The sequence below is a fragment of the Humibacter ginsengiterrae genome (assembly GCF_054780115.1).
Window position 1 is genome coordinate 344,978 of record NZ_BAAGWY010000002.1, and the last position, 113,452, is coordinate 458,429.

105 protein-coding genes (1 of these 105 only partly in view) are annotated in these 113,452 nt (G+C 68.4%); 71 read left to right on the forward strand and 34 right to left on the reverse strand.

The window, feature by feature from the left end; translation table 11 throughout:
* The 6 genes from ACYVII_RS04120 to ACYVII_RS04145 all read left to right on the forward strand — a co-directional run.
* Positions 1-5,182, forward strand: partial view of an Ig-like domain-containing protein gene (locus ACYVII_RS04120; RefSeq protein WP_460531404.1) — the 3' portion only. It extends 632 nt beyond the left edge of the window; only the last 5,182 of its 5,814 coding nucleotides appear in the window; its start codon lies off the left edge, out of view; it ends in the stop codon at positions 5,180-5,182.
* 29 nt (positions 5,183-5,211) lie between these two features.
* Complete coding sequence (locus ACYVII_RS04125) at positions 5,212-6,219, forward strand: AAA family ATPase (RefSeq protein WP_460531862.1); 1,008 nt, start codon at positions 5,212-5,214, stop codon at positions 6,217-6,219.
* A complete protein-coding gene (locus tag ACYVII_RS04130; protein ID WP_460531406.1) occupies positions 6,216-7,559 on the forward strand; it encodes a DUF58 domain-containing protein in 1,344 nt (447 codons plus the stop codon). The genes ACYVII_RS04125 and ACYVII_RS04130 overlap by 4 nt, the downstream gene beginning before the upstream one ends.
* Positions 7,556-9,886: a transglutaminase TgpA family protein gene (locus ACYVII_RS04135; protein ID WP_460531409.1), complete on the forward strand. Its 2,331-nt coding sequence runs from the start codon at positions 7,556-7,558 to the stop codon at positions 9,884-9,886. Before ACYVII_RS04130 ends, ACYVII_RS04135 begins: the two co-directional genes overlap by 4 nt.
* 51 nt (positions 9,887-9,937) lie before the next feature.
* Positions 9,938-10,552 carry a zinc-ribbon domain-containing protein gene (locus ACYVII_RS04140; protein WP_460531412.1) on the forward strand — a complete coding sequence of 205 codons (615 nt, stop codon included), beginning with the start codon at positions 9,938-9,940 and terminating at the stop codon, positions 10,550-10,552.
* 128 nt (positions 10,553-10,680) lie between these two features.
* Positions 10,681-13,674 carry a type VII secretion protein EccC gene (locus ACYVII_RS04145; protein ID WP_460531415.1) on the forward strand — a complete coding sequence of 998 codons (2,994 nt, stop codon included), beginning with the start codon at positions 10,681-10,683 and terminating at the stop codon, positions 13,672-13,674.
* Positions 13,675-13,692: 18 nt separating this feature from the next.
* Here the strand turns inward: ACYVII_RS04145 and ald are convergent, their stop codons facing one another.
* Positions 13,693-14,808 carry an alanine dehydrogenase gene (gene ald, locus ACYVII_RS04150; protein ID WP_460531418.1) on the reverse strand — a complete coding sequence of 372 codons (1,116 nt, stop codon included), beginning with the start codon at positions 14,806-14,808 and terminating at the stop codon, positions 13,693-13,695.
* Between the two features lie 122 nt (positions 14,809-14,930).
* Positions 14,931-15,950, reverse strand: coding sequence for an asparaginase (locus tag ACYVII_RS04155; RefSeq protein ID WP_460531420.1), 1,020 nt, complete (start codon positions 15,948-15,950; stop codon positions 14,931-14,933).
* A gap of 203 nt (positions 15,951-16,153) precedes the next feature.
* Here ACYVII_RS04155 and ACYVII_RS04160 point away from each other — a divergent pair, with 203 nt between their 5' ends.
* A complete protein-coding gene (locus ACYVII_RS04160; RefSeq protein ID WP_460531423.1) occupies positions 16,154-16,663 on the forward strand; it encodes an OsmC family protein in 510 nt (169 codons plus the stop codon).
* Here ACYVII_RS04160 and ACYVII_RS04165 read toward each other — a convergent pair.
* The 3 genes from ACYVII_RS04165 to ACYVII_RS04175 form a co-directional block, all read right to left on the reverse strand.
* Positions 16,630-17,412, reverse strand: a complete 783-nt coding sequence (locus ACYVII_RS04165; protein ID WP_460531426.1) for a lysophospholipid acyltransferase family protein — start codon at positions 17,410-17,412, stop codon at positions 16,630-16,632. The genes ACYVII_RS04160 and ACYVII_RS04165 overlap by 34 nt on opposite strands.
* Before the next feature lie 64 nt (positions 17,413-17,476).
* Positions 17,477-18,394, reverse strand: coding sequence for a hypothetical protein (locus ACYVII_RS04170; RefSeq protein ID WP_460531429.1), 918 nt, complete (start codon positions 18,392-18,394; stop codon positions 17,477-17,479).
* A gap of 119 nt (positions 18,395-18,513) precedes the next feature.
* Complete coding sequence (locus ACYVII_RS04175; protein ID WP_460531432.1) at positions 18,514-19,104, reverse strand: ClpP family protease; 591 nt, start codon at positions 19,102-19,104, stop codon at positions 18,514-18,516.
* 166 nt (positions 19,105-19,270) lie between these two features.
* Between ACYVII_RS04175 and ACYVII_RS04180 the strand changes: the two genes are divergently transcribed.
* Positions 19,271-19,645 (forward strand): helix-turn-helix domain-containing protein, encoded by a 375-nt coding sequence (locus ACYVII_RS04180; RefSeq protein ID WP_460531434.1) that lies wholly within the window; start codon positions 19,271-19,273, stop codon positions 19,643-19,645.
* Positions 19,646-19,676: 31 nt separating this feature from the next.
* Here ACYVII_RS04180 and ACYVII_RS04185 read toward each other — a convergent pair whose 3' ends face one another.
* Positions 19,677-21,029, reverse strand: a complete 1,353-nt coding sequence (locus ACYVII_RS04185; protein ID WP_460531436.1) for a PLP-dependent aminotransferase family protein — start codon at positions 21,027-21,029, stop codon at positions 19,677-19,679.
* A 120-nt stretch (positions 21,030-21,149) separates the two neighbouring features.
* Between ACYVII_RS04185 and ACYVII_RS04190 the strand changes: the two genes are divergently transcribed.
* Positions 21,150-22,145, forward strand: a complete 996-nt coding sequence (locus ACYVII_RS04190) for an FKBP-type peptidyl-prolyl cis-trans isomerase (RefSeq protein WP_460531439.1) — start codon at positions 21,150-21,152, stop codon at positions 22,143-22,145.
* Between the two features lie 46 nt (positions 22,146-22,191).
* Positions 22,192-23,280, forward strand: coding sequence for a 1-deoxy-D-xylulose-5-phosphate reductoisomerase (dxr, locus tag ACYVII_RS04195; protein ID WP_460531442.1), 1,089 nt, complete (start codon positions 22,192-22,194; stop codon positions 23,278-23,280).
* A gap of 33 nt (positions 23,281-23,313) precedes the next feature.
* Here the strand turns inward: dxr and ACYVII_RS04200 are convergent, their stop codons facing one another.
* Positions 23,314-24,219 (reverse strand): DsbA family protein, encoded by a 906-nt coding sequence (locus tag ACYVII_RS04200; protein WP_460531445.1) that lies wholly within the window; start codon positions 24,217-24,219, stop codon positions 23,314-23,316.
* Between the two features lie 213 nt (positions 24,220-24,432).
* On the opposite strand from ACYVII_RS04200, the gene ACYVII_RS04205 reads away from it, so the two are divergent.
* The 5 genes from ACYVII_RS04205 to ispG all read left to right on the forward strand — a co-directional run bounded on the left by ACYVII_RS04205 (position 24,433) and on the right by ispG (position 29,867).
* Complete coding sequence (locus ACYVII_RS04205) at positions 24,433-25,818, forward strand: M50 family metallopeptidase (protein WP_460531448.1); 1,386 nt, start codon at positions 24,433-24,435, stop codon at positions 25,816-25,818.
* 88 nt (positions 25,819-25,906) lie between these two features.
* On the forward strand, positions 25,907-26,653 hold the full coding sequence (locus ACYVII_RS04210; protein WP_460531451.1) for a 3-hydroxybutyrate dehydrogenase: 747 nt from the start codon (positions 25,907-25,909) through the stop codon (positions 26,651-26,653).
* Positions 26,650-27,600 (forward strand): alpha/beta fold hydrolase, encoded by a 951-nt coding sequence (locus ACYVII_RS04215; RefSeq protein ID WP_460531454.1) that lies wholly within the window; start codon positions 26,650-26,652, stop codon positions 27,598-27,600. Before ACYVII_RS04210 ends, ACYVII_RS04215 begins: the two co-directional genes overlap by 4 nt.
* A complete protein-coding gene (locus ACYVII_RS04220; protein WP_460531457.1) occupies positions 27,597-28,661 on the forward strand; it encodes an alpha/beta hydrolase in 1,065 nt (354 codons plus the stop codon). The genes ACYVII_RS04215 and ACYVII_RS04220 overlap by 4 nt, the downstream gene beginning before the upstream one ends.
* 72 nt (positions 28,662-28,733) lie before the next feature.
* A complete protein-coding gene (gene ispG / locus ACYVII_RS04225; RefSeq protein WP_460531865.1) occupies positions 28,734-29,867 on the forward strand; it encodes a flavodoxin/ferredoxin-dependent (E)-4-hydroxy-3-methylbut-2-enyl-diphosphate synthase in 1,134 nt (377 codons plus the stop codon).
* An 8-nt stretch (positions 29,868-29,875) separates the two neighbouring features.
* Here the strand turns inward: ispG and ACYVII_RS04230 are convergent, their stop codons facing one another.
* The 4 genes from ACYVII_RS04230 to ACYVII_RS04245 form a co-directional block, all read right to left on the reverse strand.
* Positions 29,876-30,226 (reverse strand): type II toxin-antitoxin system death-on-curing family toxin, encoded by a 351-nt coding sequence (locus tag ACYVII_RS04230; RefSeq protein ID WP_460531460.1) that lies wholly within the window; start codon positions 30,224-30,226, stop codon positions 29,876-29,878.
* A 14-nt stretch (positions 30,227-30,240) separates the two neighbouring features.
* Complete coding sequence (locus ACYVII_RS04235) at positions 30,241-30,447, reverse strand: hypothetical protein (protein ID WP_460531463.1); 207 nt, start codon at positions 30,445-30,447, stop codon at positions 30,241-30,243.
* 168 nt (positions 30,448-30,615) lie between these two features.
* Positions 30,616-31,257, reverse strand: a complete 642-nt coding sequence (gene pcp / locus ACYVII_RS04240; RefSeq protein WP_460531466.1) for a pyroglutamyl-peptidase I — start codon at positions 31,255-31,257, stop codon at positions 30,616-30,618.
* Positions 31,254-32,741: a ribonuclease catalytic domain-containing protein gene (locus ACYVII_RS04245; protein WP_460531468.1), complete on the reverse strand. Its 1,488-nt coding sequence runs from the start codon at positions 32,739-32,741 to the stop codon at positions 31,254-31,256. The genes pcp and ACYVII_RS04245 overlap by 4 nt, the downstream gene beginning before the upstream one ends.
* Positions 32,742-32,764: 23 nt before the next feature.
* On the opposite strand from ACYVII_RS04245, the gene ACYVII_RS04250 reads away from it, so the two are divergent.
* Both ACYVII_RS04250 and ACYVII_RS04255 read left to right on the forward strand, forming a co-directional pair.
* The gene (locus ACYVII_RS04250; protein WP_460531471.1) at positions 32,765-34,540 is read left to right on the forward strand and encodes a proline--tRNA ligase; all 1,776 of its coding nucleotides are present in this window, start codon (positions 32,765-32,767) and stop codon (positions 34,538-34,540) included.
* Between the two features lie 4 nt (positions 34,541-34,544).
* A complete protein-coding gene (locus ACYVII_RS04255) occupies positions 34,545-35,579 on the forward strand; it encodes an LOG family protein (RefSeq protein WP_460531474.1) in 1,035 nt (344 codons plus the stop codon).
* Positions 35,580-35,592: 13 nt separating this feature from the next.
* Here ACYVII_RS04255 and ACYVII_RS04260 read toward each other — a convergent pair whose 3' ends face one another.
* A complete protein-coding gene (locus tag ACYVII_RS04260; protein WP_460531477.1) occupies positions 35,593-36,234 on the reverse strand; it encodes a response regulator transcription factor in 642 nt (213 codons plus the stop codon).
* Positions 36,222-38,147 carry a sensor histidine kinase gene (locus ACYVII_RS04265; RefSeq protein WP_460531480.1) on the reverse strand — a complete coding sequence of 642 codons (1,926 nt, stop codon included), beginning with the start codon at positions 38,145-38,147 and terminating at the stop codon, positions 36,222-36,224. The genes ACYVII_RS04260 and ACYVII_RS04265 overlap by 13 nt, the downstream gene beginning before the upstream one ends.
* Before the next feature lie 148 nt (positions 38,148-38,295).
* Here ACYVII_RS04265 and ACYVII_RS04270 point away from each other — a divergent pair, with 148 nt between their 5' ends.
* The 5 genes from ACYVII_RS04270 to rbfA all read left to right on the forward strand — a co-directional run bounded on the left by ACYVII_RS04270 (position 38,296) and on the right by rbfA (position 44,179).
* Positions 38,296-39,024 (forward strand): hypothetical protein, encoded by a 729-nt coding sequence (locus ACYVII_RS04270; protein WP_460531483.1) that lies wholly within the window; start codon positions 38,296-38,298, stop codon positions 39,022-39,024.
* A 211-nt stretch (positions 39,025-39,235) separates the two neighbouring features.
* Positions 39,236-40,240 carry a transcription termination/antitermination protein NusA gene (gene nusA / locus ACYVII_RS04275; RefSeq protein WP_460531486.1) on the forward strand — a complete coding sequence of 335 codons (1,005 nt, stop codon included), beginning with the start codon at positions 39,236-39,238 and terminating at the stop codon, positions 40,238-40,240.
* Between the two features lie 308 nt (positions 40,241-40,548).
* Complete coding sequence (locus ACYVII_RS04280; protein ID WP_460531489.1) at positions 40,549-40,785, forward strand: YlxR family protein; 237 nt, start codon at positions 40,549-40,551, stop codon at positions 40,783-40,785.
* Positions 40,786-40,869: 84 nt separating this feature from the next.
* Positions 40,870-43,578, forward strand: coding sequence for a translation initiation factor IF-2 (infB, locus tag ACYVII_RS04285; RefSeq protein WP_460531492.1), 2,709 nt, complete (start codon positions 40,870-40,872; stop codon positions 43,576-43,578).
* A 163-nt stretch (positions 43,579-43,741) separates the two neighbouring features.
* Positions 43,742-44,179: a ribosome-binding factor A gene (gene rbfA / locus ACYVII_RS04290; protein ID WP_460531495.1), complete on the forward strand. Its 438-nt coding sequence runs from the start codon at positions 43,742-43,744 to the stop codon at positions 44,177-44,179.
* Positions 44,180-44,184: 5 nt separating this feature from the next.
* Here rbfA and ACYVII_RS04295 read toward each other — a convergent pair whose 3' ends face one another.
* Together ACYVII_RS04295 and ACYVII_RS04300 are read right to left on the reverse strand one after the other, a co-directional pair.
* On the reverse strand, positions 44,185-45,129 hold the full coding sequence (locus ACYVII_RS04295; RefSeq protein ID WP_460531498.1) for a J domain-containing protein: 945 nt from the start codon (positions 45,127-45,129) through the stop codon (positions 44,185-44,187).
* A gap of 25 nt (positions 45,130-45,154) precedes the next feature.
* Positions 45,155-46,186 (reverse strand): helix-turn-helix domain-containing protein, encoded by a 1,032-nt coding sequence (locus ACYVII_RS04300; RefSeq protein WP_460531500.1) that lies wholly within the window; start codon positions 46,184-46,186, stop codon positions 45,155-45,157.
* Between the two features lie 86 nt (positions 46,187-46,272).
* Here ACYVII_RS04300 and ACYVII_RS04305 point away from each other — a divergent pair, with 86 nt between their 5' ends.
* On the forward strand, positions 46,273-46,503 hold the full coding sequence (locus ACYVII_RS04305; protein ID WP_460531503.1) for a hypothetical protein: 231 nt from the start codon (positions 46,273-46,275) through the stop codon (positions 46,501-46,503).
* Positions 46,500-47,450: a DMT family transporter gene (locus tag ACYVII_RS04310; protein WP_460531506.1), complete on the forward strand. Its 951-nt coding sequence runs from the start codon at positions 46,500-46,502 to the stop codon at positions 47,448-47,450. Before ACYVII_RS04305 ends, ACYVII_RS04310 begins: the two co-directional genes overlap by 4 nt.
* Here the strand turns inward: ACYVII_RS04310 and ACYVII_RS04315 are convergent.
* Together ACYVII_RS04315 and arr are read right to left on the reverse strand one after the other, a co-directional pair.
* The gene (locus ACYVII_RS04315; protein WP_460531868.1) at positions 47,432-48,280 is read right to left on the reverse strand and encodes an HhH-GPD family protein; all 849 of its coding nucleotides are present in this window, start codon (positions 48,278-48,280) and stop codon (positions 47,432-47,434) included. The two genes, ACYVII_RS04310 and ACYVII_RS04315, sit on opposite strands and share 19 nt — an antisense overlap.
* A 90-nt stretch (positions 48,281-48,370) precedes the next feature.
* Positions 48,371-48,793: an NAD(+)--rifampin ADP-ribosyltransferase gene (arr, locus tag ACYVII_RS04320; RefSeq protein WP_460531509.1), complete on the reverse strand. Its 423-nt coding sequence runs from the start codon at positions 48,791-48,793 to the stop codon at positions 48,371-48,373.
* A 95-nt stretch (positions 48,794-48,888) separates the two neighbouring features.
* Between arr and ACYVII_RS04325 the strand changes: the two genes are divergently transcribed.
* Positions 48,889-49,575 carry a nucleoside/nucleotide kinase family protein gene (locus ACYVII_RS04325; RefSeq protein WP_460531512.1) on the forward strand — a complete coding sequence of 229 codons (687 nt, stop codon included), beginning with the start codon at positions 48,889-48,891 and terminating at the stop codon, positions 49,573-49,575.
* 1 nt (position 49,576) lies between these two features.
* Here ACYVII_RS04325 and ACYVII_RS04330 read toward each other — a convergent pair whose 3' ends face one another.
* A complete protein-coding gene (locus ACYVII_RS04330) occupies positions 49,577-50,572 on the reverse strand; it encodes a ketopantoate reductase family protein (RefSeq protein ID WP_460531515.1) in 996 nt (331 codons plus the stop codon).
* Between the two features lie 24 nt (positions 50,573-50,596).
* Positions 50,597-52,090 (reverse strand): MFS transporter, encoded by a 1,494-nt coding sequence (locus tag ACYVII_RS04335; protein ID WP_460531518.1) that lies wholly within the window; start codon positions 52,088-52,090, stop codon positions 50,597-50,599.
* Positions 52,091-52,197: 107 nt separating this feature from the next.
* Between ACYVII_RS04335 and ACYVII_RS04340 the strand changes: the two genes are divergently transcribed.
* Genes ACYVII_RS04340 through ACYVII_RS04360 form a run of 5 tightly spaced genes read left to right on the forward strand, consistent with a single transcriptional unit; the run spans position 52,198 to position 55,708 of the window.
* Positions 52,198-52,911, forward strand: coding sequence for a TetR/AcrR family transcriptional regulator (locus ACYVII_RS04340; RefSeq protein WP_460531521.1), 714 nt, complete (start codon positions 52,198-52,200; stop codon positions 52,909-52,911).
* On the forward strand, positions 52,908-53,843 hold the full coding sequence (truB, locus tag ACYVII_RS04345) for a tRNA pseudouridine synthase B (RefSeq protein WP_460531524.1): 936 nt from the start codon (positions 52,908-52,910) through the stop codon (positions 53,841-53,843). Before ACYVII_RS04340 ends, truB begins: the two co-directional genes overlap by 4 nt.
* Entirely contained in the window at positions 53,840-54,211 is a 372-nt protein-coding gene (locus tag ACYVII_RS04350; RefSeq protein WP_460531527.1) for a hypothetical protein, read from the forward strand. The genes truB and ACYVII_RS04350 overlap by 4 nt, the downstream gene beginning before the upstream one ends.
* 22 nt (positions 54,212-54,233) lie before the next feature.
* Positions 54,234-54,743: a hypothetical protein gene (locus tag ACYVII_RS04355; protein WP_460531530.1), complete on the forward strand. Its 510-nt coding sequence runs from the start codon at positions 54,234-54,236 to the stop codon at positions 54,741-54,743.
* 29 nt (positions 54,744-54,772) lie between these two features.
* On the forward strand, positions 54,773-55,708 hold the full coding sequence (locus ACYVII_RS04360) for a bifunctional riboflavin kinase/FAD synthetase (protein WP_460531871.1): 936 nt from the start codon (positions 54,773-54,775) through the stop codon (positions 55,706-55,708).
* A 56-nt stretch (positions 55,709-55,764) separates the two neighbouring features.
* On the opposite strand, the gene ACYVII_RS04365 is transcribed toward ACYVII_RS04360, so the two are convergent.
* Positions 55,765-56,724 (reverse strand): GlxA family transcriptional regulator, encoded by a 960-nt coding sequence (locus tag ACYVII_RS04365; RefSeq protein WP_460531533.1) that lies wholly within the window; start codon positions 56,722-56,724, stop codon positions 55,765-55,767.
* 52 nt (positions 56,725-56,776) lie between these two features.
* Between ACYVII_RS04365 and ACYVII_RS04370 the strand changes: the two genes are divergently transcribed.
* Positions 56,777-58,102 (forward strand): APC family permease, encoded by a 1,326-nt coding sequence (locus ACYVII_RS04370; RefSeq protein ID WP_460531536.1) that lies wholly within the window; start codon positions 56,777-56,779, stop codon positions 58,100-58,102.
* A gap of 63 nt (positions 58,103-58,165) precedes the next feature.
* Here ACYVII_RS04370 and ACYVII_RS04375 read toward each other — a convergent pair whose 3' ends face one another.
* Positions 58,166-58,786 (reverse strand): maleylpyruvate isomerase family mycothiol-dependent enzyme, encoded by a 621-nt coding sequence (locus ACYVII_RS04375; protein ID WP_460531539.1) that lies wholly within the window; start codon positions 58,784-58,786, stop codon positions 58,166-58,168.
* Positions 58,787-58,893: 107 nt separating this feature from the next.
* On the opposite strand from ACYVII_RS04375, the gene ACYVII_RS04380 reads away from it, so the two are divergent.
* Together ACYVII_RS04380 and ACYVII_RS04385 are read left to right on the forward strand one after the other, a co-directional pair.
* Complete coding sequence (locus ACYVII_RS04380; RefSeq protein WP_460531542.1) at positions 58,894-59,964, forward strand: class I mannose-6-phosphate isomerase; 1,071 nt, start codon at positions 58,894-58,896, stop codon at positions 59,962-59,964.
* A gap of 28 nt (positions 59,965-59,992) precedes the next feature.
* Entirely contained in the window at positions 59,993-61,243 is a 1,251-nt protein-coding gene (locus ACYVII_RS04385) for a CynX/NimT family MFS transporter (protein WP_460531545.1), read from the forward strand.
* 94 nt (positions 61,244-61,337) lie between these two features.
* Here ACYVII_RS04385 and ACYVII_RS04390 read toward each other — a convergent pair whose 3' ends face one another.
* Together ACYVII_RS04390 and ACYVII_RS04395 are read right to left on the reverse strand one after the other, a co-directional pair.
* On the reverse strand, positions 61,338-62,282 hold the full coding sequence (locus tag ACYVII_RS04390) for an ROK family protein (RefSeq protein ID WP_460531548.1): 945 nt from the start codon (positions 62,280-62,282) through the stop codon (positions 61,338-61,340).
* 40 nt (positions 62,283-62,322) lie between these two features.
* On the reverse strand, positions 62,323-63,666 hold the full coding sequence (locus ACYVII_RS04395) for an MFS transporter (RefSeq protein WP_460531551.1): 1,344 nt from the start codon (positions 63,664-63,666) through the stop codon (positions 62,323-62,325).
* Between the two features lie 120 nt (positions 63,667-63,786).
* Here ACYVII_RS04395 and ACYVII_RS04400 point away from each other — a divergent pair, with 120 nt between their 5' ends.
* The 6 genes from ACYVII_RS04400 (at position 63,787) to ACYVII_RS04425 (ending at position 69,876) form a co-directional block, all read left to right on the forward strand.
* Positions 63,787-64,632 carry a LysR family transcriptional regulator gene (locus tag ACYVII_RS04400; RefSeq protein ID WP_460531554.1) on the forward strand — a complete coding sequence of 282 codons (846 nt, stop codon included), beginning with the start codon at positions 63,787-63,789 and terminating at the stop codon, positions 64,630-64,632.
* An 81-nt stretch (positions 64,633-64,713) separates the two neighbouring features.
* Positions 64,714-65,736: a sugar-binding transcriptional regulator gene (locus ACYVII_RS04405; RefSeq protein ID WP_460531557.1), complete on the forward strand. Its 1,023-nt coding sequence runs from the start codon at positions 64,714-64,716 to the stop codon at positions 65,734-65,736.
* A complete protein-coding gene (deoC, locus tag ACYVII_RS04410; RefSeq protein WP_460531560.1) occupies positions 65,733-66,716 on the forward strand; it encodes a 2-deoxyribose-5-phosphate aldolase in 984 nt (327 codons plus the stop codon). Before ACYVII_RS04405 ends, deoC begins: the two co-directional genes overlap by 4 nt.
* A gap of 30 nt (positions 66,717-66,746) precedes the next feature.
* Positions 66,747-68,330 (forward strand): aldehyde dehydrogenase family protein, encoded by a 1,584-nt coding sequence (locus ACYVII_RS04415; RefSeq protein ID WP_460531563.1) that lies wholly within the window; start codon positions 66,747-66,749, stop codon positions 68,328-68,330.
* A complete protein-coding gene (locus ACYVII_RS04420; RefSeq protein WP_460531566.1) occupies positions 68,327-69,187 on the forward strand; it encodes an aldehyde dehydrogenase family protein in 861 nt (286 codons plus the stop codon). Before ACYVII_RS04415 ends, ACYVII_RS04420 begins: the two co-directional genes overlap by 4 nt.
* A gap of 104 nt (positions 69,188-69,291) precedes the next feature.
* Positions 69,292-69,876: an SGNH/GDSL hydrolase family protein gene (locus ACYVII_RS04425; protein WP_460531569.1), complete on the forward strand. Its 585-nt coding sequence runs from the start codon at positions 69,292-69,294 to the stop codon at positions 69,874-69,876.
* 61 nt (positions 69,877-69,937) lie between these two features.
* Here ACYVII_RS04425 and ACYVII_RS04430 read toward each other — a convergent pair whose 3' ends face one another.
* Both ACYVII_RS04430 and ACYVII_RS04435 read right to left on the reverse strand, forming a co-directional pair.
* Positions 69,938-70,501: a macro domain-containing protein gene (locus tag ACYVII_RS04430; RefSeq protein ID WP_460531572.1), complete on the reverse strand. Its 564-nt coding sequence runs from the start codon at positions 70,499-70,501 to the stop codon at positions 69,938-69,940.
* Between the two features lie 2 nt (positions 70,502-70,503).
* A complete protein-coding gene (locus tag ACYVII_RS04435) occupies positions 70,504-70,782 on the reverse strand; it encodes a metal-sensitive transcriptional regulator (RefSeq protein WP_460531575.1) in 279 nt (92 codons plus the stop codon).
* A gap of 195 nt (positions 70,783-70,977) precedes the next feature.
* Here ACYVII_RS04435 and ACYVII_RS04440 point away from each other — a divergent pair, with 195 nt between their 5' ends.
* From ACYVII_RS04440 to ACYVII_RS04450, 3 genes are all read left to right on the forward strand, one after another.
* On the forward strand, positions 70,978-71,370 hold the full coding sequence (locus tag ACYVII_RS04440; protein WP_460531578.1) for a hypothetical protein: 393 nt from the start codon (positions 70,978-70,980) through the stop codon (positions 71,368-71,370).
* A 195-nt stretch (positions 71,371-71,565) separates the two neighbouring features.
* Positions 71,566-71,982, forward strand: a complete 417-nt coding sequence (locus ACYVII_RS04445) for a DUF6804 family protein (protein WP_460531581.1) — start codon at positions 71,566-71,568, stop codon at positions 71,980-71,982.
* Between the two features lie 264 nt (positions 71,983-72,246).
* Entirely contained in the window at positions 72,247-74,406 is a 2,160-nt protein-coding gene (locus ACYVII_RS04450) for a DEAD/DEAH box helicase (RefSeq protein WP_460531874.1), read from the forward strand.
* A 17-nt stretch (positions 74,407-74,423) separates the two neighbouring features.
* On the opposite strand, the gene ACYVII_RS04455 is transcribed toward ACYVII_RS04450, so the two are convergent.
* Positions 74,424-74,639, reverse strand: a complete 216-nt coding sequence (locus tag ACYVII_RS04455) for a hypothetical protein (RefSeq protein WP_460531584.1) — start codon at positions 74,637-74,639, stop codon at positions 74,424-74,426.
* A 116-nt stretch (positions 74,640-74,755) separates the two neighbouring features.
* Here ACYVII_RS04455 and ACYVII_RS04460 point away from each other — a divergent pair, with 116 nt between their 5' ends.
* The 3 genes from ACYVII_RS04460 (at position 74,756) to ACYVII_RS04470 (ending at position 78,495) form a co-directional block, all read left to right on the forward strand.
* Positions 74,756-75,424, forward strand: coding sequence for a CYTH domain-containing protein (locus ACYVII_RS04460; protein ID WP_460531587.1), 669 nt, complete (start codon positions 74,756-74,758; stop codon positions 75,422-75,424).
* A gap of 135 nt (positions 75,425-75,559) precedes the next feature.
* On the forward strand, positions 75,560-76,591 hold the full coding sequence (locus tag ACYVII_RS04465) for a 6-phosphofructokinase (RefSeq protein WP_460531590.1): 1,032 nt from the start codon (positions 75,560-75,562) through the stop codon (positions 76,589-76,591).
* Between the two features lie 242 nt (positions 76,592-76,833).
* The gene (locus ACYVII_RS04470; RefSeq protein WP_460531593.1) at positions 76,834-78,495 is read left to right on the forward strand and encodes a substrate-binding domain-containing protein; all 1,662 of its coding nucleotides are present in this window, start codon (positions 76,834-76,836) and stop codon (positions 78,493-78,495) included.
* On the opposite strand, the gene ACYVII_RS04475 is transcribed toward ACYVII_RS04470, so the two are convergent.
* Positions 78,483-80,630, reverse strand: a complete 2,148-nt coding sequence (locus ACYVII_RS04475) for a S9 family peptidase (RefSeq protein WP_460531596.1) — start codon at positions 80,628-80,630, stop codon at positions 78,483-78,485. The genes ACYVII_RS04470 and ACYVII_RS04475 overlap by 13 nt on opposite strands.
* A 99-nt stretch (positions 80,631-80,729) precedes the next feature.
* Here ACYVII_RS04475 and ACYVII_RS04480 point away from each other — a divergent pair, with 99 nt between their 5' ends.
* Complete coding sequence (locus tag ACYVII_RS04480) at positions 80,730-81,566, forward strand: aldo/keto reductase (protein ID WP_460531598.1); 837 nt, start codon at positions 80,730-80,732, stop codon at positions 81,564-81,566.
* Positions 81,567-81,665: 99 nt separating this feature from the next.
* On the opposite strand, the gene ACYVII_RS04485 is transcribed toward ACYVII_RS04480, so the two are convergent.
* Positions 81,666-82,133: an Hsp20/alpha crystallin family protein gene (locus ACYVII_RS04485; protein WP_460531601.1), complete on the reverse strand. Its 468-nt coding sequence runs from the start codon at positions 82,131-82,133 to the stop codon at positions 81,666-81,668.
* Positions 82,134-82,300: 167 nt separating this feature from the next.
* Here ACYVII_RS04485 and ACYVII_RS04490 point away from each other — a divergent pair, with 167 nt between their 5' ends.
* The 4 genes from ACYVII_RS04490 (at position 82,301) to ACYVII_RS04505 (ending at position 85,236) form a co-directional block, all read left to right on the forward strand.
* Positions 82,301-82,975: a class I SAM-dependent methyltransferase gene (locus ACYVII_RS04490; protein ID WP_460531604.1), complete on the forward strand. Its 675-nt coding sequence runs from the start codon at positions 82,301-82,303 to the stop codon at positions 82,973-82,975.
* Positions 82,976-82,982: 7 nt separating this feature from the next.
* Positions 82,983-83,405 (forward strand): hypothetical protein, encoded by a 423-nt coding sequence (locus tag ACYVII_RS04495; protein ID WP_460531607.1) that lies wholly within the window; start codon positions 82,983-82,985, stop codon positions 83,403-83,405.
* Positions 83,406-83,710: 305 nt separating this feature from the next.
* Positions 83,711-84,901: an inorganic phosphate transporter gene (locus tag ACYVII_RS04500; protein ID WP_460531610.1), complete on the forward strand. Its 1,191-nt coding sequence runs from the start codon at positions 83,711-83,713 to the stop codon at positions 84,899-84,901.
* Positions 84,898-85,236 (forward strand): peptidase, encoded by a 339-nt coding sequence (locus ACYVII_RS04505; protein WP_460531613.1) that lies wholly within the window; start codon positions 84,898-84,900, stop codon positions 85,234-85,236. The genes ACYVII_RS04500 and ACYVII_RS04505 overlap by 4 nt, the downstream gene beginning before the upstream one ends.
* Before the next feature lie 9 nt (positions 85,237-85,245).
* On the opposite strand, the gene ACYVII_RS04510 is transcribed toward ACYVII_RS04505, so the two are convergent.
* Positions 85,246-86,532, reverse strand: coding sequence for a uracil-xanthine permease family protein (locus tag ACYVII_RS04510; RefSeq protein ID WP_460531616.1), 1,287 nt, complete (start codon positions 86,530-86,532; stop codon positions 85,246-85,248).
* A 116-nt stretch (positions 86,533-86,648) separates the two neighbouring features.
* Between ACYVII_RS04510 and ACYVII_RS04515 the strand changes: the two genes are divergently transcribed.
* The 4 genes from ACYVII_RS04515 to ACYVII_RS04530 all read left to right on the forward strand — a co-directional run bounded on the left by ACYVII_RS04515 (position 86,649) and on the right by ACYVII_RS04530 (position 92,165).
* The gene (locus tag ACYVII_RS04515; protein WP_460531619.1) at positions 86,649-88,085 is read left to right on the forward strand and encodes an NCS2 family permease; all 1,437 of its coding nucleotides are present in this window, start codon (positions 86,649-86,651) and stop codon (positions 88,083-88,085) included.
* 38 nt (positions 88,086-88,123) lie between these two features.
* Entirely contained in the window at positions 88,124-89,515 is a 1,392-nt protein-coding gene (locus ACYVII_RS04520; RefSeq protein WP_460531622.1) for an aldehyde dehydrogenase family protein, read from the forward strand.
* A 205-nt stretch (positions 89,516-89,720) separates the two neighbouring features.
* A complete protein-coding gene (locus ACYVII_RS04525) occupies positions 89,721-91,205 on the forward strand; it encodes an aspartate ammonia-lyase (RefSeq protein WP_460531878.1) in 1,485 nt (494 codons plus the stop codon).
* A 45-nt stretch (positions 91,206-91,250) separates the two neighbouring features.
* On the forward strand, positions 91,251-92,165 hold the full coding sequence (locus ACYVII_RS04530; RefSeq protein ID WP_460531881.1) for an alpha/beta fold hydrolase: 915 nt from the start codon (positions 91,251-91,253) through the stop codon (positions 92,163-92,165).
* A gap of 10 nt (positions 92,166-92,175) precedes the next feature.
* On the opposite strand, the gene ACYVII_RS04535 is transcribed toward ACYVII_RS04530, so the two are convergent.
* On the reverse strand, positions 92,176-92,958 hold the full coding sequence (locus ACYVII_RS04535; RefSeq protein ID WP_460531625.1) for a glycosyltransferase family 2 protein: 783 nt from the start codon (positions 92,956-92,958) through the stop codon (positions 92,176-92,178).
* A gap of 181 nt (positions 92,959-93,139) precedes the next feature.
* Between ACYVII_RS04535 and ACYVII_RS04540 the strand changes: the two genes are divergently transcribed.
* The gene (locus ACYVII_RS04540) at positions 93,140-94,261 is read left to right on the forward strand and encodes a PrsW family intramembrane metalloprotease (protein ID WP_460531627.1); all 1,122 of its coding nucleotides are present in this window, start codon (positions 93,140-93,142) and stop codon (positions 94,259-94,261) included.
* 221 nt (positions 94,262-94,482) lie between these two features.
* Positions 94,483-94,860, forward strand: a complete 378-nt coding sequence (locus ACYVII_RS04545; protein WP_460531629.1) for an FKBP-type peptidyl-prolyl cis-trans isomerase — start codon at positions 94,483-94,485, stop codon at positions 94,858-94,860.
* A 25-nt stretch (positions 94,861-94,885) separates the two neighbouring features.
* On the opposite strand, the gene ACYVII_RS04550 is transcribed toward ACYVII_RS04545, so the two are convergent.
* On the reverse strand, positions 94,886-95,128 hold the full coding sequence (locus ACYVII_RS04550; protein WP_460531632.1) for a hypothetical protein: 243 nt from the start codon (positions 95,126-95,128) through the stop codon (positions 94,886-94,888).
* Here ACYVII_RS04550 and ACYVII_RS04555 point away from each other — a divergent pair.
* The 3 genes from ACYVII_RS04555 (at position 95,115) to ACYVII_RS04565 (ending at position 97,607) form a co-directional block, all read left to right on the forward strand.
* Positions 95,115-95,306, forward strand: coding sequence for a hypothetical protein (locus ACYVII_RS04555; RefSeq protein ID WP_460531635.1), 192 nt, complete (start codon positions 95,115-95,117; stop codon positions 95,304-95,306). The genes ACYVII_RS04550 and ACYVII_RS04555 overlap by 14 nt on opposite strands.
* A gap of 165 nt (positions 95,307-95,471) precedes the next feature.
* Positions 95,472-95,996: a purine phosphoribosyltransferase family protein gene (locus ACYVII_RS04560; RefSeq protein WP_460531638.1), complete on the forward strand. Its 525-nt coding sequence runs from the start codon at positions 95,472-95,474 to the stop codon at positions 95,994-95,996.
* Positions 95,997-96,071: 75 nt separating this feature from the next.
* Positions 96,072-97,607: a carboxylesterase/lipase family protein gene (locus ACYVII_RS04565; RefSeq protein WP_460531641.1), complete on the forward strand. Its 1,536-nt coding sequence runs from the start codon at positions 96,072-96,074 to the stop codon at positions 97,605-97,607.
* Between the two features lie 80 nt (positions 97,608-97,687).
* Here ACYVII_RS04565 and ACYVII_RS04570 read toward each other — a convergent pair whose 3' ends face one another.
* The gene (locus ACYVII_RS04570; protein ID WP_460531644.1) at positions 97,688-98,407 is read right to left on the reverse strand and encodes an esterase/lipase family protein; all 720 of its coding nucleotides are present in this window, start codon (positions 98,405-98,407) and stop codon (positions 97,688-97,690) included.
* 164 nt (positions 98,408-98,571) lie between these two features.
* Between ACYVII_RS04570 and ACYVII_RS04575 the strand changes: the two genes are divergently transcribed.
* The gene (locus ACYVII_RS04575; RefSeq protein WP_460531647.1) at positions 98,572-99,408 is read left to right on the forward strand and encodes a hypothetical protein; all 837 of its coding nucleotides are present in this window, start codon (positions 98,572-98,574) and stop codon (positions 99,406-99,408) included.
* 125 nt (positions 99,409-99,533) lie between these two features.
* The gene (gene rpsO, locus ACYVII_RS04580; RefSeq protein WP_146317451.1) at positions 99,534-99,803 is read left to right on the forward strand and encodes a 30S ribosomal protein S15; all 270 of its coding nucleotides are present in this window, start codon (positions 99,534-99,536) and stop codon (positions 99,801-99,803) included.
* A gap of 148 nt (positions 99,804-99,951) precedes the next feature.
* On the opposite strand, the gene ACYVII_RS04585 is transcribed toward rpsO, so the two are convergent.
* A complete protein-coding gene (locus tag ACYVII_RS04585) occupies positions 99,952-100,668 on the reverse strand; it encodes an MBL fold metallo-hydrolase (protein ID WP_460531651.1) in 717 nt (238 codons plus the stop codon).
* A 133-nt stretch (positions 100,669-100,801) separates the two neighbouring features.
* On the opposite strand from ACYVII_RS04585, the gene ACYVII_RS04590 reads away from it, so the two are divergent.
* The 4 genes from ACYVII_RS04590 (at position 100,802) to ACYVII_RS04605 (ending at position 105,011) form a co-directional block, all read left to right on the forward strand.
* Positions 100,802-101,392, forward strand: coding sequence for a TetR/AcrR family transcriptional regulator (locus ACYVII_RS04590; protein ID WP_460531654.1), 591 nt, complete (start codon positions 100,802-100,804; stop codon positions 101,390-101,392).
* A gap of 117 nt (positions 101,393-101,509) precedes the next feature.
* The gene (pdhA, locus tag ACYVII_RS04595) at positions 101,510-102,655 is read left to right on the forward strand and encodes a thiamine pyrophosphate-dependent dehydrogenase E1 component subunit alpha (protein WP_460531657.1); all 1,146 of its coding nucleotides are present in this window, start codon (positions 101,510-101,512) and stop codon (positions 102,653-102,655) included.
* Positions 102,652-103,635 carry an alpha-ketoacid dehydrogenase subunit beta gene (locus ACYVII_RS04600; protein ID WP_460531660.1) on the forward strand — a complete coding sequence of 328 codons (984 nt, stop codon included), beginning with the start codon at positions 102,652-102,654 and terminating at the stop codon, positions 103,633-103,635. The genes pdhA and ACYVII_RS04600 overlap by 4 nt, the downstream gene beginning before the upstream one ends.
* Entirely contained in the window at positions 103,632-105,011 is a 1,380-nt protein-coding gene (locus ACYVII_RS04605) for a dihydrolipoamide acetyltransferase family protein (protein ID WP_460531663.1), read from the forward strand. Before ACYVII_RS04600 ends, ACYVII_RS04605 begins: the two co-directional genes overlap by 4 nt.
* A gap of 165 nt (positions 105,012-105,176) precedes the next feature.
* Here the strand turns inward: ACYVII_RS04605 and ACYVII_RS04610 are convergent, their stop codons facing one another.
* Positions 105,177-106,298 (reverse strand): epoxide hydrolase family protein, encoded by a 1,122-nt coding sequence (locus ACYVII_RS04610; RefSeq protein ID WP_460531666.1) that lies wholly within the window; start codon positions 106,296-106,298, stop codon positions 105,177-105,179.
* Between the two features lie 108 nt (positions 106,299-106,406).
* On the opposite strand from ACYVII_RS04610, the gene ACYVII_RS04615 reads away from it, so the two are divergent.
* The 6 genes from ACYVII_RS04615 (at position 106,407) to ACYVII_RS04640 (ending at position 113,377) form a co-directional block, all read left to right on the forward strand.
* Positions 106,407-107,417, forward strand: coding sequence for a helix-turn-helix transcriptional regulator (locus ACYVII_RS04615; RefSeq protein WP_460531669.1), 1,011 nt, complete (start codon positions 106,407-106,409; stop codon positions 107,415-107,417).
* 49 nt (positions 107,418-107,466) lie between these two features.
* Positions 107,467-108,105 carry a hypothetical protein gene (locus ACYVII_RS04620; protein WP_460531672.1) on the forward strand — a complete coding sequence of 213 codons (639 nt, stop codon included), beginning with the start codon at positions 107,467-107,469 and terminating at the stop codon, positions 108,103-108,105.
* A 51-nt stretch (positions 108,106-108,156) separates the two neighbouring features.
* Positions 108,157-108,639: a VanZ family protein gene (locus ACYVII_RS04625; protein WP_460531675.1), complete on the forward strand. Its 483-nt coding sequence runs from the start codon at positions 108,157-108,159 to the stop codon at positions 108,637-108,639.
* A gap of 16 nt (positions 108,640-108,655) precedes the next feature.
* Positions 108,656-109,429: a fructosamine kinase family protein gene (locus ACYVII_RS04630; RefSeq protein ID WP_460531678.1), complete on the forward strand. Its 774-nt coding sequence runs from the start codon at positions 108,656-108,658 to the stop codon at positions 109,427-109,429.
* 290 nt (positions 109,430-109,719) lie between these two features.
* A complete protein-coding gene (locus ACYVII_RS04635; protein ID WP_460531681.1) occupies positions 109,720-112,035 on the forward strand; it encodes a polyribonucleotide nucleotidyltransferase in 2,316 nt (771 codons plus the stop codon).
* A 295-nt stretch (positions 112,036-112,330) separates the two neighbouring features.
* Positions 112,331-113,377, forward strand: coding sequence for an aldo-keto reductase family protein (locus tag ACYVII_RS04640; protein ID WP_460531684.1), 1,047 nt, complete (start codon positions 112,331-112,333; stop codon positions 113,375-113,377).
* Positions 113,378-113,452: the final 75 nt, after the last annotated feature.

Sequence of the window (113,452 nt, forward strand, 5' to 3'; positions counted from 1 at the left end):
CGCCCAGACCTGGCGTATCGGCCCGCTCACGAAGCATCAGTCGGCCGCCGACGTGCAGCTCACGTCCGTGGGAGGCAAGTGGGCGCTGTACGACGACTCGGCACGTGTAGTGCGCACGCCCGACGGTGCCAGAACGCTGCCAGCGGCGGTGGGCGACCAAGGGGTGCTGGCGCAGGCATCCGACGCGGATGTCGACCTCACGATCGCGTCGGACTCCGGCGTCTACCTGGTGCCCGGCAGCGGCGACGTGCGACGGGCCCTACAGGGCGACTTCGGCACTGCAGCCGCGCCGGTGTGGGTGAACGGATGCCTGTACGCGGCATGGGACACCGGCCAGACATGGCGCTCCTGCACCGGCGGCGAAGCGGGACGCACCGGCACCCTCGCCCAGGTGCGCCCCGGCGCGGAACTCGCTTTTCGCGTCAACGACGGCACCGTTGTGCTCAACGACACGGTGCACGGAACGTCGTGGTCGGTTCAGCACGGCAATGGCGTCATCGACAACTGGGCGGACTTCGCCAAGCAGAACGACCAGACACGGCAGACCGAGGAGAACACCGAAGACAAACCGCCGACCTATGAGAAGACGCAGGAGCCGCCCGTCGCCGTCGACGACCAGTTCGGTGCCCGGCCCGGTGTGACGACCCCGCTCCCGGTGCTCCTGAACGACTACGACCCGAACGGCGACGTGCTCGTCATCGACTCGTTCACACCGGTGCCGCAGGCGACCGCTCGCATCCAGCGCACCGCGGACGACCAGGAGTTGCAGATCACCCTGCCCGCCGATGCGCACGGTCAGATCGACTTCGACTACACGATCAGCGACGGCCGAGGCGGAGAGGCGAACGCGCACGTCATGGTGACCGTGCGGCAGCCGAACGAGAACTCACCGCCCGTGCAGGCGCGCAGCACGAAGGCGACCGTGGCTGCCGGGGGGCGGGTCTCCACTCAGGTGCTCGGTGACTGGTACGACCCGGACGGCGACCCGTTCTACCTCACGTCAGCCTCCACGGCGTCTCCGAACACGGTGACGTTCACGCCGCAGGGCACGGTCACGTTCACAGATGCAGGCAAGGGCGGGAGCCTGCAGTCCGTGGCCCTGACCATGTCGGACGGGCGGTCAGAAGCGCACGGGACTCTCACCGTCACCGTACGGCCGCCGACGGATGTTCCGATCATCGCGGAACCGTTCGTCGCGACGGTGGTGACGGGGGGCGAGATCGCCATCTCGCCGCTCGACCACGTGCGCGGCGGCGTGGGACCCGTGCGGCTGGCATCCGTGCCGGAGAAGCCGGACGTGACGCTGAGCCCGAACTTCGACGAGGGCACGTTCGGGTTCACGTCCGACTCGGCAGGCAGCCACTACGTCGAGTACACCGTGACCGACGGCTCCACCACCGCCACCGGGGAGGTGCGCGTCGTGGTGACGATGCCGCAGGATGCAGGCGACACTCCGGTCACGGTTCCGCATACCGCGTTCATCGAGCAGCAGACCTCTCAGGAGGTGGACGTGCTCGCCACGGACTTCGATCCGGCAGGCGGGGTTCTCCTGATCACCGCAGCACAGTCACCGGCTGCCGCGCAGGGCGTTCGCGTCGAGGTGCTGGAGCAGCGCATCCTGCGCATCACGCTGACCGGTCCGCTCGATGGCCCGGTCTCGTTCGGCTACACGGTGAGCAACGGAACGGCGCAGGCCCAGGGCACGGTGCGCGTCATCGAGATACCACGGCCGGCAGTGCGGCAGCCACCGGTCGCCAACCCAGACAGCGCAACCGTGCGCGTGGGCGACGCCATCGACATACCCGTGCTCGACAACGACTCGCAGGCCGACGGAGACGATCTCACGCTCGATCCCGTGCTGCCGACACCGCTCCCGAAGGGCGCCGGGCTCCTCTTCGCGTCGGGCAACGAGTTGCGCTACCTGGCACCGGACAAGCCCGGAAACTACACCGCCGTCTATCGGGTCGACGACGCCGACGGGCAATGGGCGACGGCGCAGGTCACGATAGCGGTGCGCGAGCTCGACCTGCAGTCGAACCGCCCCCCGATTCCGCAGACCGTCACCGCGCGTGTGCTCGCGGGCAACACGGTGCGCATCCCCATCCCGCTGAACGGTGTGGACCCGGACGGCGACTCCGTCAAGCTCGTCGGACAGTCCACGAACCCGCAGAAGGGCGCCGTGACGCAGGTCGGGCCCGACTGGATCGAGTACCAGGCCGGCGACTACGCGGCAGGGACTGACACGTTCGACTACACACTCGTGGATGCCCTCGGTGCGCATGCCGACGGCACGGTGCGGGTCGGCATCGCCCCGCAGGACGGCGCGGCGCGCAACCCGGTCGCGGTGGAGGACCAGGTGACCGTTCGCCCTGGACGCACGGTCTCGGTGCAGGTGCTCGCGAACGACTCCGATCCCGACGGCAGCCCCCTGCACATCGCCTCCGTGCAGCGCACGTCGAACAGCATCGCCAAGGCGAAGATCTCGGGCAAGATCGTCAAGATCGTCGCCCCGCAGAAGGAAGGCCGGTACGGCTTCATCTACACGGTGCAGAACGACACTGGCGGATCCAGTTCCAACTTCCTCACGGTCGTCGTCAGCAAGAACGCGCCGCTGGCGCATCCGGTCGTCCAAGACACCGTGGTCGGGCTCTCCGACATCCTCGGGCGCTCGCAGATCATCGTGAACCCGCTCGCGAACGTGTTCTTCGCCGACGGGCCGGTCTCCAGACTGAAGCTCTCCATCGTGCCCGGCTTCGGCGACTCAGCCCAGGTGACCTCCGGCGATCACGTGCGGGTGCGCATCCAGGCGAAGTCGCAGATCATCCCGTTCAAGGTCGCGCATCCGGACGACGCAAGGGTGGCCTCGTACGGCTTCATCTGGGTGCCCGGCTACGAGGATGCGCTGCCGCAGCTGAAACCGGGAGCACCCAAGCTGACGGTGCCGAGCGAGAAGACGCTCGTCATCGACCTGAACGACTATGTGGTTGCGACCGGTGGCAAACACGTCAGGCTCACGGATGCCTCGCACGTGCATGCCACGCACTCCAACGGAGACAACCTGGTGCGCGACAACCACACACTGGTGTTCACCAGTGCCGCCAGGTACTTCGGCCCGGCATCCATCTCGTTCGAGGTGACAGACGGTTCGTCGGCAAGCGACCCGAAGGGCCACATCGCCACGCTCGCGCTGCCCATCACGGTGACGGCACGCGACAACCAGCCGCCCACATTCACCGGGGCCCAGGTGGAGTTCGAGCCGGGGCAGCAGAAGACGCTCGACCTCACCAAGCTCACCAGATACCCGTACGCGAAGGACCAGGCGGAGCTGCAGTACCGCATCCTCGACCCCAAGCCCGACGGGGCATCCGCGTCGCTGCAGGGCCAGCAACTGACCATTCAGGTCTCCGACAAGACGCCGAAGGGCACGCAGCTGAGCATTATCGTCGGCGTGCGCGACGCCGTGAACGACGGCAAGGCCGGCCGCATCGACATCACGGTCGTGCCTTCGACGAGACCGCTGGCCGTTCCGCAGCCCGACGAGGTGACGGCCAAACGTGGCGCGACCACGAGCGTCGATGTGCTCGCCAACGATCAGGCGACCAATCCGTTCCCCTCAACGCCGCTGACCGTGGTCGCAGTGCGCGGGGCATCCAGCGGCTCACTGCCGCCGGGAGTGCAGGTCACACCGAGCGCCGACAAATCACGGCTGGCCGTGTCGGTCGCTCCGAACGCGCAACCGGTGGACACCACACTGCAGTACGAGGTCGCGGATGCGACGGGAGACCCTGCCAGGTACACCTGGGGCACGGTCACCATCTCGGTGGAGGACCAGCCGGATCCGGTGTCGAACGTGCGCATCGTGGGGGTCGGCGACCAGCAGATCACCGTCGCGTGGGATCCAGGCGCCGCCAACAACTCCCCGATCACCGGCTACACCGTCTCACTCGTGCAAGGCGCGAGCGTCGTCGGCTCGACGGCCTGCAACGCCACCACGTGTATCGTGCAGACTCCGGGCAACGGACCGCAGAACTCCGTGCAGGTGCAGGTGACGGCGACGAACGCAATGGGCACATCGGATGCCGTCGCCTACCCGGACCTCGTCTGGTCGAATGTCGTGCCCGCGGCCCCGACGGGGCTGACGGCGACGCCCGGCGACGGCAAGCTCACGTTGAGCTGGACCCCGCCGGCTCCCGGCAACGGAGCCAGCGCGGTCACCGGCTACCAGATCACCGTCGGGACCTCGACGTACACGGCAGGTGCGAGTGCCACGACGTACACCGTTTCCGGCCTGACCAACGGGCAGAGCTACCCGGTGACGGTTGCCGCCGTGAACTCGTTCTACGGGCAGCAACCTGTGTGGAACAGCGCATCCACGTCCGGCACCCCGGCAGGACCGCCGATCGTCAGCGCGCCGTCCGTGGCATTTGACGGCCAGGGCACAGCGACGGTCACCTGGGCCGTCGACCCCAACGGCGCCGGCCTGACCGGCCTCACTCTTACGCCGACCGAGGGCACGTGCCAGCCGGTCAACGTGCAGAGCACGTCCGCGAGTTGCAGCGGGTTCACGGGCGGAGACACGATCAAGTTCACGATCTCCGCGACCAACTCCGCCGGGTCGGGAAGCGCAGCAGTATCGGCCGTGTATCACAACGCTCCGAGCAATGTGTCTGCCTCGTTCAGCGCTGCCGCTCCGACCGATTACAACGGGCGGACGACCGGCGTGTATCTGCCGACGCTGGCCTCGGCATCCGCCACGGTCGATCCCGGCGGACAGGTCTCGTACTCGTACTCGTTCAGCGCCGACCACAGCAATCCCACCGCCGTGAATCCAGGCGACCACATCGGGATACCCGATACCAGCGTGTATGGGCAGGGCATGACGGTTTACGTCGGCGCGACCGTGACCTACTCGAACGGTGCGACGTACACGACCTGGACCGGAGCACTGACCACTCCAACAGTCGCGGTGACGCTGGCGAACGTGACCTTCCAGGCCGCCGCGTCTGGCCCAGGCGGTACGTTCACCTGGACCGCCGGACCGCTCCCATCCGCCGGTTCCACGGTCACCTGCACCGACGGCACCATCTCCGGGAACAGCTGCAAGACGACCAATCCATTCCCGGTACTGACCGCCTCGGTCACCGCGAACGGCACGACCTACACCAACACGTTCAGACCATGACGAGCACGCACGAGGAGAGCACCCGCATCATGACCGACGCGCCGACGACCGCGACGAAGCCGATCAGCCCGCTCACCGATGACCAGGCCGCCTGGTTCCAGAGCACCGTCGACGCCATCGTCTCCAACGTCGAACGAGTGCTGCTGGGCAAGACGCATGTCATCCGGCTGGCGGTCACGGCGCTGCTCAGCGAGGGCCACCTCCTGCTTGAGGACGTGCCGGGCACGGGCAAAACGTCGCTGGCGCGAGCACTCGCAGAGACGATCTCGGGAACGAGCAGTCGCATCCAGTTCACCCCCGACCTGCTGCCAGGCGACATCACCGGTGTCGGGGTGTACGACCAGCGGGCGGGCGATTTCGAGTTCCACCCAGGTCCGGTGTTCGCGAACGTCGTGCTCGCCGACGAGATCAACCGGGCAAGCCCGAAGACCCAGTCGGCGCTCTTGGAGGTGATGGAGGAGCGCCAGGTCAGCGTCGACGGCGTCACGCATCGCCTTGCACCTCCGTTCATGGTCATCGCCACGCAGAACCCCGTGGAGCAGGCCGGAACGTACCGCCTGCCCGAGGCGCAGCTCGATCGCTTCATCATGAAGACATCCATCGGCTATCCCGATCACGCGTCGATGGTGCGCATCCTCGAAGGGGCCGACCGCCCGGCGCACGACACCGTGCTTCCCACCGTGGTGATGGGCGAGATGGTGACCACCATGTCGAAGCTGGCCAGGGCCGTTCACGTCGACCCCGCCATCAACGACTACGTCTCGAAGCTCGTGGATGGCACACGCAATGCCGAGGAGGTGCGGCTCGGAGTGAGCGTGCGCGGTGGGCTCGCGCTCATCCGCACCGCGAAGACGTACGCGGCCGCGATGGGCCGCTCCTACGTGCTGCCCGACGATGTGAAGACACTGGCGGAGCCCGTGCTCTCGCACCGCATCGTGCTCGACACCGAGGCCGAGTTCGACGGCGTCACGCCGCAGAGCGTCGTGGCGGGCGTCGTTCTCGAGACGCCGCCGCCTCTGGATGGGACGGCCGTGTGACATTCGACCACTCCGGCGGCGACACCGGGCTCGACAACGCGCGAACCCGGCTCGTCGGCGCGCGCGAAGGCAGACTTGCGGATGCCATCGTCACGGCCGTTCGGCTCTGGCGCACGTTCGCGAGCGGCTGCGCGCGTGCGTGGCGCCGCGTCAGTGAGGTGACGACCGTCACGGGGGTGTGCGTGGGCGCCGTGACGATCGCTGCGCTCATCGCCGGCTACGTGGCCGGATGGTCGGAGGCCGTACTGTTCGCGTGGATCGGCGTCGCGCTGTTCCTCATCGCCGTGCTGTACCTGCTCGGCTCGGTCGCCTACCGTGCCGAGCTGCAGCTGCCGACGCCGCGAGTGGTTGTGGGCACGCCGGCCCCCGTCGACGTGGTGGTCTCGAACCCGACCAGGCGCGGTCTACTGGCCGCCCGCATCGAGGTTCCCGTGGGGGAGGGTGTCGCCGAGTTCGCCGTGCCAGGACTTCGACCGGACGCGGAGTTCCGTGACGTGTTCCTGGTGCCGACACCTCGACGCGGTGTGGTGACCATCGGACCCGTGCGCTCGGTACGCGCCGACCCGGTCGGCTTGCTGCGCCGTGAGACGGACTGGCAGCAGACCACCGAGCTGTTCGTGCATCCGCGCACCGTCGCGATCCCGAGCATGAGCACCGGATTGGTGCGCGACCTCGAGGGCAACTCCACGCGCGACCTCACGACGAGCGACATGTCGTTCCATGCCCTGCGTGAATACACCCGGGGCGACGAGCGCCGGCACATCCACTGGCGGAGCACGGCGAAGACCGGCGACTTCATGGTGCGCCAATACGAGCAGACCAGGCGCAGCAACCTGCTTCTGGCGCTGTCGTTGGCGGAGAGCGACTTCGCTACCGACGAGGAGTTCGAGCTGGCAGTGAGCGCTGCCGCTTCACTGGGCGTTCGCGCCGTGCGCGACGACCGCTCCGTATCGTTCGTGGTGAGCGAGCGCACGCCGGACTTCGCGAAGACACCGGTGTACGACGTGCGCAAGCTCGACAGCGTGACCCCGACGCGTCTTCTTGATGCTCTCTGCCGCATCGAACGTCTCACGTCCGCACTGCGCATCACCGATGTCGCACGCGTGGCCGCCGACACCGCACCGGATGCCTCCATCGCGTTCCTGGTCTGCGGATCCGCCGTCACGACGGCCCAGTTGAGGCACGCAGCAACCATGTTCCGTGCGGGCACCGAGGTCGTCGCCGTTCGGTGCCTACCCGAGGAGTCACCGGGCCTGCGCAGAGTGGGCGAGCTCAGCATCCTCACCATCGGCTACCTCGACGACCTGCGCTCGAGCTTGGCGAGATCGAGGGCGGCATGACGCGAAGGGATCTGATCCAACGCGCCATCGGCACCGCCTATCTGCTCGTGCTGATGGGCGCGTGCGTCGCCGCGTTCTGGCCGGTGTATCAGAACACGGACTTCGTGGTGATGGCCATCGGCGCGATCGTCGCGGGAACCGCGGTGGCCACCTGCGGTGCGCTCCTGCGTTGGACCACCATGGTGACAGCCCTCACGGCACTGGCCGCGTTCCTCGCGCTGGGTGTGCCGCTCGCCGTGCCCGGCGAAACACTCTGGCGTGTGATTCCCACCCCGCAAGGGCTCCTCGACCTCATCACGGCCGTGGCATTGAGCTGGAAGCAGCTCGTGACGATAACGGTTCCGGTCGGTTCCTACCTCACGCTGCTCGTGCCCGCCTACGTTCTCGCATTCGCCGGCGCAGTGGTGTCGGTCACTGTCGCGTTCCGCTCCCGGATGCCCGAGCTCGCGCTCGTCCCGCCGCTCGTCGTGTTCACCCTGGCCATCGTGCTCGGGTCCGATACGGCCGCCACCCCGCTTCCGCTCACCGTCGGCGTGGCCGCGCTGAGCGTCGGCTGGCTGATCTGGATGCGCCGCCGCCGCCGAGTCTCCCGCCTGGTCTCGCTGGCCAGCGAGCACGCCGATGGTGTGCGCCGCAGCGAGCGTTCGCTCGCCGCTGCCCGGTCCGTCGGCATCGCGGTGCTCGCCGTGGTCCTCGCCCTCATGGCGGCCGCCGGTGTCTCGTCCGGAATTCCGCCCGTTGCGGCACGCACCGTGGCCCGCTCCGCGACGACGCCGCCGTTCGACCCGCGCGACTATCCGAGTCCGCTGTCCGGTTTCCGCTCCTACCTGGAGCCCGGCGAGGCCGGTGACGCGCTGTTCACGGTCGATGGCATCGGCGACTTGCATCGGCTGCGCATCGCCACCATGGATACCTACGACGGCATCGTCTATGCGGTCGGCACGCAGCCTGGGGACTCGGGCGCGTTCGCGAGGGTTCCCGACACGCTGACCCTACCCGCGACATCCGCTCACGCGAAGCAGTCGAGCAGGACGGTCGAGGTCACCATCGACGGCCTCGCCGGACCCTGGCTGCCCACTTTCGGCGATCTGCGGAGCATCTCGTTCGGCGGGAACACGCCCGATGCCCTTCGCGACGGCTTCTACTACAACGCCACGACGGCGACCATGGCAGAGGTCTCGAAGCTGACCAGCGGCGATTCGTACCGCATCACGGCGGACGTCACGCCAACGAAGACGCTTTCGCAACTGGCCAAGGCACGTCCGGGCGATGCGGTGCTGCCCACGCTCGACGTCGTGCCCGGCCGGCTCGACGACACCCTGCACCGATACGAGGGCGACGCGGTCGGGCCGGGCGCGAAACTGGCGGAGGCCCTGAAGCAGCTTGCCGACAACGGATATATCAGTCACGGCATCGGCGACGAGGTGAAGAGTCTCTCTGGCCACGGTGCGGACCGTATCGACGCATTGCTCACCGCCCGGCCGATGGTGGGCGACCAGGAGCAGTATGCCGTCACGGCGGCGCTGATGGCGAGGCGAATCGGGTTCCCGGCCCGGGTCGTCCTCGGGTTCTCGGTGCCGCAGAAGGCCAACGGCGACAGCGTGACGATCACGGGTGCGGACGTGACCGCCTGGATTCAGGTGCAGACCGCGCAGGACGGCTGGGTGGATGTCGACCCGAACCCGCAGGTGCGGCCGATTCCGCAGAAGAAGCCCGACGAGCCTAAGCAGATCTCGCGTCCGCAGTCCATCGTGGAGCCGCCGAAGGACAACGTCGCCCGTGAGCAGAGCCCGCCGCCGCAGTCGCACGTCGCACAGGAGCACGACAATCGGATGCCCGGGTGGCTGAGCATCCTGCTCGCGGTTCTCAGCGTGCTCGGGTGGATCGCTCTGATCGCCGCTCTGATCGCGTCTCCCTTCCTCGCGGTGATCGCCGCGAAGTGGCGCCGCAACCGGATGCGGCGGTCATCACGCGTGCTCCCGCGCGGACGCATCTCCGGCGCGTGGCGGGAGTTCGCCGACACCGCGGCCGACCACGGCTACCAGGCGCCCGGCTCCGCGACGCGCACCGAGGTCGCGCAGGCCGTGGGCGGTCAGCGACCCGCACTGCTCGCGGCTGTCGCCGACCGCTCGGCGTTCGGTCGCGCCGAACCGACGGACGACGACGCGGATCAGGTATGGAGAGCGGTCGACGAACTGCGCCGCGACCTCGACGGACGAACCACGAGATGGGGCAGGCTGCGCGCCCGGATCTCACTTCGCTCACTGGGCGGCTACCGTGGAAATACTCGCGGAAAAGGCGTGGGTCGCGCGAGGATGCCGCGCTGAGGATGCCCCGGTTGGGCAGGTGGGCGAGAATGCGCCGGTGAGGAGGTCGCGGTGAACTGTGCATCATGCGGTGCTGTGTTGCCGGAGGGCGCGATGTTCTGCGGCAACTGCGGGAGAGCGGTGGGCGCGGTGGTCGTTCCGCGCGACCGCATGGCCGATCCTAGGCCGGGCGACACCACCATCCTTCCGCCGCAATACCGGGCGTCGATGCGCTCGGCGACATCCGCAGAGACCGCCGATCGTGCGACAGCTTCACCGTTCCCCGCGACCAGTGGACTGCCGCTGGGTCAGGAGACCCCGTCGGCTCCCGAGTCGGACATCCCGACCAGGCCGATCCCGCCCGTGCCCTACGTGCTCTCGTTCTCGACCGGAGAGCGCGTGGTGGTCGTGGGCGCCGGCCTGCTGGGGCGCCGCCCGTTCGCGCAGCCCGGGGAGCGGTTCGACCAGCTCGTGTCGATCGCCGACCACGAGCGTTCGGTGTCGAAGACGCATCTGGAGTTCGGCGTGGAGAACGGCGACCTCTGGATCTGCGACCGGTACTCCGCCAATGGCACCGTCATCATCCCGCCTGCGGGCGGTCCGCATCGCTGCGAGCCCGGCCGTCGCTACCGGGTTCCCCGGGGTGGACGCGTGGAGATCGGCGACCACTGGTTCGACGTGCGCTAAGCCCCGTTGCCGAACTCCCGCTGACTCGCTGGTCGCTCCGTCCGTCCCCAGGGAGTGCGGCGACGCATCCGTGCACCGATGCCCGTCTGCGGCGTTCCTGAGGCCGTCCGATCGACTGCACTGGTTGCATGCCAGTCCCCGATCCGACTATCGGCGAACCGCTCACGTTGCCCCGTCGTCCCGCGGCTCCTCCGAAAGCGCCGTTCCCGCTTCTTGCGGTGCTCGCCCCGCTCGTCGGCGCCGCCGTGCTCTTCGCGATCGTGCGGTCGCCGTACATGCTCGCGTTCGCTGCGCTCAGCCCCGTGATCGCGGTGGCGAGCACCATCGACGGCCGGCTCTCGGCGCGAAGACGACGCCGAGCGGATGACCGCGCCTATGCCGCCGAGGTCGACCGGTTCGTCACCGAGGTCGAGGCTGCGCACGACAGGGAGAGAGCTGCTCTGCAGGCCCGGCATCCCACTGCAGCCGCGCTGCTCACCGACCCCGCGCATCGGCCGCGGCGTTGGAGCGAGGCCGGCGAGCGATTCGCGCCGGTTCGACTCGGCAGCGGTGCGCTGCCGAGTACCGTTCCGGTCTCCGGCACGACGAGTTGCCGCGAGGATCGCGAGTTGCTCGCCGAAGCGCGGGTCATCGAAGGGGCGCCGGTCGTCGCTGACCCCGCAGACGGAATCGGCCTGATCGGCATACCAACCGTCGCGCGAGCGGTGTTGCGCGGACTCGTCGTCCAGCTCGCGCACGCGCATCCTCCCGGCGTGCTCGCGGTGACGGCACCGCCGGGAGAGGCCTACGACTGGCTGGACGACTATCCGCACGGCGTTGAACCGCGCGAGGAACCGTTGCGGCTGCGCGTCGTCGACGACGGAGCCGAAGACGACGCGCAGGCGATCGTGCGCGGAGGTACGGCACGGAGCCGAGCGGCTGGGCCGGTGTCGCCGGGAGGCTCGGCACGTCGTGTCACGCCGGCGGGGCCGAACGCCCCGTCGATCGCCGTGCTCGCGGTCGCCGAACGCGTGGACGAGCTACCCGCTGGATGCCGAGTGGTCGCCGCCGTCGAGGCGGATGGCACCATCACCATCCTGTCGCCACCGGATACGGCGGGGAGCCTGCGCGGCGAACTGGTCACGGCTCAGGAAGCGGCGGCGTTCGGGCGAGAGCTCGCGCTCACAGCTCGCACTCGCGGCGTCGATCTCGGCACGCCGCTGCCCGGTGAAGTTCATTTCGGCGACCTCGCCGGCGCCGACCGAGCCGGCGCGCAGTTCACGAATCTGCCCGCGGTGGTGGGGATCTCGCCGTCTGGCCCACTCGTGCTCGACCTGGTGGCATCCGGTCCGCACGCCATCGTCACCGGAACCACGGGAAGCGGCAAGAGCGAGCTGCTGATCACCTGGGTGCTGGCGATGGCGGCACTTGCGCCGCCCGAACGGGTGGGGTTCCTCCTGGTCGACTTCAAAGGCGGCACGGCGTTCCAGCGGCTGGCGGCGCTGCCGCACACCGTCGGCGTCGTCACCGACCTTGCGCACGGCGAGGCGGCGAGGGCGTTGAAGAGCCTGCGTGCCGAACTGCGCAGAAGGGAGGCCGAACTGTCGCGGCTCGGGGTGTCCGACATCGCCGACGCGTGCGCGGAACTGTCCCGCCTCGTCATCGTCGTCGACGAGGCCGCGGCGATGTTTGCGGCGTTCCCGGAACTCGGCCAGCTCTTCGCCGACCTCGCAGCGCGCGGCAGGGCTCTCGGGGTGCATCTCATCCTCGGCACCCAGAGGGCGACCGGTGTACTGAGCGACGCCCTGATCGCCAATTGCGCGCTGCGCGTCTCGTTACGGCTCGCCTCCGACGCCGACAGCACGGCCCTGCTCGGCACGGATGCGGCCGCCCGCCTCCCGCACGGACAGCCGGGCCGCCTCGTGGTCTCCCGCGACGGCGAACTCCTCACCGCGCAAGCGGCAACGACGGAACCCGCCGACGTGGATGCCGTGGCTCGGACGCACTCCGCATCGGTCAAGCCGCGCGCGCCCTGGTTGCCGGCGCTGCCACCGTGCATCCCGCTCAGGGCGTTCGGGACACCGCCACCAGGCTCCGTCGTGATCGGGGCGAGCGACGACCCCGACCGGCAACTCCAGGAAGGCATCGTCTACCGGCCCGAGAACGCGCACCTGCTCGTGCTCGGGGTCCGCGGATCCGGGAAGTCCGCGGTACTGCATGCCATTCGCGCGCAGTGGCCGGGTCAGGTCATCGCGGTCCCGCAGCACATCGAGGGAGCGTGGGATGAGCTCGAACGCGCCGAGTCGCTTCTGCACGCCGGAACCCGGGACACACCACGGCCAGCCGGCACGTGTCTGGTGCTGATCGATGACCTGGATGCCCTGCTCGAGCGGTTCGACGACGAGTACCGGGACGTCGCGACAGAGCGTATCCGCTCACTTCTGATCGACGGGCCGCGCGCCGGAATCGGCGTGGTGTGCACCGCTGCAGTACTCCCGAGCGGGCTGCGCAGCGTGCACGGCCGGTTCGGGGAGCGACTGCTGCTCCGGCAGGCCGACAGGCAGGAGCACGTGCTCGCCGGCGCGCCTGCCGAGCTCTTCGATCCCTCGGTCCCGCCAGGCCGAGGTGTCTGGCGTGACAAAGCGATCCAGGTCGCGCTGGTGGATGAGCACGGCTACGACGACGCAGTAGGCGAGACAGCACAGGCGGCTCCGCCGGTGCTCGAGTTTCCCGCCGGGTCGATCACGGTGGTGGTGGCGCGTGCACCCGGCGCGGTGGCACGCGGGTTGGGGCAGGCGGTCCCCGGACTCGACATCATCGACCTCACCGATCCGGTCGGGGCTTCTCGCGCGAGAGACGCCGCGCTCCCCGAACCCGACGTGCCGGGTAGCTTCCCTGGTGATCTCACCGTGACCGAGGGCACGCGCCCGACAGCCATCGTCGGCGACCCGGATGCCTGGCAGTCCGGGTGGGCACTGCTCGGCCGGCTGCGACCGAGAGCATCCATCGTTTTCGACGGCTGCACCCTCGCTCAGGTGCGGGCGGTCTTGCACACCCGCGTACTGCCGCCGGCCGCGCTGCCCGGCCACCTGCTGGTCTGCGGCCCGGAGATGGGCTTCACCAGGGCGAGGATGCCGTCATGAGGTGCGCTCGCGCTGCTCTCAGCCGAGCACCTCCGTCAGAGGAGTCGCGCCGACGCCGTTCGCCTCGGCGACGCCAGCGTTCGTGACCGCGCCGGCCGCCACGTTCAGTCCGAGCGCAAGGGCGTGGTCTGCCTTCAGGGCCGCCTGCCAGCCGTTGCCCGCGATGGCCCGCAGATAGGGCAGCGTCGCGTTGGTGAGTGCGTGAGTCGACGTGTGCGGCACTGCTCCCGGCATGTTGGCGACGCAGTAGAACACGGTGTCGTGCACCCGGAATGTCGGCGCGTCGTGAGTGGTCGGGTGCGAGTCCTCGAAGCAGCCGCCCTGGTCGACCGCTATGTCCACGAGCACACTGCCCGGGTGCATCCTGGCCACCATGTCATTGCGCACGAGCTTCGGCGCCTTCGCACCGGGTACCAGCACGGAGCCGACGACGAGGTCCGCGTCAAGCACCGCCCGCGCCACCTCGAACGCGGTGGAGGCGATCGTCTTGAGGCGCCCCGCGTAGTGCGCGTCAAGTTCGCGCAACCGGCCGACGTTCGTGTCCAGCACGGTCACATCCGCGCCGAGGCCCACCGCGACGGATGCCGCGTTCGAGCCCGCAACGCCGCCGCCGATGACGACGACCTTGGCGGGGTACGTGCCGGGCACTCCGGGAACGAGCAGGCCAGAGCCACCGTGCGGCTTCAGCAGCGCGTTCGCGCCCACGATGGGTGCCAGCCTTCCGGCGACCTCGCTCATCGGGGCCAGCAGAGGAAGCGAACGGTCGGGCCGCTGCACCGTCTCGTACGCGATCGCGATCACGCCCGAATCCATCAGCGCCTGCGTGAGCTCTGGCTCGGCCGCCAGGTGAAGGTATGCGAACAGCACGAGCCCCTCACGGAAGTACCCGAACTCGCTCTCGATCGGCTCCTTCACCTTCAGCAGCAGGTCGGCGCTCGCCCACGTGCTGGCGGCATCCGGCTCCATGATGGCGCCAGCATCGGAGTACGCCGAGTCGGGGATGGACGAGCCGTCGCCGGCGCCGGACTCCACGTGCACCTCGTGTCCGTTCGCGACGAGGTCGTGCACCCCGGCCGGAGTGATGGCCACCCGGTACTCGTTGTTCTTGATCTCGCGCGGAATGGAGATTCTCATCGTCTTCCTTGTCTTTCGCCTCACGGACCTTTTCGGTCCGCTCGCGGTCTCCCTTGACCACGAAGTCTTTACGCTCGCTCGTCGCGTGCCGAAGCCGTTCGCCAGCAGGCCGTCCGTACGATTCAGACCACCGGACGCAGCCGCCCGACCGGGGCGCCGCCCCCGAGAACCGTGGTGTCCGCATCGTCGAGAGCCGCGCTCGCCGCCGATGCGTCGATCGCCCCGGCCTTTACCAGAAGGCCGACGGCCGCCACGCGGGCAGCCGGAACGCTGCCGTCGAGCACCTTGACCGCCACGGTCGTGCCATCCGCCGCTGCCATCGTCATCACGCCGTCCGCCCCGGCCTTGGCGTAGCAGCCGAGCGTCTCCATCAGCACTGTGTCGGGCCTGCCGTGCCCGGAGATCGCCCACGGGTGTTCGCGAGCGCTTCTGTGCACCCACGCGGCGTTGCGGAACAACGCGAACGGCGACTGCTCCGACGCGGTCGCCAGGCGCTGAATCCCGCGGGCGAGCCCGATGAGCGTGACGGCGAAGACCGGCGCGCCGCATCCGTCGACGGCGGTGTGCGCGACCTTCTCACCGGTGAGTCGCTCGACGACGTCTCTCACGTGCTGCTGCAACGGATGCCGCGGGTCTGTGTAATCCGCTGTGGTCCAGCCGCTGGCCGCACACGCGGCGAGCATGCCGGCGTGCTTGCCCGAGCATTCCATGTAGATCGGAGAAGGACCTCCGCCACCGCGCAGCACGTCGTCGCGCGAGGCGCGGTCGGCCGGAAGCGCGGGCGGGCAGTGCAGTTCCGTCTCATCGAGGCCTGCCCCCGCGAGGATGCCGCGCACGACCCCGAGATGCTCCGCCGTTCCGGCGTGGCTCGCCGTGGCCAGCGCGGTCTGTACGCCGTCGAGGCGAGCGCCGGCGCCGATGGATGCCACAGCCTGGAACGGCTTCAGCGTGGAGCGCGGAAGGATGTGGGAGTCGGGGGAGCCGAGCGCGATCAGCCGCTCGCCGTCGGGGGAGAGCACGACGGCCGAGCCGACATGACGGTTCTCCACGAATCCGTTGCGGTCGGCGACGGCGAGTTCCACGGCCGCCGACGCTTCGAAGGTGCCTGGCTGCACACGCGAGGCACGCAACGAATCGCTCATGGTGATCAGAGTCTAACGAGGCGGCTGCGACGGATGTTTGCGGTGCGGCGGTCGATCCGTGCGATCCTCGCCGCCTGCACGGCGGAGTGTGCGAAGGGAGCGGATACGAGTACGACCATGCGCGATGCCGATGCGGCAGAGTAGTGCCGAAGGTTTCCGCCGACAGGGTCGCGCGGCAGTTCGAGCACGAGTAAGGACAGCAGATGAACGTCGACCACCACTACGCGCTCAGCCTGGAGTGGACCGGCAATCGCGGCAGCGGCACGAGTGGATACCGCGACTACGGACGTGACCACATAGTGCGAGCCGAGGGTAACCCGCCGATCGAGGGCTCCAGCGATCGCACGTTCTTCGGCGACGCGGAGCGGTGGAATCCGGAAGAGCTTCTGGTCGCCGCCCTCGCGCAATGCCACATGCTCAGCTATCTGCACGTCGCCCAGCGGAACGGTGTCGTGGTGACCGCGTACACCGACTCACCGACCGGAACCATGACGACCACTTCGGACGGCGCAGGACACTTCACCTCCGTGACCCTGCGACCGTCGGTGACCGTCGCCGACGCCGAGCAGGTCGATCTCGCGCAGGGCCTTCATGCCGAGGCGTCGAGGCTCTGCTTCATCGCGGCATCCGTGAACTTCCCGGTCGGCCACGAGCCGACCACCACATCCGCCGGCTCTGATCAGGCGGGTTCCTCCGCGGGTGCCTCGTTGTAGACACCGGCCTCGGTCTGACCGCTGAGGCGCCGGATCTCGGCCATGATGGCATCCGTCGCCTGCCGCCTGGCCTTTCCGCTGGATGCCGGGCCGAACGTCGACACGTCGATCGGCGCACCGAACGCGACGGTGACCTTCGCGAACGCCGGCACTTTCGAACCGACGGGCTGCAGGCGCTCGGTTCCGATCAGCCCAACCGGCACGACGGGAGCGCCCGTCGTCAGCGCCAGCCACGCGACGCCCGTGCGTCCGCGGTACAGGCGGCCGTCGCGAGAGCGGGTGCCTTCGGGGTACAGAGCGAAGGCGTTCCCTGACTCCAATATGCCCTTGCTGATCTCTAGGGCGTCCTGTGCGTCTCGTCCCGCTCCGCGACGCACTCCGACAGCGCCGATCGCGGTGAAGAACGTGCGGCTCACCCAGCCCCGCACGCCGCGACCTTCGAAGTAGTGCGACTTCGCGAGGAACTGGATGCGCCGGGGCGCGACGACGGGGATGACGACGCTGTCGATGAACGACAGGTGATTGCTGGCGAGGATGACTGCGCCGGTCTTCGGCACATTGCGCCTGCCGATCACGCGGGGGCGGTACAGCAACCGGGCGAGCGGACCGATCACGAACCGGCCGAAGACGTACACGGCGCCGGCTCGCGGGCGGCGTGAACCGGCCGTCGAATCCGCTGGGCGGGAGAAGACACGCACACCTGTTGCGGTTGCACTCGGAATGGACCCCGGCCGCGGCAGTGTGGTCATGGATCGACATTACGTCTCGGCGTATAACCGATGCGGAATGCCGCGATGGAGTTTTCGGCCGCTCTCACAGCCCGGTGCGCGGATCCGGGAAGCAGCGCGTGCCGCCCACGAGGTTCAGGCAGGCGGGATACCAGGACGGCACGAGCTGTGCGAGGGGCGTGCCGAACCACTGCTTGTAGAGCCGCCAGAAGTTGAGGTTGCCGAACGTGGAGCATTGGCTGACGACATCGGGATGCCTCACCGTCTGGGCCGAGGGCTGGTACGGCGTGTAGTTGTACAGGTTCGCGGTCGCCTGATCGCGGATGTCCACCACGCTCGCCCCGCACGCAGGGTTCGGGTGGTACTGGATCGGGACCTTGCCGACGTGGTACCGCCACGAGGCGCCGCCGACCGTGTACTCCCGGAACTGCCAGGCAGCGTTGTACACCTGGTTGAAGAATCCGAAGTACTGGGAGTCGCAGGCAGAGCTGTCGGGGCAGGCGTAACCGGTGGCCCGTTGATAGCCGGATGCGCTCGGGCGCGTGAGCAGGGACTGCTCCTTCTGCAGCAGCACGAGCAGCACCTTCGGGCTGATGCGGCACGCCTGCGCCACCTTCACGATGATGGCGCTGGCGCGCTCGGATGCCGCACCTCGGTATGGCGCGCAGTGCGCGTACTCCGTGGGCTCGTCGGGGGTGGCCTGCCGGTAGTCGGCCAGGCACGGCGAGCCGTCGACGGGGACGCATGCCCGGTCCTCGAGAAAACGCTGCACCTGCGACTGCGTCATGCTGTCGCCGTTGTAGAAGGCGGCGTCGCTGATGATGTATCCGGGACGGAACACGGCGTCCGATGCCGGTCTGTCCGCCGGTCTCGGCACAACGGCGACGAGCACGAGCAGCACTATGACGGCGACCGCGGAGGCCGCGACGATGGCGATATCGGCAGGGGCGGCGTCCAGCACCCATGCGCCCGCTCGCTCGGACTCGCGGCGGCGTACGGGCATCCACTCACCCTAGGCCGTGTTGCGAAGCTCGTGCTGGACTGCGGCGTGGACGGCGTAACGGTGCACACCGTCGAACGCGGCCTGCTCCGGGGCGAGCGACGGTACTGCCCGGCAGACGCCTAGCCCCGTCGGCTGATTCCCGCCAGCACCTCCTGAGACGAGATCAGGCCGTCGACGAACCCGTAGTCGACCGCCTCCTCGGCCGTGTACCAGGCGTCACGGTCGCCGTCGCGCAGGATCTCCTCCACGGTATGCCCGGTCTGTTCCGCCGTGAGTCTCGCCATCTCGTTCTTGAATTTGACGATCTGCTCGGCTTGCCTGCTGATGTCCGCGGCGGTCCCGCCGAATCCGCCGTGCGGCTGATGCATGACGACGCGCGTGTTCGGCAGAACGAAGCGCTTGCCCGGCGTGCCCGAGCTCAGCAGGAATTGCGCCATCGACGCGGCGAAGCCGATGCCGACGGTGACGATGTCGGGGGTGACGTAGCGCATCACGTCGTAGATCGCGAAGCCCGCCGTGACGGAGCCGCCGGGGGAGTTGATGTACAGCTGGATGTCCCGCCGCGGGTCGGTCGCCGCCAGCAGCAGCAGCTTGCCGCAGATCTCGTTCGCGATGGCGTCGTCCACCTCCACGCCGAGGAACACGATGCGGTCCTCCAGCAGACGGTCGAAGACCTGCGCAGGCGGAGCGGCGGTCGTGGTGTCGGGCATGGGTTCCTCCTGAAGAATCGTCTGACGCGATCCATCGTGGGCAGCTGCGCGGATTTCAGGAGCGGGATTCTGCCCGCGGCTACTTCGCCCAGAGCAGAACCGCGTAACGCTGTCGCGACGCTTTCCACGCGTAGCCTGAGAAAGCGCACGAGAGAGAGGAACACCGATGCTGCTCAGGCACGCCGTCGGGTCGGCGATCCGCCGACTGCGACTCGCCAGGGGGATGACGTTGCGTCAGATGTCTCAGGCTTCCGCCATCTCCCTGCCATACCTCTCCGAGATCGAGCGCGGCCGCAAGGAGCCCTCCAGCGAGATCATCCAGACCGTGTGCGTCGTGCTGGGCATCACGTTGCGTCAGCTGATGCGCGAGACCGACGTCGAACTCGTGCAGGCAGACGGACGCATCGCCCCGGTGCTCGACCTCACCGCCCGCCGACGCGAGGCCGGCTCGTCGCCTGCGGCACCGGCATCCGTTCGCATGCCGCAGGCCGACTCACCGCACACGATGCGGTCGAAGGGCGAGCGCCTGCAGGCCGCCTGACCTCAAGCGGACTGCGCCGCTGCGCCGACTGTCAAGCGGACTGCGCCGCGAGCGCCACCTCGATCACGCTCGCCGCATCGTCGATGAGTTCCTCGCTGATCACCAGCGACGGCATGATGCGCAGCACGCTGTCCCAGCTGCCGGAGTCCAGCACGATCACGCCGTTGCTCGTGGCGTGACGCAGGATGCCGGTGAGCGCCTCCGGATTCGGACGTCGCGTTCCCGGCACCACCAGTTCGACGCCCCACATGGCGCCCTTGCCGCGCACCTCGCCCACCACGCCGAACCGTTCGGCCCAGTCGCCGATGCGCGCCAGCAGGGCACGCTCCACGCGCTGAGCCTCGGCGATGAGGTTCTCGCTCTCGATCACGTCGAACGTGGCGAGCGCAGCGGCGGTCGAGACCGGGTTGCCGCCGAACGTGCCGCCGATGCCGCCCGGCTGCACGGCATCCATGATCTCGGCACGGCCGGTCACGGCGGCGAGCGGGAAGCCGCCCGCGATGCCCTTGGCACTCGTGACGAGGTCGGGGACCACGCCGAAGTGCTCGATCGAGTACCAGGCGCCTGTGCGTGCCATTCCGGCCTGGATCTCGTCTGCCACGAACACGATGCCGTTCTCGCGGCAGTACTCGGCGATGCGGTTCAGGTAGCCGTCGGCGGGGATCACGATGCCGCCGTCGCCCTGGATCGGCTCGGCGAAGAACGCGGCGATCTCGCTCGGCCCGATGTGGGTCTCGATGTAGTCGATCGTGCGGGCGGCGGCCTCCTCACCGCTCAGCCCGTCCTTGAACGGATAGCTCCCTGGCGCGCTGTAGAGCTCGCCCGGGAACGGGCCCATGCCGACGCGCTCCGGCCACGGCCGGTACGTCATGGCCATCGTGAGGTTCGTGCGACCGTGGAAGGCGTGCTCGAGCGAGACGATCGCCCGGCGACCGGTGTATTTCCGGGCGATCTTCACCGCGTTCTCCACGGCCTCCGCGCCGGAGTTCACCAGGATCGAGTGCTTCTCGAAGTCCCCTGGTGTCACCTGCGCGAGCTTCTCGGCGACACGTACGTAGTTCTCGTACGGGGTCACGGTGAAGAGCGTGTGGGTGAGCTTGTTCGCCTGCTCGAACGCTGCGGCGGCCACGGCAGGATGCGCGTGGCCGATCGTCGTCACGCCGATGCCGCAGCCGAGGTCGATGAGCCGGTTGCCGTCGACATCCACCAGGATCGCCCCGGAGGCGTGGTCCATGTAGATGTTCGCCAGCGTGCCCGCACCACGCGAGACGGATGCCTCGCGGCGGCTCTGCAGCTCCACGGAACGCGGTCCGGGGAGCGGGGTCACGACGGCACGGCGCTGCGGCACGGAATATTCGCGGGGCACGGGGAATTCGCGAGGCATCCCACCATCGTACGGTGGCGAATGCCGCGCCGAACGCCGCTGGAGTCCGACCTCCCAGCACAGGCAGAGGCGTTGTGGTGCACACTGAAGTGCCCCCGTTCTCTTTCAGAAAGCTTCGTCGTGCGCCTGAAGATTCCCGCCGTTCTCGCCGTCTCAGCGGCCGCCCTGCTCCTCGCCGGATGCGCGAGTTCCGGATCTACCGGAAAGACGGCGTCGCCGTCGGCATCCGCAGGCTCCGCCTCGAAGGCATGCAGCGCGCCGAAGTCCGGCAGTGTCTCGGACGCGGTCAAGGTGACCGGCGACAAGGGCTCGGCGCCGACGGTGACGTTCGCGGCGCCGCTGAAGGCCACAGACACGCAGCGCAGCTATGTCACCAAGGGTGACGGCGCCGAGGCGAAGAACGGCACAACGGTCGACGTCGCACTCGAGGCGTACAACGGCACGAGCGGAGCCAAGCTGACGAGCAACGGCTATGCGGGCAGCGCGACCATCCCGATCACGGTCGGCGACTCGACGATGATCCCCGGGCTCACGCAGGCCGTGGAGTGCGCACCGGTCGGTTCGCGCCTGGTCACCACGTCGACCGCGAAGTCCGCGTGGGGCGGCGCGGATCCCTCCGCCGTCGGCAGCTTGAAGAGCACCGATACCGTCGTCTTCGTCGTCGACATCCTCAACGCCGTGCCGACGAAGGCGAATGGAACGCCGCAGCCCGCCCAGGCCGGCTTTCCCACGGTGAAGCTCGCCTCCGACGGCAAGCCGACCGTCGCCATCCCGAAGAGCCTCACGCCGCCGACGGAGACGAAGATCGAGGTGCTCAAGAAGGGCGCAGGCGAGACGGTCGCGTCGGGTGACTCCGTTACGGTTCAGTATCAGGGCGTGAACTGGCGCACCGGCAAGATCTTCGACCAGAGCTGGGGCCGGGGGCTTTCGACGCTGCAGACGTCGCAGGTCGTCCCCGGTTTCGCAAAGGCCCTCGTCGGCCAGAAGGTGGGTTCCCAGGTGGTCGCCGTCATTCCGCCGGCGGACGGATACGGTTCGGCGGGACAGTCGCAGGCCGGCATCAAGGGAACCGACACGCTGGTCTTCGTCATCGACATCCTGCAGACCCAACGCTGACGTCGCGGTCCGGGGCGGTTGAGCCGGCCGCGGTTACGATGAGCGGATGCGCAGGGTACTGATTCTGGGGTCCACCGGCTCGATCGGAACCCAGGCGCTCGACGTCATCCGTCGCAACCCCGACCGGTTCGAAGTGGTCGGGCTCGCTGCGGGCAGCAACCGCGACGCGCTGGCGGCGCAGGCAGACGAGTTCGGCGTGGACAACACCGCGCTCGGCGCGGTCGATGCGGAGCGACTCGTGCGCGACGTCGAGGCCGACGTGGTGCTGAACGGCATCACCGGTTCGGTCGGGCTCGGCCCAACGCTCGCGGCTCTCGAGAGCGGTGCGACGCTCGCACTGGCGAACAAAGAGTCGCTGATCGTCGGTGGCGAACTCGTCACCTCCCGCGCACGGCCGGGACAGATCGTGCCGGTCGACTCGGAGCACTCCGCGATCGCGCAGGCGTTGCGGGCGGGGGACAGGGGCGAGGTGCGCAGGCTGGTGGTCACGGCATCCGGCGGTCCGTTCCGCGGTCGCAGCCGGGCCGAACTAGCGGATGTCACGCCGCAGCAGGCGCTCGCGCACCCCACCTGGGACATGGGCGTCGTCGTCACGACCAACTCGGCGACCCTCGTGAACAAGGGCCTGGAGGTGATCGAGGCACACCTGCTTTTCGGCGTGCCGTACGACCGCATCGATGTGGTGGTGCATCCGCAGTCCATCGTGCACTCGATGGTGGAGTTCGTCGACGGGTCGACCATCGCCCAGGCGTCGCCGCCGGACATGCGACTGCCCATCTCGCTCGGCCTCGACTGGCCGCATCGGGTCGCCGGCGTCGGCACGCCACTCGACTTCACGAAGGCCGGTCAGTGGACGTTCGAGCCGGTCGACGAGGATGCCTTCCCCGCGCTCGCGCTCGCGAAACGGGCCGGGCGCGCGGGGCGCACCTTCCCCGCGGTGTTCAACGCCGCCAACGAGCAGGCGGTCGCCGCTTTCCACGCCGGACGGCTCGGCTTTCTTGGCATCGTCGACACGATCGAACGCGTCGTGGACCAGCACGAGCCCCCGGAAACCCTCGACCTGCAGACGCTCGCCGAGGCGGAGCGGTGGGCGCGGGAGCGCGCCGACGCCGTCATCGCCGCGCAGTCCCCCTGACGGACGGGGTCAGAGCCCTCGGAACCCGTCGGCCTACTTCGTCGCGGTAGGCGTCGGCGTGGGCGTCGAGGTCGACGACGAGGTCACGGTCGACTGCACGAACGACGCGAACGTGTTCGCATCCGTGAGCGAGCCCTTGTACTGCTGGCCGTTGACGATCACCGTCGGAGTGCCGCCGAAGGTCGTCACATTCGAGTTCGGCAGCTTCTGGGTCGTCGCCCGCTTCGTGGCGGCGTTCAGCCAGCTTGTGAATCGCGTGTTGTTCACGCACTTGGTGATGTCGCTGGAGCTCACGCCCGCGCCCTTCAGGATCGACAAGATCTTGGCGTTCGTCAGCCCACCGGTGCCTTCCTTCGGCTGCTTGGCGTACAGCGCGGAGTTCACGGCGAGGAACTTGTCGGGCTCGTCGTTCGCCACGCACGAGACGGCGTTCGCAGCCCGCAGCGCATACCCTCCGTTAGCCGGCGAAGTGAGGTAGTTCAGCGGATGGATCTCCAGCTGCGCGAGCCCCGCGTCGAGCCACTGCTTGATCTGCGTCATGTTCGTCTGCTCGAACTCCTGGCAGTACGGGCACTGCAGGTCTTCGTAGATCGTGATGTACGCCTTGCTCGACGTGTCGGACTGCGTCGTCGGCGTGGGCTTCTCACCGGACTGCAGCGCCGGCGTGCGCACCGCCTTCGTCGACGAGGTGAGCACGATGCCGTCGCTGATCATGTTCTTCGGACCCGCGGATGTCTGCCCCTGCGGAATCGAGTTCACGATCACGAGCGCGACAACGGCCAGAACCGCCACGATGACGACGGCGACGGAACCCTGGATCCACCACCGGCGGCGCCGCGCCTTCTTCGCGGCCTCCTCGCGCATCAGTCGTGCGTGTTCCCGCGCAGCCTCCCGGCGGTCCTTCTTGCTCGGACCGTTCGCACCGCGGCCAGTAGCCATCTGCCGTCCTCTTCGTCAGGGGATCAAGAAACGCCTCGACAGCTCCGCAACACGCAGATAGAGCGCGGCAGGCGGTCGGCATCTCACCCTAGCGTGGCGCGGCTATGCGTTTCGTGAGGAGTGGCCGGGAGGTCGCGGCGAAGCCGGCATGGGAGCGCCCGGACGGTCTTCCTCGCGGTCGCCGCCCAGGACCGCGTGACTACCATTTCGTACATGTCCTCCGTGCTGCCCTTCCTCGTCGGCGTGCTGATCTTCGTGGTCGGTCTCGCCGTCTCGATCGCGCTGCACGAACTCGGGCACCTCACGGCGGCCAAGGCGTTCGGCGTCAAGGTGACGCAGTACATGATCGGCTTCGGCAAGACGCTGTTCTCGTTCCGCGGGGGCGAGACCGAGTACGGCGTCAAGGCGCTTCCGCTCGGCGGCTACATCGCGATGATCGGGATGTTCCCGCCCCGGCACCCGGGAGAAGCGGCACGGGATGCCTCAACCGGCTTCTACAACTCCCTCGTGCTCACCGACGGCGCCATCGGGGCGCCGGCCGAAGAGCGGGCTGGGCAACGCCGGAGCGTGCTCGGCACGATGGCCGAGGAAGCCAGGCAGGCGAGCGCGGAGACCATCCCGCAGGGGGAGGAGCACCGCGCCTTCTACCTGCTGCACCCGTTCAAGCGCATCATCGTGATGCTGGCCGGACCGTTCATGAACCTCGTGATCGCCTGCGTGCTCATCGTGATCATGCTGTGCGGCATCGGCGTGCCCGGTCCGAGCACAACGCTCCAGACGGTGTCGGAGTGCCTGAAACCGGCGTCCTCGACGTCCACGACGTGCTCGGCATCCGATCCCGCGTCGCCGGCGGCCGCCGCCGGACTCAAGCCCGGTGACCGGATCATCTCGGTCGGAGGCACGACGATCACCGACTGGAACCAGCTGTCATCGAAAATCCAGGGATCAGCGGGACGCACGCTGCCCGTCGTCGTGGAGCGTGACGGCAAGGACGTGACGTTGCAGGTCACACCGAAGAAGACGCAGGACGAGGTCACGGACCAGAAGACGGGCCGCACCGTCACGAAGGATGTCGGGATGGTCGGCATCGTGCCGACGAACGTCTTCCAGCCGCAGTCGCTCGGCACGGCGCTCTCCGCGACCGGCCAGCAGCTGGGCCAGGTGACCGGCGTGTTCGTGAATCTTCCGCAGCGCATGGTGGGCATCTGGAACGCGGCGTTCGGTTCCGGCGAGCGTTCGGCATCCAGCCCGGTGGGCATCATCGGCGTGGGGCGCATGGCCGGCGAGATCGCGGACAGCTCGTACGCGTTCGTGTCGAAGATCCAGTTCATGCTGAGCCTGCTCGCCTCGCTCAACCTCGCGCTGTTCGTGTTCAACATGATCCCGCTGCTGCCGCTGGACGGCGGCCACGTCGCCGGCGCTGTGTGGGAGTGGATCAAGCGCGGCTGGTTCAAGGCCACGAGGCGTTCGAGCTCGCCCAAGCCGGTCGACATGGCAAGGCTCATGCCGCTCACCTACGCGGTCATCGTCGTGCTCGGCGCCATGAGCTTGCTGCTCGCCTATGCCGACATCGTCAAGCCGGTCACGCTGCCCGGCTGACGCCTCGCACGGTGCTTCGTCGTTGACACGGTGCGACCCTGGGGTGACGATGCCCCTGAGGTGCCGACGGGCGCCGGAAGGGCGGACGATGACGGATCTCTCGGGGCGCACGGCCCTCATCACCGGTGCAGCGAGCGGCATCGGACGTGCGTGCGCTCTGGCGTTCGCCTCGGCGGGCGCGAAGGTGACGATCGCGGATCTCGATGGCGATGCGGCACAGCAGGTCGCCGACGAGATCGGCGGCACAGCGTGGCAGGTCGACCTCTCCGATCTGGATGCCCTCGCGCAGGTGCCGCTGGATGCAGACATCCTGATCAACAACGCGGGCATTCAGCACGTGCGGCCTATCGAGGAGTTCGAGCCGGCGCGGTTCCAGCTGATCATCCGGCTCATGCTCGAGGCGCCGTTCCTGCTGATCAGGGCCGTGCTGCCCGGCATGTACGAGCGCGGCTGGGGCCGCGTCATCAACCTTTCCAGCGTGCACGGTCTGCGCGCATCCGCCTACAAGTCCGCCTACGTCGCCGCCAAGCACGGCCTCGAGGGCCTCTCGAAGGTGACAGCGCTCGAGGGTGGGCCGCACGGCGTTACGAGCAACTGCATCAACCCCGCGTACGTGAACACGCCGCTCGTGCAGAAGCAGATCGCCGACCAGGCGAGGGTGCACGGCATCGACGAGTCCCAGGTCGTTTCGCAGATCATGCTCACCGAAAGCGCCATCAAGCGGCTCGTCGAGCCCGACGAGGTCGCCTCGCTCGCCCTCTGGCTGGCCGGCGATGACGCCGGCATGGTGACCGGCGCCAGCTACACGATGGACGGCGGGTGGAGCGCTCGATGAACGGTCCCTCGCGGCACGCGGTCACCGAGTACACCGCCTTCCGCGCTCAGCCGAGCAGCGGCCGGCTCGCCGGCGGAGTGTGGCGACCGGATGCCGGCGGTCTGCCCGTTCTCGCCATCCACGGCATCACCGCTTCGCACCTCGAGTGGCCGCTCATCGCCGATCGCCTCGAAGACACCCGTGTGATCGCCCCCGACCTGCGCGGACGGGCACGTAGCAACGCTCTTACGGGGCCGTGGGGGATGCGCGACCACGCCGACGACATGGCGCGCCTGCTCGATCGCTTCGACGTCGACCGGGCACTCGTGCTGGCGCACTCGATGGGTGGCTTCGTCGGTGTGCGCATGGCCGACCAGCATCCCTCCCGCGTCGCCGGCCTCGTGCTGGTCGATGGCGGGCTTCCCCTGCCGTTCCGGGCGCCGCAGGATGCATCGCCGGAAGACGTTCCTGCGCTCCTCCTCGGCCCGGCTGGGGAGCGCCTGAAGAAGATCTATCCGAGTCGCGAGTCGTACGCCGCGTTCTGGCGCTCACACCCGGCGTTCACCGGGCGTTGGAGCGACGTCGTCGCGGATTACCTCGACTACGACCTCGACGAGGTCGACGGGGGCTTCCGGCCGTCCAGCCGCTTCGAGGCCATCGCGACGAACGTGATGCAGATGAGCGGAGACGATGGCTACCGGGAGGCGCTGGCGTCCGTGCGCGTGCCGATCGACTTCCTCCGTGCGCCGCGCGGGCTGGTGAACGAATCGCCTGGCCTGTATCCGGATGCCGTACTGTCGGCGGCGCTGGAGATCGCACCGGGCATCCGCGTCCACGACGTCGAAGACGTGAACCATTACACGATCGTGATGACGGATGCCGGTGCCGATCGCGTGGCGCCGATCGTGCGCCGAGCCCTGGCATCCGTCCGCGCGCAGTACGCTCTCGACGAGGGGGACGCTCGATGAAGACGCTCTTGAAAGGGATCACTTCGCGCACCGTCGGCACGGACAGGCTGCTCGCGAACGTGCTCGAACGCGAAGACGCAGGGAGCCGCGACGCCGTCGTGTTCGTACACGGCAACTGCTCGTCGTCGTTGTTCTTCCAGCCGGTCATGCAGCTGCTGCCCGAATCGATCAGGCCGATCGCGGTCGATCTGCGCGGCTTCGGTGCCAGCGAGACGCTTCCCGTTGATGCGACGCGCGGCGTGCGCGACTACTCGGACGACGTGTGGTCCGTGATCGACGAACTCGACCTCGGCAGGGTTCACCTCGTGGGATGGAGCATGGGCGGCGGCGTCGTGCTGCAGCAGCTGCTCGACCGGCCGGATGAGGTGGCATCCGTCACCCTGATCTCGCCCGTCTCGCCATACGGATTCGGTGGCACGGCCGCCGACGGTTCGCGGCTCACGGACGATGACGCCGGAGTCGGCGCCGGTGCCGCGAACCCGGACTTCGTGGCACGGCTCAAGGATGGCGACACGTCGGCCGACGAGGCGACCTCGCCGCGCTCGGTCTTCCGCTCCTCGTATGTCGCTTCGGGCCACCGCACCGATCTCGAAGACCTCTGGGTGGCCTCGATGCTCACCACCGCCGTCGGCGAGGACAACTACCCGGGCGATTCGGTCGCGTCGCCGAACTGGCCGGGCATGGCGCCTGGCACCCGCGGCGTGCTGAACACGATGGCGCCGATGTACTTCGACGTGTCGGCCATCGTCGACCTGCCCGTGAAGCCGCCGGTGCTGTGGATCCACGGCCTCGACGACGCGATCGTGGGTGACGAGACGTTCTTCGACCTCAACACCCTGGGCAAGGCCGGTGTTCTGCCCGGGTGGCCCGGCGAGAAGGTCGCTCCGCCACAGCCGATGGTCTCCCAGACCCGCGCGGTGCTGGAGCGGTACGCGGATGCCGGTGGCAGCTACCAGGAGATCGCCCAGCCGAAGTGCGGTCACTCCGCCCACATCGAGTATCCGGAGCTCGTGACGGATGCCATCGTCGAGCTCGTGGCAGGTGCAGACCGGGTGGTGTGACGAAAGGGAACAACCAGGTTGCCGTGCGCCTCGCGACCTAGACTGAGGCCCGTGCCAGCAGTGAATCTCGGTATGCCGAAGGTCCCCGAAGTGCTCCACCCGCGCCGCAAATCGCGGCAGATCCGGGTGGGAAAGGTGCTCGTCGGCGGAGACGCACCGATCAGCGTGCAGTCGATGACGACCACGCCGACCACGAACATCAACGCGACCCTGCAGCAGATCGCGGAGCTGACGGCATCCGGATGCGACATCGTGCGCGTCGCCGTGCCAAGCCGTGACGATGCGGAGGCACTCCCGATCATCGCGAAGAAGTCGCAGATCCCGGTGATCGCCGACATCCACTTCCAGCCGAACTACGTGTACGCCGCGATCGACGCTGGATGCGCAGCCGTGCGGGTGAACCCCGGCAACATCCGCAAGTTCGACGACCAGGTCGGCGAGATCGCCCGCCGCGCCAAGGAGGCGGGCGTCTCCCTGCGCATCGGCGTGAACGCGGGATCGCTCGAGCCCAGCATCCTGCAGAAGTACGGCAAGCCCACCGCGGAGGCGCTCGTCGAGTCCGCGGTGTGGGAGGCGAGCCTGTTCGAGGAGCACGACTTCCACGACTTCAAGATCTCGGTCAAGCACAACGATCCGATCGTCATGGTGAAGGCGTACCGCCTGCTCGCTGAGCGCGGAGACTGGCCGCTGCACCTCGGCGTCACGGAGGCCGGGCCCGCGTTCCAGGGCACCATCAAGTCGGCGACGGCGTTCGGCATCCTGCTCGCCGAAGGCATCGGCGACACGATCCGGGTGTCGCTCTCCGCGCCGCCGGTCGAGGAGGTGAAGGTCGGCCTGCAGATCCTGCAGTCGCTGAACCTGCGCGAGCGCAAGCTCGAGATCGTCTCCTGCCCCTCATGCGGACGCGCGCAGGTGGATGTCTACACGCTCGCCGACAACGTCACCGAGGGCCTGCAGGGCATGAGCGTTCCGTTGCGCGTCGCCGTGATGGGATGCGTCGTGAACGGACCCGGAGAGGCGCGCGAGGCAGACCTCGGCGTCGCCTCAGGCAACGGAAAGGGCCAGATCTTCGTCAAGGGCGAGGTCATCAAGACCGTGCCTGAGGCCGAGATCGTCGAGACGCTCATCGCGGAAGCGAACCGCATCGCCGAGGAGATGGGCGCCGCGGCCCCGGTGGGCGAGCCGTCGGTCACGGTCGGGCACTGAGCCGCGGGTCAGCACGGTGCGAGATGTTCGCCGATGCTCCGCGCAACCTCGTCGATCGGGATCTTCCCTTGGGCAACATCGAGGACGAGATCGAACGCTTCATCCACGGTGAAGGTGTGGCGCATGCCGTTCAGCCGCAGGAAGAGCTGCGTGAGAATCCAGCTCAGCCGCTTGTTCCCGTCGAACAATGCCTGGTTCCGGGCGAGAGACTCAAGGATGACCGCCGCTTTCGCTGGGAGATCTGCGTAGACCTCCTCGCCGCCGAAGGCAGTGGCTGGTCTCGCCAAAGCTGAAGCGAGCAGTCCCGCGTCACGGACGTGGAAGCCCAACCGTTCGATCGTCTGCTCGGCGTCCCGCATCGTGACGTAGGTGATCATGCGTCTTCAAGCCGTCGGAGGAGCTCGGCATCGGCTTCAAGGATCTCGTCGAGCGCAGCATCGACCCGCACAGCGCGCTCGCTGCGCGCGACCACCAACTCGGCTCCCTGCACGAGCAGCGAGTTCTTCGAGACGTGAAGTCGTTCCGCGAGGTTGCCGAGTCTGTTGTCGAGTTCCTCGGGAAGGCGCACATTGATAGCCACGAGTGAATGGTACCAATGTGGTGCGACGGTGGTCCTTCCTGCCGGAGTGGAACGCATGGCAGGGACGCTAGCCGCAGGCTGACCTCGGTTATCGATCGCGGGCGCCCACCGTGAGCAACTGCCGCGGCATGTCGGATGTGGGCGCAAAGCCTCGGAGGGCGGGGTGGCTCAGCTCAGCGTCCCGCCGATCGCGGAGATGTCTTGATCGAATCGCAGTGTCGTGCGGATCGCGATCTCGAACGCCTGCGCGAGCTGGTCCAGCGCCAGCTCCGGCTCCCCATGCGGCGACTGCCCGGTCGCCCATGGTACGTGGATGAATCCCGCCCGGCGGCCCGAGCGTTCCGCCCACTCCGCGGCATGGACGAGCACGTGGTTGCACACGAATGAGCCGGCCGTGAGCGACAGCTCGACGGGGATGCCAGCAGCGGCGACATCCCGCACGATCGCCTTCACGGGCAGCGACGCGAACGCCGCTGCGGGGCCGCCGGGGAGCGAGCGCACATCGATCGGCTGCTCGCCGTCGTTGTCGGCGATGCGGGCATCGATCAGGTTCACGCCGACGCGTTCGACCGACATCCGAGAGCGGCCTCCCGCGAGGCCGGTCGCGATGACGACGCCGGGGTCGTGCTCGTCGATCAGCTCGTGCAGCCGCCGAACGGAGCCGGCGAACGTGACCGGCAGCACCTGGGTAACGAGTCGCACCTCGGCTGGTATGCACCGCCGCGAGGCGACCAGCCGCACCGCATCGCCGGACGGGTTCACGGCATCCGACCCGAAGGGCTCGAAACCGGTCAGGAGAACCGTCCTCACGATGCCGCCCGTTCGTGTGTCGCCGGCTTCGCGTCGGACCGCGGCGTTCGTGTCGCCTCCTCGACGGGAACCAGCTGCACGCTGCCCGTCGCGATGTCGGCGCCCTGCAGCAGCACCTCGATCGTGGTGCCTGCTCGCACCGCGTGGGAGACCCGGCACGAGGCCGTCACGATGGGGTCGTTCAACTGCAACCGCCCTCGTCCGTCGCGTACCTCGAGCACCCACGCGGTGAAGCGCTCGCCGATCCGGTCGCGCAGCGTTGCGGCCTCGACACGGTCGATCGAGCCCGACGACAGGCGGGACGCCCGCTCCGTCGACGATTGCATGAGCCCGGGCACCGATGGCAGGCTCTCCCGCACCCAGTCCGGAACGGGCCGGCCCGAGAATGCGGACTCGCAGACGACGAGACCCCAACGGTCTACGAGCCGGCGCAGCGGGGCCGTGACATGGGCGTAGGGGGAAGCGACAGCCGCTTGCACGGGATCGGCGGGCGCAGTCCCATCGAACGCAACGTAGCCCGCGCCGCGGAACAGGAATGCGGCTGCCTGCAGCACCGCGAGGGTCTGCGGGTCGTTGCGGTCCAACCCGCGCAGGTAGTCGCCGTACGGCGCGCTCGCGTTCCAGGGCATCCCGAGCGCGACGGTCCGGAGCCGGAACGCTGCGACGGCGGCATCGTCGGCTGCCGGCATCGTGCGCAGGATGCCTACGCCCGCCTCGAGCATGATGTGCGCCGCGGCCATGCCCGTCAGGAGCGAGAGCTGGGCATTCCAGTCCTCAAGAGGCAGCGGACGACGCCGCTCCACGCGATACGTGCCTGAAGCATCCCGCACGATCTCCTCGTCGGGAAGGTTCAGGCTCGCGCCGCCACGCAGACGTTCCTGCTCGAGGCGCGCCCTGCCCACCTCGGGAAGCAGCGCAGCAGGCGAATCCGCGTCGTGCGCATCCAGAGCCGCCTGCGTCGAGACGTAGTCGAGTTGCGCGCGCGAACGCACCAGGGCACGCTCCACTCGGTGCGAGACCTCCGCTCCTGCGTCGTCGAGGTCGAACGTCCAGACATAGGCCGGCCGGTTCTGTCCGGGAAGCAGCGATGCCTTCTGCTCGCCGATCACGGGCGGATGCAACGGCACGGCCCCGTCTGCGGCGTAGATCGTCTGCCCGCGCTTCCGCGCCTCAACGTCGACGGCACCGCCGGGCGCGACGAAGCCCGGCACGTCGGCGATGGCATACCGCACTCGCCATCCGGAACCCCGGCGCTCCAGATGGAACGCCTGGTCGAGATCCTTCGAGCCCGCCGGGTCCAGCGTGGCGAACGGGATGTCGCGCAGGTCGAGGTCGGGCGCCGCAGACGTCGCGGCCTCCGCCTCGGCCGTGACGTCCGCAGGAAAGCCCTGCGGCACATCCAGCTGCACGCGCAGCGCAGCCAGCGCCTCCGCGAGCTCGCTCTGCGCGGTAGAGGCGGTCAGGCGGGCGCGGCGGAGGGGCACGAGACCAACCCTAGACTTGAGGCGTGGTCACCCGTCTGTCGAACTTCTTCCTCCGCACGCTCCGCGAAGACCCCGCCGACGCCGAGGTCGCGAGCCACAAACTGCTCGTGCGCGCCGGCTACATCCGGCGTCAGGCCGCCGGCATCTTCGCCTGGCTGCCGCTGGGGCTGCGGGTGAAGGCCAAGATCGAGCAGATCATCCGCGAGGAGATGACGGCCGCGGGAGCACAGGAGGTGCACTTCCCCGCGCTCATGCCGCGTGAGGCATACGAGGCAACCGGGCGCTGGGAGGAGTACGGCGACCTGCTGTTCCGCCTGCAGGACCGCAAGGGCGGCGACTACCTGCTCGCGCCGACGCACGAGGAGGCGTTCACGCTGCTCGTGAAAGACCTCTACTCGTCGTACAAAGACCTGCCGTTCACGATCTATCAGATCCAGGACAAGTACCGCGACGAGGCGCGTCCACGCGCCGGCCTGCTGCGCGGTCGCGAGTTCACGATGAAGGATGCCTACTCCTTCGACTACACGGATGCCGGGCTCGAGGCGTCCTATGAGGCGCAGCGCGACGCATACGAGCGCATCTTCACCCGGCTCGGCCTCTCCTACGTGATCGTGCGAGCGGATGCCGGTGCCATGGGCGGGTCCCGAAGCGAGGAGTTCCTGCACCCCACGCCTGTGGGCGAGGACACCTTCGTGCAGTCACCCGGCGGATACGCGGCGAACGTCGAAGCGTTCACCACGGTCGCGCCGCCCACCCGCTCCTATGAGAAGCTCACGCCGCAGGAGGTCGTCGACACCCCGAACACACCCACGATCGAGTCGCTCGTCGCGATCGCGAACGAGAAGCACCCCCGGCCGGACGGCCGCGCGTGGACGGCGGCCGACACGCTGAAGAACGTCGTACTCGCGCTCGACCATCTCGACGGGACCCGTGAGGTCGTCGTCGTGGGCTTGCCGGGCAACCGCGAGGTCGACATGAAGCGCGCCGAAGTGGCGTTCGCTCCGGCCGAGGTGGAGCCGGCGACGGAGACCGACTTCGCCAAGCATCCGGGCCTCGTGAAGGGCTATATCGGCCCGTGGTCTCCCGAGGGGCAGGTGCTGGGTGAGAAGTCACGCACGGGCATCCGCTACTTCGTCGACCCGCGCGTCGTCGACGGCACGGGCTGGGTGACGGGCGCGAACATCGACGGCAAGCACGTGCTGGGCCTCGTCGCCGGCCGTGACTTCGGCTGGGACGGCAGCATCGAGGTGGCCGAGGTGCTGCCGGGCGACCCCGCGCCGGACGGCTCGGGTCTCGTCGAGCTGGCACGCGGCATGGAGATCGGGCACGTGTTCCAGCTCGGCCGCAAGTACGCCGAAGCGCTCGGTCTCAAGGTGCTCGACGAGAACGGCAAGCTCGTCACCGTGACCATGGGGTCGTACGGCATCGGCGTCACACGCATCCTCGCGATCATCGCGGAGGAGAACAACGACGACAAGGGACTGATCTGGCCCGAGTCCGTCGCGCCGTTCGACGTGCACGTCGTGGCGACCGGCAAGGACGAGGCCGTGTACGAGGTCGCCGACGGTGTCGTCGCCTCCCTCGAGGCATCCGGACTGGACGTGCTCTACGACGACCGCCCCAAGGTGTCGCCAGGAGTGAAGTTCGGCGACGCGGAACTGATCGGTGTGCCGCACATCGTCATCGTGGGCCGTGACGCCGCCGACGGCATCGTCGAGATGTGGAACCGCCGAACGGGGGACCGCACCAAGGTCGAGGTCGCCGACGTCGCGACCGCGCTCGCCGGGAACGCCTCCTGAGACCATGCCGGACAACGCCCTCGACGCTCTCCCGCCGGCCATCGCCGACGAGCTTCGGGCGGCGGCCGCAGCCGCAGGCATCCAGGAGGATGAAGACCTCATACTGCGCATCCTGGCGACCGGTGTGGGCCTTGGAATGGACGAACCGGGTCGTCTCGACCTCAAGATCGTCTCGGCCTCGCTGGAGGAGATGCGGGCCGCGTTCCGCCTGTTCGCGCCGTACGTCGACGTGCCCAAGGTGACGATCTTCGGATCGGCACGCACCCGCCAGCAGGACGCGCTCTACCGCCAGACCACCGAGGTCGCGGCTGCCCTCGCCGAGCGCGGATGGATGGCCGTGACGGGCGCTGGACCCGGCATCATGCAGGCCGCCGTCGAGGGCGCAGGACCGGGGCGCTCCATTGGCGTGTCGATCCGGCTGCCGTTCGAGGAGCATCCGGATGAGGCAGTGCAGGACGAGCCGAACGTCGTCACGATGAAGTACTTCTTCACCCGCAAGCTCATGCTGGTGAAGGAGTCGCGCGGATTCATCTGCGTGCCCGGTGGTTTCGGCACGCTCGACGAGATGTTCGAGCTGCTCACCCTGCAGCAGACCGGCAAGGCCGAGCCGGTGCCGATCGTGCTGCTGGATGCCCCGGGCGGCGGATTCTGGACCGCGCTCGAACGCTTCGTCGACGAACAGCTGATCCCGACGGGAGTCATCTCTCCGGACGATTTCGACCGCGTGCTCGTCACCGACTCGGTGGATGCCGCCGTGGGGGAGATCACCGGATTCTGGCGCAACTACGACTCCCTGCGCTGGGTCGGCCGGAGGCTCGTGCTGCGACTCAAGTCGGAACCGACGGATGCTCAGCTCGCCTCGCTCAACGCACGGTTCGGCGACCTCGCTCCCGATGGCGGCATTGTTCGCACCGCGCCCCTGCGGGCCGAGCGAGCCGACCGCGACCGCCTCGACCTGCCCCGCCTCGTGTTGCGGCTGGACCAGCGCCGCGTCGGCGACCTGTTCCATTTGATCCGAGCCGTGAACGAGCTCAGCTGACCCACGCCCGGGGTCAGGCCGTTTGCGTCTCGAGGTAGGCGAGGATGGCGCGCACACGGCGGTTGCCGTCGGGGGAGCCGTCGAGTGAGAGCTTGGCGAACACGGAGCCGATGTGCGTCTCCACGGTGCGCTCTGAGAGGAAGAGGCGAGCGCCGATCGCCGCGTTCGACCAGCCCTCGGCCATGAGCCGCAGCACGTCGAGCTCGCGCGGAGTCAGCGCGTCGAGCACGGACGAGGCGCGCGCCGCCCCGAGCAGCCGTGTCACGACATCCGGGTCTAGGGCAGTACCGCCTGCGGCGACCCGCTCCAGCGAGAGGAGGAATTCGTCGACGTCGAGCACGCGGTCCTTCAGCAGATAACCGATGGCGCCCGAGGTGAGCAGCTCGACCGTACGCCGAGTCTCGATGTGCTGAGAGAGCAGCATCACCGGTGTGGGCGGATCCCACGCCCGGATCTCCAGCGCCGCCCCGATTCCCTCGTCGTCGTGCGGCATGCGGACGTCGAGCACGACGACATCGGGTCGATGCGCACGCACCTGCGCGACGGCGGCGGCCCCGGTCGCGGCTCGCCCGACGATCTCATGCCCTGCTGACTCCAGCAGTGCTGCCATGCCTTCGCGGAACAGCGTCGAGTCCTCGCCGATCACGATCCGCACGGCAGGCTCGCCTCCACGGTCGTGCCGGTCTCAGCCGACGAGCGCAGGGAGAGTCGCCCGCCGAGTGCAGCGACCCGGTCGGAGAGCCCGGTCAGGCCGCCCGTGGTGCGCGGTGCTGCTCCGCCGCAGCCGTCGTCCGACACACGCACCAGCAGTTCGTCGCACTCGTGCCGAACGAGCACTCGGATGCGGGATGCCTCGGCATGCCGTAGCGCGTTGGCGACCGCCTCGTTGACCACGAAGTACGCGGTGGTGGCGATGGCATCCGGCAGCTCCCCGGCCCGCACGTCGAGCTCGATCGTCTTCGGCGACAGCCGCTCCAGCTCGGCGAGGGCCGCGGCGAGCCCGTCGTCGAGCGCACTCGGCCGCACCCCGTGTGCGAGCTGCCGAAGTTCCGCGACGGCTGTTCCGAGCTGCGCGACCGCCTCGTCGAGGGCTGCCGCGATCGGGTCGTCCGCGCCGGCGCCGCGCTGAAGCACCCGCAGCTGCATCCCGAGCGCGACGAGACGTTGCTGCGCGCCGTCGTGCAGGTCTCGCTCGAGCCTGCGGCGTTCCTCGTACCCCGCACGGAGCATCCGCTCCCTGGATGCCTCCACCTCGGCGGCCGCGATGGTCAGCTCCGACCTGAGTCTCACCGCATCGAGCAGCGGGGCCGTCGCCCGGGCGATCTCCGCGGCCGGCCGTTTGGCCCGCGTGGCAGACGGCACGATCGCACCGATCTCCTCACCGCGGGAACGCACGGCCGTGAAAGCCGTGCCCGCCGCCACCAGCTGCCCGTCGAGCCGGACGAGGGTGTGGTCTGCGAGCCGCCGGTAGGCGATGACGAGACCCGGGTCGCGCAGACTCGCCCGCAACACGTCTTCGACGCCCTCTGGCCCTTCCAGCCCGGCATCGACGCGCCAGGATAGCCGCCGCAACTGGGCAACGCTGCGTGCGCGTTCCGGATACAGCAGCCGGTCGAACCCGCGCCGCGCGAAGGGGAAGGCGACAACGCAGGCGAGCGCCGTCGACGCGGCTGTCACGGCGGCCGTGACAGCCGGCCACTCGTCCATGCCCGTGCCTGCCGCCGCGCCGGCGACGCTGAGCCCGGTAAGCGCGACGGCCAGCAGCACGAGCGCGGTGACGGCCGAGACGGTGACGCGGTCCACGTCGAAGAGCTGGGGCCGGGTCAGGGCGATCGCCGCCCCCGCCGGTATGGCGAGAAACATGACGAGCAGGCCGATTCCGACGAGATCGGGAGTGCCGAACGCGAGATAGCTCGCCCAGCACAGCAGCAGTGTGAGCGGAAGCGAGAGGCCTGAGACGAGCACCCACCGCAAGCGGATCCGCTCCAGCGCGCCGGCGCGACGATAGCGGGCGAGCGGCGCGAATGCGCACGCGACGACGAGTACGAAGAACAGCGCCAGGAGCACAAACCCGACAACGGTCAATTCGTTCGACTCCGGCGCAACCGTCGAGCGCACGGCGTTCCCCACGACGAAGGTGCCGACCACGCCGCAGAGCACGGCGGTGACGACTCGCCAGAGGCCGGACGCCGGGCGCCCGCCGGGCACGACGATCAGCACCAGCGCAAGCGGCAGGTACAGCAGCATCCAGGTGCCCTCGAAGATGCCGACCTCTTCGGTGCGCACGCAGTTCGTGACGACCAAGATGAGTCCGAGCGAGGCCAGCAGAGGGCCCGTGACGTCGCCCGGCGCCGCCTTCGCGACGACGACCGCGAGCGTGAGCTGCAGTGCGGCGACGGCGATCACCACCGCCACCCGGTCGGGCGGCTCAAGCCACGGGCCGGCGTAGGCGGCGAGCAGCACCACCGCGACGAGGGTTGCCGCAACCAGGAACGTCACAGCGATCGTGGTCCACGGCACTCGCGTCCGCGCCTGCTGCACCGCGGGCCTGCCCGCTGCCTGCCCCATGACAGAACCATAGGGCGGCCGATGACGATCGGCATCCGTGCCAGCACGCACCTGCTTCCGGTGCTTGCACCGATCCGCGACGAACGCGGCCCGTCGAGAGTGGTGGGCGAACGGATGCACAGGCATCTGATGATCAAAGGAGGTAGTCATGACCGCGGTGTCCTCGCGCCCTGCGACGAACGTCGGCGTTGATCCCACCGTCGGGTTCCGGCGAGTGACCGGCGCCCTGGCGTTGCCCGTCGCTTTCACCTGCCAACTGGTCTGCAATGCGACGTATGCGGTGGCATCCGCGGGCAACGCCGGAGACGGCGGAACCGGCGAGCAGTCACTCGAGCTCTACGCCTCGAACGCGTCGGCGATGGTCTTCGCAACGGCGTTCGCGCTGATCGGATGCCTGCTCACCGTTCCCGGCGTCCTTGCGGCCCTGCGCATGCTGCGGCCGTCGAAGCCGAGGCTCGCACTCTGGGCTGCCGTGCTGATGGTCGCCGGATACATCGCATACTTCGGCCTCAACGTGACGAACTTCGACTCTCTCGCACTTGCCCAGTCCGACCTGCCTCGAGCGGCAGCGGGCGGTGTACTGGACGCCGCGCAGGAGAACCCGGCCGCAATGCCCGTGTTCTTCCTATTCGTGGTCGGCAACCTCGTCGGCACTCTGCTGCTGGGGCTCGCCATCGTGCTCGGCGGCCGGCGAGCCCGTGTGCAGTGGTGGGCCGGTCTGCTCGTCATGGGCTGGACCGTCGGGCACGTGATCAACATCATCGGCGGCGGTGAATGGTTCGCTGTGGCCGGCGGTGCGCTGGAGGTCATAGGCTTCGCCATCGTCGCCGTCGCGGCGCTGCGCATGCCGAACGCCGAGTGGTCGCAGCGCGGCTGATGGCTTCCGCCAAGGGCGGTCCGTGGCGGGAGACCTCCGACACGGACCGCCTTCGGCGTGCTGCGAGGCGACGCATCCTGTACCGGTCGCAGCGCTTTCCCGTATGCTGAGTCGTTGATCTTGTGGTGATCGCCGCGCTGCCGCGCGCCTTCCGCAGCATCGACACGTTGCCAAGTGAAGACATCCCCGAACTGAATAAAGGAGGCCGAAGGTGGACATCGACCTCAGCGTCTTGCGCCTGATGGAGCGCGAACGGGAGATCCCGTTCGACGAACTCGTGGAGATCATCGAGCAGGCGATCCTGACGGCGTACCTGAAGCACACCGATCAAGCGTCCCACCGGCACAGCCAGGGGCACAGCGAGGAGTCGCCGGCGGCCCGCGTCCACCTCGACCGCAAGACCGGCCACGTCACGGTCTACGTGCCCGAGTTCGACGACGAGGGCAACGTGATCGGGGAGTCCGAGGACAGCCCGAGCGACTTCGGCCGCATCGCGGCGTTCGCTGCGAAGCAGGTGATCAACCAGCGACTGCGCGACATCCAGGATGACGCGGTGCTGGGCGAGTTCAAGGGTCGCGAGGGCGACGTGGTCGCCGGCGTCATCCAGCAGGGGCCGAACCCGCGGATGATCCATGTTGACCTGGGCACCGTCGAGGCGATCCTGCCGCCCGAGGAGCAGGTGCCGGGGGAGGAGTACTCGCACGGTTCGCGCATCCGCGTGTACGTGACGAGCGTGTCGAAGGGGCCGAAGGGACCGTCGATCACGGTGTCGCGCACGCACCCGGCGCTCGTGCGCAAGCTGTTCGCGCTCGAGGTGCCAGAGATCGCGCACGGCGTCGTCGAGATCGTGTCGCTCGCCCGCGAGGCGGGTCACCGCACGAAGATCGCCGTTCGCGCGAACCAGCCCGGCGTGAACGCGAAGGGCGCGTGCATCGGCGAACTGGGACAACGGGTGCGTGCCGTCACGGCTGAGCTGAACAACGAGAAGATCGACATCGTGGACTACTCACCAGACCTGGCGACCTTCGTTGCCAGCGCACTGTCGCCGGCGAAGGTGACCAAGGCCTTCGTCGTGGACGAGTCGCTGAAGGCCGTTCGCGCGCTCGTCCCGGACTACCAGCTGTCGCTCGCGATCGGCAAGGAGGGCCAGAACGCCCGCCTCGCCGCGAAACTGACGGGCGCGAAGATCGATATCCAGCCGGACACGGCCGGATAGCGATCTTCGCGAAAGGCGGCAGCTAAGGCGATGCCAGTGGCATCGCCTATTAGGCAGCCTCGAGAAGCTGACGCGGCAGCCCGGAGGGCACAGCTATCCAGCCGGACACGGCCGGATAGCGATCTTCGCGAAAGGGCCACCCACCCAAAACAGGCAGATCACACGAAAACAGGCAGATTCTGCCTGTTTTCGGTGAGAGAGCGCGACCATGCCTGTTCTTGCGAGCGGCGCCTCGACCCCTGCGTCGGCCTCGGCCATGCGAGCAAGCTCGCACGGCTCTCGGCTGTCCTTGGGGTAGACTGGTGGCTGTGAGAACGTGCGTCGGATGCCGTTCTCGCGCTTCCCGATCCTCTCTTCTGAGGGTTGTCGCCCGGAATTCGCAGCTTGTGGTGGATGAGTCCGCCCGGATGCCCGGCAGGGGCGCGTGGCTGCATCCGACTTCCGAGTGTCTCGACAAAGCGATCCGGCGACGGGCCTTCGGGCGTGCGCTCCGGGTCGAAGGACCTCTGGACACCCGGCCACTAGAGAACAGGCTGAACGGCTAATGGACAACTAATGAGCGGCTCGAAATGAGACCCGTCCACCACTAAGGCTTGCCCCTGCTCGGGCAAGTCCCGAACAGGAGAATTGTGGCTGCAAAACCACGCGTACATGAGATCGCGAGCGAGCTCGGCGTCGACAGCAAGGTCGCGCTCGCGAAGCTCAAGGAACTCGGCGAATTCGTCAAAGGACCGTCGTCGAGCATCGAACCCCCGGTCGCCCGCAAGCTGAGGGCGGCGCTGGAGGCGGACGGCGCGAAGCCGTCGACGCCCGCGCCGTCGAGGCCGGTGGCTACCCCCGCATCGAAGCAGGCGGGTACGCCGGCGACCGTGCCGGCCGGTGCCGCGCCCAAGCCGGGCGCTCCGAGGCCGGCACCGGCTCCGAAGGCCGAGGCGGCCCCCGCAGAGGCCAAAGCGCCCGAGGCGAAGCCTGCCGAGACCAAGCCGGCGTCAAAGCCGGGCGACGCAACCGGGCGCCCTGGTGCACCGCGTCCGGGCGGTCCGCGCCCTGGCAACAACCCGTTCGCGAGCTCGCAGGGCATGGGTCAGCGTCCCGCAGGCACGCCGCGCCCTGGCAACAACCCGTTCGCGAGCTCGCAGGGCATGGGTCAACGGCCCACGCCGGGCAACATCCCGCGCCCGCAGGCCCCTCGTCCCGGTTCGCCGCGTCCAGGCGGCCCGCGCCCGGCGGGCGCCGGTCGCCCAGGGGGCGCTCGTCCCGGTGGCGGCGGTCGGCCGGGCGGATTCCAGCGCCCTGGTGGCGCAGGAGCCGGAGCGGGAGCTGGCGGCTTCAACCGTCCTGGTGGCGGTTTCGGCGGCCCCCGTCCGGCAGGTGGCGGCGGTCGTGGCCGTGGCCCGGGTGGCGGCACCGCCGGTGCCTTCGGTCGTGGCGGCGGCAAGAGCAAGGCTCGCAAGTCGAAGCGCACGAAGCGGCAGGAATTCGAGATGCGGGAGGCTCCGTCGCTCGGCGGCGTGAGCGTTCCCCGCGGTGACGGCAACACCGTCATCCGCCTGCGTCGCGGGGCATCGATCAGCGACTTCGCCGACAAGATCGACGCCAGCCCCGGCAACCTCGTGACCGTGCTGTTCCACCTCGGTGAGATGGCTACGGCGACGGAGTCGCTCGACGAGGCGACGTTCGAAGTGCTCGGCGCCGAGCTGGGTTACAAGATCCAGGTCGTCTCGCCCGAGGACGAGGACAAGGAGCTCCTCGAGGGCTTCGACATCGACCTCGATGCCGAACTCGACGAGGAATCCGACGAGGATCTCAAGCAGCGTCCGCCGGTGGTCACCGTCGTCGGCCACGTCGACCACGGAAAGACGCGTCTGCTCGACGCGATCCGTCAGACCAACGTGATCGCTGGCGAGGCCGGCGGCATCACGCAGCACATCGGCGCATACCAGGTGTCCACGGAGCACGATGGTTCCGAGCGAGCCATCACCTTCATCGACACCCCGGGTCACGAGGCGTTCACCGCCATGCGTGCCCGCGGTGCGCAGGTGTCCGACATCGCGATCCTCGTGGTCGCCGCAGACGACGGCATCATGCCGCAGACGATCGAGGCGCTGAACCACATGCAGGCGGCCGACGTGCCGATCGTGGTGGCGGTGAACAAGATCGACAAGCCGGATGCCAACCCCGCCAAGGTGCGTCAGCAGCTGACCGAGTTCGGCCTGGTCGCTGAGGAGTACGGCGGCGACACCATGTTCGTGGATGTCTCCGCTCGCGAAAACATCGGCATCGCCGACCTGCTCGACGCCGTGCTGCTCACCGCAGACGCCGGTCTCGACCTGCGGGCGAACCCCGACAAGGATGCCCGTGGCGTGGCCATCGAGGCCAAGCTCGACAAGGGCCGCGGTGCGGTGGCAACCGTTCTCATCCAGTCTGGAACACTCCGGGTGGGCGACTCGATCGTGGCGGGAACCGCATACGGACGCGTGCGTGCCATGCAGGACGAGAACGGTGACGCGGTGGAGGAAGCCCTCCCGTCGCGTCCGGTGCAGGTGCAGGGTCTCTCCAGCGTTCCGCGTGCCGGTGACACGTTCATCGTCACCGAGGAGGACCGCACGGCCCGCCAGATCGCCGAGAAGCGCGAGGCGGCCGAGCGCAACGCCCAGCTGGCGAAGGCGCGCAAGCGCATCAGCCTCGAGGACTTCACGCGAGCCCTTGAAGAGGGCAAGGTCGAGTCCCTCAACCTCATCATCAAGGGTGACGTCTCCGGTGCCGTCGAAGCGCTCGAGGAGTCCCTGATGAAGATCGAGGTGGACGAGAGCGTTCAGCTGCGCATCCTGCACCGCGGCGTCGGCGCGGTCACCGAGAGCGACATCGACCTGGCCACGATCGACAACGCGATCGTCATCGGGTTCAACGTGCGCCCCGACGTCAAGGCTCGCGAGCGGGCTGCCCGCGAGGGCATCGACGTGCGGTTCTACTCGGTCATCTACAACGCCATCGACGACATCGAGAACTCGCTCAAGGGCATGCTCAAGCCCGAGTTCGAAGAAGTGCAGTCGGGTGTGGCCGAGATCCGAGAGGTGTTCCGCTCCTCCAAGTTCGGCAACATCGCCGGTGTCTACGTGCGAAGCGGAACCATCACCCGCAACGCCAAGGCTCGCGTCATCCGCGACGGCGTCGTGGTGGGCGACAACCTCGCCATCGAATCGCTGCGTCGCTTCAAGGATGACGTCACCGAGGTTCGCACCGACTTCGAAGCCGGTATCGGTCTCGGCAGGTACAACGACATCCAGATCGGCGACGAGATCGAGACGATCGAATTGCGCGAAAAGCCGCGTGCGTAGCACGCAGAGTGCGGGGGCCATTCTGGCCCCCGCGCTTTTCGCGCCGAGCCCGTCTCGGGCTCGGTCAAGTAAACACAGGGCGCGAAGCGCTCTATCGCGCGTGCGAGAAAGACCGAGCGACAACCCTTGCGCGATCAAACCGGCGGGGGAGAAAGAGGAAGAGATGGCTGACGAAGCACGGGCCCGAAAGCTCGCCGATCGCATCAAGGAAATCGTCGCCAGAAGGCTGGACAAGGGCCTGAGGGATCCGAGGCTGGGCTTCGTGACCATCACCGACGTCCGCGTGACCGGCGACCTCCAGCACGCCAGCATCTTCTACACGGTGTACGGCACAGACCAGGAGCGCGCCGACTCCGCGGCCGCGCTGAAGGCGGCGACCGGCATGCTCCGCACCGAGGTGGGCAGGAACATCCAGGTGCGGCTCACCCCGTCGCTGGAGTTCATCCCCGACGCGATCCCGGAGAACGCGGCACACATCGAGGACCTGCTCCGTACCGCGCAGGAGCGCGACGCGGAGGTCGCCGGGCTGGCGGCATCCGCTCAGTACGCCGGCGACGAAGACCCCTATGTGAAGCCGCGCGAGTTCGACGAGGACGAGTAGCGCCCTCAGACGAAGCGGATGTCCTGCTGCAGCCGGGTGCGCAACTCGAAGAGGGTGGTGCCATCCGGTCGCGGTGTGTCGGCGACGCCGGTGCGCAGGAGGTGCGCGATCACGGACGACTGCGCGGCGACCAACGTGATGCCGCGCGAGCGGCCGACCACGGTCACCGCCTGGTCGAGGTCGGCGTCTGGCAGCACCACGACGGCGACGGTGAACTTCACGCCCGCCGTCCTGCCCAGGGTGCGAGCGCGTCCGGCGAGCTCGTGCAGTGGCTGCCTCTCGTAACCGGATGCCTCGCCCTCCGGCACGAGATCCCCGCGTCGCACGATGGCTCGCACGGCCCAATCCTCCGACTGCACGGCGAACAACCCGCTGGGTCCGAGCACGACGTGGTCGATCTTCTCGACCCGTCCGTCGGCTGCCGCAGAGCGGCCTGTGGCGTCCACGTCGTGCCACACGGTGTAGCCGATGCCGAGCGTGGTGAGCGCGCGCGCGGTGTTCTCCTCGGCGACGGCGTCCGCTAGCGCGTGACGGATCTCACGGGGTGCAGAGCGCACGAGCGCCGGGTCGTACGGGTCGGCGATGGGCTCGCCCAGTCCGACCCACTCGCGGATCATCGTGAGGTATCGCTCGCGGGAGAAGCCGCCCGGATGTCCGTACGCACGGGTCTGCGGACGGGACTGCTGCCGGGGAGCTCTCGGCGGCTGAGGGGCCCAGGTGTGCGGCGTCTCGTGCACGCCGTTGCCGCGGTCGTAGGCGGCGCGCGCCTCCGGCGTGCCGATCACCGCCCAGGCGTGCTGCACCGCCACGAAAAGGGCGTCCGATCCGCCCGTGTCGGGATGTGCCTGGCGCAGCATCCGCCGATAGGCGATTCGCAGCTCGTCCTGGCTGGCTGAGGCGGGCACGCCGAGAACCTCGTAGGGCGAGGCGGAGAGCGGACTGTCAGGCATCGAACATTCAGATTAGGGGTTCCGCTCAGGCAAGTGCTGAGACGCGCTCGGGAGAGGGCTGAACGAGCTGGGAGTCGCCCTGCACGCGCACCGGTGCATCGTCGCACGCGAACGAGCGGCGATAGGCGCTCGGAGCGACTCCCACTTCGCGAGTGAAGTGGTGGCGGAAAAGTGTCGCGCTCCCGAAGCCGCAGGATGCAGCGATCTCGTCGATGGAGGCATCCGTCGTCTCCAGCAGAAAGCGCGCGTGGAGCACGCGTTGCGCGGTGAGCCACTGCATCGGTGTCACCCCGGTCTCGGCCACGAACCGGCGAGCGAATGTGCGAGTGGACATGTGTGCAAGCTTCGCGAGCGACGTCACGGAATGCTGCTGGGCGAGGTGGGCGTTCATGAACGCGAGAGCGTCGACGAGGGCGTCGCATTCGGCTTCGGGCACGGGCCGGCTGATGTACTGCCGCTGACCGCCGTCACGCTGCGGCGGCACGACCATGTTGCGGGCGATCACTGTCGCCACCGCGCTGCCCAGCTCACGCCGCACGAGGTGCAGGCTGGCGTCGATGCCGGCCGCAGTGCCCGCGCTCGTGATGATGTCGCCGTCGTCGACGAAGAGCACGTCGGGGTCGACCCGGGCACTCGGATGCCTGCGCTGCAGCTCGTCGGCATATCTCCAGTGCGTCGTGCACGGGCGTGCGTCGAGCAGCCTCGCAGCCCCGAGCACGAAGGCTCCGGAGCACGCGCTCAGCATGATGGCCCCTCGAGCGGATGCCCGGCGGAGCGCCTCGAGCAGCTCGGGCGGGTACTCGTCGTCCGGCCGGATGCGTGCTGCAGGCACCGCGATCACGTCGGCGTCGTCCATCGCCTCCAAGCCCAGCGGGGGAGTGATCGGCACCCCCACCTCGGTCATGACCGGGCGCCCCGGTTCGATTCCGCACACACGGAAGTCGAGCCGCGGAACCTCCGAGTACACGCTCCGGTCGAGTCCGAACACCTCGGCGAGAAGGCCGAACTCGAACACCGCGAGGTTGTCGATCACCGGCACTGCCACGCTGCGCAACATGTCGGCCAGTGTAGTGGCGGAATTTTTATGAAGGTAGTCTCTCCGCCATCTCGTGGCAGTATTTTGTCGATCGTAATGTGTGAGACATGACTCAGCACGCAGCATCCGCACCCTCGTTCACTACCTCCACTTCCCGCCGCGCCGTGCTCCAGGGCATCGACCACGGGTATGTCGAGAAGCCCGCTGGCGCGAAGGAGTTCGCGCTCTGGAAGTGGTTTCCGCGTGCGATTCTGCAGCGCGGCGGCTCGGTCACCCGCGATGATGAGCGCGCCTACCGAGACCTGCAGGCGGCTCACGACCGCAACGAGTGGGCGTGACGGTGGCCGCACTGAAGTCCAGGGTCACGCTGTGGGCGTTCCTGGCGCTTTCGCTGGTGTGGGGTGCGAGCTTCCTCTTCATCAAGGTGGGACTGGAGGGCCTCTCGCCCGCTCAGGTGGTGCTGGGGCGAATCCTTCTTGGTGCGCTCGCGCTCGCCGTCATCATGACGGCGACCAGGCGCCGCTGGCCGCGGGAGCTGCGGGTGTGGGGGCACATGTTCGTCGTCGGGATCTTCTTCTGCGCGGTTCCGTTCACACTGTTCGCCTGGGCCGAGCAGTACGTGCCGAGCGGCCTGGCGAGCATCTACAACGCCGCCACGCCGATCATGACTCTCTTGCTCACGCCCCTGATCCTGCGCTCCGAGCGTCTGGGGCCGGCGCGAGCCGCTGGCCTGGTGGTCGGGATCCTCGGCGTCGTCGTGCTGACCGGGCCCTGGCAGTTGCTCGGTTCGAGCGAACTGCGGTCCACCATTCCCGCGCAGCTTGCCTGCCTCGGAGCCACCGCGAGCTACGGGTTCGCCGGGCTCTACCTCCGACGGTTCGTGAGTGGCATGCCGTACGACTCGGTGACGCTGTCTTCGGTGCAGCTCGCGATGGCGAGCCTCGTGGTGCTGCTCGCAGCGCCGTTCGTCGCCCGCGGAACGGTGTCACTGAACGTTCCCGTCGTTCTCAGCATCGTCGTCCTCGGTGTGGTCGGCACGGGCGTCGCGTACGTCTGGTACACCCGGATCATGCGTGATTGGGGTGCCGCGCGGGCCTCGACCGTCACGTATCTCACACCCGTGGTCGGGGTGGTTCTCGGCGTGCTCCTTCTCGGCGAGAGCGTGCACTGGTACGAGCCAGCGGGAGGCGCCATCGTCGTGGCCGGCATCCTGGTGAGCCAGGGTGTTCCGTTCGCGCGCCTACGGCGACGCACTGCTCGGTCGGGCTACGCCGGCAGCGCGTAGCCGTCGTCGACGGCGACGGCGAGTCCGTCGGCGACGAGGCCGGCGAGCGCCCGCCCGCGCTGCTCCGGGTGCGGCCAGAGCGCATCCAGTTCGTCGATCGCAACCGGCCTGTGCGCCGAGCGCAGCTCGCGCAGAAGGATGCCGCGCACCTGCCGGTCGCTGCCCTCATACCTCTTCTGTGCGGCGCGCCTCGCACCGAGGTACGCCGGCCGGCCGGCGGCGCGCCATGCGCAGGCATCCGCTACCGGGCATGCGTCGCATCTCGGGGATCGGGCGGTGCAGACGACAGCACCGAGTTCCATGGCCGCGGCATTGAACACCCGGGCCTCCGCCTCATCGGTCGGCAGCACGGACTCCATGGCGGCCAGGTCGCGGCGTACGTTCGGCGGCGCCGGCTCGCCTTGTCCGTCGAGGCAGCGAGCGAGCACCCGTCGCACGTTGGTGTCGACGACGGGATGCCGCTTGCCGTACGCGAACGCGGCGACGGCCCGTGCCGTGTAATCGCCGATGCCGGGCAGTGCCAGCAGCTCGTCGACGTCGCTCGGCACGACGCCGCCGTGGTGCTCGGCGATGGCGACAGCGCAGGCGTGCAGCCGAAGCGCCCTTCGCGGGTACCCCAGCCCTTGCCACGCCCGGATCGCCTCGGCCGGCGGCGCTCCGGCGAGATCGGCCGGCGTGGGCCAGCGGTCGAGCCATTCTTCCAGTCGGGGTATCACCCGAACCACCGGCGTCTGCTGCAGCATCACCTCGCTGACGAGGATGCCCCACGCTCCGAACCCGTCACGCCGCCACGGCAGTTCCCTGGCTTCGCGCCGGAACCAGTCGTTCAGCGCACGGGAGAGGTCATCCGGGCCGGAGGACGGGGCATCCGTCTCGACCTCGTTCACGGCACCCACCGCTCCAGAGTACGAGCTCTCGGTTCAGTTGATGATCTCGGCTTCGTCACTTGAGAGCAGCGCCGACAACCGCTCCCGCCACATCTGCAACTGTTCCGGGGTCAGCCTGGTCCATTCGGTGATTTCGCCGACGATCCGTAACGGAGCGCTGCTGCGATACGACCGAGTGGGGTTGCCGGGGAACTTCTTGTCGGTGACGTTCGGGTCGTCTTCGTATGCGCCCGTGGGTTCGACTAGATATACGCGCGGCACGGCATCGCCGCCCGCGAGTTCAGTGGCGACCTCCGCCGCGAGACCTGCCCCGTCGACCAAGGCGGTGAAGTAGATGTGGTTCATCACAACCTCGGGCCGATAGTTCGACGGATGCCCCGCGGTGAGGAGATCGCCCACCTTCAGGTCGGCGACCGTGCCGTGGAAGAACGGACCTTCGTCGAGCGGTTCAGGCACGTTGCCTCCTTCTTTCGCGACGCGCAGATATTAGCTCGCCTCAGTGGCGGGCGCGCTCACCGCACCGGACGTGTACGCGCGCTTATGCTGTCCGCATGCAGCTGGCGACGACACCGCGCACCGCCTTCCTGCGGGAGTTGAAGGCGGAGATCGCCCACAACTATCCCGCCGGACGCGTCATCGTCGCCGTCGACGGAGCGGAGGGGTCGGGCACCGCGGAGTTCGCGGACGACCTCGCGGCGGTGTACCGCGAGGCGGGAACCGCGACGGCTCGCGCGTCGATGCGCGACTTCCACTTGCCGCGGGAGACGCGCCATCTGCACGGCAGGGCGGATGCCGGAGACTACTACGAGCGCTCTTTCGACTACGAGACGCTCCGGCGGGTTTTGATCGGCCCGTTCCGCCTCGGCGGATCGACCGGATTCCAGACCCGTGCGTTCGACGTGCGCCGCAACGCGCCGGTGCTCTCGGAATGGCAGACCGGACCGGCCGATATGGCACTCATCATCGACGGCCCGTTCCTGGTGAGACCCGAGGTGCGCGGCGCGTGGCACTTCTCGGTGCTTATCGACGTTCCGCTCACCGAGGTCTACGCGCGCCTGGCAGTCTCCGAGGGCAGGGATCCAGACCCGGATGCGCCGGCGAACGCGCGGTACGTCGGCGGATGGCGGCGCTACGGCTCCGAGGTCGAGCCCCAGTACCTCGCCTCCGCTGTGGTGGACCTCAGCGACCCCGACCGTCCGCGCCGGGAGTATCCCGACACCGGATGCGCCTGCTTCTGAATCAGCGCACCGGTAGCCTGGCCGCTTCGTCACGGTCGAGGAACGTCCCGTCGGCCTCGAGCCGGTGCATCGCCTCGACGATCGCCGCGTTCACCGGTGCCTGTCGTCCGATCGCGGCAGCCGCCCGCACGACCGCTCCGTTCAGGTAGTCGATCTCGGTGGTGCGCCCGCGTCGCCTGCTCTGCAGGGTGGACCCGAGGTTCGGCACCGCTCCCATGCGGCGGGCCATCAGGGCCGGCAGAGATCGTGCCGCCCCGAGCGGCAATGCGGAGAATCCGCGCAGCATCGGATGGCTGAGTCCCTGCACGTTCGCGAACCTCACGCCGGATGCGAGCCCGATGCGCACCGTCTCCCGCATCGACGCCGTGACCACGCGCCCGAGCCGGGCGTCCCGGATCGTCTCCTGCACGCTCAACCCGGTCAGCGCCGGCATCGCGTTCACCATGTTGATGACGAGCTTCGACCACTGGGCGCCGACGAAGTTGCGGGTGGCGACGGCGGGCATCACGGAGCCGAGCAGTGCAGCTGCGCGGCGGGCGGCATCGGTCGGTTCGCCCGCGCCGTCGCCGAGGTAGGTGCTTCCGTCCGCGGTCACCGTGACGTGCCCGGGTTGCACGTACTGGGAGGCGTAAAGCGCGAGCCCGCCGACCAGCTCGGAGCTATTCAGGATGCCGGCCGCGATGTCCAGTGCCTCCAGCCCGTTCTGCACGACCACCACCGTGATGCCGCGCAGCCGCTCTGCGTTGTCGCGGAGAGCGGATGCCGCGTCCTGCGCCTTCGTGCACACGAACGCGATGTCCGGTGTCGTCTCGAGCCGCCCGGATGCCGTCACGCGTGCGACGTGGTCGCCCCACGCCCCGTCGAACCGCAGGCCGTGCTCGCGGATGGCGGCGAGGCCGTCGCCACGAGCCGTGACGGCGACCTCATGACCGGCTCGATCGAGCAGCGCGGCGATCGTTCCTCCGATGGCTCCCGCCCCGATGATGCCGATGCGCATCCGGCAAGTTTATGGTTCTCCGGCTCACCCGATCGAAGCGCCAGCCGTGACCTCGTCCGCCTCCACAGCCTCTGCTGTCAGCTCCTCCGCTGCGTTCTCGGCACGGTCGCCGCGCTCTCGGCCAACGGGGAGGAACAGCGCGACCACGGCCGCCCCGGCCAGCACCGAGGCGCCCACGATCACGGCCGGTATCGCGGCGGACACGTACCCGGTCGGCGTGAGCGTGCCGCCTGCGCCGATGAACACGGCGGTGAGCACGGCGACTCCCAGCGCAACCCCGACCTCGCGGAGCGTGGCGTTGGTGCCGGATGCCTTCGCGTGATCCTTCTCGCCGAACCCGGCCAGCACCGCGGTCGAGCTCGGCGCGAACACCAGACCCATGCCGATTCCGGCGAGCAGGAAAGGAGGAACCATCGCCGCGAACGCGGTGTCGGTGGCGAGGATCGATGCCACCCAGAACATCGCGACCGACTGAAGCACGAGCCCCGCCACGATCGGCAGACGGGTGCCGAACCGCGGCACGATGACCGCGCCGGTGAGCGGCGCGACGACCATCGGAGCGAGCGTCCAGGGCATGGTCATCAGGCCGGCCTCGAGAGCCGTGTGGCCCTGCACGACCTGCAGGAACTGGATCAGGATGAACACGCTTCCGAAGATGCCGAAGCTGAACGTCACGCCCACCAGGTTCGCCACCGAGAAGCTGCGGTTGCGGAACAGTCCGAGCGGAAGCAGCGGCGCATTGGCCCTCGTCTCCCAGACGATGAACGCGAGCAGCAGCAAGCCCCCGCCGATCAGCGACGTGAGCACCTCGCCGCTGCCCCAGCCCGCGTCGTTGCCGCGAACTATGCCGTACACGACCGCGAAGACGCCCACGCCGACGAGCACGACGCCGAGCACGTCTGCCCGCAGCTTCGCGCCGAACGAGTTCGGAAGTGCGAGCAGCACGAGCGGCAGCGCGACCACGCCGACCGGAACGTTCAGCCAGAAGATGGCCTGCCAGTTCCAGCCCTGAACGATGGCACCGCCGATGAGCGGGCCGAGAGCGACCCCGAGCCCGGAGACGCCGCCCCAGATGCCGATCGCGGCTGGTCGCATCCGCTCGCTCACGGAGCCGACGAGCAGGGTCAGCGATAGCGGCATGACGGCCGCGGCCCCCGCCCCCTGCACGGCCCGGAACAGGATGAGCTCCGCCGGCGAGGTTGCCAGAGCCGACGCGGCGCTGGCCAGCGTGAACACGCTCACCCCGATCGCGAACACGGTGCGGCGGCCGAACCGGTCGCCGAGCGCTACGGAGAGCAGGATGAACGTCGCGAACGCCAGGCTGTACGCATTGACGACCCACTGCAGCTCCTCGATGGAGGCCTTCAGGTCGATGCCGATGCGGGGGAGTGCGTTGGTGACCACGAGGTTGTCGAGCGTCGCCATGAACATGGGAACGGATGCCGCCACGATGGCGAGCCAGGTCGGCACGCGTCTGCGCGGCGCGATCCTCGAAGAGGACCTGTTGAGTGCGGTCATGAGTGTCTCGTCTCGGTGGAGAGTCGGATGGGGAAGCGTCGGCCGGCGCGGAGGTAATCGAATGATTACAAGATGGACTGTAGTAATCGACTGATAACATGTCAACCATGAGCAGCGAATCCGACCGCGTGACCCCGGATGAGACGGATGCCGCGACGAAGGATCGAGAGCCGGTGAAGCAGGAGCGGGTGCCGTCGGCGGTGCGCCGCGAACAGATCCTGGCCGCAGCGAGCCGCGTGTTCGGCGAGCGCGGGTACGTCGGCGCGACGACCGATCAGGTGGCCCGTGCAGCCGGCATCAGCCAGCCGTACGTGGTGCGGATGTTCGGCAGCAAGGAGAACCTGTTCGTCGCCGTTCTCGACAGGGCGCTCGAGAAACTGCTCGAGGCGTTCAACCACGCGTTGGCGGAGTCCCGGGAGCTCGGCGAGACTCGTGACGAGACCTCAACCCGGCTGGGCATGGCTTACGCGGACCTGATCCGGGATCGCGGCATCCTGCTCTGCCTGATGCAGTCGTTCATCTCGGGCCACGAGCCGGTCATCGGCGAGAAGGCTCGTGAAGGCTTCCTCGCGATCTACCGCCTGCTGCGCAACGGCGCTGGCATGGAGCCGGACGAGCTGCTCGGATTCCTCGCGCACGGCATGCTCTTCAACGTGCTGATCGCGATGCGGATGGTGGATCAGCACGACTCAGATGACCCGTGCATCCCCGAGTTGCTCGAGCACACGTTCCGCACCAAGCTGGACATCGTGGTGAACACGGTCACGGGCACAGCTACCGGCGCAGACGAGGCGCAGCCGCCCGCCCGGGCGACCGCGTGAGCGGGCCCAACGGCATCCTGCTCGTCGACAAGCCCGCGGACTGGACCAGCCACGACGTCGTCGCACGGGTTCGCCGGCTTGCCGGAACGCGCAAGGTAGGACACGCCGGCACGCTCGACCCGATGGCCACCGGTGTGCTCGTGCTCGGGCTCGGGGCGTCGACGCGGCTACTGACCTACGTGGTCGGCTCCGACAAGGAGTATCTCGCGACGATCCGGCTCGGGGCATCGACGACGACCGACGACGCCGAGGGGGAGACACTCGGCTGGGCGCCGGCCGACCGGGTTCGTGCGATCTCACCGCAGCGGCTGACGGATGCCGTCGCGCACCTGACCGGCGAGCTCGATCAGGTGCCCTCCAGCGTCTCCGCCGTGAAGGTGGACGGCAAGCGCTCGTACGCGAGGGTGCGTGCGGGGGAGCAGGTGGAGCTGAAACCGCGCCACGTCACCGTGTCGGCCTTCGACGTGCTCGACTCGCGGCAGGCATCCGTCGGCGATGCCTTGGCGCTCGACGTCGACGTGCGCGTCGTGTGCTCGTCCGGCACGTATGTGCGCGCCCTTGCCCGTGACCTGGGCGTAGCCCTGCTCACAGGCGGTCACCTGACCGCCCTGCGGCGCACGAGGGTCGGGCCGTTCGCGATCGCGAATGCCCGCCCTCTCGCGGATCTCGACGTCGCGTCTGCACTGCAGCGGCCCGCGTCCGCCGCATCGGCGCTCTTCCCGGTGCTCGCCCTCACAGACGACCAAGCGGTGGATCTCGGACACGGCAAGCGCATCGTCGTGGACGGGGCCGACGCCGAGACCGCAGCCGCGATCGCGCCGGACGGACGGCTGATCGGACTGGCCTCCGTCAAGGACGGTCGGGCGCGCACGATCGTCAACTTCCCCGCTGAGCAGGCTGCGGAGTCCGACTCTCAAGAGGAGACGCGTTGATCGAATGGTTCACCGCCGTGCAGGTGATCGTGGCCGTGCTGGCAGGCATCTTGTGCCTCGTCGTCGGCTTCATCGGACGGCCGCCGAACGACCTCACCCTCGGCTCGATCGCGCTCGTCGAGGTGCTGCTCATCGCCCAGCTCGTCGTCACGATCGTGGCGCCGATCATCGGCAACGAACCACGCGGATCGCTCGGCGAGTTCTACATCTACCTCATCTCTGCCTTGCTGCTTCCGATCGCGGGAGGTTTCTGGGCGCTCATCGAGCGCACCAGGTGGAGCACCGTCGTGCTGGGTGTGGTCGGTCTCGCGATCGCCGTCATGACGTACCGCATGGGACAGATCTGGTTCGTGCCGGGCACCCCGTGACCGCACGCGATAATGGAGTGACATGTCCGAGAACCCCTCCGCGAGCCCCGCTTCCCGTGCGCCCGTCCGCACCACCCGCCGCATGACCGGAGCCGGTCGAGTGCTGGTGGCCGTCTACGGCATTCTCGCGCTCGCGGCCACCGGACGCAGCGCGTACCAGATCGCCGACCATTTTTCGGTGGCACCCGTCGCGTTCACCCTGTCCGCGTTCTCGGCCCTCGTCTACATCGTCGCCGCCATCGCGCTCATCGCCCCCGGCCGAGTCTGGTATCGCGTCGCCTGGATCACGATCTCGATCGAGCTCGCCGGTGTGCTCGTAATCGGAACGCTCAGCACGTTCGCGCCCGACGCGATCGGCATGGGCGCCATCGACCCGTTCGGCCAGGACTCCACCGTGTGGTCGGTGTACGGCGCGGGATACCTGTTCATCCCACTCGTGCTGCCCGTGCTCGGGATGCTCTGGCTCGCTCGCCACAAGCCGGTTCCGGTCACCGACGACCCGGCCGGCGGCGCGGCCGCCGGACGAGCATGAGCCATCGCGTGAGCGACGACGGCGAAGCCATGCGGGTCTTCCGGTCGATCGACGACATCCCCGCCGACTTCGGTCCGAGCGCCGTCACTGTTGGCAAGTTCGACGGCGTGCATCTCGGGCATCGTGCCGTGATCGGAAGGCTGCTGTCCGTCGCCGGCCGCGAGGGACTGGCGTCGGTCGTGGTCACCTTCGATCGCAACCCGATGTCGGTCGTCGCGCCAGAGCGCTGCCCCGACGACCTGGTGAGCCTGGAGCAGAAGCTCGAACTGCTGGAGCAGACCGGCATCGACGCGGTGCTCGTGCTCACGTTCGATCTCGGGCTCTCCCGCGTTCCCGCAGAGGAGTTCGTCGAGCGCTACCTGGTGTCGAAGTTGCACGCGAAGAAGCTCCTGGTCGGCAGCGACTTCCGGTACGGGGCGAAGGGTGCGGGCGACGTCGCCCTGCTGCGCCGGCTCGGCGCCCGTGACGGGTTCGACGTGCAGCTCATCGACGACGTTCGCCCCGACGGTCACGACCGGGTCTCGTCGACCTGGGTGCGGTCACTGCTGGCCGACGGCGACGTGGCGTACGCCGGAGTGCTGCTCGGGCATCCGCCGACCGTACGCGGTGTCGTGGTTCACGGTGCGCAGCGCGGCCGACAGCTCGGGTTTCCGACCGCGAACCTGTCGCCCCAGTGCGAGGGGCTGATCCCGGCGGACGGCGTCTATGCCGGATGGCTGATCGACGGAGGCGTGCGGCACCCGGCGGCCATCTCGGTGGGGAACAACCCGACGTTCGAAGGCGTGCCGCAGCGACAGGTCGAGGCCTACGTCATCGGCGAGGAGATCGACCTGTACGACCATGTGGTCGACGTGGAGTTCGCCGAGCGCATCCGCGGCATGGTCGCCTTCGACGGCATCGACCCGCTGATCGCGCAGATGAAGGCCGACGTCGAAGAGGCGTCGGAGATCCTCGCCGAGGGCTGATACGCCACGAGATCCGCGGCCCACGCCGCACCGGCATCGCTATCTCATCGAGGTGGCTATGCCGTCCAGGCAATGCGGTAGTCGCTGGGAGAGGTGTGCAGATGCCTGTTGAATGCGGCGCGAAGCCCGGCTGCGGTGGCGAAACCACACTGCGCGGCGATCGCGTCGACGGTGTAGTCGGTGCGTTCGAGGAATTCCTGCGCGCGACGGACGCGCTCACGAACGAGCCAGTCGCCGGGTGTCCGCCCATAGGTCTCGAGGAACCTGCGTGTGAGTTGCCGTTCGCTCAGGTGCATACGAGCTGCCATGTCTTGGAGCCTGATCGGCTCATCCAGGTGCTGGATCGCCCACTGCGTCGCCACCGAAAGCGACTTGGAATCGTGCGCCTCGACTGGAGCGAGCATGAACTGCGCCTGATCTGCCGTGCGATGAGGCGGGGTCACCATGCGCCGGGCGAGAGCGTTGGCCGCCGTTCTGCCGTGATCTTGACGCACGAGTTCGAGACAGAGGTCGATGCCGGCCGCTGTGCCGGCTGACGTGTGAATCCCGCCGTCCTCGGCGTAGATCACCGTCGCGTCGACCTGCACCCGCGGGTAACGGCGAGCGAGTTCGGCCGCATGCATCCAATGCGTTGTCGCGCGTCGCCCGTCGAGCAGGCCGGCCTCGGCCAGCACGAACGCACCCGAGCAGATCGACGCGATGCGCGCGCCTCGACGGTGCGCCTCCCGCACCGCCTCGACGAGGTCGGCGGGTTGGCGCACGTGCACGTTGGTACACGCAGGGACGATCACGGTGTCCGCCGTCACGAGATCGTCCAGCGATGAGGCCGCGGCTGCGATGAAGCCGCTGGCGACCTGAGCCCCGGGAACGGTCGCGCACAGTGCGAATCCGTACCACGGGTCCGCTATTTCGGGACGCGCGATCCCGAAGACCTCGCACGGCACGGCCAGTTCGAAGATCGGTGCACCTGGCGTCACTGCGACGGCCACGCGATGGATGTCTGTTCCGTTGCGCATAGCGGCCATTATGCCGCTCGTCAGTCAGGAGCGCAGTCGGTGCAATGGCACCATGACTCTCGAATCGTCTGCAGAACAGCCCACGGCCGCCGCATTGCACGAGGAAGGGACGATCCGCTTGGGGCAGGGTGTGGCGCTTTACGTCTGCGCCATCCTTGGGGCGGGCGTGCTCGTGTTCCCGGGACAGGCCGCGACGCTGGCCGGGCCGGCCTCACTCATCGCCTGGGGGTTCAGCGCCCTCATCGGGGCAGCGCTGGCGTTCACGTTCGCGGCGCTCGCCTCTCGGTTCCCGGATGCCGGCGGCGTCGCCACCTACGCGGCACGCGCGTTCGGGCCGGCTGCGGGCGGCATCACGGGCTGGTGGTACTTCATCGCCGGCTCGGTCGGCCAGACGATCGTTCCGCTGACGGCCGGGTACTACATAGCGGCAGCATTCGGCCTCGATCAGCGGTGGGCGCCGGCCTTCGCCGCTGCTGTTCTCACGCTGGCCGTCGTCGCGAGCCTCGTGGGGGTGAAGATCGGCGCGCGTGTGCAGGTCGGACTCGCGCTCGGTGTCGGGGCGATCCTGGTCGGGGTGATCATGGTGGCTCTGCCACAGATCGATGTGGCGAACTTCAGCTCGTTCGCCCCGCATGGCCTGGTCGGCATCGGGCGGGCCGTCGTCGTTCTGTTCTTCGCGTTCGCCGGTTGGGAGGCGATCGCGCACCTGTCGGCCGAGTTCCGCCACGTGCGGCGCACCCTCCCGTTGGCGACCCTGCTGACGGTTGCGATCATCACCGTGCTGTACCTCGGTGTCGCCTTCGCTGTCGTCGGAACGGGCAGCTATGGCAGCCGGGCGCTCGACCGCGTGTCGCTCGGTGCGATCATCCAGCACGGACTCGGTGTCTCCGCCGTCGACGCGGTCGCGATCGCTGCAGCTGTGATATGCCTCGGCACAACCAACGCTTTCGTGACCTCGGTCTCCCGGCTCGGCTATGCGCTCGGCAGAGACGGCTGGGCGCCCCGTTTTCTGACCCGTCACAGCCGTAACCGGGTGCCCGGCTACGCGGTACTCGCCGTGGGGGTGATCGGCGCTGCGGGACTCCTCGGCGCTGCGCTGTTCGGCTGGGGTACCGACGACATCGTCTTCATCCCCTCCGTGCTCGTTCTCGCGACCTATCTGCTCGGTTCGGCCGCCGCGATCCGCATCTTCAAAGGCGGCACCAGGGTTGTCGCGGTCATCGCGTTTCTGCTCCTCTTGATCACCGTGCCGTTCGCCGGCTGGCGCCTCATCGTGCCCGTCGTCGTCGCGGTGCTCGCGATCGTCGTTCATCGACGCCGCGATGCAGTCACCGCGGTGAAAGGTCGCCGCGGGGCAGCGCCGCGTCGCTCGCGTTAGACGAGTCACGCATCGGCTGCGACTGTCGGACGGGCGGTGCGTCGCCTGCGCTGCGGCGTCGGCTCACCTGGTCGGGGCCTTCAACGGCCGCCTGCCGAACAGGTACAGCACGATGCCCTGCGCACTGCCCTCGATGATGCGGCCCTTGCCCGACCGACCGGGGCCGATCGCCCAGCCGGCGTCGGTGGCGTACAGCGTGTGGGTGGCCACGACCTCGCGTCGATCACCAGAGGCGAGCATCAGCCCGCGGAGCGCGATGCGGCGAGTGGCATCCGGCTCGACCTCGATCGGAATCCCGAGCGGCTGCACGATGTCGTACGTGTGCACCACGGTCTCGACGAGGTCGGTCATTCCTGTGCGGCCGAGTCCGGCGAGCCGCAGAGCGGCGATGCGACGCAGCCGGCGCACGAGCTCGTCAGGGCTCGTCGCCTCCGCCTCCTGTCTGCTGACCGCCTCCGTGAGCGAGTCGAGGCTCATTCCCGACAGCGTCAGCATGGGCAGCACTGTGCTGATCATCTCGGAGTACGAGCTGCCGACTCGCCACACGATGTGCCCGGTGACGTCGCGCACGGTCCACCGGTCGCAGAGGCTCTGCGAGCCCCATTCATCGGGTTCGAGCCCCTCGAGGATGCCCGCCAGCTGCACCAGAGTGCTCGCTATCTGCTCTCCGAAGTCCCGTCGCATGCTCAGCCCTTCGTCCGCGCAACATCTTGGCACGCGGCTCCGGTCCTGGGGCGGTCCGCTTAGCCTTGAACGAGTCGCACGGCACCACTGAGAGAGGGACACGCCCGATGACGAGCGAAGTTGCGGACCCTTCAGTTCCGACGAGAACGGCCCCGGTCGTGCTCGGCCCGAACCGGCCGGCAGCGCGGCCGTACCGCGGAGGGGAGGGCATCCTTCGCTTTCGTGGTCTGCAAGAGAACCAGGATGCGGCGGCCGAACGGATGCCCGAAGACTTCGTCGCCTCCGCCACCGAGGTATTCGCGGGCGGCGGCGTCGGACTCACCGTTCTCCCGGACGGCACGAGCCTGCGTGACGATTTCGCGGCACACCCGGTCGACTACTTCGGTGAGAAGCACGTGCGCGCGTTCGGCGCGGATCCGAAGCTGCTCGTCAAGCTGCTCGACACGAGGGAGCGGCTCTTCGTGCATTACCACCCGTCCGACTCGTTCGCGCGGGAGAGCCTCGCGCACGCCAGCGGCAAGACCGAGGCGTGGATCGTCGTCGCCACCGAGGGTGTCGGACACGCCTACCTCGGCTTCGACCGCGACGTGAGCCACGACGAACTACTCGGGTGGTTCGAACGGCAGGATGTGCCGGCCATGCTCGCCACGATGAACCAGGTCGAGCTCCGCCCGGGCGACACGCTGCACGTGCCGGCCGGCATGCCGCACGCGATCGGACCGGGCGTCACGCTGGTCGAGCTGCAGCAGCCGGTCGATCTGTCCATCCTCGTGGAGTACGACGGCTATCCGGGACTCGACCGCGACGCCGCGCTGCTCGGCCTGGATGCGGCCACGGCTCTCTCCGACGTGAACCGTTCGGCCGTCTCCGAAGACCGGCTGATCGAGCTCCGGTCATCGCGCATCACACGGCTGCTGGGAGAAACCGAGTTCACCGACCTGTTCCCTGCGGAGGCGGACGCCGTCTTCAGGGCTCAGCGGGTGAGCATCCACGGTTCGTTCGCCTTCGCCGCGGGATACTGCGTGCTCGTGGTACTCGAGGGCGAGGGCGTGCTCGAGTGGGACGACGGCGCCATCGTGCTGTCCAAGGGCGAGACCGTCCTCGTGCCGTACGCCGCGGGCGACCTGACGCTGCGCGGCACGCTGACGGTGCTGCGCTGCCTGCCACCCGTCGCGTGAGCCCGCGTCCAGCATGAAATACTGGGGTGTGACCCAGCCGAACACCCCAGCCGCCCCGCTCGGGACACGTCCCCTCTGGGCCGGACGAACGCTCGCCTTCGCGGGCATCCTGCTGGTCGCCGCCAACCTGCGTGCAGCCGTGACAGCGCTCTCGCCGATCTTCGGTGAGATCACGCACGACGTTCCGTTCGGTGCCGCCGGCATCGGCCTGCTCGGTGCTCTGCCGCCGATCTGCTTCGCCGTCTTCGGAATCGTCGCGCCGCTGTTCACCCGCAGGGCGAGCCTCGAGGTCGTGCTGCTGGTCTCGCTGGCGGCGATCGTGGTGGGCGACGTGCTGCGCGGGCTGTCGGTCTCTTTCTGGATGCTTGTGGGCGGCAGCGTGCTCACCTTCGCCGGCATGGCGGTGGGCAACGTGCTGTTGCCGCCGCTCGTCAAGCGCTACTTTCCCGACCGTGTCGGGCTCATGACCTCCCTGTATGCCACGGTGCTTGCGGTCAGCACGCTCGTTCCGCCGCTGCTCGCCGTGCCGGTGGCGGACTCGGCGGGCTGGCGCTATTCGGTGGGCATGTGGGCCGTGCTCGGCGTGATTGCGGCGCTGCCGTGGCTGGCCGTGCTCGTACGACGGCCGGATGCCCGCCGCGTGGACGCCGAGGTCGAGGAACCGGGGACGACGGCCATGGGCCGTGTGTGGCATGCGCCGCTGGCCTGGGCGATGGCGGTGACGTTCGCCGCGTCGTCGCTCAATGCCTACGCCCTGTTCGCCTGGTTGCCGGAGCTGCTGCACGACACCGCTCACACGGACGCCGCTCAGTCCGGTGCGCTGCTCTCGCTGTATGCCGGAATCGGCATACCCGCCAGCCTGCTGATTCCCGCGCTCGCAAGCCGGATGCGCAACGTGGGCCTGCTGGTCTATCTCGGGGCGGCGTTCTTCATCGTCGGCTACCTGGGGCTCATCCTCTGGCCCGGTGTCGCGACCTGGCTCTGGGTCGTTCTCGCTGGGCTGGGACCGCTGCTCTTCCCGCTGTGCCTCGTGCTCATCAATCTGCGCACCCGCACCCACGAAGGCGCCGTGGCACTGAGCGGATTCGTGCAGGGCCTCGGGTACGTTCTGGGCGCGCTGGGGCCGATCGTCGTCGGTGCGCTCCACGATGTATCAGGAGGCTGGCTCTGGCCGCTGATCTTCCTGCTGGCGACGGCCGTGGCCGTCGTCTTCGCGGGAACGGTCGTCGCACGCCCCGGCATGCTCGAGGACCACGTCGCCGCCCGGTCGCCCCGTTGAGGCGCATCCCGTCAACAGGACGATAGGCCGAAGGCGGACCAATCCGCCATGTTCTCGGCGGGGAAGCGCTTTACGTCCTGTCGACGAAGTCGTCCTACAGTGCCGGCAGCAACTCCGCACGGTGCACGAGCGCGCCGGCACCGATCAGGGGACCCTCGCCGGAGAGACCGGATGGCACGACCCGCACCTTGCGCACGAAGCCGAAGTAGTGCTCGGCGATCGTCGCGTTGATCACGTCGAAGAGGTCGGGCGTCGCCTGCGAGAACCCGCCGCCGATCGCGACGAGCTCCAGGTCGAGCAGTGCCGTGGCGCTGGCGATCGCCTGTCCGACCGCACGGCCGGTGCGCTCGATCGCGGCTCTCGCGACGGGGTCGCCTGCCTGGTACGCCGCTGCCAGCGCTTCCCCGTTCGTGCCGGGGAATCCCTGACGCCGCGCCCACGCGACCGTGTGCGGGCCGCTGGCGATCGCCTCGAGCGACGTCGCCTTGCCGAACGTGTCCTCGCCCTCGTACCCTGCCACCTCCACGTGGCCGACGTGCCCGGCATTGCCCGTCGGCCCGGTGATGACCCGGCCGCCGACGATGAGTCCGCCGCCGATCCCGGTGGAGACGACCATGCCCATCACGTTGCCGACGCCCTGCGCCGCACCCACCCAGTGCTCCGCCATGGTGATGGCTACGCCGTCCATCTCGAGTGTCACCGGCAGCTCGAGGCCGCGATCGGCGAGCACGGACTCCACGAACGAGCGCAGGTCGAAGTCCCGCCAGCTCGGAACGTTCAGCGGCGAAACCAGCCCGCGGGCCCTGTCGATGGGGCCGGCGCATCCGATGCCGACTCCGACCAGCTCGTCTCCGCCGGCGGCGTCCAACGCCCGCTCGACGACCTCGCGAACGGATGCCTGCAACTCCTCGCTCGTCGCCTCGCGTCCGGTGGGTGCACGGTGCCGCGAATCGGGCACCACCTCACCGTCGGGAGTGACGAGGGCGGATTCGACCTTGGTGCCGCCGAAGTCGACGGCGAGAGCGAGGGGCGGGGTCATGAAACCAGGTTAGGGGAGCGCGAGCCTCGTCCCGTACGCACTACGAGGGGTCGCGGGAGACGATCGTGAGAGCGGGCATCCGTCCTCCCTGACGTCGAACCGCGACCCGCAGGTGCGAGCGGCGCATGACGAGCAACGCGATCACGACGGCCGTGGTCAGCGGCACGAGGCCGGAGACGGCCAGGCCCCAGTCGGGACCGAAGCGTTCGACGATCCAGCCCATCACGGGGCCGCCGAGGGCTTGGCCGCCCAGCTGCACCATGATGTACAGCGCCATCACCCGGCCGCGGATGCCGAGGTTCGTCGACATCTGCACGAGCGAGTTCGCGCTGGTCAGATAGAGCAGGCTCGCCGCGCCGCTGAGCGCCATGAGGAGCGCGAAGACCACGATGTCGGGCGAGAGCGCTGCGGATGCCTGTACCACCCCGAGCACGACAGCGCCGCCGATCACGAGGCGCAGGCTGACACCCACCCGGCGGGTGGACAGCACCGCACCGGTGAGTGCGCCGACGGCGACGAGGGCGTTGAAGAATCCGTATCCGGCGGAGCCCACCTTGTAGACGTCGTTCGCGTAGGCGGCCAGCAGCACCGGCATGGTGTAGGCGAACATCGCCACGGCACCGAGCGTGATGATCGTGAACAGGATGGCGGGCTTGCTCGCCGCGTAGTGCAGCCCTTCCGCGAGCTGCCCCTTGCCGCGCGGAGCGACGGGCGTGTGCAACAGAGCCTTGGTGTTCATCATGCCGAGCGCTCCGACGACGACCAGGCACGCGCATCCATTGATCACGAACGCCCAGCCGCTGCCCACCGCGCTGATCGCGATTCCGCCGACTGCCGGACCGATCAGGGCACCGAGCTGGAACGTTGACGAGTTCAGGCTGATCGCATTGCGCAGCAGCTTCGGCCCGACGATCTCGTTCACGAACACCTGACGTGCCGGGTTGTCGACCACGGTGACGAACCCGCCGATGAAGGCCAGCAGCCAGATGTGCCAGACCTGAACCGTGTCGGTGAGGATGAGCACCGCCAGGATGCCTGCCAGCAGCGCCGCCGTCGACTGCGTCAGCATGAGGAGCACCCGTTTCGGGTACCGGTCGGCGATCACGCCGCCGAGCAGGCCGAAGACCAGCATCGGCGTGAACTGCATGGCCACGGTGACGCCGACTGCGGCGACGCTTCCGGAGAGCTGGAGGACGAGCCAGTCCTGCGCCACCCGCTGCATGCCGAGCGCCGTGGTGGAGACGACCTGTGCTCCGGCGTACAGCCGGTAGTTCGGCACGCGCAGCGATGAGAACATGTCCCGCCACGACGGGCGTCGGTCGAGCACGGGTATGGGAGCGGTGAGGAGGCTTTCGGCTGAATGCGTTGCGGAGGTGGCTGTCACGAGGGCTTTTCGAATAAGAGGCTGGTCGAACGTGTATTTCAACGGTAATCAAGCTCAGGTCATTCCCCCAGGCAATCGGACCTATAACTCCTATTGGGTTCGTGAATGTATGCTTCGATCATGTTCGATCCGGACCTGCTGGCCACCTTCCTCGCGGTGGCAGAGACGGGCAGTTTCACCAGGGCGGCCGAGCGGCTCGGGCTCAGCCAGCCGACGGTCAGCCAGCACGTCGCACGCCTCGAGAAGGCGGCCGGACGGATGCTCGTCGACAGAGACACCCGCCAGGTGCGCCTGACCGACAACGGGGACGCGATGGCGGGGTTCGCTCGCAGCATCCTCGCCGCCCATGCCGCCGCCGACAGCTACTTCAGCGGCACGGCCATGCGGGGGAGATTGCGCTTCGGAGCGGCCGACGATCTCGCGATCACGCAGCTGCCGAGCATCCTGCGGGACTTCCGCCAGGCGTATCCGCAGATCAACCTCGAACTCACCGTGAGCCAGTCGACACCGCTGCATCGGCGGCTGAAGGCCGGGCAACTCGACCTCATCTTCATCAAGCAGATGGCCGGCTCGCAGGGGGGTGACCGGGTGAGCACGGACGACCTCGTCTGGATGGGGCTCGACAAGACCGTGCTCGGTCCCGACGACACCGTGCCGCTGATCGCCTACCAGGACCCGAGCATCAGCAGGCAGATGGCGATCGACGCGCTCGAGGCCGCGGGCCGGGTGTGGCGTATCACGTGCAACACCCGCGAGGTGAACGGCGTGCTCGCGGCGGTGCGCGCGGGCCTCGGCGTCGCGCCGTTCCCGCGCACGATCATCCCGAACGATCTCGTCAAGGTGACGAACCGGCTCGGCCTGCCCGAGCTCGGCCAGGTCGAATTCAGCCTGCTGGCCAATCCGCGTGCGGCGGCCGAACCGGTCGCCGCACTGACTCGCACGATCATGGGCCGCACGCTGCATTGACGGATGAAGCGTGCGCAAAAGAGCAAGAGGATGCGGCCGCGTTGCTCATAAGTGGGAGCACTTCGTAGTCTGGAAGACGCTATGAACTCCTCAGATGAACTTCTCGCCGTGCGCGCGGCTGAGCTCTATTACGACGAGGGACGCACGCAGGACGAGATCGGTGCCGCGCTGCACATCACGCGCTGGAAGGTCGGCCGGCTCCTTGCCCAGGCGCGTGCTGCGGGCATCGTGCGCATCGAGATCGTGCATCCCAGGGCTCGGCGCGTGCTCGCCGAGCAGGCGGTGAAGAAACGGTACGGGCTGAAAGACATCGTGGTCGCCTCCTCCGCAGGGGTCTCCTCGCCGGAGGAACTGCAGCGCCGGGTCGCGCAGGCCGCCGCCGACTACCTCACCGCCATGCGCCCGGCGCCGCAGACGCTCGGAGTCAGCTGGGGACGCACCATGCACGATGTTGCGGCGTGCCTCCCGCGCGGCTGGGCGCACGGCGTCGGGGTCGTGCAGATCAACGGTGGACTGAGCCTGACGAAATACGGCGACACCGCCTCCGCGACGGCGCTCGTGATCGCGCAGAAGGCAGCCGGTTCCGCGCACGTTCTGCCCATCCCCGCGATCCTCGAGCACACAGCGACCAAGCGCAGCATCGAGCACGACCGGGCCATCGCAGGTGTGCTCGATCGCGCGGCGCACGCCGAGGCGTACCTGTTCAGCGCCGGTGTCGCGGGCCCCGACTCGGCTCTCGTTCACAGCGGATACCTCACCGCGGAGGAGGTGGAGGGACTGGTCTGCAAGGGTGCGGTCGGCGACGTGATCGGGCGCTTCGTCGGCGCGGACGGCAGGCCGGTCGACGCCGAGCTGGACTCTCGTACGGTCGGGCTGTCTCTTGAACGGATCAAGGCGTCCGAGACGGCTATCGCGGTCGTCGCAGGCGAGGGCAAGCACGAGGTGGCAAGGGCGTTGGTCACCAACGGCCTGTGCACGGTGCTCATCACCGACGACCTGACCGCGGCTGCGCTTCTCGACGAGGCGACGGACGAGCGGATGCCCGCCGGCGCGCCCCAGGTCGCGGTAGGGCAGCAAGCGGCAGTGGCGGAGCGCGCATCATGACCTTGGATCTCGCACGCACCGTCGTCGGCTCCGAGCTCAGCGAGCGGAGTCTGCGCGGCTTCGTGCTCGGGCTCCCCGGCGTCGACGCCGTCGGCCTCGAGCAGCGAGCCGCGGCGCTCGCCACCCGCTCGATCAAGACGTCGTCGAAGCAGCGCGCGCTCGACACGATCGTCTCGCTGATCGACCTCACGACACTGGAGGGCGCCGACACCCCCGGCAAGGTGCGCTCGCTGGTGGCCAAGGCGATCCTCCCCGACCCTGCTGATCCGACGTGCCCGCAGGTTGCTGCGGTGTGCGTGTACGGCGACCTCGTGCCGGTTGCCGTCGAGGCACTGGGAGCTGCCAACAGGGCAGCAGGAGGCACGATCGGCGTCGCCGCCGTGGCCACCGCCTTCCCGAGCGGCCGGGCGTCGCTGAACGTCAAGCTGGCCGACACCGCCGACGCGGTCGCCGCAGGCGCCGACGAGATCGACATGGTCATCGACAGAGGCGCCTTCCTCTCCGGACGGTACGGCGAGGTGTTCGACGAGATCGTGGCCGTCAAGGAGGCGTGCCGCCGCGCAGACGGCTCCAGCGCGCACCTCAAGGTGATCCTCGAGACCGGCGAGCTCGCCACCTACGACAACGTGCGCCGGGCATCCTGGCTGGCCATCCTCGCTGGCGCGGACTTCATCAAGACGTCCACCGGCAAGGTGTCCCCGGCCGCCACCCTCCCGGTCACGTTGCTGATGCTCGAGGTGGTCCGGGACTGGCACCGGCTCACCGGCGAGAGCGTCGGGGTGAAGCCCGCAGGCGGCATCCGTTCGTCGAAGGATGCCCTGCGCTACCTCGTCACGGTCGCCGAGACCGCTGGCGAGCGCTGGCTCGATCCGCACCTGTTCCGGTTCGGGGCCTCAAGCCTGCTGAACGACGTGCTCCTGCAGCGCCAGAAGCTCGCCACCGGGCACTACTCCGGTGCCGACTACGTGACCATCGACTGAGCCCGGCCCGCAGGAGAGAGCTTTCCGACCATGACCTTCCTCGAATACGCGCCGGCACCCGAGTCGCGCGCGATCCTCGACCTCAAGCCGACATACGGCCTCTTCATCGACGGCGAGTTCGTCGACGGCCACGGCGACGCCTTCCGCACCATCTCGCCGGCGACGGAGGAGACCATCGCCGAGATCGCCTCGGGCGACGAGCATGACATCGACCTCGCCGTGAAGGCGGCCCGCCGGGCGTACGAGAAGGTGTGGTCGCGCATGAGCGGCGCCGACCGGGGCAAGTACCTGTTCCGCATCGCCCGCATCGTGCAGGAGCGCGCCCGCGAGCTCGCGGTGGCGGAGAGCCTCGACAACGGCAAGCCGATCAAAGAGAGCCGCGACGTCGACGTTCCGCTCGTGGCAGCCTGGTTCTTCTACTACGCCGGATGGGCAGACAAGCTCGATCACGCCGGCCTCGGGCCCTCGCCGCGCGCGCTCGGCGTTGCCGGCCAGATCATCCCGTGGAACTTCCCGCTGCTCATGCTCGCGTGGAAGATCGCGCCGGCGCTCGCCGCGGGCAACACGGTCGTGCTCAAGCCCGCCGAAACCACACCGCTGACTGCGCTGCTGTTCGCCGAGATCGTGCAGCAGGCCGGCGTTCCCGCCGGGGTGGTGAACATCGTGACCGGCGCCGGCGAGACCGGCAAGATGCTCGTGAATCACCCCGACGTCGACAAGGTCGCATTCACGGGCTCAACTGCGGTGGGTCGCGAGATCGCGCGTGCGGTCGCGGGCACCGGCAAGAAGGTCACGTTGGAGCTCGGCGGCAAGGCCGCGAACATCGTGTTCGACGACGCACCCATCGACCAGGCGATCGAGGGCATCGTGAACGGCATCTTCTTCAACCAGGGGCATGTGTGCTGTGCGGGTAGTCGCCTGCTCGTTCAGGAGAGCGTGCACGAGGAGGTCGTCGACAGGCTGAAGACGCGCCTGAAAACCCTGCGACTGGGCGATCCGCTCGACAAGAACACCGACATCGGCGCGATCAACTCCGCGGAGCAGCTTGCACGCATCCGGGAGTTGAGCGACGTGGGTGAGACCGAGGGCGCCGAACGCTGGAGCGCGGAGTGCGTCATCCCCGATCGCGGGTTCTGGTTCGCGCCCACGATCTTCGACAACGTCTCCACCTCGAGCCGCATCGCGCGCGAGGAGATCTTCGGACCGGTGCTGTCTGTGCTGACGTTCCGCACGCCCGACGAGGCGATCGCCAAGGCGAACAACACGCCGTACGGCCTCTCGGCGGGCATCTGGACCGACAAGGGCAGCCGCATCCTCGCCGTCGCTGATCGGCTCCGCGCCGGCGTGGTGTGGGCGAACACGTTCAACCGGTTCGACCCGGCGTCGCCGTTCGGCGGATACAAGGAATCCGGCTACGGGCGCGAGGGCGGACGCCACGGGCTGGCCGCATACTTGGCGCCGTCTCGGGCGACGTCGAGAAGGGCCGAAGCAGGAGTGGAGCGAGGCATCGCCTCGCGGAACGTGTCGGGCAGCCTCGAAGACGCGGCGTCTAAGACGGATGCACCCAAGGCGGCCAAACGGGTCGCCGCCCCCAAGAAGGGATCCGCGCGATGACGCGCCTCGCCGTGCCGAAGACCTACAAGCTGTTCATCGGCGGCGCGTTCCCGCGCAGCGAGTCCGGTCGCAGCTACGAGGTGCTGGCCGCCGACGGAACGTTCCTCGCCAATGCCGCGAAGGCATCCAGAAAGGATGCCAGAGACGCCGTCGTCGCGGCTCGCAAGGCGGTCTCCGGCTGGTCGGGGGCTACCGCGTACAACCGAGGGCAGGTGCTCTACCGGGTGGCTGAGCTGCTGGAGGGGCGCCGCGCGCAGTTCGTGGACGAGGTGCAGGCATCCGAGGGGCTCTCGAAGCAGGATGCCGCGGCGCAGGTCGACGAGGTCATCGACACCTGGGTCTGGTACGCCGGCTGGGCGGACAAGTACGCGCAGATCGCGGGCAATGCCAACCCCGTCGCGGGCCCGTTCTTCAACATCTCCGTTCCGGAGCCGACGGGGGTCGTCGCCGCGATCGCTCCGCAGGGCTCGCTCTCGCTGCTCGGGCTCGTCGCCGTGGTCGCGCCGGCCATCGTGACCGGCAACGCGGTCGTCGTGGTGGCCGACGAGCGGCATCCGTTGTCGGCGATCTCGCTCGCGGAGGTGCTGGCGACCAGCGACGTGCCAGGCGGGGTGGTCAATGTGCTCACCGGATCGGCGGCGGAGATTGCGCCGTGGCTGGCCTCTCACGCCGACGTGAACGCCCTGGATCTCACCGGTGCCGGCGACCTGGACTGGGTCGACCTGCAGATCGCCGCGGCGGAGACGCTGAAACGGGTGCTGCCGCCAGCAGGAGGCGAGCCGGAGGCACGCTCGCTGGAGCGGATCACCGCCTTCGTGGAGACGAAGACCGTCTGGCACACCAAGAGCATGCGCTGATCGGCGCTGTCTAGGCGCAAGCAGCCTCCGCCAGCGTTCGTCAAGTGGTGGCGCACGCTCAGGCTCGCAGGCGAAGATGGAGTTCCTGAGGCGTTGGGAGCGACATGTCTGACGAGGTGTCGACCGTGTTCGTGGGTGACAGCATCACGGCCGGCGGCCGGTGGGACGAATGGTTCCCCGAGGAGCGCTCGCGCAACCTCGGCGTCGGCGGCGACACGACGGATGCCGTGCTGGCGCGTCTCGACGAGATCATCGCCCTTGAACCCGACACCGTGGTGCTCCTGATCGGCACGAACGATCTCGCGTGGCGACGATCGGCCGAGCACATCGTGCGCAATATCGAGACGATCCTGGTCTCGCTGCGCAAGGCGCTGCCGAGCGCGCAGTTGCTCGTTCAATCCGTCATGCCGCGCGAGGCCGCGTATGCCGACACGATCAAAGACGTGAACCGTCATCTGTGGCAGTTCGCCTCCACCGTGCGCGCGCAGTACCTCGACCTGTGGCCGGCATTGGCTGCGGATGACGGCGGGATCGACCAGCAATACTCCGACGATTCGCTGCACCTCAATGACCGCGGCTACAAGGTATGGGCGGAGGAGTTGCACGTCGCCCTCGAGACGCTGCACCGCGTACCGCCGTCGAGCCGGCCCATCCTCATCCCACGCGAACACGTGCGGCACCGCAGGTAGACGCGTCCCGAATCCGTTCGAGCGGGCCAGTGCCCCTCTCGAGCGCCCGCCGCGGCAGCGTCTATTCGACGACGGAACCGAGTTCGCGGTCGAACGCGGCGAGGGCATCCGGTGAGAACAGCACGAACCGAACCAGTTCGAGTCCCGCCACCTCGCCGGCATGTTCGACACTGGTGCTCACGGCGATCCGGGCGGCGTCGTCCATGGGCCAGCCGTACACACCGGCCGAGATCGCCGGGAATGCGACGGATGCCGAGCCCAGCTCGCCCGCAACCTCGAGCGACCTGGAGTACGCGCTTCGCAGGAGCCCGGTGCGGTCTTCGTGCCGCGACCACACCGGCCCCACTGTGTGGATGACGTACCGCGCCGGCAGACGCCCGGCCGTGGTCGCGACGGCCTCGCCCGTCGGCAGCCCTTCCGGGTAGCGCGTCCGTCTGATCGCGCGGCACTCGTCGAGGATCTCGGGACCTCCCGCGCGGTGGATCGCGCCGTCCACGCCGCCGCCGCCCAGCAACGACGAGTTGGCCGCGTTCACGATCGCGTCGACCCGCTGCTGCGTGATGTCGCCGAGCACGGTCTCGAAGCGCACGTCGTTCACCGAGCGAACGGTACCGCTGCCGGCCATGGTCATCCTCGGTTGTTGGCGAGCTCGAACACGCGCAGCAGTTCCTCGACCGCGCGTTCACGCTGGTCGCCGCCCGCCTCGAACTGTTCGGCGACGTGGGTTCGCAGATGGTTCTCCACGAGCAGCTTGTTCAGCGAACCGAGGGACTTCTGAATGGCGAGCGACTGGGTGATGATGTCGACGCAGTAGTCCTCGTTCTCGATCATCTTCTCGAGTCCGCGCAACTGGCCGGACAGGATGCGCGTGCGGTGCAGCGCCCGCTTCTTGATGTCCTCGATCACGCTCCCAGGGTAGGCCGTGCCGCCCGAACTCCTGGCTGATCCCGGCGCGAACGGGCAGCCGATGAGAGGGCCGGTCCCCGAAGAGGGGACTGTCTCGGTCTCTCATGCTCTTCCTAGACTGTCGACGGATCCTCACCAGACCCGAAACGCCACCCGAAGGCGTTGCGCCACCCGAAGGCGCGAGGAGGCACCCGCATGCTCAAAAATCTGTCACCGATCGTTTCCGGTGCGCTGCTGCACGCGCTCGACGCCGCCCCGAGCGGCGCGTGGATCGCGATCGTCAGCCCCGGGCACGACGTGCCCGCAGGCATCCGCGTCGGCCAGGAAGCGGTCGAACAGGTCGCGATGGCCGTGCTGGAGGTCACTCCGCTCGACCCGGATGCGCCCATCGTCATCGAAGGCGACAACGAGCTCAGCGACATCTCCTTCGCCGTCGCCGGACTGGCAGCGGATGCCGAAGGTCGCCGTTTCGAGACTCTCCCGGTCTCCGAAACGGCATTCGGCGCGCTGCTTACCGCGAGCCGCGTCACGGTGGTGGTCGACACCGCCGACAGCTTCGGCTTCTTGCTCTGCAAGGGTCGCTGCTGACCGAACCGGCGCGGCCATGGCCGCACCGGTTCCTTCAGACGCATGGCTCGCGCCCGCGCGGCCCTCGGCGCACCCCGAGAGTGCGAGGCTCAGCCCGCACGCGCCGAGGGCCGCCTCGGCGTGCCCGCTCGAACCGGCGCGGCCGGTCGCACCGTGTCGAGCCCCGGCACACGACGCGCGGGTAAGCTTCAGGCGATGTCGCGCCCCCAGTCCCAGCCAACCCGTGCCCGCCTCGCGCTGCTGCCCGGGCTGATCGCTGCGATCGTCCTCATCGCCGGGCTGGCGCTGATCCACGGCGGCTGGTACATCTGGGTGCTCTATGCGGTCGCGATCCTGGCTCTGATCATGTGCGTCTTCGCCGTGCAGGGAAAGAACTACTGGTGGCTCGCCGGTCTCATTCCCATCGCCATCGTGTTCAACCCGGTATGGCCGCTTTCGATCCCGGATCTCTGGCTGCGACTTCTGCATCTGGCGGGTGCCATCGTCTTCATCGCGGCCGGAGTCTCCATCAAGGTTCCCGTCGACGAGGGCAAGCAGGGTCCCGCCGGTCGTTACGACGGCAAACGCGGAGGCAGAGGCGGGACCGGAAGAGGAAACTCCGGTCGCAAGTGACGGCTCCCGCCGACCCGCGCAGGTCGAAGTGACGCAACGGGCGCGCGTGCCGTAAAATAAGCCAGCGTCGGGGTTCTGACATCCGCTTCAAGTCTCGTCGGCTGCATCGCAGGCGACACTCGGGCTTCACTCGCCTCGCATCGGTCTCGTGGTCATCGTCTTCTCGTGACTCGCGAAGAACCCATGCGGACGGATGCCGCCACCCCGGCAGCCCCACCAGGAGCGGCCCAGGTCTCGCACCGGGCCCTCACGCACAGGAGGATCATGCCGAACACCGGCGATCGCACCGCCCAGGCATCACGCCGTTCCGGCTCCCGTCATTCGAACAACGACGGCCTCATCCCCGTGCTCGCCAGACGCGTGCGCGAGGTCGAGTCGAAGGCCACGACGGGCAAGAAGCTCGGACCGACGAACCGCACCAAATTCCAGGTGATCGCGCTGCTCATGCGCGAGGAACGCGGTCGCGCCAAGTCCGACTCCTCGCTGAGCGAGTCGGCGCGCGCCGAGCAGCTGAAGCGCCTCGACGGCATCGCCACCATCCTGGCGAAGACGGCGGCACGCGACACCTCGCTGATCTCGTTGCTCGAGTCCACCGCTCCGCCTAGTCCGGCCGCGCAGAAGATGCGCAGGGACTGGCTGCTGGAGTCCGGCGCCGAACTGGAGCCGGACGACCTGATCATCACCACAGAGGCGCCGAAGCCGAAGCAGGAGGTGCTGCTCTCGCCTGAGCTCGCGCAGAAGCAGGTCATCCCGCAGTCCGTGCGCGCCAAGCAACTCTCCAACCCCTTCCTCGCCCCGGACTTCGCGCTCGCGAGTCAATCGGCGCCCGCCCCCCGGCGCAGGCTCGATTCCTGGGAGTTGCTCGGCCCGCTCTTCAAATCGTTCGAGTACGGAGCGGGCGGACGCGCGGCCAGCATGGAGCTGCCGCCCGCACCGAAGATCGACAGATACTCGCCCGCTGGCATGGAACTCATGAAGCACCAGGCCCGCTTCGTCGAATCGGTGCGGCAGGGGCACCGCAGCTTCCTGCTCGCCGACGAGCCGGGACTCGGCAAGACCGCGCAATCGGTGCTGGCGGCATCCGTCGCCGGTGCCTACCCGCTGCTGGCCGTCGTACCCAATGTCGTGAAGATGAACTGGGCGCGTGAGGTCGAGCTGTGGACTCCGCACCGCCGCGCGACGGTCATCCACGGCGACGGTGAGGGGCTGGATGCCTTCGCCGACGTCGTCATCGTCAACTACGAGGTGCTCGATCGCCACCTCGCCTGGCTGTCGGAGCTGGGCTTCCGCGGCATGGTCGTCGACGAGGCGCACTTCATCAAGAACCTGCACTCGCAAAGGTCCCGTTACGTGCTGTCACTGGCGGATGCCATCCGGCACACCGTCGCCGACCCCCTCATGATCGCGCTCACCGGAACGCCGCTGATCAACGACATCGACGACTTCCGGGCGATCTGGCAGTTCCTTGGCTGGATCGATGGCACGAAACCCACCGCCGAGCTGATGGAACGACTCGACGAGACCGATCTCACCCCGGCCGATCCCGGCTTCTACACGGCGGCCAGGGAATCGGTGATCGACATGGGCATCGTGCGTCGCAAGAAGATCGACGTGGCCGCCGACCTGCCGTCGCGCCGCGTCGTCGACCTGCCGGTCGAACTGGACGACGATCTCGGCCGCTCCATCAAGGCCGCAGAACGCGAACTGGCCGCACGCCTCGTGCAGCGCTACCGCCGTGCGGAGACCGCCGGCGTCGGGGAGTCGGTCTCCGGCGACGCCGACGAGCGGCGCGAGCACCTCATTCGCATGGTCGCCCATGCCGAGCTCGAGGAGTCGAAGGGCGCGAAGACCGGCGAGAACGTCTTCACCATGGTGCGCAAGATCGGCCAGGCGAAGGCGGCGCTCGCCGCGGACTACGCGGCTCAGCTGGCCCGCTCTGTCGGCAAAGTGGTGTTCTTCGCCAAGCACATCGACGTGATGGACCAGGCGGAAGAGGCGTTCGCGTCACTTCAGCTGCGCAGTGTGTCTATCCGCGGCGACCAGACGGCACTCGCCAGGCAGCGGGAGATCGACGCGTTCAACAACGATCCTGGCGTGTCGGTCGCGGTCTGCTCGCTGACCGCGGCGGGCGTCGGGCTGAACCTGCAGGCGGCATCCAACGTCGTGCTGGCGGAACTCAGCTGGACCGCGGCGGAGCAGACGCAGGCCATCGATCGCGTGCACCGCATCGGTCAGGAGGAGCCCGTGACCGCCTGGCGCATCATCGCAGCGCAGACCATCGACGCGAAGATCGCCGAACTGATCGACTCCAAGCAGTCGCTTGCGCTGCGCGCGCTGGACGGCGTGGACGTCGAGCCCGGATCGGCCGACTCGGTGCAGCTGGATGCCCTCATCTCGCTGCTGCGGGACGCGCTCGATGCGTAGCGCGTAGCGCGTATCGCTCAGGCGTCGTCCTCGTCGGGCTCATCGTCGAACACGACGACCCGCTCATCATCCGGAAAGCCCTCGTCGACGTCGTCGTCGATGGGGCGTTCATCCTCGTCTGCCAGCGCTTCCGCCTCGTTGAACTCGGGCTCGTAGTCGCCCTCCTGAGCGGCGGCGAACTCGTCGTAGTCCGGGTCGGAATCCGCAGGCACGGCATCGGCGTGCTCGGTCATGCAGTCAGGTTACGTCCGTGTCCGGCCGCAGCGCACCCTTCGCCGCGTATCGCGCAGACGGACGATCGCCGCCGCCTCGGGCAGTCTGCCCGGGCCACCTGCGCAAGACTGGGGTGATGAGCAAGCGGCACGGCACCTCCACGATCGAGATCGAGCGCAAGTACGACGTGACAGAGACGGCGGACGTCCCTGCGTTCGTCGGCGTCGGGCCGATCGCCGTGATCGAAGCGCCGGAGGTGCGCGAGCTGGATGCCGTCTACTACGACACCGCCGGCTTCGCGCTCGCGCACGCACGGGTCGCTCTCCGGAGGCGCGAGGGTGGCCCGGACGAGGGCTGGCACATCAAGCGGGACGTCGAAGAGGGCCGTATGGAGCAGCACTGGTCGCTCGCCATCGAATCGGACGAACATGGATCCAGCGGCGCACACGGCGACGGGAGGCCATCCGTGCCTGCTCTGCTGATCGAGGAGGTGACCGCTCTGATCGGGGATGCCGAGCTGATGCCAGTAGCCAGGGTGCGCAACCACCGGGTGGTCAGCCGGCTTCTGGATGCCGCCGGCTACCCGGTCGCCGAGTACTGCGACGACCACGTGACGGGGGAGAACCTCACGACCGGCGGGCGCGATACGTGGCGCGAGTGGGAGGTGGAGCTCTCCGCCGCCGCACCGGACAGCAGGCGGGCGCGAACCGAGCTGCTCGACGGACTGGAGCAAGTGGTGCTGGCGGCCGGCGGGCATCCGTCGCAGAGCTCCTCGAAGCTGGAACGGGTGCTGAAGGCCCGCTGAACCGCCGCGCGTCCCGCCCTCCTCGTTTTGGAGGGGACCGGCGGCATCCGGCATGATCATTGACGTATCGGCCGATACAGCGGCGTATCGACGTGCAAACAGATGTGATCCCTGTGTGTGCGAAAGAGGCGCGTAATGAAGATCGGAATCCTCACGTCGGGCGGCGACTGTCCCGGCCTGAACGCGGTCATCCGCGGTGCAGTGCTGAAGGGCGATCGCGTCTACGGCGACGAGTTCGTCGGGTTCCGGTACGGCTGGCGCGGCGTGGTCGACGCCGACATCGTGCCCCTCGACCGGCACAGCGTGCGCGGCCTCTCCCGCCAGGGCGGGACCATCCTCGGGTCTAGTCGCACCAACCCGTTCGAGGGCGACGGAGGCGGGCCGGAGAAGATCCAGCGGATGCTCGACGAGCACGGCATCGACGCGATCATCGCGATCGGCGGCGAGGGCACACTGACGGCCGCACGCCGCCTCGTCGACGAGGGCGGTCTCAAGGTGATCGGCGTGCCGAAGACCATCGACAACGACCTCGCCGCCACCGACTACTCGTTCGGCTTCGACACCGCGGTCGAGATCGCCACGGAGGCGATCGACCGCCTTCGCACGACGGCCGAGTCCCACCAGCGCTGCATGATCGTGGAGGTCATGGGCAGGCACGTTGGCTGGATCGCCCTGCACTCCGGCATGGCGGGCGGTGCGCACGCCATCCTCATCCCCGAGCAGCCCCAGTCGATCGACCAGATCTGTGAATGGGTCGAGCATGTTCGCGACCGCGGCCGTGCGCCCGTCGTCGTGGTCTCCGAGGGCTTCCACCTGAACACCATGGAAGGCGCGCACTCCCACAAGGGGCTCGACGCTTTCAACAGGCCGCGCCTCGGCGGAATCGGCGAGCTGCTCGCGCCGATGATCGAGGAGCGCACCGGCATCGAGTCCCGCGCCACCGTGATCGGGCACATCCAGCGCGGCGGAGTGCCCAGCGCCTACGACCGAGTGCTGGCCACGCGCCTCGGCATGGCGGCCGTGGATGCGGCACAGACCGGGCAGTGGGGTTCGATGGTGTCGCTGAAGGGCACGGATGTCGAGATCGTGTCGATCGCGGACGCCACCGGCGGCCTGAACACGGTTCCGGACTACCGCTACGAGGAGGCGGCCCTGCTCTTCGGGTAGGTCCTCGACCGAGACTTTCCGTCCGCGAGTTTGCGAGTGAAGCGAACTTATTTCGCGTTCTCGATGGTCGATCCAACAGGTGTTGGCTAGGCTGTCCGCGTACTGCAGCCCTGATGAGGGGGGTCGATTCGGGCTGTTGCGGAACCCGACCAGGAGCGCCCGTGGGCCGACACAGCAGCAACGAACGACCTCCGAGGGACTCCGGCAAGCGATCCGTCTCGCGCTCTACCGGACCCGTCCCCGTGCAACAGCAGCCGAAGAGGCGCAGCAGGCGCGGAGCCGCGTGGTTCATCGCGGGCGGGGTGGCGCTCGTACTGATCGTGACCGGGTGCGTGGCCTGGACGAAGAATGTCTTCAACCCGATCCTTCCAGCGGCGGCCTGGGCCCAGAGCTGTGATCCGGTCGACCTGCGGGTGGTCGCCGATCCCTCCATCGCGGCCGCTCTCGCGAAGTCGGCTCAGGGTTTCGATGCGACCACTCCGTGCGTGCACACGACCGTCCGTAGCGAGAAGTCGGCCGACACGGCGTCCACGCTCGCCGTCGGGGGAGATGCCAAGGCCGACGTGTGGATCCCAGACTCGCCCGCGTGGGAGCCGCGCATGCAGGTGCTCTCGTGGTCGCTCATCCGTCGGGCACCGCTCGCCGACTTCGGAGCGTCGATCGCCTCGAGTCCGCTCGTGTTCGCGACGCCGTCGGAGAACGCGGATGCCTTCGATGGTCAGAGTCTGCAATGGAGCACCATCGCGGATGGCGATACTCCAGCACTCCTTCCGGAACCTGCGCAGAACGGTTCCAGCCTTGCCGCGCTCGCGGAGATCAAGGCAACGGCGGACCCAGGCGACGACCTGGCATTCTCGCGAGACATGATCGAACTCGGCAAGACCATCCCGCCTACCGTCGCTGACGCGTTCATTGATGCTGAGAAGGCTCCGACGCCCACCGTGGTCGTGACGACGGAGCAGTCCGTCGTTGCTCAGAATGAGAGCTCGCCCGAGCACCAGTTCTTCGCCCTCTACCCGAAGGACGGCACGGTCAGCGTGTCGTATCCGTTTGTGCGCGTTGCGGGCCCCACGACCGGCGACAAGAGCAAGGATGAGTTGATCGACGCGCTCGAGCGGCAGTTCACGACGGATGCGCAGACGCTCGCCCACGCCGGGTTCCGCACCGCGAACGCCGAGTCGGACTTCGCCGCGAAAGGCGTCGTGGCGAACGCGCCGAAGACGCGCCCGGCGCTCGACGGCGGTGCACAGATCGGCCTTCTGCAGAGCTGGTCGGCCATCACGCTGCGCTCCCGCATGCTCGTGGTCGTCGATACGTCGGGTTCGATGGACGAAGATGCCGGCGGGCTGAGCCGAATAGCGGTATTCCAGGACGCCGCGAACAGCATGCTTCAGCTCTTGCCACCGCAGACCGACATGGGTGTCTGGACGTTCTCCACGAACCAGGCCGGCTCTCAGCCGTGGCAGCAGCAGACGCCCATTCTGCCGCTGAACGATCCCGCGCACGCCGCCGACGTGTCGCGCGTGTACGCGTCGCTCTCCGGCATGGTTCGGGGCGACACCGGTCTGTACGACACCGTGCTGGCGGCGGTGAAGGCCGTGCAGAACGGCTACGACCCTCGCATGGTCAACTACGTGCTGGTGGTCACCGACGGCCGCAACGACAACCCGGCGGGCGGGCTCAGCCTGCCCGACCTGCTCGCGCAGTTGAAGGCGCTGCGCAATCCCGCGAAGCCGGTGCCGGTGATCATGGTCGGGATGGGACCGGACACCGACGTATCTGCCATGTCGCAGATCGCGAACACCACGGTGGGAGCGGTCTATACGGCAGAGCATCCACAGGACATCACGAACGTGCTCGTCGACGCGCTGGCGCAGCGCACCTGTCGCCCCTACTGCTCCTGACCGAGCCCCAGCACATCCAGCAGCCAGGCCAGCTCGAACGCGCGCTCCCGCCACGAGTTGTACCGTCCGCTGACTCCGCCGTGCCCGGCCGACATCTCCGTCTTCAGCAGAACGGGCGCACCCGCTTCGCGTAGGCGCGCGATCCACTTGGCCGGCTCCACGTACAGCACGCGGGTGTCGTTCAGGCTGGTGACGGCGAGGATGCGCGGGTAGGCACGGGCATCCTGCCGGACGTTCTCGTACGGCGTGTACGACTTCATGTACTCGTAGACCGCCGCGTCGTGCAACGGATCGCCCCACTCGTCCCACTCGATCACCGTGAGCGGAAGATCGGGATCGAGGATGCTCGTCAGCGCGTCGACGAACGGCACGGCCGCCAGGATGCCCGCGAACAACTGCGGCGCGAGGTTCGCCACCGCACCCATGAGCAGCCCGCCTGCGCTGCCGCCCTCCGCCACCATCCGGTCGGGAGCCGTCCAGCCGCGCTCCACGAGGTGCTTGGCGCAGGCGACGAAGTCGGTGAAGGTGTTGCGTTTGCGGGTCAGCTTGCCGTCTTCGTACCAGTGCCTGCCGAGCTCGCCGCCGCCGCGCACGTGGGCGATCGCGAATACCACGCCGCGGTCGAGCAGCGACAGCCGTGCGATGGAGACAGACGGGTCGATGCTGTGCTCGTACGACCCGTACCCGTACAACTCGAGAGGGGCAGGGGTGCCTGGGGAGACGAGGTCCCGGCGGTAGACGATCGAGATGGGCACCAGTGTGCCGTCTTCGGCGCGCGCCCATTCGCGGCGCTGCTCGTAGGCATCCGGGTCGTAGCCGCCGAGGATCGGCTGCCTCTTCAGAAGCCGCAGCTCGTCCGAAGCGGCGGCGCTGTCCGGGGTCCAGTCGTACACGGTCGACGGCGTGACCAGCGAACCGTAGCCGAGGCGCACCGTGGGCTGCTCCCACTCCGGGTTTCCCGTCGTGCCCACCGTGTACAGCGGCTCATCGAACTCGAGCTCGCGCAGGTCGCCGTAGCCATCCGCGGTCAGCGGCAGTACCGCGACCCTGGTGAGCGCGTCCCTGCGGTACTCGACGACCACGCGAGAGGCGAAGGCGTCGACCGACTCGAGGCGCACGCCCGGTCGGTGCGGAAGAATGACATTCCGCGGCCCGAGCGGGTCGGATGCCGCGACATCCACCAGCTCGAAGTCCTCTGCACCGTCGTTGTGCACGATGAGCAGCCGGTCCTCACCGGCGACGACGGCGTGCTCGACCGAGTACTCGACGCCTTCGCGCCTCGGCCACACCACCGTGGGGGCGGCGGTCGGATCGGCGGCCGGGATCAGCCGCGACTCGCTCGTGATGGATGAGCCGATACCTACTTCGATGTAGCCGCGACTGCGTGTGACGCCGATGCCGACCCAGAATCGCTCGTCCTTCTCGTGGTGCACCACGACGTCGGCGGAAGGCTCCGTTCCCAGGGCGTGACGCCAGATGGTGTCGGGGCGCCACGCATCGTCGACGGTCGCGTAGAACGCGTGCCGGCCGTCGGGGGAGAGCACGGCGCCGGCCGACGTGTTCGGCACCTCGTCGCCGAGCTCACCGCCGTTCACGAGGTCGCGCACGCGAAGCGTGTACCGCTCGTCGCCGACGGTGTCCACGGCGTACAGCAGCATCGTGCCGTCGGTGCTGACGTCGAACGTGCCCAGCCGGAAGAAGTCGTGGCCCTCCGCCTCAGCGTTCGCGTCGAAGAGCACTTGTTCGCCGGCCAGCGCGGGTGTGCCGGCGTCGACGTCGGCCACAGTGGGAGGCGTCCAGTCGTCGTCGGAGGCGATCGGTGCGCGGCACTGCACGCCGTACTGCCTGCCCTCGAACGAGCGGGAGTAGTACCACCAGCGACCCTCGCGCACCGGAACGGAGAGGTCGGTCTCCTGAGTGCGCGACCTGATCTCCTCGAAGATCCGCTTGCGCAACGGTTCCAGGTGCGCTGTCCTTGCCTCGGTGAACGCGTTCTCCGCCTCCAGGTGCGCGATCACCTCTGGGTCGTCCTTGTCCCGCAACCACTCGTAGGGGTCTTCGACCGAGTCTCCGTGGTGTGTGCGGGTGAACGGGACCCGCTTGGCGGCGGGAGCGGCGATATCGAGATCGGGCATGGCATCCACGCTATCCGCAAGACGCGCGATGCCGCCGACGGCGACCACGGGTCGTCGATGGCAGCCTCGGCGTGGTGGAGTGTCGGTAGCGTTGCCTGCATGAGCATTCCGCAGCGCGTGTTGAACGATGGAACGAGCATCCCGGCGATCGGCTTCGGAACGTATCCGTTGCGCGGCGAGACGGGCGAGAAGGCGGTGGTGTCGGCGATCGAGGCCGGCTACCGGCTGCTGGACACGGCCGTGAACTACGAGAACGAGGATGCCGTCGGGCGCGGCATGCGGGCATCAGGGCTCGAGCGCGCCCAGCTCATCGTGCAGACCAAGATCCCCGGCAGGCACCACGGGTACGACGAGACGATGGCCTCGTTCGAGCAGTCCCGGCGCGCTCTGGACGTCGAGAAGATCGATGTATACCTGATCCACTGGCCGAACCCGAGCGTCGACCGCTACGTCGACACGTTCAAGGCGATGATCGAACTGCGCGACCGCGGTCTCGTGCGAACGATCGGTGTCTCTAACTTCACCGAGGAGTTCCTCACCAGGCTGCAGCGCGAGACCGGAGAGCTGCCCGCGGTGAACCAGATCGAGTTGCACCCGTACTTCCCGCAGGAGCGGCTGCGAGCGTTCCACGACGAGCACGGCGTCGTGACCGAGGCGTGGAGTCCGCTCGGCAAGAACTCGCCGGTACTGAAAGAACAGGCGATCGTGGACGCCGCCGCCTCTCACGGTGTCACTCCGGCTCAGGTCGTACTGCGCTGGCACGTTCAGCTCGAATCGGTGCCGCTGCCGAAGTCGGGCAATGCCGAGCGTCAGCACGAGAACTTCGACATCTTCGGCTTCGAGCTGACCAACGACGAGGTCGCGGCGATCACCGCGCTCGGCAGGTCGGACGGCCGGCTGTTCGGAGGCGACCCGAACCACCACGAGGAGCAGTAGCCGCAGCAAGCGGAGACGCACGAAGGCGGGGCCGGGGGATGAGTCCCCGGCCCCGCCTTCGTGCCAGATCTCAGCGCACGCGTGCGGTGCGCACGACGTTCACGCGTCGATCGGCTTCTCGTGCTTCTCCTCGACCGTCACCGTCGGGTGGTCGCCTTCGCCCGTGGCGGCGCCGCTGGTCACGGCGATCTTGCGAGGCTTCGCCTTCTCGCTGACCGGGATCGTCACGCTGAGCACGCCGTTCACGTAGTTCGCGGAGATCCGGTCGGTGTCGAGGCCCTGGCCCAGGCTCAACTGGCGCAGGAACGAGCCGGACTGGCGCTCGCGCGTGATCCACTTCACGCCCTCACCGCTCGACAGCGTGCGCTCGGCGCGGATCGTCAGCAGCTGACCGTCGACGTCGATGTCCACCGAGCCGGGGTCGATGCCGGGCAGGTCGGCGTTCAGCACGTAGGTGTCGCCGTCGCGGTACAGGTCCATCGGCATCAGCCGCGGCCCCTGCCCGCCGCCGAACATGGCGCCGGCCAGTCGGTCGAGTTCGCGGAACGGGTCGTAGTTGGTTGCCATCTCTACTCCTCCATGGGTCGATCCACGATGGTTCAAAGTTGAGCCGCATAGGCTCAACTACGGTCAGATTAGCACTCTGATGTGGAGAGTGCCAACGGTGAGTTCTTCCCGCCGCGTCTGCTCTGGGCGAACGCGGGTGAGGCACCGGCCGGGACCACAATGGAGGGATGCACGCAGCCGAGAGCCCCGAAGAGATCGCACGCCGCTTCGACGAGCGTGCGGGCCACTACGACGAGTCCGAGTTCCACACGGCTCTCGCCGGGGCGGTCGCGCAGTTCGCCGGAACCGACGGTGTGCGCAGCGTGCTCGACATGGCGACCGGCACCGGGCTCGTTCTGCGGGCGTTGCCGGAGGTGGACATCCGCAAGGTCGGTGTCGACCTGTCTCCCGGCATGCTCGAGGTTGCCCGTGAGCACCTGCCCGGTGCGCAACTGATCGAGGGTGACGCCTCGATCGCGCCCGACGTCGGCGGAGAGCAGTTCGATCTGATCACGTGCGTCACCGCGCTGCACCTCCTGCCCAGCCCGGTGGATGCGCTGCGATCGTGGCGCAGTGCGCTGGCGCCGGAAGGGCGTGTCGTGGTGGGGGTGTTCCGAACGGACGACGCGCGCGATGTGCCCGAGGTCGCCGAGGCCGTGAGCCGCGGCGCCGAGCGGCGCCCGCACGGCACGCACGACGAGCTGCACGCACGGGTCGGCACCGAGGAGGCGCTGAGAGTGCTGGCAGCCGAATCGGGTTACGAGCTCGGGAGGGTACGCACCTGGGTGCTGCCTGAGCCGCTCGAGGTGTGCCTGCTCGCAGAGCTCGTCCCGGCACGCCCACTCGGTGTCCGCGACGCATAATGGCGGGATGATCACGACCGAGCTGGCACGCGAGCTGCGAGACCACGGACTGGTGTGGCATCCGGCATCCGGCGACGTCTTCGCCATCGACTCGGGCGAGTTCGACGGCGAGACGTTCACCGTGAGCGACATGACGATCGAGGCCCATGAGTTCGACACCGGCACCATCCTCGGCTTCAACGGCACGACGGAGTGGGCGCTCGACTCGGTCGCGGTCGAGAACGCGGTGTGGCTGCCGCGAGAGGATCAGCTCCGTAGTCTCCTCGGCGGCACGTTCGTGGCGCTGAACCGCACGGATGCCGGTGACTACGTCGTCGAGACTGCTCGCGACGGCGCGCACGCACGTTTCGCTGCGGCGGAGGCAGAGACGGCGTATGCGCACGCGGTGCTTGCCCTCATCGCGCAGGCGACGGCGGACGCCGCCACCTGATCGGGCGGGCGCTCAGGCGTCCGCGAGCGCCGCGGGCGTGATTCCCGCCACAGGCGCGCATCCGGTCATCGCCATCGTGATGTCGAGTTCGGTGAGCACGTTCTGCAGCACCTCTCGCAGCACCGGCGATCGCGGTGATATCCGCGCGCTCCCCTCGTCGAGTTGACCGTGCCACCGCCACATGTGACGATCGACGTGGTCCTTAACGCACGGTGCACCACGGATGAACGTCGCCGTTGCGCCGCCTCCGGCTCGCCGGGGAAGCGGGAGGCCGTGCCCGTGCCCGCTATTCGAGAAAGACGTCGGTGGACCTCACCCTGATCGTCGTGCTGGTGATCGCGCTGGCACTCTTCTTCGATTTCACCAACGGCTTCCACGACACGGCGAACGCCATGGCGACGCCGATCGCGACCGGCGCGATGCGGCCGAAGATCGCGGTCGCGCTCGCCGCCGTGCTCAACCTGGTGGGGGCGTTCCTCTCCACGGCGGTGGCGAAGACCATCTCGAACGGCCTCATCAACGAGGGCCACGGCGGTGTTCTGATCACACCGACGATGATTTTCGCCGGGCTCGTCGGCGCCATCATCTGGAATCTCGTCACCTGGCTCTACGGCCTTCCCTCCAGCTCCAGCCACGCACTCTTCGGCGGACTGATCGGTGCCGCGATCGTCGGCGCCGGTTTCGGGTCGGTCGACTACGTCGTGCTGCTCGACAAGGTCATCCTGCCGGCCGTGCTTTCCCCGATCATCGCGGGCCTCGTGGCTTTCTGCGCCACCCGGTTGGCCTATGCGATCACGCGCCGGTACGACCGTCTGCCCGACGGTCGCGCCGGGTTCCGGTTCGGCCAGATCTTCTCGTCGTCGCTCGTGGCGCTCGCCCACGGCACCAACGACGCACAGAAGACGATGGGCGTCATCACGCTCGTGCTCATCTCGGCGGGCGCGCTCGCGCCGGGTTCGAATCCTCCCGTGCTCGTCATCGCGGCCTGTGCGCTGGCCATCGGCATCGGCACCTACACCGGCGGATGGCGCATCATCCGCACCCTGGGCAAGGGGCTCACGGATGTGAAGCCGGCGCAGGGCTTCGCGGCGGAGACCAGCACCGCGGCGACCATCCTCGCCTCCTCGCACCTCGGGTTCGCGCTCTCGACTACACAGGTGGCATCCGGATCGGTGATCGGATCCGGCCTCGGCAGAAGGGGCTCCAGCGTGCGGTGGGGCACGGCCGGGCGTATCGGTCTCGGCTGGCTCATGACGCTGCCCGCCGCGGCCGTCGTCGGCGCGATCACGGCCCTCATCGGACTGCTCGGGTTCGTCGGAGTGGTGATCGATCTCATCATCGCGGTCGGCGTGATCGTGCTGATCTTCGCGATCTCCAAGCGCAATCGGGTGTCCGCGCGCAACGCGTTCGAGGGCGTCAACGAGGTGGCCGAGTCCGGACGCGTCGTCAAGATCCGCAAGGTCAAGCCGAAGAAGCCGAAACGGAGCGCAGCATGAGCGGCATCGACTGGATCTCGTTCGTGATCGTCGCCGCCGTGGCGCTGGTCGCTGCGTGCGTCGTCATTTCGCTATATGCGCTGGCGCTGAGGATGCTCTCCACGGCGGGCAAGGCGCCACACGTCACCCCGGCGGAGTTCACGGACGCGATCACGATCGTCACCCCGGCCGAGGCTGCAGCGGAGGCGAAGCGCATCAAGAAGGCCGCGTCGCGCAGCCCGCTCACGCCGCTGCAGAAGCGTCTCGCGCTTATCGTGGCCTACACGTGCTTCGTGCTCTGCGCCCTGGTCGTGCTGTTCGGCATCTATCTGATCGTCCCCGCCCTGCATAGCTGAATACGCACCTCAGTCGGTGCGGCGCGCGCGCCCGATCGCGTTCATCAGGTGGTAGATCACGATCGCTGCGACCGTTCCGAGCACGATGCCGCTCAGCTGGATGCCGCCCTTCGGGTTGCCGATCACCCAGGTGAGGTTGCCGACGCCGATCACCAGAGCGACAGCCGCGGCGAACTGGTTCTTCGGCTTAGAGAAGTCCACCCGGTTGTCGATCCAGATCTTGATGCCGACGACGCCGATGAGCCCGTACAGCGCGAGCGTTGCGCCCCCGAGCACGCCGGACGGGATCGTGTTCAGCACCGCTCCGACCTTCGGCGACAGCCCGAGCAGCACGGCGACCGCACCTGCCACCCAGTACGCCGCCGTCGAGTACACCTTGGTGGCGGCCATCACGCCGATGTTCTCGCCGTAGGTCGTGGTTCCGGATCCACCGAAGAGTCCGGCGAGTGTGGTGGCGAGTCCGTCGGCGAACAGGGCCCGCCCGGTGAGCACGTTCACGTCGCGGCCGGTCATCTGGGCGACCGCCCTGATGTGTCCGACGTTCTCCGCGATCAGCACGAGCACGACCGGGAGGAAGACCGGCAGCAGCGCCCAGAGTGAGGCATCCGCGAATGGATTCCCCGGCAGCGCGAACGTCGGCAGGCCGACCCAGGCGGCCTTCGCCACCGGCGAGAAGTCGACGACGCCGAGCAGTACGGCGGCGAGGTAGCCGATCACCACGCCGACGAAGATCGACATGCGGCCGAGCATCCCGCGGAACAGCACAGTGCACAGGATGATCGCGGCCAGCGTGATGATCGCCACCAGCGGCGACGTGCTGAAGTTCGAGACCGCCGTCGGCGCGAGATTGAACCCGATGAGGGCGACGATGGCGCCGGCCACCACGGGGGGCATGAGCGCGTCGATCCAGCCGGTGCCGGTGAGCACCACCACGCCGCCGACGATGGCGAGCAGGATGCCGACCGCCAGGATCCCGAACAGCGCGCCGCCCATGCCGTGGCCCGCGGTGGCCGCGGTGATCGGGGCGATGAAGGCGAACGACGATCCGAGGTAGCTGGGCAGCCTGTTCCGGGTGATGAGCAGGAACCCGATGGTGCCGATGCCCGAGAACAGAAGCGTCGTAGAGGGCGGGAAGTGGGTGAGCAGCGGAACGAGGAACGTCGCTCCGAACATGGCGACGACGTGCTGCGCGCCGATGCCGATCGTGCGCGGCCAGCTGAGCCGTTCATCCGGTGCCACGACCGTGTCGGGGCGGATAGTCTTGCCATCGCCGTGCAGGGTCCATAGGGTCGCCATCTGGCCTCATCTCGTCGCTTGATCACCTGGCGGTCGCCTGACAATATCGTCTCGGCGCAACTCGTTCACCCCTCCGCGTCAACCCCCTTCCTCTGCCCGATCGGAAAGAGCCCCCCATGTCCGGAACTGCGACCAAGACCGAACCCCAGGCTCCCGGTCGTCTCAATTCGTTCTTCGAGATCTCGAAGCGCGGGTCGACGTGGTGGCAGGAGGTGCGCGGCGGCGTCGTCACGTTCGTGACGATGGCGTACATCATCGTGCTGAACCCGATCATCCTGTCGGGCAGCAAAGACGTGGCGCACCACTCGCTCGCGTTCCCGCAGGTGGCTGCAGTGACGGCGCTCACCGCCGGAGTGATGACGATCCTGTTCGGCCTGATCGCCCGGCTCCCGTTCGCGTTCGCCGCCGGGCTCGGCATCAACTCGTTCCTCGCGGTCAGTGTCGTCGGTCAGGTGACCTGGCCGGAGGCGATGGGGCTCGTGGTGATCGACGGCGTGATAATCGTCATTCTCTCGGCCACCGGGCTGCGGCGGCTCATCTTCGACGCCGTGCCCTACTCGCTGAAGATCGCCATCACCGTCGGTATCGGCCTCTTCATCGCGTTCATCGGCCTGGTGGATGCCGGTTTCGTCACCACCACGAAGCTGAGCTCCCCGCCGATCGGCCTCGGCCTGAACGGCTCCGTTGCCACCATTCCGACCCTCGTGTTCGTGCTCACGCTGCTGATCACGGGCATCCTCGTCGCCCGCAAGGTGAAGGGCGCGATCCTCATCGGACTCGTCTCGGGCACCATCCTCGCCGTGATCGCTCAGTTGATCTGGCACCTCGGCGCCCAGCCGAAGGACGCCACAGGCTGGAACCTCAACATCCCCGAGGTGACGAACTGGGTCTCGCTGCCCGACTTCGGCCTGGTCGGACAGGTGAGCTTCGATTTCGGCAAGCTCGGCGTGCTCACCGCAGTGATGCTGGTGTTCACGCTCGTCTTCAGCAACTTCTTCGATGCCATGGGCACCATGACCGGACTCTCCAAAGAAGCGGGGCTCGCCAACGCGGACGGCACCTTCCCGCGACTGCGCAGCGCGCTGATCGTCGAGGGTGTCGGCGCCGTCGCGGGCGGCCTCACCTCCAGCTCGTCGAACACGGTGTTCATCGAGTCCGGGGCGGGTATCGGTGAAGGAGCGCGCACCGGGTTCGCCAACGTGATCACGGGCGGAATGTTCCTGCTCGCCATGTTCTTCACCCCGATCGCCCAGATCGTGCCGTCCGAGGTAGCCGCCGCGGCGCTGGTCATCGTCGGCGCGCTCATGATGTCGCAGATCAAAAGCATCGATCTGACCGACTTCTCGGTGCTGCTGCCGGTCTTCCTCACCGTGATCGTGATGCCGCTGACGTACTCGATCGCCAACGGAATCGGTGCCGGGTTCATCGCCTGGGTCGTCGTGCAGGCGTTCTCCGGCAAGGTGCGCTCGATCAGCCCGTTGCTGTGGATCGTCGCCGCCGGGTTCGCCATCTACTTCGCCCGTGGCCCCATCGAGGCGCTGTTCCCGCACTGATGCTGAACTTGGTCAGCTGACCAGCATTAGCATGAGGCATGGCTTCTGACCAGATCGCAGGCATCGTGGCCGGGCGACGCGCCGCCTTCTCGGCCGGGATCACCAAACCGCTGGCCTGGCGCCGGGAGCAGCTGACGGGCATCCGCCGCATGCTCACCGAGCACGGGGCGGAGTTCGAGGCCGCGCTTGCTGCGGACCTGCGCCGCAGCCCCACCGAGACGCAGCTGGCCGACATCAACGTCATCCTGGCCGAGGTTTCCCACGCGCTGAAGAACCTCAGGTCATGGGCGGCACCGAAGCGGGTCTCGCTTCCGCTGGCGCTGCAGCCGGGGCGTGGGTGGGTCATCCGCGAACCCCTCGGGGTCGTGCTCGTCATCGCCCCGTGGAACTATCCGATCCAGTTGCTCCTCGGCCCGGTCGTTGCAGCACTCGCGGCGGGCAACGCTGTCGTGATGAAGCCCAGCGAGCTTGCGCCCGCCACCTCGGCCACGGTCGCCCGCCTGGTTCCGGACTATCTGGATGCCCGCGCCGTCTCGGTCGTCGAGGGAGCGGTCCCCGAGACCACGGCTCTGCTCGAGCAGCGCTTCGACCACATCTTCTATACCGGCGGCGCCCGCGTCGGCCGCATCGTCGCCGCGGCCGCCGCCAAGCACCTCACGCCGGTCACGCTGGAACTCGGCGGAAAGTCGCCGGTGTACGTGGACGACTCCGTCGACCTGGAGGCGGCCGCCAAGCGGATCGCGTGGGGCAAGTTCCTCAACGCCGGCCAGACCTGCGTCGCGCCCGACTACCTGATGGCCACGCGAGAGGTGATCGACCGGGTGGTGCCGCTCATCGACGCAGCGGTGCACGAGCTGTACGGGAGCGACCCGCAGGCATCCGGCGACTACGCCCGCATCGTGAGCCCGGCCAGGTTCGAGGCGCTGAGCGCGTTGATGGGTGACGGCACCGTGGCGTCCGGAGGGCAGACGGATGCTGAAGACAAATACATCGCGCCCACGGTGCTCACCGACGTCGCCGACGACTCCCGCATCATGGGCGAGGAGGTTTTCGGACCGATCCTCCCCGTCATCGAGGTGGCCGGCGCAGACGACGCGATCCGCCGCATCGCCGCCGGGGAGAAGCCGCTCTCGCTCTACGTGTTCTCGAACGACGAACGGGTGCGCAGGGAGTTCCTGCGCGGCACGTCGTCGGGCGCCGTCGGATTCAACGCGGCGCTCATCCAGCAGACCGTTATCGGGCTGCCGTTCGGCGGTGTGGGGGAGAGCGGCATGGGCCGCTACCGTGGCGAGGCGGGGTTCACCACGCTGAGCAACGAGAAGGCGGTCCTCAGCAAACCGCTGAAGCCGGAGTCGATGACCATGATCTTCCCTCCGTACACGAAACGCGTCGACTCGTTCGTGCGCGGCCTGCTCCGGCGGCTTTCGTAGGTGCGCCAACCTGCGTGCCGAGCGGGCGCGCCACGGCCGATCGTCCTGAATCCGGCCGCCCGGACACCGGTGCGTCCCGTGCCCAGGATGCCTTACGGCGCGCCGCGTAGAGTCGAAGTCGCGGGCGCGACGATGCGTCGCGCGGAAAGGCCGAAGAGTCGTGACAGCGACGCAAGAGATCCCCGTTCAGCAGCCCGATTCCGGCATGTCGCCTCCCGACGGCTGGGAGGCGCAGGAGGGAGACTACCGCATCGAGACGGACTCGCTCGGGCAACGTCGTATTCCGGCAGACGCATATTGGGGCATCCACACCTCGAGGGCCTTGGAGAACTTCCCGATCGCGCACCGGCCGATCTCGGTGTACTCGACCTTCGTCGACGCGCTCGCCATGGTGAAGCTCGCAGCGGCGAGGGCGAACGCGGAGATCGGCGCCATCGAGCCGCACAAGGCCGAGCTCATCGAGGCAGCCTGCCTCGAGCTGCTCGACGGCAAGCTGCACGACCAGTTCGTGGTGGGCATCATCCAGGGCGGTGCCGGTACTTCCACCAATATGAACGCGAACGAGGTGATCGCCAACAGGGCGCTCGAACTCGGTGGGTGGAAGAAGGGCGACTACGCGCACATCCACCCGATCGACGATGTCAACCGCAGCCAGAGCACGAACGACACGTATCCGACGGCGCTGAAGATCGCCCTGTCGTTGCTGCTGCGCTCACTGCTGGACGAGCTGTGGGCGCTGCGTGAGTCGTTCTCCCGCAAGGGCGTCGAGTTCAAGCACGTGCTCAAGGTGGGCCGAACCCAGCTGCAGGACGCCGTGCCGATGACTCTCGGGCAGGAGTTCCACGGCTTCGCGACGACGCTCGGCGAGGACTACCAGCGTCTCAAGGAGACAATCTGGCTGCTCTCCGAGGTCAACATCGGCGCCACAGCGATCGGCACCGGCATCACGGCCGATCCGCGCTATTCCGCCTCGGCGGTGCAGCACCTGGCGCGCATCTCAGGGCTCGACCTGGAAGCCGCACCCGACCTCATCGAGTCCACGAGCGATGCAGGCGCGTTCATGTCCTTCAGCGGTGCGCTGAAGCGCAGCGCAGTCAAGCTCTCGAAGATCTGCAACGACCTCCGGCTCCTCTCCAGCGGACCGCAGGCGGGCCTCGGCGAGATCAACCTGCCGCCGCGCGCCGCGGGGTCGAGCATCATGCCGGGCAAGGTGAACCCGGTGATCCCTGAGGTGGTGAACCAGGTGGCGTTCAGCATCATCGGAGCGGATGCCACGGTCACCGCCGCCGCCGAGGGCGGCCAGCTGCAGCTGAACGCGTTCGAACCGGTCATCGCGAACTTCCTGCTGCAGTCGATCACCTGGCTGCGCCAGGCGTGCCTCACCCTGCGCGTGAACTGCGTGGACGGCATCACCGCCAACGAGGAGCGGCTGGAGACGATGGTTGGGTCGAACATCGGCGTCATCACCGCGCTCACCCCGCACATCGGGTACGCGGCGGCAGCGGCCCTGGCGAAGACGGCGCTCCTGACGAACCGGAACGTCGCCGATCTCGTGGTCGAGGCCGGTCTCATGCCACGGGAGCGTGTCACGAAGCTGCTTTCGCCAGCCAGACTGAGCGGACTGGAGACCGTCACCACCTCGATCCCCGTCGTGTCGGATCACCACGGCAGTCCCGACGAAGGTCTCTGACGCACGCCAGGGCACGCGCCCTACCCCTATCGTGGACGAGTGTCCATCGACGAGGAACGCGCCGACAGGTCATGGTCGGCGGGCGACGGCGAATCGCGTCGCGCGGCGATCGCGGCCGATGCGGCAATCGGTGAACTCGATTGGTCCGTTCCGCCCGAGGGCACGGTGGTCGGCCGGTTCGAGGCGCCGAGCGGGTCGCTGGCGACGTGGTCGATGGGTGACACCGGTGATCCCCGCGTCGTGCTCGTTCCCGGCGTGACCGGCTCGAAGGAGGACTTCGTGCTGCTCGGCCCGATCCTCGTGGCCGCCGGCTACAACGTGATCAGCTACGACCTCGCGGGGCAGTACGAGTCGGCGGATGCCGGACCCGGACCCGGTGGAGCGTACAGTTACGACCTCTTCGTCGACGACCTCGTTGCGGTTCTGGCCGCAGGCGGCCCGTCGCATCTGCTCGGCTACTCGTTCGCCGGAACGGTGGCTCAGCTGGCCGCGGTGCGTCGCCCTGACCTGGTGCGCAGCCTCACCCTGCTCACCACGCCGCCGCTGCCTGGCGAGACGTTCCGCGGCGTGCGGATGATCGGCTGGCTGAGCCGCTTCACCACGGCGCACCAGGGTGCCGGGCTGATGATCTGGGGCATCGTCACCAACAAGAACAAGGTGGGTCCGAAACGGCTGGAGTTCGTGCGATCCCGTTTCGAGCTCACCAGCCGCGAGTCGATCGACGACATCATCGGGCTCATGCGTCGTACACCGGATGTCTCACGCGAGTTGCGGGCGACGGGCATCCCGGTTCTCGTGGCTACCGGGGAGCACGACCTGTGGCCGGTCAGGCTGCACGCCGGGTTCGCGGAGCGGCTCGGAGCCGAACTCGCCGTCTACCGCACCGGACACAGCCCGTGCGAGACCGCGCCGCATCAGCTGGCCCGCGACATGCTGGAGCTGTTCGCCGAGGCCGGATAAGCCGGTGCGGTCAGACCGTGCTTGTCGCGTCGCCCCGGCCTGCCTCGTCTTCCGCCCGGCGCTGCAGCCGGTACTTCTCGCGTGCCTCACGGATGCGCCATGGTGACGCCTCCGGCCAGTTCAGCCGGAACGTCAGATAGGCCCAGCCGAGCCTCCTTCCGAACGCACGCCACGACGAGAACGGCCTCGCCGAGATGCCGACCCGGAGCGTGTCGTCGACGCGCACGACGACATCCGGGGGCAGATGCAGGCTCAGGTCGAGGTCGTCGTGCACACGGCGCAGGTCGCGGTGCACGCGCAGCCGCACCCGTATCCAGACCTCGCGCCGCATGGCGAAGTTGGATCCGAAGATCGGGCCGTTGTCGAGCCAGAGGCCTCCGAACCAGAAGTACCCGCCGATGTAGAGGTTCTCGCCCAGCCACGTCACGAGCGCGTTGCCGTCGTAGAACTCGCCGGGCCCGGTGAGCACGCCGACCTCGGGCGAGACGGTGAGCTCCGCCTCGATGTGTGCCAGCCAGTCTGTGGGCGGCCGGGAGTCGGCATCCAGCCGGGCGATGATGTCACCGGATGCCGCGTCATAGCCTGCAGCGGCGGCCGGGAAGATCCCGCGCACCGGCTGCTGCACCACTGTGGCGCCGAGCGAGCGCGCCACCTCGCCCGTCTCGTCGGTGCTCGCGTTGTCGACGACGATGATCTCGTCGGCCGGCCGCAACTGCTCGCGCAGCCTGTGCAGGCACTCCCGGAGCATCGCCGCATCGTTGTACGAGGGGATCACCACGGAGATCGTCGTCACGTCGCGCAGCACTCCCTCCGCGTGACGACCCGTGAACTGGGCGCCCGCCGCGCACCGATCCTACGCGTAAGATTCCGATGCGTTCACCGGCCCCCGCGCGCTTCAGGGGCCCCGACACGACGAGGAGTCGCATGTACCATCCGACCCGCTGCCGTGCCCCGAGAACGACCGTGACGTCTGCATGACCGGGTATCCGTCGACCCCGCTGCCGCCCGCGCCGCCGAAACCACGCACCCGCACCAGAACCGTCGTGTGGACGATCATCGGCCTGGTGCTGCTCACCCAGCTCCTCGTCGTCGTGTTCGCCTACCTCGTGCTCGCGTTCGGCGCCGGCCCGGTCGCGGTGAGCGCCCTGCTCGCACTGGTTCCGCTGGCCATAGTGGTGCTCACGGCGACCTGGATCGACGCCTGGGAGCCGGAGCCATGGGCCGCGAAGGTGCTCGCCTTCCTCTGGGGTGCGGCAGCAGCCATCACCATCGCGTTGCTCTTCGACGTCGGCCAGCGATTCCTCACCGCCATTCCGGAGAGCTCGATCCTGTCCGCGACGGTCCGGGCCCCGATCGTCGAGGAGTCCGCGAAGGGCGCGGTGCTGCTCATCCTCGTCTTCGCCGCCCGCCGCACGTTCGACGGACCTATCGACGGCATCGTGTATGCCGCGTTCACCGCAGGCGGGTTCGCGTTCGTGGAGAACATCCAGTACTTCGGCACGGCCCTGCACAACGGCGGAGCGAGCGAGGCCGCCACAGTATTCGTTCTGCGCGCGCTGTTCTCACCGTTCGCACACGTGCTCTTCACCTCGTGCACGGGGCTCGCGGTGGGACTCGCGGCGCGCAGGAGAGGCGTTGGACGCATCCTGGGCGCGTTCGCCATCGGACTCGCTGTCGCCATCGTGCTGCACTCGGTATGGAACGTCGCAGGCTACCTCGGCTTCTGGGGCGTCTACCTGTTCTTCGAGTTCCCGATCTTCGTGGCCGCCGTGGTGACGGTGGTGCTTCTGCGCGTTCGCGAGCAGCACCTGACCAGAGACCGGCTCGAGGAGTACGGCAGGGCCGGATGGTTCACGCCGGACGAGGTCGCGCTCTACGGCACCAGGACCGGACGTCGCCGGGTTCGCGCCTGGGCCCGCGTGCGCGGTGGTGAGGCGTCCGCGATCGTCCGATCCATGGTGCGCGATACGACCAGGCTGGCGATGGACCGTCAGCGCCTCGTGACCGGAGCGGCGGATGCCTACACGCCGGCCGAAGAAGCCGCTCTGCTCGCCGAGATCAGCGCTTCGCGGAGTCGGCTGTACGGCCTCCACTGAGGCAATCCCCCGGGGGTCGCGGGCCCCGATCGTGCCCCGGGCAAAACTCACCGCTCGGTGGTGCGGCACTGCCTGCAGCCGAATCCGAGCGGCGAGTTGGTCTGAACCCAGCGTGCATCGGCTCGGCCAGTATTGCAAGCATTTGCGCCCAGTTTCGTCGTCGTCAGCCCTTGTCGCCATCGCGCTTTGACGCGGACGGCACGGTGCCGTTGGATGGAGGGATGAGCGAAACGCAGAAGTCCAAGCCGGAGATCGACGCCCCCCAGGGTCCGGCGCCCGAGGCCCTCGAGATCGTCGACCTCGTCGAGGGCGACGGCGCGGAGGCGACACCCGGCGCGAGCGTCGACGTTCACTATCTCGGGGTCGACTATGACTCGGGCGAGGAGTTCGACTCCTCGTGGAGCAGGGGCCAGTCGATCCAGTTCCCGCTCCGCGGACTCATCCAGGGCTGGCAGGACGGCATTCCCGGCATGAAGGTCGGCGGTCGGCGCCAACTCACCATTCCGCCGCAGCTGGCGTACGGGCCGGCTGGCAGCGGGCATCCGCTCGGCGGCAAGACGCTGATCTTCGTGATCGATCTGCTCGATGTGAAATCGTGACTCCACCGCGATGCGCCCGGAAGCCCTACGGCTCCGGGCGCATCGCGTCGTACTGGCGGAACGCCGGCTGCAGCCGCAGCAACAGTATGACGGCGACGATGATCACCAGACCACCCAACGCAGGGCGGAAACCCTCCCTATTGCACCGGAACCAGGCGAGCAGGGCGATGCACAACGTCGACCCCCACGCGACGATGGCAGACAGCAGCGCGAGCAGCCGGCGATCGATCACGTCCGCGAGCATCCCGCCGTCGATGCCGAAGAACACCATGGGCAGCAGTGCGAACAACGCGACGCCCGAGACCGAGAGCGTCGACCCGGTCGTACACCTGAAGGCCGATCGCCGCGATCGTCATCTGGCCGCCGATGCCGGAGATCGCGCCTCCCAGTCAGCGTCGGGCGAATGCAGGGCTGAAGCGCAGCGGGCGCAGGTCGACGAAGAGTGATCTGCCGGCAATTACGGGCGGTGTCGCATCGCGGCTCGGGTCATCAGCATGCGGCACGGCATCCGACGCCAACACCCGCGCCGTGTTGGCCAACGCTCGCGCGGTTACGAACCGTAGGGGCGACATCCGCGTGGACCCCGCCCGTGAACGCCCTAATGTGGACGGGTGACCCGCGCGCGTGACGAACTCGACCGTCTGCTGGTGAGCGTTCCGGACTTTCCCGAGCCGGGCATCCTCTTCCGCGACCTTGCTCCGGTGTTCGCCGACGGTGTCGCGTTCCGTGCCATCGTCGACGATCTCGTGCAGCACTTCGAGGGGGAGTTCGATGCCGTCGCCGGTGTCGAGGCGCGCGGATTCGTGCTCGCCGCCGCGGTCGCGTACGCGGCGGGAGTGGGTGTGCTCGTCGTGCGCAAGGCGGGGAAGCTTCCGGGGGAGGTGCTCGCCGAGACATACGACCTCGAGTACGGCAGGGCGAGCCTCGAGCTGGAACCCGAGCGTCTGCCGAGGGGATCTCGCGTGCTCGTGCTCGACGATGTGCTCGCCACGGGCGGCACCCTGGGCGCGACGGCCAGGCTCATCGGCAGAGCCGGCTATTCGGTCGCGGGCTTCGGCGTGGTGCTCGAACTCGACGACCTCGGTGGCCGTGACCGCCTCGCCGGCTCGCCGGTGTACAGCATCGCCGCGCTCTGAGCTGCGCGCCCATCGGTGCAGCGCTGCGGTCCGAGCTGCGCGTCGGTGAAGTGCCTGGCGTCCTAATCTGATCTCGTGAGTGCGACGGAGGCGGCGCTCAGCAGCGCCACGGACGAGCAGGGGCCCGTCGTCGCCACGGCGCAGGGGCGAGTTCGGGGCGTGTACGAGGACGGCGTCTGCACCTTCAAGGGCATTCCCTATGCGGCTCCTCCCGTCGGCTCGCTGCGATTCCGCAGTCCCCGACGGCCCGAGCCGTGGGACGGGGTGCGCGACGCCTCCAGGTTCGGCCGCATCGCGCCGCAGCCGATCCAGGCGTTCCCCGGAGTGCAGCCGCGGCAGATGAGTGAGGACTGCCTCACGGTCAACGTCTACACTCCCGAGCTGGGGTCGGCCGACCTGCCCGTCATGGTGTGGATCCACGGCGGCGCCTACTACGTGGGTTCCTCGGCCGATCCGCTCTACGACGGCGCTCGGCTGGCGAAGCGTGGCGTCGTGGTGGTGACCTTCAACTACCGCATCGGACCGCTTGGCTACCTCGACCTGTCGTCGTTCTCGACGGCGGACGACGTGTTCGAGAGCAACGTCGGGCAGCGCGACCAGCTGGCGGCGCTCGCATGGGTGCGGGAGAACATCCGCGAGTTCGGCGGATCGGCGGACCGGGTGACACTGTTCGGCGAGTCCTCGGGGGCCGGAGCCGTCACCACGATGCTGGCCACCCCGAGCGCGGAGGGCCTGCTGCACGGAGCCATCGCGCAGAGTTCGCCGGCCGGCAGCGTCTACTCCCCGGCGACCGCACGTGTCTCGGCCGAGCGCTTCCTGGCCAGGCTCGACATCGCCCCGGATGCCGTGCATCGCCTTCGCCTGCTTCCTGCGGGATCGCTCATCGAGGCGTGCTCGCGGCTCATCGTCGACACGAGCACGCTCGAACCGGGCACGATACCGGTGGCACCCGTCGTCGACGGCGACCTCGTGCCGGAGTACCCGCTGACGGCGATGGCTCGGGGTCGCGCGCTCCGCGTCCCACTGGTGATCGGATCGAACCGCAACGAGGCGATGCTCTTCCGGCTCTTGCGTTCGCCCATCGTTCCGAACAGCTCGAAGGCCGTGCAGCTGATGGTGGAGCGGCTCGGCACGCCGGAGGCGCTCGCCGTGACGTCCGGCTATCGCGGCTATCCCCGGTTGCGGCCGGCACTGAGCCTTGCGACGGATGCCGCATTCCGCATGCCCACCGTGTGGGCGGCGTCCGCGCACAGCAGCTACGCACCCACCTGGGCGTACGAGTTCGACTTCGCACCACCGCTCATGAAGGCGGCCGGGCTTGGCGCGATGCACGGGGCGGAGCTGCCGCACGTGTTCGGCGCTCCCGTGCCGCGTGTGCTCTCACTAGGGGCGCGGACTTCCGGCCGCCGGCTGACCGAGCGGATGCAGTCCCGCTGGGTCTCGTTCGCGGAGGTCGGCGATCCGAACCCGCTCCGAATGTCGCCGATCTGGCCGCGCTACGACACGCAGTCCCGTCTGACGTACGTGTTCGACACCGCCGACCGCGTCGTCTCGGACCCGCACGGCGACCTCCGCCGGGTATGGGGCGACGGAATCATCGCCTTCCGGTAGCCACGGGGCGATGAGGTCATCGCCTTCCGGTAGCAGAGGGCGATGGGATCATCGCCTTCCGGAAGCAGAGTGCGATGGCATCATCGCCCTCCGCTGACATCGCGCAGCGTCCGTCGCAGCAGAGTCCACAGCTCGGGATGTCCGAGCACACGGAAGTGCCCGTCGACGGGTAGCCGCACGTTGGCACGGGCATCCGCAAGCATGCTTCCCGCCGGGATCTGGGGGTCGAAGCGCGGGAAGACCGACACGATGTCACTGTTCGCTGCCCGGTTGGCGGAGAGCTCGAGCAGCGTGGAGTCGGACGGCGAGAAGTCGCGCAGCGAGCGCACCGGCGCCCGGGTGGCGTAGGCGGATCCGGAGAATGGCGTCGCGATGGCGACCATCGCTTGCACCCGTGACCGCGTTCGTTCCCAGGTCATCAGTTGCTTGCCGACGAGCCCGCCCTTGCTGTGCCCAATGATGAGCACCTCGGTCAGGTCGTGCCGTTCCAGGTACGACGCGGCGAGTTCCGCCGTGTTGAGCACGTGTTCCACGTTGCGTCCGAGTGCGGTGAGCACGTGCGGTCGTCGGCGGTTCGCGACGCAGAGTGCCGCGAACGGGTCGAGGAACCGAGGCGATTCGTGCACGCCAGGCAGAAGCAGCACGGGAGGTCCGCCGAGCGGATGCTCGTGGTCGCGCACGATCCATCGTCTGGCCCGCGCGCCGCGTGCGTGCCAGCCCGGCAGGAACGCCGCGTCCGCGAGTCCGACCGCAGCCGCTTTCGCCACGGCGTGCGGCGTCAGCGCGTCGTCGGTCGGCATGTTCTCCACCTTCGCACTTCGCACCTTGGACGGAATCGACCCGTGCACGTGGCGGCTCGCGGATGTACGGTCAGCCCGTCTCGGAACGCGCGGGTAGTGTCGATCGGGTAGTTGAAACGACCTGACCGGGTGCTGCCTCGGCCCGGAGGACAAGGAGACGATCTGTGACCCCGACGAGGAAGACGAGCCCGCGAACCCGGCCGACCGAGGCGGAGTCCGAGCCGCCCGCCGAGGTCGCATCTGAGGCGCCGACTACTCCCGTCGAACCGGATCACCTCGCGCCGGCAGGGGAGGAAGCGGCGACCGAACCTCTCAGCGCGACGGACCCGCAGCCCGACGATTCCGAGCCCGAAGTCGTTGCGCACGAGGTTCCGGTGGATGAGGCGCCGCAGCCGCTCGCAGCGGAAGCCCACGCGGGCCGACCGCAGCCCGAGGCCGCTCCCGCACAGCCGTACGTTCCGGCGCCGCTGAGCGCCACCCAGCTGCAGAACGACCCACTGCTGGGCACCCACGACGAGATCATCGTCGACCTCGGACTGAAGCTCAGGTGGGGCGCCGTCGGCTGGGCTCTGCTGGGCGCTGTCGCCTCGTGGCTCATCGCCGCGCAGGTCGGAATCGCGACGAAGAGTGGAACGCCGTTCGGGTGGGCGCTTGCCGCGACCATCCTGATCTTCGCCGGCGCCGTCTGGTACTTCGCGGATGTCTCCACCCGTTTCACCTCGGTCGCCGCGTATCGCAAGGCCAAGACGCCGCAGGCCATTGCCCGCCTCGACCGCGGTGCGGTTGTGGGACTGTACTCGGCGATCGGCGCCTGGATCGGCGTCGCACTCGGCGCCCTCGTCGTCGTGAGCGGAACGGTCACGGCCGTGCTCACCTTGGCGTTCGGAGCATCCGGCTGGGCATGGTTCTTCGGCGGGGTCCCCGCCGCACTGCTCTACCTGTACGGTTTCGCGCTGCTGCACTACCGGCTGCTGGAGAAGACGCGCGACGCCGTCGCCTGACCCGTTCGAGAACACCTCTCCGCGCCTGCTAAACTTCTTCGGTTGCCGTCAGAACGGCCGCGGAGAAAGAGCGCCCGGGCATTCGGCCTGTGGCACCGCGCAACGAGAGGAAGGGGATCGAATCTATGGCACTCGATGCAGATGTCAAGAAGGCGATCATCGAAGAGTATGCAACCCACCCCGGTGACACCGGATCCCCGGAGGTTCAGGTCGCGATCCTGACCAAGCGGATCAAGGACCTCACCGAGCACCTCAAGGAGCACAAGCACGACCACCACTCGCGTCGTGGTCTGCTGCTGCTCGTGGGTCAGCGCCGTCGCCTGCTGGGTTACCTGCAGGAGATCGACATCAACCGGTACCGCTCGCTCATCGAGCGTCTGGGGCTTCGTAGGTAGCGGCTGCGCCGCTAGCGCGAAGTCCGAGTACCGCGTCGATCGGCAGCTCTTCGTTCGACAACGCGAACTTCTTGCGAACGGCCCGCCACCTCAAAGGTGGCGGGCCGTTTCGTCGTCTCCGCAGAGCTCGCACGCGGCGGGATGCCGTTCAGGCTGCGTCTGCGGCGGCGAGTTCTGCCGCCAGCTCCCGCGTGCCGCGGTTCCACGGCGTTCCGTGTCCCGGAAGCACCCATTTGGCGTCGATGGATGCCAGCTTCGCATGCGACCGGCGCGCGGAATCCGGGTCGTCCGTGAATGGTGCGGGCTGCGGACCGCGCCTCCCGGTCAGCACATGCCGCGTGGTCAGCGCATCGCCGACGAAGACGGCGTCGAGGGAGGGCACGACGATGGCGATGCTGCCGGCTGAGTGTCCGGGAAGCGCCACGATCCTTGGGCCTCCGGGAAGGTCGAGCACGTCACCGTCGTGAACCGGCGTCACCTCCGTGAGGTACGTCGTGCGCATCCCGCCCTTGCGCAGCGTGTACCACAGGAACCCCATGGTGGCCCCGAAACGCGTCTTCCCCCACGCCGGGTGGGTGGATTCCTCGCCGCGAGCGCGAGCCGCATCCTCGTGGCCGATGTAGACCGGAATGCCGTGGTCGCGGCGGAGCCGTTCGGCGTAGCCGATGTGGTCGGAGTCGCCGTGCGTGAGGATGACGCCGCGGATGTCCGCGACCTCGCGACCCATCTGGGCCAGTTCCTTGAGCAGATCCGAGTACTGGCCGGAGATGCCGGCGTCGATGAGGGTGAGGCCGCCGTCGCCCTCGACGAGATAGGCGGCGACGAGGTCGTTGCCGACGCGGTGCAGGCCGGGTGCGAGTTCCATGGCGATTCCTTCCGAGTGGATGGCGGGGTAATGTTTGCCATGGCTACGGTAATTAGCCATGATGGCTAATGTCAATAGCTAAAACGTGATTCGAGCCGTCGTTCGTCCGACGGTGTTTCGAAGGGGGAGACGGATGCCGGCACCCAACCGCACCACCAACGACGAGATCCTCGCCGAAGCCGTGCGACTCGTGGAGGAAGGCGGTCCCGACGCACTGACCATGAAGGCCGTGGCCGCCGGAGTCGGCGTGCAGCCGCCATCGCTGTACAAACGGGTCCAGAGCAGGGAACATCTCCTCGGGATGGTTGCCGAACACGCCGCTTCCGATGTGGCGGCGGTGCTCGATGAGGCCCAGGGCGATGCCGGCGACGATCCGCTGGACGGCGTGATCGCCATGGCGAGGTCGCTGCGACGGTTCGCGCACGAGCACCCGCGCCTGTTCGGCCTGCTCTTCGCGGCGTTGCCCGAGGCTGCGCGCCCGTCCAGAGATGTGCTCACCCGAGCGAGCTCAGCGGTGCTCGTCGCGGGCGGGCGCCTCGCCGGTCCCGAGCATGCGCTCGACGCCGCACGCACCATCACCGCGTGGGCTTACGGGTTTCTCACGATGGAGCTCGCCGGTGCATTCCAGCTGGGCGGGGAGCCTGGCGCGGCGTTCGAGTTCGGAGCGCACGCGATCGCGCGCTCGCTAGAGCGGCCTATGGATGGGCGGGGCAAAGCCCGCTGATTGGCCCAGTGCCGGTCCGTCGTCGTAGTCTGGAGGAGACGCTTGGCAACGGTGCCGGGCGGACCGGCCACGCCACAAGCATCGGCCGGTCACGATCGATGAAGGCTGCGTACAACGATGCTCACCATCCGACCTGGTACGGACACGTCCACCCGTCAGGGCCAATTGGCCCGGCTGATCGCCCCGGACGGCGAACGGCTGCACGACCCTGATCTCGACCCGTGGGTCGCCGACGTCTTCGAGGAGCAGCTCCTCGCTCTGTACGAGGACATGGTGGTCGCACGCCGCATCGATACAGAGGCGACGGCGCTGCAGCGCCAGGGGCAGCTCGTGCTCTGGCCGCCGCTGATCGGCCAGGAGGCAGCACAGATCGGCTCCGCCCGCGCCCTTCGCCACGGGGATTTCGTCTTCTCCAGCTACCGCGAGAACGCCGTCGCGTATGTGCGCGGCGTGTCGATGACCGACATGCTGCGAGTGTGGCGCGGGTCGCAGTTCTCCGGCTGGAACCCGTACGACGTCGGCATGGCGACGCCGACCGTGATCATCGGTGCGCAGACTCTGCACGCTGTCGGCTATGCGATGGGCGTGCAGCACGACGGCGCGGACGACATCGCCATCGCGTACTTCGGCGACGGTGCGACCAGCGAGGGCGACACCAATGAGGCGATGGTGTTCGCCGCCGCGTACGGCTCTCCTGTCGTCTTCTTCTGCCAGAACAACCAGTACGCCATCTCCGAGCCCGTCGGCCTTCAGGCGCAGAAGCCGATCGCCGACCGCTCGCCGGGCTTCGGCATCCCGAGCATCCGCGTCGACGGCAACGATGTGCTGGCCGTGCTGGCCGCCACGCGCATGGCCGCCGAGCACGCCCGAAGCGGCGAGGGCCCGATGTTCATCGAGGCCGTCACCTATCGACTCGGACCGCACACCACCTCGGACGACCCCACCCGCTATCGCGAGTCCGCCGAGCTCGACACGTGGCGCGAGCTCGACCCGATCGAGCGCACCCGCTTGCTGCTCGTCGACTCCGGCGCCCTCACCGAGGAACGTGCGGCAGCGGTGAAGGCCAAATCCGACGCCATCGCCATTGAACTGCGCGACGGATGCCTGTCACTGCGTCCCCGGGATCCGCTCACGATCTTCGACCATGTCTACGTCGACGCCCCGTCCGCCCTGCGGCGCGAGCGCGACGCGTACGCCGCTTACCTCGCGTCGTTCGGGAGCGCGGATGCCGGGGCAGGCGAAACCGGGGAGGTGTCGCGATGACCGAGCTCACCCTCGCGAAGGCGATCACCACAGGACTCGCCGATGCCCTCGAGTCCGATGACAAGGTGCTGCTGCTCGGCGAGGACATCGGCAAGCTCGGCGGCGTGTTCCGTGTCACCGACGGCCTGCAGGCGCGCTTCGGCGCCGACCGGGTGATCGACACGCCGCTCGCCGAGGCCGGCATCATCGGCACCGCCGTGGGAATGGCGATGCGAGGGTACCGCCCGGTGTGCGAGCTGCAGTTCGACGGGTTCGTGTTCCCGGGCTTCGACCAGGTCGTCGCCCAGGTCGCGAAGATGCGGTACCGCACCATGGGTGCCGTGAGCATGCCGATCACGATCCGTGTGCCGTTCGGCGGAGGAATCGGCTCAGTCGAACACCATTCCGAGTCCCCGGAGGCGTATTTCGCGCACACGCCGGGGTTGCGTGTCGTGGCGTGCTCGAATCCGCAGGACGCGTACACGATGATCCGCCAGGCCATCGAATGCGACGACCCGATCGTCTTCTTCGAACCGAAGCGCCGCTACTGGTCGAAGGGCGACGTGCTGCCGGATGTCGCCGACGCGCTGTCGCTGGACCGTGCTCGCGTCGTGGTCTCCGGAACCGACGCCACCCTTGTCACATACGGACCTCTGGTTCAGACCGCGAAGGATGCCGCGCTCGCCGCGCTAGACGAGGGTGTCTCGGTCGAGGTGATCGACCTGCGCTCCCTCGCTCCGCTGGACGAGGAGGCCATCGTCGACTCCGTGCGCAAGACCGGGCGGCTCGTGATCGCGCACGAGGCTGCGCGGTTCGGCGGCCTGGGTGCGGAGTTGGCGGCCACGATCACCGAACGCTGCTTCGACACACTCCTCGCGCCACCGCTGCGGGTGACCGGGCACGACATCCCCTACCCGCCTTCGGAGCTGGAGGAGCACTACCTGCCCGACCTCGACCGCATGCTCGACGCGGTCGACCGCGTGATGGGGGTGCGGGTATGACCGTCAAGGAGTTCGCTCTGCCCGACCTCGGTGAGGGGCTGACCGAGTCGGAGGTCGTGGCGTGGAAGGTTTCCGTCGGCGACGCGGTCGAGCTGAACCAGATCATCGCCGAGGTGGAGACCGCCAAGGCCCTCGTCGAGGTGCCGTCGCCGTTCGCCGGCATCGTCAAGGAACTGCACGCCGAGCCGGGCGAGACGCTCGAGGTGGGCGCGCCGCTGCTGTCCTTCGACGTCGAAGGAGAAGCGTCGGAAGACGGCTCGGATGCTTCGACGCAGGCGTCCGACGAGGCGCGCGTCGCCGAACCGGTCGGCGTGGGCGCGGCACAGGCCGGCTCACGGCCGGTCGTGACGAACGCTGGCGGGAGGCCCCGCATCGCCGGTGCCGCCGGACGCGAGCAGGCAACCAACGCCGGTGCGGAGCCGGCGGTCGTTGCTTCCGCCGGCGCAACGGAGCCCGTGGAGGAAGAACGTCACGAGGTGCTCGTCGGACGCGGTCCGCGCGCGCAGTCCGCCCGGAGACCGCAGCGCAAGGCGCGGGCCGGCCGGCTCGCCGAGCCGATCGCGTGGGAGCGCCCGGCCGGCGTCGGTCGCCGCGACGGCGCCGAGCCCGCACCGCCGGCCGAGTCTGCACAGATGCCGGCGTCGCTGGTGGAGCCCGTCGGAGCCCCGGCCGCATCCGCAGCCGAGACCCGCACCGCCGCGACCGGCATCCGCCGTCGTACCGCGGAGGCGATGGTGCGCAGCGCCGCAGTGCCGCAGGTGACGGAGTTCCTCACCGTCGACGTGACCAGGAGCATCCACCTCATCGACCGGTTGGCCGCCTCACCCGAGTTCCGCGGCAGGCGCGTCACCGTGCTCACCCTCGCGGCGAAGGCGCTCTGCCTCGCGCTTGAGACCACCCCAGAGGCGAACACGCGGTGGGACGAGTCCACCGGCGAGATCGTGACTCCGGCGGGAGTGAATCTGGGAATCGCTGTGGCGACCGAGCGGGGCCTCGTGGTGCCGAACATCCGCGGCGCCGCAGCACTGCGGATGCCGGAACTCGCGGACGCCCTCGCCGCTCTCGTCGAGCGCGCCAGGGCCGGAAGGTCGACCCCGGCCGAGTTCACGGGTGGAACGGTGACGATCACGAACGTGGGCGTCTTCGGAGTGGATGCAGGCACGCCGCTCCTGAACCCGGGCGAGACCGCGATCCTCGCGCTCGGTGCCGTGAACCGGCGTCCCTGGGAGCACAAGGGGCGCGTCCGCCTACGGCAGGTCATGACGCTGAGCCTGACGTTCGACCACCGGGTCATCGACGGCGAGCAGGGATCGAGGTTGCTGCGCAACCTCGGGCGCATCCTCTCCGATCCCGCCAGCACCATCGCCCTGGCGTAGGGCCCTCCGGAACCACCGTTCCTGAGCGAGCAGAGCACGTCGAAGCGCACAACTCGCACCAAGCCGCACTTGCTCAGGAGCGTTGGAACGGTGAGAGCGCGGCGGCGTACGTCGATCATCGCCGCGCTCTCCAGATGCTCGCTCAGAAGTTCGCGTCCTTCGGTCTTATGCCAGATCGGCGAAGAAGTCGCGGAGATCCGCCGCGAGTTCTGTCGGCGATTCCATCGCGGGGAAGTGCAGCCCGCGCTCATGTTCGCGCCAGAACGCGCCCGCCGGCGCAGGCACGAGCTTGCGCACCGTGGCGTCGCTGCCGAACACGGAGAACCCCTGAGGCACGGCCGGCGGCGCACCCCAGTCGGAGGAGTGCGCCTGGTCGTAGAGCGTGTGTGCTGCGGAGGCGCCGGACTTGGTGAACCAGTAAAGGCTGACCGTGGTGAGAAGCTGATCGCGATCGACGGGCAGGTCGGTCCACGCATCGACTTTCTCGGCGATCCATGCCAGCTGGAACACGGGCGAATCGGTCAGACCGTATCCGACGGTCTGGGGGCGGCTGTTCTGTATGGCCAGGTATCCGGACCCGTCCGTGCGGAACCGGTTCATGCGCTCCAGGATCACCTGATCGACCGGATCGCCGTCATCCAGTGATTCGGCCATTCCTGGCAGGAAGGTCGCGACGCTGGCGGCCGTGAAGGGATCGGTCACGACGTGCAGTCCGATGATGTGGTCGCCGTCGATGCCCGCCATTGAGCCGGCGATCCCGGCACCCACGTCGCCGCCGTGCACACCGTACCGGTCGTATCCGAGGCGCCGCATGAGTTCGGCGAACGCCGCCGCCGAGCGGCCCATGGTCCAGCCCGCGCCGCTCAATGGCGTGGAGTACCCGTAGCCGGGCAGCGAGGGGATCACGAGGTGGAACGCCTGGTCGTTCTTCGGAGCTACGAGCGGAGCGATCATCCCTCCGAACTCCGCGATCGAGCTCGGAAAGCCGTGCAGCAGAAGAAGGGGCACGGCGTCCTCACGCTCGGACCGCACGTGCAGGAAACCGATTCGCTGCCCATCGATCACAGTGCTGAAGAGATGCTCTCCGAGTTCGGCCTCTCGTGCGCGCCAGTCGAATCCGTCGCGCCAGTACTCGGCAAGGCTCGCCAGCTTCTGCTCGGGGATGCCTCTGCTCTCGTCCGACACAGGGGACGCATCCGGCCATCGGGCCGCAGCCAGGCGGTACTGCAGGTCGTTCAGCTCCGCCCCCGAAACCCGGATGCCTGCTGGTTCGATACTCTCGTTCATCTCGCAACTTCCTTCTCGATCTCGCTGTCGCCCCTTCGGCGCCTTCTCGAGTCGAGAGTATGAGGCAATGCGGAAGGGTTTGTTCCTCATAAGGAGCACAATCGAAAAATGCTGCAAACGTCGGCTCGCCTGCTCCGGCTCCTCTCCCTGCTCCAGGTGCGGCCCGACTGGACGGGCTCCGAGCTGGCCCAACGACTCGGGGTCACGACGCGCACCGTACGCGCGGATGTCGACCGGCTGCGTGACCTCGGGTACCCGGTGGACTCGCGCCCTGGCGTCACCGGCGGGTATCGCCTGGGCGAGAGCGCGACGATGCCCCCGATGCTGCTGGAGGACGACGAGGCGGTCGCCCTCGCCGTCGGGCTTCGTGCCGCGACCTCCGCCGGACTGAACGGGATGGACGAGGCGGCCGTTCGTGCACTCGTCAAGCTGCAGCGGCTCCTTCCGCACCGGCTGCGGGCCAGGGTCGAGGCGATCGGCTCTGCGGCGATCGCGCCGGGTCGGTCGAACGCTCCCGGCCCTCAAGCATCCGCCGACGCGTTGGTCGTGATCGCGAGCACGTGCCGGGATCACGAGTGGCTCCGGTTCGATTACCCCGCGCGCACAGCGGTATCGGACGAGGCGCCTAGGATGGCGGACGCCGCCGACCCTACACGCAGCGATCGGCTCGTCGAGCCGTACCGCCTGCTGCTCCTGGGGCAGCGCTGGTATCTGTTCGCGTGGGATCTCCATCGCGAGCACTGGCGCACGTTCCGGGTCGATCGCATGCGACTGCGTTCGCGCACTGCACGTCGTTTCCCACCCCGGGAACTGCCGACGGACGAGGAGATCACCGCCCGCTTGCGGCGCGGCATCGGAGAGTCCACGTGGAAGTACCGGGCCCGCGTCATCGTGCACGCGTCTGAGACATACGTGAGGTCGAGGATGCCGATTCCCGTCGACATCACCGCGCTGGGCGACGAGCGCTGCAGCTTTCGACCCGGCTCAGACGACGCCGAGTCGCTCGCCTTGTACCTCGGGATGCTCCGCGTCGACTTCGAAGTGGTCGACGCCCCAGAGCTGTCCGCAGCGCTTGGCCGACTCGCCGAACGCTATGCGCGCGCCGCCGGCGGAGCCTGAAGGAGCGGCCCATGCGGCTCGCGTCTGGATCGCCTATAGCGTGGCTGTCATGAAAAGCACGCGCAAGCCGCTCTGGCGCTGGGATCCTGCGCCCTACGTGCTCCTTCTCATCCTGCTGATCGTCACCTCGTCGATCCCGCCGCGCGGCGCGCCCGTGCTCTACTGGGTGCTGGTCGTGATCACCGCGGTCGTCGCGCTCATCCTTCTCGTTCTGCTCGTGGTCCAGCTCGCGCGGGGGAGACGCAACCCCGATTCCGCAGGCATCCTCTCCGGCCTGGACGGGCTCGAGTTCGTGCCCCTGGATCCCACGTCGACGCCCGCGACTCCCGTCATGGCGACGGGGCGGCACCAGGGCGCGCTTGAAAGCGTGCTCGCCAGAACCGGGTCGAACCCAAGCGCGGTGCTGGTGCCGGATGCCACGCGCTGGGTCGGCCTGCGCATCCGCATCGCCGTGCACCTCGTGGCAGACGACCGCGTGTACCACGTGGGATTCCTGCCAGACCGTGCCACCGGCCGGTACAACACCGGCCTTCGTGCCCTGGCGGCGCAGCGTCGATATGTGCGCGCGCCGGCAGAGCTCATCACGTCGAAGGCCACCAGATCTACGCCGAGCGGAACCTCGCCCGTTCTCGACCTACAACTGGATCTGGGCTCTCTCGCTGCCGCCGTTGACGAGACGTCGATCTGAAGCACAGCGAGCAGACAGCGGCCGTCCAGCGAACTCCGGCAGGCTGGGCAGATGTTCCGGCGGCATCCCGTTCTCAGCGTTCTCACGCTGCTCTACCTGGGCGGTGTGGCGTGGATCACACTCGGGCCGCAGCCGCAGGTGGCGAGCAAAGACGGCATCGTCATGCAGGTGCTGCGCATCCTGTGGGAGCACCCCGCGACGGACTGGATCACCTATAGCGGCGTCGAGTTCACCGCCAACATCGCGATGTTCCTGCCCATCGGGCTCTTCTTCCTCCTGTTGTTCGGCCGAAGCAGATGGTGGCTCGCGATGGGCATTCCGTTCCTCATGACGCTGTGCATCGAGACCGCCCAGATCTGGATCCCGGGCCGCGTCTCCGACATCCGCGACGTCATCTCCAACACGCTGGGCGCCGTCGTGGGCGTGCTTCTGGGGTTGGCGATCACCGCGCCTCGAGCCCGACGGGACCGGGAGGCCGCCCGCATCGACTCGACACAGGCGGCAGCGCGACGGGCCTCGCTCACCGACCGCTGACGTAGCCTCGAACACGATGCCCGACACGATCGTCAAGTCGAATCCGGATGCCCCGCCACGGTTCTTCGAGGCGGAGGCGGCCGGTCTGGAGTGGCTCGCCTCGGCGGGCGGAGCACGCGTGGTGCGGGTCGTGAACGTCGCGCCGGGCAGCATCGAGCTGGAGCATGTGCCCACGACCCGTCCGGATGCGGATTCCGCGCGTGCCTTCGGTGCGGCGCTCGCCGTCACCCATGACGCCGGTGCGGCCGCGTTCGGCGCCCCTCCGGACGACTGGGACGGGCCGTTGTTCATCGGGCGTCGTCCGCTTCCGCACGCGCACGAGAGCGCCTGGGGCGAGTTCTACGCGCGCGACCGGGTGCTGCCGTACCTGGAACTCGCGATCGAAGCGGGCGGAATCGGCCGCGGCGGGGCATCCATCGTGCGCCAGGCGTGCGACGAGATCGCCACAGGTCGGTTCGACGACGACGATCCGCCGTCGCGCCTCCATGGCGACCTGTGGAACGGCAACGTGCTGTGGTCGCAGGAGGGTGTGGTGCTCATCGATCCGGCAGCGCACGGCGGTCACCGTGAGACCGACCTCGCGATGCTCGCCCTGTTCGGATGCCCGTACCTCGAGGAGATCCTCGACGGCTACCTGAGCGCCCACCCTTTGCGCGCCGGATGGCGAGAGCGCATCCCGCTGCACCAACTGCACCCGCTTGCCGTGCACGCCGCGAGCTACGGGCGCGGCTACGGGGACGCGCTCGGGGATGCCGCCGCGAGGGTGATCGCGCTCGCCGACACCCGGTGAACACTGCTTCAAGCGCCCGGAACGACCCGCTCTGCTAGGATCGTCACGGTTCAAGTACCACATGAAACTCGCCCTGCGGATCATGCAGGCTGCTGGTCCTCGGTGGTGGAATCCCAACCGCACCCGCGCAAACGAATCTTTCTCGCGCGGAATCTCGACTGCGGGTGGTGCTCTTCTACTGATGGCCGGCGCGGAGCATCTCGCTGACGTAACGCCTGTTCTCCCGCATGTTCGGCGAGCGCGCCCATGTCCACACGGGACGGCGCACGAACAAAGGAGAAGAGACCTCAATGGAAGGTCCAGAAATCAAATTCGCCGAGGCCGTTCTCGATAACGGCCGCTTCGGCACCCGCACGGTCCGTTTCGAGACCGGGCGGCTCGCGCAGCAGGCGCAGGGCGCCGTCGCCGCGTACCTCGATGAGGAGACCATGCTGCTGAGCGCCACGAGCGCCAGCAAGCACCCGAAAGACAACTTCGACTTCTTCCCGCTCACGGTCGACGTCGAGGAGCGGTCGTACGCGGCCGGCAAGATCCCCGGCTCGTTCTTCCGCCGCGAGGGTCGTCCGTCGACGGAAGCCATCCTGGTCTGCCGTCTGATCGACCGTCCTCTGCGTCCGTCGTTCGTCGACGGCCTGCGCAACGAGGTCCAGATCGTCATCACGGTGCTCTCGATCGCACCCGACGAGTTCTACGACGCGCTCGCCATCAACGCGGCGTCCGCGTCCACGCAGATCTCGGGTCTGCCGTTCTCCGGGCCTATCGCCGGCGTTCGCCTCGCGTTCATCCCGGGCAACGGCGAGCACGAGGACCAGTGGGTCGCGTTCCCGAAGGCTTCGCAGCTGGAGAGCGCCGTGTTCGATCTCGTCGTGGCGGGCCGCGTGCTCACGAACGACGACGGGTCGGAGGGCGACGTCGCGATCATGATGGTCGAGGCCGAGGCCACCGAGCACAGCTGGAACCTCATCCAGGCCGGCGCGACGAAGCCGAGCGAGGATGTCGTCGCGCAGGGGCTCGAGGCGGCCAAGCCGTTCATCCGCCAGCTGGTGGGTGCGCAGAACGTGCTCGCCCAGCAGGCGGCGAAGGACATCGCCGAGTACCCGGTGTTCCTGCCGTACTCGCAGCAGAGCTACGACAACGTGGCGGCCCTCGCCTACGACGACCTGGTGAACGTGTACCAGATCGCCGACAAGATCGAGCGGCAGAACGCCGACGACGCGCTCAAGGAGCGGGTCAAGGCCGCCGTCGCCGAGAAGGTCGAGGCGGGCGCCCTGCCTGCCGAGGTGCTCGAGCAGTTCTCCGCGGCGTACAAGTCCGTGTCGAAGGTGGTCATGCGCGGGCGCGTGCTGCGCGAGGGCATCCGCATCGACGGTCGTGGCTTGCGGGACATCCGTCCGCTCGACGCCGAGGTGCAGGTCATCCCGCGTGTGCACGGTTCCGCGATCTTCCAGCGCGGCGAGACCCAGATCCTGGGTGTGACGACTCTGAACATGCTCAAGATGGAGCAGCAGATCGACTCGCTCTCGCCGGTGACGAAGAAGCGCTACCTGCACCACTACAACTTCCCGCCCTACTCGACCGGTGAGACCGGCCGTGTCGGCAGCCCGAAGCGACGTGAGATCGGCCACGGCTTCCTGGCAGAGCGCGCGCTGGTGCCGGTGCTGCCCAGCCGGGAGGAGTTCCCGTACGCCATCCGTCAGGTCTCCGAGGCGCTGGGCTCCAACGGCTCGACCTCGATGGGCTCGGTCTGTGCGTCGACCCTGTCGCTGCTGAACGCCGGTGTGCCGTTGCGCGCGCCGGTCGCCGGCATCGCCATGGGGCTGATCTCCGACACGGTCGACGGCGAGACGCGCTACGCCGCGCTCACCGACATCCTGGGCGCCGAGGATGCCCTCGGCGACATGGACTTCAAGGTCGCCGGAACGAGCGAGTTCGTCACCGCCATCCAGCTCGACACCAAACTCGACGGCATCCCGTCGTCGGTGCTCGCGGGTGCCCTGCAGCAGGCGAAGGATGCCCGAACGACGATCCTGTCCGTGTTGAACGCCGCCATCGACCGTCCGGACGAGATGGCGCCGACCGCCCCGCGCGTGATCAGCGTGCAGATCCCGGTCGACAAGATCGGCGAGCTGATCGGCCCGAAGGGCAAGACGATCAACGCGATTCAGGACGAGACCGGCGCGGACATCTCCATCGAGGAGGACGGCACCGTGTACATCGGCGCGACCGACGGCCCGAGCGCCGAGGCTGCGCGGGCCCAGGTGAACGCGATCGCGAACCCCACGAACCCCGAGGTCGGCGACCAGTTCCTCGGCACGGTCGTCAAGATCGCGACGTTCGGTGCGTTCGTGTCGCTGCTGCCCGGCCGTGACGGCCTGCTGCACATCTCCGAGGTGCGCAAGCTCGCCGGCGGCAAGCGGGTCGAGAACGTCGAGGACGTGCTCTCCGTCGGTCAGAAGATCCTGGTGCAGATCACCAAGGTCGACGACCGCGGCAAGCTGTCGTTGCAGCCGGTCATCGCCGAGGAGGCGGACACCGAGGGTCGCGGCGCGACCACGGACAGCTCGTCGGAGCCCGCAGAGGGCTCCGCAGAGACCGTCGAGGCCTGATCCGCTCGAATCATCGCGAGGCGCCCGTCCCGGCTTCGGCCGCGGCGGGCGTTTCGCATTCGGGTGACTATGTCGGCGTGTCGCCGGCGCTCGTCAATGCCGTCTCCTGGCGGAAAACCCACCCGAATGCGGGCCTTCAGGCGCATCAATCCAAGGATTTTCCAAAGATTTGGTAACGGTTCAATCGTTTCGACCGGGCTTCTGCTGGGTCGTCAATTACGCTCGCTGGCATAGATGTGACGCAAGCATCTCGCGTCGCAGGGCTCGTGGGGGGCTTGGAGAGCTGGAGGGGTACATGGCGCAGTCGTATCCCGTGCGCGCACGGGAGCACGCGAACCGTGGCGTTGCCGGGATCGGACCGGTGTTCGACGCGCCGGTCGCGCCTGCCGATTACGACGGCGTCGCCACTGCGCCGCTCTCCATCATCGCGCCCCGCCGGCTGGGCGAGACCGACATCGCTGTGTACCCGCTCGGACTCGGTACTGCCGCTCTTGCTCGTGCCGCCGATGTGGATGCCGCACAGGCCGTGCTCGACCGGTACGTGCATCTGGGCGGCAATCTCGTCGTCACCTCCGATGCCCACCTGCGCGGGCTCGGCAACGCGATCGTCGGTGGCTGGATGCATCGCCGCGACATCCGCGACAACATCGTGCTCGACCTCCGCGTGGGTGTGGGGGAGGAGAGCCCTGGCCTCAGCCAGGTGAACCTGGTGCGTTCTGTGGAATCGGCGCTGCGCCGGCTCGCGACCGACCGCGTCGACATCCTCACCCTCGAGGGACCGGATGCGAGCACCGCGCTCTCCGACACGCTCGCGACCGTCGAATGGCTGATCGATACCGGCAAGGCGCGGTTCGTGGCGTTCTCCGGCTTCTCGGCGGAGAGCCTCATGGAGGCTCGCGTGCTCTCGTCGTTCGGCCTGCCCAAGGTCGCCGCGATGGAGGTGCCGTACAACCTGATGAACCGAGGCGCGTTCGAGGGCGACCTGCGCATCGTGTCGGCCGCGCAATCGCTCGGGGTGCTCCCGGTGCGGCCGCTCGCTCACGGCTATCTCGCCGGCGCGTACCGCTCGCGCTCGGACCTCGACGCGGATGCCCGCGGTGCCGGAGTCGCCTCGTACCTGGGGCGCCGGGGTCACCGGGTGCGTCAGGTGCTCGACCGGGTCGCGGCCGAGCACGACAGCAGCATGGCTACGATCGCGATCGCGTGGCTCCTCGCAAAGCGCGGCGTTGTCGCACCCGTCGTCAACGTGGCATCCGCCGTCGAGGTGGACGACCTCATGGCGGCCTGCAGCATGAGCCTCAGCCGCACCGACATGCTCGAACTCGACCGAGTCTCCGAGTAGTCCTTCCCCGAGGGTGCGGGTTCTTCCCCGAGGGTGCGGGTTCTTCCCCGAGGGTGCGGGTTCCTGTGCGCGAAA

What these genes read in the sequence shown, in the direction of transcription:
- ACYVII_RS04605 (WP_460531663.1), top strand. Translation starts at nt 103,632, where the DNA reads ATGACCGTCAAGGAGTTCGCTCTGCCCGACCTCGGTGAGGGGCTGACC.
- ACYVII_RS04255 (WP_460531474.1), top strand. Translation starts at nt 34,545, where the DNA reads ATGCCGGACAACGCCCTCGACGCTCTCCCGCCGGCCATCGCCGACGAG.
- ACYVII_RS04175 (WP_460531432.1), bottom strand. Translation starts at nt 19,104, where the DNA reads ATGCCCGACACCACGACCGCCGCTCCGCCTGCGCAGGTCTTCGACCGT.
- ACYVII_RS04220 (WP_460531457.1), top strand. Translation starts at nt 27,597, where the DNA reads ATGAAGACGCTCTTGAAAGGGATCACTTCGCGCACCGTCGGCACGGAC.
- ACYVII_RS04450 (WP_460531874.1), top strand. Translation starts at nt 72,247, where the DNA reads ATGCCGAACACCGGCGATCGCACCGCCCAGGCATCACGCCGTTCCGGC.
- ACYVII_RS04360 (WP_460531871.1), top strand. Translation starts at nt 54,773, where the DNA reads ATGCGGGTCTTCCGGTCGATCGACGACATCCCCGCCGACTTCGGTCCG.
- ACYVII_RS04170 (WP_460531429.1), bottom strand. Translation starts at nt 18,394, where the DNA reads ATGCCCGTACGCCGCCGCGAGTCCGAGCGAGCGGGCGCATGGGTGCTG.
- deoC (WP_460531560.1), top strand. Translation starts at nt 65,733, where the DNA reads ATGACCTTGGATCTCGCACGCACCGTCGTCGGCTCCGAGCTCAGCGAG.
- ispG (WP_460531865.1), top strand. Translation starts at nt 28,734, where the DNA reads ATGCCGAAGGTCCCCGAAGTGCTCCACCCGCGCCGCAAATCGCGGCAG.
- ACYVII_RS04430 (WP_460531572.1), bottom strand. Translation starts at nt 70,501, where the DNA reads ATGGCCGGCAGCGGTACCGTTCGCTCGGTGAACGACGTGCGCTTCGAG.
- ACYVII_RS04330 (WP_460531515.1), bottom strand. Translation starts at nt 50,572, where the DNA reads ATGCGCATCGGCATCATCGGGGCGGGAGCCATCGGAGGAACGATCGCC.
- ACYVII_RS04620 (WP_460531672.1), top strand. Translation starts at nt 107,467, where the DNA reads ATGAAAAGCACGCGCAAGCCGCTCTGGCGCTGGGATCCTGCGCCCTAC.
- ACYVII_RS04540 (WP_460531627.1), top strand. Translation starts at nt 93,140, where the DNA reads ATGACCGGGTATCCGTCGACCCCGCTGCCGCCCGCGCCGCCGAAACCA.
- ACYVII_RS04300 (WP_460531500.1), bottom strand. Translation starts at nt 46,186, where the DNA reads ATGTTGCGCAGCGTGGCAGTGCCGGTGATCGACAACCTCGCGGTGTTC.
- ACYVII_RS04325 (WP_460531512.1), top strand. Translation starts at nt 48,889, where the DNA reads ATGCAGCTGGCGACGACACCGCGCACCGCCTTCCTGCGGGAGTTGAAG.
- ACYVII_RS04420 (WP_460531566.1), top strand. Translation starts at nt 68,327, where the DNA reads ATGACGCGCCTCGCCGTGCCGAAGACCTACAAGCTGTTCATCGGCGGC.
- ACYVII_RS04375 (WP_460531539.1), bottom strand. Translation starts at nt 58,786, where the DNA reads ATGCGACGGGACTTCGGAGAGCAGATAGCGAGCACTCTGGTGCAGCTG.
- ACYVII_RS04570 (WP_460531644.1), bottom strand. Translation starts at nt 98,407, where the DNA reads ATGCCGACCGACGACGCGCTGACGCCGCACGCCGTGGCGAAAGCGGCT.
- ACYVII_RS04205 (WP_460531448.1), top strand. Translation starts at nt 24,433, where the DNA reads ATGTCCTCCGTGCTGCCCTTCCTCGTCGGCGTGCTGATCTTCGTGGTC.
- pdhA (WP_460531657.1), top strand. Translation starts at nt 101,510, where the DNA reads ATGCTCACCATCCGACCTGGTACGGACACGTCCACCCGTCAGGGCCAA.
- ACYVII_RS04525 (WP_460531878.1), top strand. Translation starts at nt 89,721, where the DNA reads ATGTCGCCTCCCGACGGCTGGGAGGCGCAGGAGGGAGACTACCGCATC.
- ACYVII_RS04615 (WP_460531669.1), top strand. Translation starts at nt 106,407, where the DNA reads ATGCTGCAAACGTCGGCTCGCCTGCTCCGGCTCCTCTCCCTGCTCCAG.
- ACYVII_RS04610 (WP_460531666.1), bottom strand. Translation starts at nt 106,298, where the DNA reads ATGAACGAGAGTATCGAACCAGCAGGCATCCGGGTTTCGGGGGCGGAG.
- ACYVII_RS04270 (WP_460531483.1), top strand. Translation starts at nt 38,296, where the DNA reads ATGACCGCGGTGTCCTCGCGCCCTGCGACGAACGTCGGCGTTGATCCC.
- ACYVII_RS04145 (WP_460531415.1), top strand. Translation starts at nt 10,681, where the DNA reads ATGCCAGTCCCCGATCCGACTATCGGCGAACCGCTCACGTTGCCCCGT.
- ACYVII_RS04215 (WP_460531454.1), top strand. Translation starts at nt 26,650, where the DNA reads ATGAACGGTCCCTCGCGGCACGCGGTCACCGAGTACACCGCCTTCCGC.
- ACYVII_RS04125 (WP_460531862.1), top strand. Translation starts at nt 5,212, where the DNA reads ATGACCGACGCGCCGACGACCGCGACGAAGCCGATCAGCCCGCTCACC.
- ACYVII_RS04515 (WP_460531619.1), top strand. Translation starts at nt 86,649, where the DNA reads ATGTCCGGAACTGCGACCAAGACCGAACCCCAGGCTCCCGGTCGTCTC.
- ACYVII_RS04155 (WP_460531420.1), bottom strand. Translation starts at nt 15,950, where the DNA reads ATGAGCGATTCGTTGCGTGCCTCGCGTGTGCAGCCAGGCACCTTCGAA.
- ACYVII_RS04490 (WP_460531604.1), top strand. Translation starts at nt 82,301, where the DNA reads ATGCACGCAGCCGAGAGCCCCGAAGAGATCGCACGCCGCTTCGACGAG.
- ACYVII_RS04335 (WP_460531518.1), bottom strand. Translation starts at nt 52,090, where the DNA reads ATGACCGCACTCAACAGGTCCTCTTCGAGGATCGCGCCGCGCAGACGC.
- ACYVII_RS04545 (WP_460531629.1), top strand. Translation starts at nt 94,483, where the DNA reads ATGAGCGAAACGCAGAAGTCCAAGCCGGAGATCGACGCCCCCCAGGGT.
- ACYVII_RS04405 (WP_460531557.1), top strand. Translation starts at nt 64,714, where the DNA reads ATGAACTCCTCAGATGAACTTCTCGCCGTGCGCGCGGCTGAGCTCTAT.
- ACYVII_RS04630 (WP_460531678.1), top strand. Translation starts at nt 108,656, where the DNA reads ATGCCCGACACGATCGTCAAGTCGAATCCGGATGCCCCGCCACGGTTC.
- ACYVII_RS04600 (WP_460531660.1), top strand. Translation starts at nt 102,652, where the DNA reads ATGACCGAGCTCACCCTCGCGAAGGCGATCACCACAGGACTCGCCGAT.
- ald (WP_460531418.1), bottom strand. Translation starts at nt 14,808, where the DNA reads ATGAGAATCTCCATTCCGCGCGAGATCAAGAACAACGAGTACCGGGTG.
- ACYVII_RS04340 (WP_460531521.1), top strand. Translation starts at nt 52,198, where the DNA reads ATGAGCAGCGAATCCGACCGCGTGACCCCGGATGAGACGGATGCCGCG.
- ACYVII_RS04415 (WP_460531563.1), top strand. Translation starts at nt 66,747, where the DNA reads ATGACCTTCCTCGAATACGCGCCGGCACCCGAGTCGCGCGCGATCCTC.
- ACYVII_RS04635 (WP_460531681.1), top strand. Translation starts at nt 109,720, where the DNA reads ATGGAAGGTCCAGAAATCAAATTCGCCGAGGCCGTTCTCGATAACGGC.
- ACYVII_RS04460 (WP_460531587.1), top strand. Translation starts at nt 74,756, where the DNA reads ATGAGCAAGCGGCACGGCACCTCCACGATCGAGATCGAGCGCAAGTAC.
- ACYVII_RS04465 (WP_460531590.1), top strand. Translation starts at nt 75,560, where the DNA reads ATGAAGATCGGAATCCTCACGTCGGGCGGCGACTGTCCCGGCCTGAAC.
- ACYVII_RS04390 (WP_460531548.1), bottom strand. Translation starts at nt 62,282, where the DNA reads ATGACCCCGCCCCTCGCTCTCGCCGTCGACTTCGGCGGCACCAAGGTC.
- ACYVII_RS04165 (WP_460531426.1), bottom strand. Translation starts at nt 17,412, where the DNA reads ATGACCACACTGCCGCGGCCGGGGTCCATTCCGAGTGCAACCGCAACA.
- ACYVII_RS04265 (WP_460531480.1), bottom strand. Translation starts at nt 38,147, where the DNA reads ATGGGGCAGGCAGCGGGCAGGCCCGCGGTGCAGCAGGCGCGGACGCGA.
- ACYVII_RS04485 (WP_460531601.1), bottom strand. Translation starts at nt 82,133, where the DNA reads ATGGCAACCAACTACGACCCGTTCCGCGAACTCGACCGACTGGCCGGC.
- ACYVII_RS04295 (WP_460531498.1), bottom strand. Translation starts at nt 45,129, where the DNA reads ATGCCTGACAGTCCGCTCTCCGCCTCGCCCTACGAGGTTCTCGGCGTG.
- ACYVII_RS04160 (WP_460531423.1), top strand. Translation starts at nt 16,154, where the DNA reads ATGAACGTCGACCACCACTACGCGCTCAGCCTGGAGTGGACCGGCAAT.
- ACYVII_RS04400 (WP_460531554.1), top strand. Translation starts at nt 63,787, where the DNA reads ATGTTCGATCCGGACCTGCTGGCCACCTTCCTCGCGGTGGCAGAGACG.
- rbfA (WP_460531495.1), top strand. Translation starts at nt 43,742, where the DNA reads ATGGCTGACGAAGCACGGGCCCGAAAGCTCGCCGATCGCATCAAGGAA.
- ACYVII_RS04210 (WP_460531451.1), top strand. Translation starts at nt 25,907, where the DNA reads ATGACGGATCTCTCGGGGCGCACGGCCCTCATCACCGGTGCAGCGAGC.
- rpsO (WP_146317451.1), top strand. Translation starts at nt 99,534, where the DNA reads ATGGCACTCGATGCAGATGTCAAGAAGGCGATCATCGAAGAGTATGCA.
- ACYVII_RS04445 (WP_460531581.1), top strand. Translation starts at nt 71,566, where the DNA reads ATGTCGCGCCCCCAGTCCCAGCCAACCCGTGCCCGCCTCGCGCTGCTG.
- ACYVII_RS04625 (WP_460531675.1), top strand. Translation starts at nt 108,157, where the DNA reads ATGTTCCGGCGGCATCCCGTTCTCAGCGTTCTCACGCTGCTCTACCTG.
- ACYVII_RS04495 (WP_460531607.1), top strand. Translation starts at nt 82,983, where the DNA reads ATGATCACGACCGAGCTGGCACGCGAGCTGCGAGACCACGGACTGGTG.
- ACYVII_RS04480 (WP_460531598.1), top strand. Translation starts at nt 80,730, where the DNA reads ATGAGCATTCCGCAGCGCGTGTTGAACGATGGAACGAGCATCCCGGCG.
- ACYVII_RS04640 (WP_460531684.1), top strand. Translation starts at nt 112,331, where the DNA reads ATGGCGCAGTCGTATCCCGTGCGCGCACGGGAGCACGCGAACCGTGGC.
- ACYVII_RS04555 (WP_460531635.1), top strand. Translation starts at nt 95,115, where the DNA reads ATGCCGAAGAACACCATGGGCAGCAGTGCGAACAACGCGACGCCCGAG.
- ACYVII_RS04230 (WP_460531460.1), bottom strand. Translation starts at nt 30,226, where the DNA reads ATGCGGGACGCCGAGCAGACGATCGAACGGTTGGGCTTCCACGTCCGT.
- ACYVII_RS04505 (WP_460531613.1), top strand. Translation starts at nt 84,898, where the DNA reads ATGAGCGGCATCGACTGGATCTCGTTCGTGATCGTCGCCGCCGTGGCG.
- ACYVII_RS04180 (WP_460531434.1), top strand. Translation starts at nt 19,271, where the DNA reads ATGCTGCTCAGGCACGCCGTCGGGTCGGCGATCCGCCGACTGCGACTC.
- ACYVII_RS04455 (WP_460531584.1), bottom strand. Translation starts at nt 74,639, where the DNA reads ATGACCGAGCACGCCGATGCCGTGCCTGCGGATTCCGACCCGGACTAC.
- dxr (WP_460531442.1), top strand. Translation starts at nt 22,192, where the DNA reads ATGCGCAGGGTACTGATTCTGGGGTCCACCGGCTCGATCGGAACCCAG.
- ACYVII_RS04520 (WP_460531622.1), top strand. Translation starts at nt 88,124, where the DNA reads ATGGCTTCTGACCAGATCGCAGGCATCGTGGCCGGGCGACGCGCCGCC.
- ACYVII_RS04355 (WP_460531530.1), top strand. Translation starts at nt 54,234, where the DNA reads ATGTCCGAGAACCCCTCCGCGAGCCCCGCTTCCCGTGCGCCCGTCCGC.
- ACYVII_RS04365 (WP_460531533.1), bottom strand. Translation starts at nt 56,724, where the DNA reads ATGCGCAACGGAACAGACATCCATCGCGTGGCCGTCGCAGTGACGCCA.
- ACYVII_RS04185 (WP_460531436.1), bottom strand. Translation starts at nt 21,029, where the DNA reads ATGCCTCGCGAATTCCCCGTGCCCCGCGAATATTCCGTGCCGCAGCGC.
- ACYVII_RS04370 (WP_460531536.1), top strand. Translation starts at nt 56,777, where the DNA reads ATGACTCTCGAATCGTCTGCAGAACAGCCCACGGCCGCCGCATTGCAC.
- ACYVII_RS04200 (WP_460531445.1), bottom strand. Translation starts at nt 24,219, where the DNA reads ATGGCTACTGGCCGCGGTGCGAACGGTCCGAGCAAGAAGGACCGCCGG.
- ACYVII_RS04585 (WP_460531651.1), bottom strand. Translation starts at nt 100,668, where the DNA reads ATGGAACTCGCACCCGGCCTGCACCGCGTCGGCAACGACCTCGTCGCC.
- ACYVII_RS04380 (WP_460531542.1), top strand. Translation starts at nt 58,894, where the DNA reads ATGACGAGCGAAGTTGCGGACCCTTCAGTTCCGACGAGAACGGCCCCG.
- ACYVII_RS04440 (WP_460531578.1), top strand. Translation starts at nt 70,978, where the DNA reads ATGCTCAAAAATCTGTCACCGATCGTTTCCGGTGCGCTGCTGCACGCG.
- ACYVII_RS04510 (WP_460531616.1), bottom strand. Translation starts at nt 86,532, where the DNA reads ATGGCGACCCTATGGACCCTGCACGGCGATGGCAAGACTATCCGCCCC.
- ACYVII_RS04425 (WP_460531569.1), top strand. Translation starts at nt 69,292, where the DNA reads ATGTCTGACGAGGTGTCGACCGTGTTCGTGGGTGACAGCATCACGGCC.
- ACYVII_RS04590 (WP_460531654.1), top strand. Translation starts at nt 100,802, where the DNA reads ATGCCGGCACCCAACCGCACCACCAACGACGAGATCCTCGCCGAAGCC.
- ACYVII_RS04475 (WP_460531596.1), bottom strand. Translation starts at nt 80,630, where the DNA reads ATGCCCGATCTCGATATCGCCGCTCCCGCCGCCAAGCGGGTCCCGTTC.
- ACYVII_RS04135 (WP_460531409.1), top strand. Translation starts at nt 7,556, where the DNA reads ATGACGCGAAGGGATCTGATCCAACGCGCCATCGGCACCGCCTATCTG.
- ACYVII_RS04305 (WP_460531503.1), top strand. Translation starts at nt 46,273, where the DNA reads ATGACTCAGCACGCAGCATCCGCACCCTCGTTCACTACCTCCACTTCC.